A 115,343-nucleotide genomic window follows, 5' to 3' on the forward strand; every position below is an offset into this window, starting at 1 on the left:
GTGAAACAAAACTAGACATTCCTGAAGACTATTATCAGGCTAAATATAAACTCATGAAGTCTCCTGTCTATGGCGACCTCGAACGTATCAAGAAAAAGCTAAAAGATATTGAGGAACTCTACGACAACTATATTGATATTCTACCAGAAGAAGAACTATTAACCATTGATATCATTGAAAGAACCCTGAATTTTATATCTGAAGAGAAGAAAGAAGATCTTGTTGAGATTGTATATGAAGACTATTTGAACCAGGTATTAAAAAAAAAAGAGTACACCTTGAATGACCTTCTGCTAATAAAATACTATACCTTTCAATGTCAAGTTGGTGACTATGATGAAGAAATTGTTGAAAGTTTTCGATGTAAATTAATTAATCAAGAATTACAAGGGGAAGAGCTAGTTAATGTTGAACTACTAGGGGCATTGTCAACTATAGGTGGAATCTATGTGATGCATCATGATTATAGAAATATGAAAACTATTGTCGATAAAATGCATACTATTATTGATAAGACGCTACAACATGCTTACAAACCCGCCGTACTCATTTTTGAAGCGAAATATTATCTTTTCTATGAGAACAATAGAGATAAAGCGACTGAGCTTTATAATACAGCTACCGTACTAGCTGAAGCTTTTGGTGATCAAGTCTTCATCAAAAATCTTAAAATGGAAATGGAAAAAGATTTAAACATAAAATAGAAAATATATCATCAACATTTTAAACATGATTCATTCCAAATGTAATAACTACCAAAGAAGCATCTGAAGTTAAACTCAGATGCTTCTTATCTTTCCTGAATATCGTTGAGTAAACGAAAGTTTTTCGGCAACGAATTTTTGAGTGAAATCATTGTCTTCTCTCAAATCCCTTAAACGTCGGTACATCAATCTTTCTCCTAAGGAAAAGTATAGAGGAAAAATTTTATGTATTGTCCTAATTGGACAATATGAAATATACTCAATAATATCCACTAGTATTCAAGTATATTGATTGATGCTTTATTGTTTGAAACAGAAAAATAATAAAGTATATTCCATTTATAGAGGGTTGATATGTCTTATTTATATTATTTGTAGGTATTTATTTACTTTATTTGATAATAACTCTTGATCCATGTTTAAAGTACCAGTTATGATAAGAGGTTCCAGAAATGTTAGACCTGTCAAATACTGAATCATAGTGATAGGCTTTAAAATCTCTTCAATTGTTACATGGAAGCGGCCGTTTCTCGTGTAGTCATCTTGCCCAGCTCCAAAACTAGCTACCAACATGACTTCCTTGCCTTGTAAGGCAGTACCAGTCGAACCATAGGCCCAACCGTATTCAAAAACAACGTCAAACCACTGTTTCATGAGGGCTGGCGTTTGGTACCAATAAATTGGGAACTGGAGTACAATGCGATCACTTACCTCTAGAATCTTTTGCTCCGTTTTGACATCAATGTCAAAATTGGGATACAGTTGGTACATATCTCGCACGTCATAACCAGCTCCAGCAGCAGCTGTTGCCAGTTCTTTATTAATGCGTGAGCCCGTTTTTAATTGAGGGTGAAATGTAAAAATTGTGGTTTTCATATCGTTTCTCTTTCTTATCTTAATTATGCTTGACCTTCCTTAGACACAAACCATACATCAAAAACGCACTAGAAACACATTACTCAAATGCAAAATTGGAGGGGACCAATAAGCTTATCAAAGACATCAAACGTCTGGGCTTCGGTTTTAGAAACTTTATTAACTTTAGGAAGCGTGTTTTCATCACTCTGAACATACAAAAAGAGAAAACCTATCAGGTTCTCTCTAGATGTTAGCTTTTCGTCACCCACTACAGTTGACAAAGAGCCATATTTAACCTGTCTACTTGACAGGGGGCATATCAATCATAGCGGGTGGTTTATTTGTTTCGCACCTTCGGAGCGAAACGGACTAATAGTCACATAATAAAAAGGAATTAAGCAACCAAACGCTACTTAATTCCTTGAAATTATCTCATCACCTCTATTAGCCTTTAAATTTTGATAGACTCTATTTTCTAATTAATATGACCAATATTATCAATACTAACCCTTTCAATCAATTCATTAGTTGTCGAAACTAAGTACATTAATAAATCCAAAAAGAGTATCAATAGTAAAGTAAACTAAATAATTGAGTTATAAATGGCTATTTTCACAAAACTGTTTCATCATCACACTATCTCAGTACACAAACCATTTTTCTATAGCTTTGTCTTAATCTTGATCTTTTTTCTTTAATCCAAGAAACGCACCTAAGGTAAACATTATTCCGGCAACTAATGACATGAAGACTTCGCTAACTGTTCCGGTTTTTGGCAACCTATCATTGTTAGTAGTTGATTTACTATCAATATTGGTATGTTTATTATCTATGTTGTCTGGTTCATTAAGATAAACTTCCTTCTTATTTTCAAAGTTTTTATCATTTTCATCAGGAACTTTAGCTGTGACATCCTTAGTTGAATCAGATTTGTGTGAATGATTTTCTCTTTGTAAATCCTCCTTTTTGTAATTTTCATCTAAGTGACTATGATTTTCTTGCACGTTATCTTTCTTTTTCGATACATCAAAAGTAGGTTTATTTTCCTCCTCCTTTTTCTCCTCTATTTTCTTGAATACAGGTTTTATAAGAGTATCTTTTGATACATTAATAACATAGCCAGCATCTTTTTTCCCTTCGACACCAGAAATTTCCCAGCCATCAAATTGATATCCTTTTTCTAATTCACCCTTATAGACAGGTAAAATGAAATCTTCTTCCGACACTATCGTTGAACTCATTTCTTTTCCATTTTGAATGGTCACAGTTACCGTATGAGGTTTTAGTTCGCTTACCTCTCCCGTATCTTTGTTTAAAATGAATTCTTTTACGGTTGTATTTCTTGCAAAATCTTTTACAACAATCTTAATGTTTAGTGTCTTATCTGTTAGTTGTTTAATATCATCAAATGATTTATATTCTTTTCCATTTACATAAATATGTTTGTCTTGAATCTCACCATCGAATCCATTATTTCTTTTATCATTGATATTAAAGACTACAGATTTTCCGTCAGCATATTCAATACTAGTATTTCCCTTAGGATCAATGTTTACTTCTGGTTTAACATTATCATATAAAAATTGATAGTGTACTCCAACCGCTTTCGCATTCAAATCGCTATAGCCAGTTTGAAGATAAACATTTCCATCCATATCTGTTACCTTATCTGGGAATCCGTTTGCTTTATAGTCTTTCATTCCCCAGTCCATGATGTCACCGTCTTTAACATTAAGCTTAATATTAAAATCTCTAGTGTTATCAATGTGTAAATCTCCGTAGATTAAATAATTATCTACAACCGATTCATTAACTCTCAACTCCCAGTTAAAACCACCCTTATCAGAAATCTTACCTCTTAAATAAAATTCTGGATTTCGTACATAAATTTTATTAGATTTAGATGGATTAAAGTAGTTCTTGTCCATTGAAAGATTTACTGGTTTTGCATCAATAAATAACATAGAACCATCTTCTTTTATAGCTTCTACGTTGGACTCATCCTCCCCATGATACTCTTTATCATCTTTACCAAATAATACCAGTTTAGAAGAATCTGTTACAAGATTTCCATCTTTATCGATTGCCTCCCCTTTATCATTCATTTTAAAGGTAAACACTTGATATTTTACAATGTTAAAGCCATCCAAAGCCGACATTAATACTGATTGAGTACTTCTTCCATCTTCAACATTTCTACTATCAGCATAAATTATTTTTTCTGATAGGACTCTTAGATTAGGATTGGCCTTTTGTATTTTTGCTATATCTTCCTGGCTATAAACTCCATTTCCTTCTAACATATCCGTTTTTCCAGGATTATAGGTAGTCACTTTTAGTGCATAGCCTTTTCTTAGAATGATGTTATCCTTTAACAGATATTGTTGTTTTTCTGAATCAGAATAGATTTTACCAGATTCCATTTCCGTTAAATTGTTTGGTTTGTTCTTTGAAAGATCACCTTCTCCTAATTCTATTACATTCCCATAACTTGATGTATAGGGATATTCTGTTTTAGTTTCCTTATTTTTTTCAGGCATTCTAATTTTAGTTTCAGCTTTTATCTGATCATCATCTTTAACAAAGAATCTCATATCTCCTGCAAAAGCTAATCCATCCACAATATCATTAATATTAGCGTATAAATCAAATGTCATCGTTTTTGAGTGGGAATCATACTTAGTCGTTTTGATTTCTACAGATCTATAGTTATTGCCGTAATATACCTTGGCATTTTTAGAAACATTACTTATCTTTCCAAGAATTTCAAAGTGTCCATCTTTAGACGGGCTTAGAACACCATAAATTTTTGATTTGATTTCGTCAAGTTTTTCAGTTTCATATTGTAAGGCACTACCATCGTCATAAGCAATGATATTTCCCTTATCATCGTATTTATAATCGTATTCCTCTGTTCTCTTACCAGTTTCACTTGTAAAGTCATCAACTTCTCTAAATTTCTTTTTAATGAGTTTCTTTAAGTCTTTACTTTCAAAATCTCTAATTGTTGAAATAGTTTTATGAATAGTCAAGCTTGATTTTTCTTCGATAGACTCTTCATTTTCTTGATGATTTTCTTCCTCAGTTGTATCTTTTTTAAGACTATCCTCTTTTCTATTTTCTAAATTTTTAAATTTAGATTCGGAAATCTCGCCAAGCTTTTGGTATTTAGATGAATCTTGATCAGGATCTACTAGATAATAGGAAATCATCCCCTTTTCATCAGCATGATCAGCAAATTTAATTCTATGAATCTTTGTGAAATTGCTAGATCCATCTAATGCAATGACTTCAATGATTTTTCCTCTTAAATCTCCTGCACCATTAATTTCATAAATAGTATTTCCGTCTTTGTCTAGTTTCCTATTTCTTCCTTGACCCTCACCTGCATAAGTTACTTCAAGATTTTTCTCAACCTCTCCATCTTCATTAACCAGAGCAGCGCCTGCATACCAAACTTCGTTTGCAATCTCGTCAAATTTTTCAGGATGTTCTTTTTGATCTCTCGCAAATAAGGTTTCATTCTTGTATTGATCTTTTACCTTGTGATAAGTATCCTTTGTAATCAACTTAATTTTTTCAGGATTTGAAAAATCAACCGAAACAATCTTAGGGGCTGTATTATCAATTTTTACAGGAATATAGGAAACCTGCCATGGGTAATCTTTAGTTAATCTATATTTAAATTTATAGAAATATTGACCTTCTGCAATCGGTTCAAATTGTCCTCTTATCTTAGTAGCAGGATCTTTGGTATCCTTGCTTTCTGGTGCATTTTCTTCTCTACCTCTAGGGTTATAGATGAGTCCATCCCATTTCAAGTCGCTCCAAACTTTTAGCTTAGAAGATTTGATTCCCTTTGCATCATTTCTCTTAGAGTTTAAAATTCCTCTAATAAAGTGTTCTCTCGAAATGACTTTTAAGTCTCTTTGATTTTCTCCCTCTTTATTTGTATTTACTATTGAAATCAATCCTTCTTCTGCACTTCTTAATACAAGTGGAGAAGGTGTTAATCCTCTCCCAAGTTGAGCATCTTGAGGATTTCCATTTGAATCTAAAGGATAAATTTTAGCAATATTAGAACCACTTGATGATGGTGCGTTGATCCCTTCGTTATTGAAAGCAAACAATTCTGGATTTTGATCTAGGGATGTTGTATTTTTATCTTTTCTATTTTGTATAACTCCTGCTGGATTAAATTTATCTATACCTTCTCCACCAATCCCCTTATTTAAGGTTCCTGGAATTTTCGGTTTGCCATCATCATCATAACCTTCCATTGTTTTTGATTTTGAACCTTCTTCCCAGGCCCATTTATCAAGGATTGGTTCGTGGTTCCAATTCCCAGCAAATCCCATTAGAGGCATCGATAAAGAAGGTTGGAAGTTTATTTTCTTCCCGTTGGAGTTCAGAGCTTCCATTTCTTCCACTGACTCAAAATGAATAAATGATTCTACAAATTTATTTTTGTTTTTAGCCTCCCCAACATTTATAACCGCATTTAAATCAAAGCTAGAATTTGGACCTATAGTGAAAGTGTCATACTCAAATGTAATATTTGCTCCTTTGATTTTTTCTGGGTGGATTTCTGGAACAATTTGCTTACCATCTGGAGATTTTTCATCTTTGTATGTTTCATCTAGTTTGAGTCTGTCAGTTAGAGCATCTGTAGTTATAGCAGATGCTGAAACTTTAAAGGTTAAAGGTCTGTTTGATGTATTGTGAAGCTTAATTGTAAAATATTTTTTATCTCCTTTTATTTCTTTAAGAGAAATAGAACCATAAGAGTTTACCAAACCTTTAGAATCCGTGTTTTTAAAAGTAGCTACGACTTCATTTCTCAAAGCATTGGCAACATTAATTAGCCCTGCTCCCTGTTGTCTAGGTGATGCAAAGTATTGACTTTTTTCTTTCCAAGAAGTTGCATCCATCATAGGGCGTGCAGTATTTTGTAGGGCTATTTTTGTAAGACTTGTAAGATCTATTTTGTCATCTCCCTTAAGATTTTTCAACACAGGTCTTTCAAGCATTTCCTTTAATTTTGGTCTAATCAAAACAGTAGAAGCTGCCACGATTGGAGTTGCCATACTAGTCCCTGACATATAACCATAAGTTGATTTCCCATTAATGACATTGAGAGTGGATTTAATATTTTTACCGGGTGCTGAAACATCTGGTTTTAAAAGTAAATCTATTCTTGGTCCCCAAGATGTGGACCCTGCTGGAACGATGATCTCTTCTTTATACAGTTCTTTGTCTGTGTCAGGTGCAAACTTAAAGTCAATCTCTTTTTCGTCACCTACATTCGGTTTATTAGAATTATAGCTTGCCATATCAATTGGATAGTATTGCTCCAATTTATCTTTAAAATCTTCTTTATTATTCCTTTTAACCTCAGTTTTTTTATCAGGGTTAATCATGTTCCATAACTTTACACCATCATCTCCTGAAATTGAAAAAACTTGACTAGTAGTTCCTTCATCCTCCTCATATCCCATAGCTGGAAGCTCTGTCCAATTATCTCTATTGTAGTAATTTACAGTATTTACAACCATAATGCCACGTGCACCCTTATCCGTTGCACGTTTAAAAGCATTTTTTAACTCCTTTGTATAAATTCTATCCATTACTGCAATTTTGCCTCTAAGATCCAATCCTATCAAATCTTTGTCTTGCCCCTTGCCTATATATACAAATTTTAATTTACTAGAAGCTTTTGATCCTTCTTCATTTGTTATGATTTTATTCTTATCGAAAAAGGCACCTATATTTCTATATTTAAAACTTTCTCCACCTATGTTAACTTTATCAAACTCAACTGTTTGATTTTTAGCAGATGCGACTGCTATCGCATCTTCATGTGCTGCAGTTCGTGTTACATTTCCAGTGTCGGTCATTTTCAGATTATTATTTGCCACTAAATCCCATGAAGAACTTGAAGCAGAAGTCGCATAGTTACCCGTAGCTACAACCATTGGAATGCCTGCTTTTCTTAATGCTCTAATAGCTTGCCAATATTTCTCACCTACAAGACCTGTTCCTGTAAAGCCAGATGATATCGAAACAACATCGACATTGTGTTTGATCGAATCTTCAATAGCATGAAACATTGTTTCATCTCCTGCGAAGCCAGATCCTGCGTCAGAGTACATTTTATAAGAGAAAATCTGTGCATTAGGAGCAATTCCATCTATTCCGTTAAAGTTTTTAATATCTTTTTCAGTATCATTTCCCGCAAGAATCCCTGCAATATGCATCCCATGTGGATCAAAATAATCGCTTCCATCATCAGCTTTTTCTACAGTAATTTTACCACCATTATAATAATTGAAAGCATGAGGGATTTTATCACTCAACCAGAAATTTTTATCAGTACCTTTTAAGTCTTCTTTTTTAAATCTCATTGAGTCTTTAGCATCATCATCAATCCTCATGGCCTTATGCCTATAATCCGTTCCCGTATCGATATTTGAAATGACCATACCTCTACCATCAAAGTTTTTCCCAAATGGTGCATTGATAGATTTTAGGTAATCGATTGCCTCTTCAACTCCAATTTCTTTTCTAGCATGATTCATCATAGGTTGGACTTTTTGTGACCTTTCAACCGATGAAATACCTTCTATTAGTTTAATTATGTCCAGAGTATCTTTGGTTGTTTCAATAGCACTACCGTTAAAAATTCTATCATAAGTATATAAAACTTTTGTATTCTTAAGATTTGATAGTTCCTTGATTGCTTTTTCTCCAGATTCTTTATCTTTAAATTCAGCAATATAGACAAGTTTATCCTCTTTTTTGGGACTTTCTGGGTCTTTACTTGCAGACGAGTCCGCTTTATCTCCTTGGGATTGATTGGAATTTTCTTCTTTGATTTTTGCTTCTTCATTGCTAGTGTTATTGTCTATCACAGGATTTTTACTAACAACTTCTTTTTCCTCAATAATTGTTGTTTTCTTTTCTTCAGTATCCTTTGAAGTTTCTATAACATTATGAATATCTTCAAGTTTTTCTTTGTTTTCGTTTTGTTTACCTACTACTGTTTCTTTATCAGATATTTTTAAAGAATCTTCAGAACTAGGTGTATCTGCTAGGATTACCTCATTAGGGACATATGCTGCTAAAATAACTGCAGCTGTGGTTAATGACAATACTGTACTTTTTTTCATTTTAATTCCTTACATATTTATTTAACTTCCAATAGATAGTAAACTTTAACTTTGCTAGCATTTGTTATAAAAAGTTTTACTAATACTCTTCGAAGATCGCTTCAAACCGCGTCAACGTCGTCTTAGCGTATGTATGGTTACTGACTTCGTCAGTTCTATCTACAACCTCAAAGCAGTGCTTTGAGCAACCTGCGGATAGTTTTCTAGTTTGCTCTTTGATTTTCATCGAGTATAAGTATTATCTAGGAAATAGAGTAGTACATTTATATATAATTGTTAGCTCTCCAGAAAAATAGTATATCATTTAAAAAATTTAAGTCAAGAAAAATTAACCTACATTAATTTATTTTTTAATAAGCGTTAAAAACATAGAGTCAAAAACTTTCGTAGTTAGCTGGGGTACATTATCAGAACATTCACACCATCAAAAATAGTAGCAATCAACTTAAAGCACTAGCAACATCACAAAGTCAAACATCATTAATGAAATATCAGCGCTATTAAACAATATAAAAAACCGCTAAGAATAAGACTTAACGGTTATCTTCTACATATCTATTTTTTCAAATCCTCAGTCGTTTATCTACCTATAACCTAGACTTTACGAGTGCCTTGCTCTACCAACTGAGCTAAATTGGCTAACACTTTTATAGTATGGCACTCTCAATTTTTTGTCAGGAAGTTTTAAACGATTTTCTTTATCAAAATCCGGCAAGGATTCTGGGGATCCCATAGTTGAGGAAAAATCTCTAATTTTTTAAAACCAACACTTCGATAAAAGACATTTGTTCGATCATAATCTTTATTAGAGCCTTCTGCTACTGTTTTTACCTGTAGGTAGTCTACTTGTTTGCGTGCTTCACTTTCTAAAGTAGCAAGCAATTGACTCCCAATTCCTCTACCTTGATTAGCTTTTTTTACGCCGAGACAATCAATCTCTGCACACTCTTCACTAGAATAGGACAAGCTTACAAATCCAGTCAAATCACTCTCCTGATAGGCTGCCCAAACTTGCAAATCTTTGGCTCCTTCGATGTAGGCTTGCGTGCTTTCAGGTACTCCAAACCATTCTGGCAAATCCTTTAAAACCTCATCAACAACTGCCATTTTTTGATCTTCATCCTTGACTTCTTCAATTGTAAACATCATAAGTTCCTTTCTTGATTTTAGTCTTACTTTCCCCCTTACGAGCCAGCACTTTCGTAGGCATTCAAGCCCCTATCCCAGAGTTTGAGGGAAATGAAAAAGAAGACAAGGGAAATCAGAATCAAACCACCGATATCAAAGAGCCCATTCTTACCCTGCAAGAAATAACTGGCAGGATAGTAAGCCGTAAAGGCAAATGGCACGATAAAACTGATCAACCAACGAAGGAGCGAATTGTAAATGGAAATCGGGTACTTGGCAAAATCATTGAACATATAAAAAATATAAATCATGGCGCCTGACTGTTTAGTCCAAAAAGCGATACTGGCTGTCGCTATTTTCAAGGAAGTATAAATCAAGGTAGCAAATGGAATACAGACTAGGAAAATCAGGAATTTGGGAAGCGTCCAAGCAATGCTTGATACTGTTGTTCCCAATAGAATGCAACCGACCAAAAGTTCCCCCAAGGCATCAATCTGAAAGGTCTCAACCAGAATATGAAAGAGAGGGTTGATAGGACGAGTCAAATACTTGTCAAATTCCCCTTTTCGGACTAGTCGTTGACCTAAGGCCCAGAGATTGTCAAAAAAGAGATGATCTAATCCCTTTGGAATTAAGGAAAATCCATAGATAAAGGCAATTTCTTGAAAGGTCCAACCTTCTAGCGAGGGGATGTGTTGAAAGATGACATTGAGAAACAAGAGGTTTAGGCCTTGAGTCAGAAAGACTCCCAACACACCTACCACAAAATCCACCTTGTATTCCATGATTTGCTTGATGTATTGTCTGATAAAAATCAGATGCATGCGTTGATATTTTTTCATACTAACCTCCTTGAATAGTGATAAATGACTGGACTCGTTTCCAAATCAACTGAGACAAGCCCACCATCACTATAAGCCAGAAAAACTGAAGCAAAAGTGCTTGAAGAATCTGACTGGCATCGTATTTCCCAACAATAATCATGACCGGAGTGTAAATTAAGGATGAAAAAGGCAAGAAGGAGAGAATAGCTGAAACCACCTTTGGAAAGAAAGCCAAGGGAATCAAACTTCCAGACATAAAGGCCACTATGGAAGTCTTGAGTAGATTGGAACCCCAAAGATTTTTAAAGACAAATGCTGAAAATCCAAAGCAGATATTAAAGAAAAAGTTAATCAGATAAGCCAGAGTTAAGCTAAAGAGATAAAGGACAGTTAATCCCAGCACTTCTACAATTCCTTGCCCAGACAGGATTTTCATCAAAATAATGACACTTAAAAATGGCAGGCCAACAGAGATGAAAATCAACCACTTGGAACCAAGCTCGGTGAAAAGGTAAGAGGCCGCAAAATGCACTGGTCTCAGCAAGCGCATGATAATGGAGCCATCCTTGACCTCCTCCCCAATCATAAAGGAGCTATCAGACCTCGTCAAAAGATTGGTCACAAAACTCATGATGATGTAGAGAGTGATATCTGCCATACTGAAGCCCTGAATCAAAGGCTCCTGGGAGGAGTCAAAGACAGCCTTCCAGAGATAGAAAGCGACAAAAGCCCCCATGACATCACCAATCCGATAGAGAATAAAGTTGACTCGATAGGTAATCAACTCCTGAATCCCTGCATTGATAAAGGGTTTATAACGTCTCCACAATTTGACCATCTTAGAGCTCCTTTCGATAGAAGCGACGGATAATATCTTCAATATCCGTATCTACCATCTTCAAATCACGAACTTCAAAATCAGATAAGGTTTGCTTGATAATATCGGCCGACTGGTAGCGGAAACTATCGAATTCAATATTGAGAGTATTTACTTGTCTATCAATGGACATATCAGGCAAGCCCTCATAATGAGAGACGAGATGACTTTGACCTGGCGTCAGATCGAAAGAGAGAGTCTTCATCTTTCCAAAGGTTTCCTTGAGCTGGCTAACCGTTCCATCAAAAATCTCTTGCCCCTTGTCAATCATAAAAATCCGATTACAGAGTTGCTCAATGTCACTCAGATCGTGAGTGGTCAAGAGAATAGTTGTTTCTTCTTCCTGATTAATCTGAGTAATGGCCCGACGAATGTTGTCCTTGACCGACACATCCAAACCAATGGTCGGCTCATCTAAAAAGAGAACCTTGGGATTGTGAAGCAAGGAAGCCGCAATATCCGCCCGCATCCGTTGACCTAGCGAAAGAGTCCGCACGGGATCCTTGATAAAGTCCTTCAAATCCAAGACTTCATTCAAAAAATCCATGCGCTTGTGGAAGAGCGAGTCTGGGACATCGTAAATCTCCTTCAAAACCGTGTAAGTTTCTTGCAGGGCCAAGTCCCACCATAGCTGGGTGCGTTGTCCGAAAACGACTCCAATATCCTTGACATAATCTTGGCGATTATCCTGTGGAATCTTGCCATTAATCCGACAAAAACCAGATGTCGGTTTCAAAATTCCTGTCAGCATTTTAATGGTGGTCGACTTCCCAGCACCATTTGCCCCGATAAAACCTAGAATCTGCCCCTTGGGCACCTCAAAGGTCAAATCCTTGACCGCTTCAAAGGTCTGCTTTTCAGGATGAATAAAGGAACGCAAAGCCCCCTTCACCCCCGGTTCCTTGACTGTCTTCACAAAATTTTTCTGAAGATGTTTCACTTCTATCATTGCCATATCTATCTCCTACAGTAAAAAATCAACAAACCGTGTCCTCTAAACACAAAAAGCCAATTTCTCATCTCCTAAAATCTCCCTTCTTTATCACAGCAGAAGACCTTAGTATTACTCTATTATAAAGCAGTTAAAAAAGGAAACCAAGTGTTATTCTCTCAAAAGAGAAAATAGTTTTGATACTTGAAAAAATCAAAAAAATCTGTCTAATTCACTAAACAAAATGACACAATTCAATAATTCATCAAAGCCTCTACATATTCCTGTAGAGGCTCATTTAAACTTCTCTCATTCTTGCTTGTGAATGTTTAGATAGATTATAAGCCACAAAAAAGCCACCATATGGTGACCCTTAATTAATAAAATTTCTTTTATAAACTTCTCCTCACCCCAACCAGTCTTTTTCTTTGGCAATGCGGACGGCTTCTGTTCGGTTGCCTGCATCGAGTTTGGTCAGGATGGCTGTCATGTAATTTCGGACGGTTCCGTTTGAGAGAAAGAGACTTTCGGCGATTTCTTGGTTGGTTGACCCTTGGGCAACCATGGCCAAGACTTCTTGTTCGCGTTGGCTGAGTGGATTATTGTCAAAGGCGACACCTTCAACCAGCTCTGGCGAGTACTCCTTTTGACCTGCTAGGACGGTATGAATGGTCGCCATGAGGTCACTGATGGAACGCTCTTTGAGCACGTAGGCATCCACGTGGGCTGCAAGGGCTCGTTTGAAATAGCCTTTTCGTTTGAAGGTGGTCACTATAACGACCTTCGTTTCTCTTTGGTTGGCACGGATCCACTCAAGAACATCAAGGCCTGTTTTAACTGGCATTTCAATGTCTAAAATGGCCACGTCTACCTCTTCTTTTTCCAAGAGAGCAATGGCTTCTTGGCCATCACTGGTCGCATGGACCTCCTCGACATCGTCCTCCAGCATGAGAAGTTGGCAGAGGGCGTCCCTCAACATTGACTGGTCTTCGGCGACTAATAATTTCATGCTTTTCCTCCCTCTTTCAAATGCACACGAATGGTTGTTGGATGCGATTGAGACAGAATTTCCAACTCTCCATCTACCAAACTGAGGCGCTCTCTAATACTGTGTAGTTCTTGTCCAGTGACTTCCTCAAAGCCACAACCATCATCTTCAAACTCTAAAACAATCCCATGATGACGACTTAGACGAATCTGACAGCTATCAGCCTGACTATGTTTAATGACATTATTGGCCAGTTCACGAAGTACCATAGATAAGGTAGACTGAGTAACTGGTGACAGGCTGTCTAAGTCAAGACTGCTGTCCACGGTCAAGACGATATCCGATAGGTCAAAGAGCCGCTCAAGTTCTAGCAACTCCTCAGCTACAGTTCGGTACTTGAGCTGATTGACAATCTCACGCACCTCGTACATGGAGTCACGGCTAATTTGGTTCAATTCTTCCAGATTCTTTCTAGCAGCATCATACTGCTCCTTGTCCATCTGTTTTAGAGCCAACTCGGTTTTGAGACTCATCATGGCAAAGGTGTGTCCCAAGGTATCGTGCAAGTCACGACCAATACGATTACGTTCATTTTCAGCTGATAGGATATTGATGGTACGGTTGGCTTCTTCCATCTTTCTCTCCTGACGTATACGGTTTTGAAAATAGTACATTCCCAACGAAAAGAGGAGAATAGCCATAGACATGAGGTGAGTACTCAAGTCGTCTCTCAATAGGAAGGATGATGACGTCAAAATCAAGAGTGTCACTAGAAAGGAAAAGAAACGATAAGATGATATACTATCCTCAAAGCGCCAAACGAGAAGATTGACGTTGAAAAAAACAAACCACATCATGCCCCCCTGGAAGGTTATGGACATAAAGATAATGTAAGCTAGAGTGTAAAACCACAGAAAGGGAATCCACTTGCTATAGGCCTTTTTCAAATACACCATAAGGAGATAAGCGATGGTAAACAGTCCTGTCAAAACTAGGGTCCAAACTGGATAATACCCACCAAGGACTCCCAATACTGGGAAGACAAGGAAAATAAGACTAACAAAATAAGCGAAATCATTTTTCTGGTAAGTTCTAAACATGGTCACTTTCTCTGTAAGATTTGATAAAAAGGGCTAAGCCTGTAGCTATTGTAGCATAGACCAAGATAAAAATGAGTGATTTCCATGAAAATTCACCTTTTTTCGCAAAATTGACTACCAATTGATTGATATGATAGATGGGTGTCCACTCAGAAATGTGCTGAACCCATTTTGGAAACATGGTTACTGGCATCCAAGAGCCACCGATAATAGCGAGCCCAAGAAAGACGATATTTCCGACGATAGCCATGATTTGTTGAGATTTAATTTGGGCCAGGAGCAAGCCAAAGGATAGAAAGACTAGACTCGACAAGAGTAACAGAGCACCTGAACCGAGCCAATGTGAGAATGGCATCTCAACATCACGCACAAAAGCTCCCACACAGAAAGTCACTAGGATAGCTACCATAAAGTTCATAAGAACTCGAAAGATTTTAGAGAGGTAATAGGATTGAATACTGATTTTTGAATGTTCGATGTAAGTTAACCAGTGATCGGTTTGATCCTCTCTAAGCATGTAGGGGAAGGTAAAGAAACCAAAGCTAGACATAGAAAATCCAGTCATGGTCAACATATAAGACAAGATAAAGGCTTTTTGTGATTCAGGGTCAGGACTCATTTCCATACCTGAATACAAGAGGAAGAATCCGACGGGCATTCCGATGGACATGATGAAGACTGGCCAACTGCGCCATGTTTTTATCCATTCGATTTTAAGTAGTGCTTTCATGACTTGTCCTCCCTTGTGCTATCAAATAGGCTATCTAAAAGTGTCTTGTTTTGAATTTCAATGTCAGAAATGCGACAGCCTAGAGCTTGCAAACTACTCCAAATACTTTCAATATCTTTAGTCATAAAGATTACTACATCACGTTTTTCAGTCACATCATAAATTGCTGCCAGTTTGTCAAGACTTGGCGCAAAGCGACTTGGTAAGGTGACTTGCTTTTCCTTTTCCTCACTACGCATAGCATGTGGCGTAGTATCCCTGATGAGTTTTCCCTGATGAAGAACCAAAATGCGATCAGCTGTGTGCTCGACTTCTTCGATATAGTGGGACGAATAGAGAATGGTCACACCTGACTTTTTCAAATCATTGATGATTTCCCAAAAGCGTTGGCGTGTCGTAGTGTCCATCCCTGCTGTCGGCTCATCTAAAAACAGAATGTCAGGCTTGCCAATAAGACAGAGAACAAAGGCAAGAAGACGTTTTTGTCCGCCCGAGAGTTTGTCCGCAAACTGCTGATACTGGTCGTCTTTGAATTGTAAGAGTGCTTGAATCTCTTCTTTGGATAAGCCATTTTCAGAAATATCTTGGAAAAATGCAATCAGTTCCTTAACTCTTAATTGTGAGGGAATGGTATTTTCTTGAAGGAGAACAGCAATTTGATCTTGTGCTTTACCCTTTTTGCCCTTGATAAAGACTTGACCGCTACTGGCTTTCTTATCACCAAGAATGCAGGACATTAAGGTCGTTTTACCAGCACCGTTGGGCCCGATTAAGGCAAGACAGTCTCCTTGTCCCACCTCAAAGCTAATATGGTCTAAAATTGTTTTTCCTTTGATTTTTTTGACAAGATTTGTGACTTGAAGGATTGCTTCACTCATGTGTGTGATTTCCTTTCTTTTGGTAAAAGGCTAAAAAGACATAACAAGCTGCAACAGATACCCCCATGACACTGTAGAGAATATCACTGCTGCCATGAAGTAGGACATAGGCAAAGAGGATGGTCCAAATTACCGCTAGGAGTATGATGCTTAGTATTTTCAATAATTTCATACTGGGCCTCCTAGTTTTTCAATTCATTAATGACAAGGTCGATAAAACTTTTAGCCATAGTGATAAGAATGTAAGCTGAGATAGACAAGCCAATAATCATACCCAAATTTGAGAAGATAGCTTCAAAGTTCCCTTTTTCAAAGATGTCAGTAAACATGCTAAGTCCAGCAAAGACAGTTCCGATAACAGCGTAGATAAGGTAAGATGTTTTGATTTTCATGAGATGACCTCTTTCGTTTTTTATTATTTCTAAGTTATGACTAAAGTATATCTTTTTGGTCATTCTCTTTTTAGCACCAGATGTCATGACATGACATGACATTTGTCATGTGACGTAAAAAAGCCGACCTAAGGTCAGACCCAAGAGATAGATAAACTATTTCAAATGAACCATGAGCTAAAAATTCTTCAAAGCATGACATAACAATCTTTTTGGAGAAAATCTTAAAATTCTGTATCAAGAAAAAAAGCCGACCCAAGGTCAGCTTTTCATTATCTTATTAATTATTTTTTGAATGGTTCTTCCACCATGATGAGAGGATGGAACCTGAGATATTGTGCCAAATACTAAAGATAGTTGATGGGATAGCAGCTTGTGGCACGAAATATTTCATAGCAAGGGTTGCTCCAAGACTTGAGTCTTGCATTCCCACTTCGAAGGTAATGGCTTTTTGTTGGGGTTCTTCCAAACCAAGGATTTTTGAAAATCCAAAACCAAGGGCATAACCACAAAGGTTATGGAGCATAACGACTGGAATGACAAGGGCTGTCGCTGCTGTAAAAATATTAGCATGGTTGGCAGAAACCACTGCTCCAACGATCAATAGGATGGCAGCTTGAGAAATCAAAGGCATAATTTTGATGATGGCATCAATTTTTTTACCAAAGATTGAGTGAACGAGTACACCCAAGATAATAGGGACAACCACGATACGCAAGGTACTAAGGAAGAGGCTTTGGGCAGGGACACTCACGTACTGACCAGCCAAGAATGACAAGAGGGTTGGAATCATGAGTGGTGCCAAGAGAGTTGAGAGGGTTTCAATAGAGACATCCAAGGCAACATCCCCACCTGAAAGGAAGGCCATGACACTAGATGAAGTCCCACTTGGACAAGAGCCAACAAGTATAACCCCTGCTGCTGTCGCACCCTTAAGATGGAAAATCATACAAAGCAACCAAGCCAAACCAGGCATGATGACATAGTGGGCAACAGTCCCAAGGACAACTGGAATTGGACGCTTAACAATACGTTTAAAATCTTCAGTGGTCAAGGTAAGTCCCATACCAAAGAGAATCAAACCAAGCAGATAAGCCGTATTTGGAATGACCCAACTACTAGTTGCGGGAAGGGCATAGTTAAAGGCCGCCCAAAGGATAACAGCTACAGTAAACCATTTGCTGAGCCATTTACTAAAAGATACAAGTGACTCCATAATGAAACCTTCTTTCTATTTTCACAGAATAGTATAGCACTTTCATTTTGAATTTCAAGGTAAATTTTGAATTTTCTGAAATTAATTCCAAAAAAATAAACCCTCACACTTAAGATGTGAGGATTTTGTGATTTCTATAAACGTTAAGCCTTGTCTTGCGACTTTTCTTCAAACTGTTGAGCCCGTTCTTCTCCCCACCATAGTGGCAATAATTCACCCAAAGTAATGGTTTGACGCGTTTCGTAGTCAACCATAAATTCCAAGTTACGATTGTCGGGGTGCAGTTCCATTAGAAATTCGCGACAAGCCCCACAAGGCATGCCAGATGGTCCACCATGAGGTGGTTGGTCACGAAAGGCGATAATTCGCTTAACCTTAGTTTGACCAGATTCTTGATACATATTGAAAAGGGCAGCCCTTTCAGCACATAGATGGAAAACACCACAAGTCCCTTCCATACAAAAGCCTGTGAAAATTTGCCCATCTTCAGCCTCAACAGCAGCCACAACGTGTCTAGCATAGACAAAGTCTGAGACTTCCTGTGGCTGATACAAGGATTGAGCCTTTTCATACATTTTCTGCCAAATATCCATTATTTCTCCTTTAACCTCGATCACTTTCTCTATGAGACTTGATAAAGAGCGCAAGCCCTGTTGCTACTACAGTATAAGCCAAAATAAACAAAAGTGATTTCCATGAAAATTTCCCGTCCTTTGCAAAATTAACAACCAACTCATTGACATGATAGACAGGCGTCCACTCAGAAATGCTCTGAACCCACTTTGGAAACATGGAAATAGGCATCCATGACCCACCCACGATAGCCAGGCCAAGATAGGTGATGTTTGCTACGACAGACATAATTTGTTGAGATTTAATCTGAGCGATAAGCAAACCAAAAGCTAGAAAAACCAGACTTGACAAGAGTAAGAGAGCACCTGACCCTAGCCAACCTGACAAAGGCAACTCAACATCTCGAACAAAAGCTCCCACACAAAAGGTCACAATGATAGCAACCATAAAATTCAGCAAAACACGAAAGATTTTAGAAAGATAATATGCTGAGATACTGATTTTAGAATGCTCGATATAGGTCAACCAGTGCTCCGTTTGGTCCTCTTGCAACATATAAGGGAAGGTAAATAAACCAAAGCTAGACATGGAAAAGCCAGTCATGGTTAACATATAAGACAGCAAAAAATCTTTTTGAGCCTCGGGATTTGGTGTTGAGACAATACTTGAGAAAAGTAGGAAAAAGCCAACAGGCATGCCGATTCCCATGATAAAGACTGGCCAACTTCGCCACGTTTTAATCCATTCAATTTTTAGTAATGCTTTCATGCCTTGTCCTCCCTTGTTGAATCAAATAGGCTATCCAAAAGTGTTTTATTTTGAATTTCAATATCAGAAATTCCACAGCCCGATTTTTCGAGTATTTGCCATACCTTTTCGATATCTTTGGTCATGAAGCTGATGACATCCCTCTTTTCAGTAATTTCATAGATGTCTGATAGTCCGTGAACAATGCTAACAAAGCTACTTGGAAGAGTGACCTGCTTCTCCTTTTCTTCGTGTCGCATAGCGTATGGCGTGGTATCTCTGATAAGTTTCCCTCGATGGAGGACTAAGATACGGTCAGCCGTGTGTTCCACTTCTTCGATATAGTGAGAGGAATAGAGGATAGTTGTCCCAGCTTTTTTCAAGTTATTGACAATCTCCCAGAAACGCTGACGAGTGGAGGTATCCATACCCGCTGTCGGCTCATCCAAAAAGAGGATTTGGGGCTTATCTATCAAACAAAGGACAAAAGCCAGAAGACGTCTTTGCCCACCAGAGAGTTTGTCCGCAAACTGCTGATACTGGTCTTCCTTGAATTGCAGAAGCTCTTGCACCTCTTGATTGGTCAAGGGATTATCAGAAATAGATTGGAAGAAGGCAATTAGCTCTTCCACTTTCAAACTATTTGGAATGGTATTTTCCTGAAGTAGAACCGCAATTTTATTTTTGGCCTTACCTGCCTTACCATCAATGAGGACCTGACCACTGCTCGGTTTTTTATCGCCAAGAATACAGGACATCAAGACAGTCTTACCTGCCCCATTAGGTCCAATCAAGGCCACACAATCGCCCTTGTTTATTTCAAAACTAATCTCCTCTAAAATGGTCTTTCCCTTGATACGTTTCCCAAGAGAAGAAACCTGAATAACTGTCTCACCCATCAATGCTTTCCTTTCTTTTATATAGATGCCATGCTTGACAATATCGCTGACATCATTGGACTTCCCTTAATACTCCACTTCCAACTCCGTACAGAAGAGACTTCCGCTCAGATGAAGTCTCGTTTCAACTTGCTCGAAATCAGATTCGAAACGATCCACCTTCACAGATGACAGAGGATGTGAAATTCCAGTGGTATCCATGACACAGCCGTGAGGAAGTCGGATATGAACTTCACCAAACTTTGCATCAAGATGAACAGCTACCCGATCTGACGCAAATTTGGCCTGACTCAAATCCAACCAAAGCTCACCAAAAGCTAGATTCATATCAATCGTTTCGACTTCTTGAGAATAGATACGATACCTATCCTCAGCCATATAGGTCTTAACAGAAATATGAGGTCCCTCTTGGTCATTCTTATTAACCTTATAGTCTTTAGTGAGACCCTTCTTTTGACTACGACCATAAAAAAGCTCTAAGGCCAAACCAATGAGAAAGATACCGCTAAAGAGATTCCACTGTGCAAAATCAAGGTTTAACAAGTCATGAACATAGGGTGATAAGAAGGCCAAACCAAGAAAAACGAGGAGAGGCCGCCTATTCAGGATACCAAAACAAAAGAAGGCCACGAAGAAAACCAGATTATAATTGACCATGATCCAAAAATCTGGAATAAAGGCACTAGCGATAAAACAAGCTGCTAGTAAAAGCAATAAGAAAGACCGAAGATTAAACCGTTGCATAAGAAGACTCCTTTCTAAAGAAATGATTGCAATTTTCCAATTATTTTCACTATCAGTATAGCACTATTTGTAAACGTATTCAATGTTATATAAGAAGGAATTGCAAGAAAAAAAGAGCTTTCGCCCTTTCATCATTTTTCAATGTTTGACAGTTACCTGTCCAAAGGATACTGAGCCTGTTAGAGAAACTGTAGTGCTAGACAAGTCTCGCTCTCCCAGACTATCGTAGCCTTTCACTCCTGCTAGGCTTGTATGAAGCCCATGTGTATCCACTTGCCAATCCTTAGGCACTCGAATGACAACATGAGAAAAATTGGCCTGAACCACAATCTGAGGTCGGTCCGTCATAAACTGAGCCTGACGCAAATCTAAAGTCAAACGTCCAAAATCGGCATTGGCATAGACAGTTTCGAGGTTTTGTGAAGTCACCACCTGAACAGACTCTGAAAATAAGGTCTTAGCAAAAATCTCTCGCTCATGTTCTTTAGAAACCTTGTAAGAGAAGTTCTTTTTATAACTTGGCTTGCTCAAACGGTCCACTGCAATTCCCAAGATAAGAATCCCTACAAAGAGGGTCCATTCTGAATAGTCCAATCTAAAGAGGTCATGGATATAGGTCGATAGAAAAGCCATTCCCAAGAAAAAGAGAAATTTCCCCTTAGATTGCCAACTCAAAAGCACAAAAAGCAAGGCCAAAATCAACTTATAATTAAAGGCCAAATAAAGATCTGGAATAAAAGCTGTCGCGATAAAATAGGCAGCAATGATAATTAGGGTGATAACACCTGCATTAAAGCGTCTCATAACAGTTCCTTTCTAAATCCTATCCTTGAGTTTTTCCACAAAAAGGTAGGCTGCTGGACAGAAAAGCGTATTTTTAATAGTCAGATGATTGATCTGATAGATTTTCTTACGATCCGTGTGAGGAAAGGCGGCACAAGCCTTAGGACGGACATCATAGATGTCACAGAGATTATCAGGCCCTAAGAATGGACAAGGCATAGACTTGAAGACCTTGTCGCCATCCTCATCTACCTGCAAGTACATCTCCTCAAAGGCAGGTAACTTCATCCGAAAATGCTTGGCGATACGAGTAATGTCCTGCTCTGTGAAATCTGGTCCTAGCGTCTTACAACAATTGGCACACTGGACACAATCAATCTCTTGAAAAACTTCATTGTGTACCTGCTGAACAATCTTATCTAAATTTTTAGGGGCTTTCTTCTTGAGTTGTGCTAGAAATTTACGGTGCTCCCCCTGCTTTTGACGTGCCAATTCCTCGTAACGTTTGACATCAATGGTCTGTGACATGTGTTTTCTCCGATGATTTATAATTCTGTCATCTATTATAGCATAAAAAAATAGAGCCTAGTTTGAAGCTAGACTCTAGGTCAGTTACATTGATACGATTCTACGATATGAACGTGAAGTAAGGGCAAAAACCAAGACATAGGCTAGGAAGAAGACGCCACAAACAATGATTGTGACCACTAACATAAGACTTGGGTTGAAAACCCCAATAATACGGACAATCAAACTGAGCATATGATAGGCAAAGGCCAAGTGAATAAAGGCAAAAATCAAAGGAAGGAAGAAGACGGTAAGAACTTGCTTACGAATGGTTTTCTTGACTTGTTGATCATCCAAACCAATCTTTTGAAGAATAACAAAACGCTCACGATCCTCATAACCTTCAGAAATCTGTTTATAGTAAATCACGAGAACTGTTCCAAGCATGAAGATGATGGATAGGAAGATGCCGATAAAGAAGGTTCCACCAACAAAGCCATTTACCATGCCTTCTGCATCATATCGGCTATTTGCAGTGAAGTAAGACTTAGGGAGGCCAGTAGTTTGTCCAGCTAACTGTTGTGTTTCTTTATCCGTGATTTTGTCTAACAAATCTGAATTTTTCTTGGCATCATGTGAAGGGTCTTTGACATTAACACCAACATAGGTAGCTTGAGTGGTTGCTGTTCCTTTGATACTTTCTTTAAAATCATCCATATCAGGAACGACAAGGTAGTTATAATCAGAAACTATGATTGTAAAGATATTGGGTACTTTACCCTTAATAAAGTCATTAAGGTCATCCTGAATCTGGTAGGTTTGACCATTGAAAGACAAACTCTTTTGATCCTTCAACGTTTTACTTTTACTGTACAAGCCGACTTGGTTTGAAGCCAAATTGAGGTCTTTACCTGTTAATTGTTTATAAGTAGCTTGTGAGAAGACAAGAAAAATTGATTTTGGTAAAACTTTTCTTTCATTCTCAGGAAAGATGGTTAGCTTATTTTTTTCTTGTTCTTTGATACCAAAGTAGAGGTAAGTTACTTCTGCTTTTTCATTTACCTGATTTCCCGACTGTGCTAAGAAATCATCCATAATCTTCTGTGTGCTTGTTAAATCTACATTCGTCCCTGTAACTGAGTAATCATGTGGAGCAACACTCGCTATATAGTCTTTTTTCCCAGCATAGATACTTGCAGCTCCTACAAGCGTCACCAAAACCATACTTGAGAGGATAGCAATAGTCGCCAGACCAACTGCATTTTTCTTCATCCGAAAGACAAGGTTGGAAATGGAAATCATATTATTAGGCTTGTAATAATAGCTTTTCTTCTTTTTCAAGAGTTGCAGAACGACTGTTGTCCCGGCATTAAAGAGAAGATAAGTTCCTAGAATAACTAGTAAAACAGCCAAGAAAAAACTCATAATAGCTATTACTGGATCCTTAACAGAGAGAGCAAGGTAGTAACCATACCCCATAGACCCAAGCCCCAAAAAGGTCTGAATAACTAGTAACCGTCCCTTTTTTTCACCCTTAAGGCCATCTTTAGTTAATTGTAAAGGATTTAGCCGTAGCAATCGTAAACCATTTATCAAAACCAACAAACTAAAAATACAAGCAAAGATGACAAGAACAATAGGAATTGTCATTACTTGAAAGGTCGAAACCAAACCAGTACTTTCACCGATAAGCCTTTGAAGAAAAGCATAAATGAGTTTATCGAATAGTGCCCCCACACCAATACCTAGAAGCAGAGTCACAAAACCCAAAATCACCGTTTCTTTTAGAATCATACTAAAGAGATGACGTTTCTCTAAGCCTAGCACACTATAGAGACCAAGCTCCTTTGAACGATTTTTCATGACAAAGCTGTTGGCATAAAGAACAATAATTCCAGAAGATAGGGCGACAATTCCAAGTCCCATACCCAAAACCGCCTTGATAGAATCTGCCCCAGTTAAGTCATCCAGATGTGGATTAAGCGTTAAAGATGTAAAAATATAGGTAATGGCAATAGTCAGAATTGTTGCTAAAGCATATGGATAATAAAGCTTACGATTTTTTATGAGATTGGACAAAGCCAGTCTATTGGTCAGAAGAAACATATTAGTTCACCTCACTTGCCATTACTGTCAGTGTATCGGAAATTTCTTGGAACATTTGATGTTCAGACTTATTACCTTTGAAGATTTGATTATATAGAATACCATCCTTAATGAATAGAACACGCTGTGCACGACTGGCAGCCGCTGTCGAGTGAGTTACCATAAGAATGGTCTGACCACTGTCATTGATAGCATCAAAGACATCCAAGAGAGCTGCTGAAGATTTGGAATCCAGGGCACCTGTTGGCTCATCTGCTAAGAGGATTTCTGGTTTAGTGATGATTGCACGCGCAACCGCCACCCTTTGCTTTTGTCCACCTGAAATTTCATAAGGGTACTTCTCTAGTAGGGAATGAATTCCCAATTGACGACTTATAGCTTCTACTTGTGTCATCATTTGCTTAAGTGGGCGTCGAGAAAGGACCAAAGGTAGTAAGATATTATCTTTAACAGATAGGGTATCCAAAAGGTTGAAATCTTGGAAAACAAACCCTAATTTTTCACGACGAAAACTGGAAGCATCCTTATTTTTGATGGTTGCTGTGTCCATACCACTAAGATAGACACGCCCTGCTGTTGGTTTATCAAGCATGGCAAGGATGTTGAGCAAGGTCGATTTTCCTGAGCCAGATTCACCCATGATTGCAACATACTCACCCTTTTCAACCGTGAAATGGATATCTTTAAGGGCTTCAACCTGATTTCCTTTGAAACGTGTTTTATAGATTTTTTTAACATGTTGAACATCTAGTAACGCCATAATAAGCTCCTTTATTTAATAGATTTGGAAGAGATTTTAGGAACCTCTTACTTAACTTCTGATACCATTTTATAGAAAAAGCAAGGTCTCAACCATAACCCTTGCTTTCATTTGTGGTCATATTTCTTACACTTTTGTAAGTTATTAATCAATAGCCAACTTCTGCTTTTGAAAATGAATGGAGACTGTGGTTCCTTGGCCTACTTGGGAGCTAATACTAATATCATGTCCAAGCTGATCAGCAATTTTCTTAGAAAGATAGAGACCTAACCCAGAGGACTGCTGAGTCAGTCGGCCATTATAACCTGAAAAGCCACGCTCAAAAACCCGTAGAATATCACTATTTTTAATACCAATCCCAGAATCTTTAAGATGAAGCCAGTTATCTTTGAAGTAAATTTCAATACCACCACTTTTTGTGTACTTCAAACTATTTGACAAGACCTGCTCTATGATAACCAAGAGCCATTTTTCATCTGAAACGACCTTAACATCTAAGTCATGTAGATTAATAGTCAATCCTTTTTGAATAAAGAAAAGACTATGTTTTCTAACAACTTCTTTAACCAAGGGTTCTAATGTAACCTGCCTCAACTGCAAATCATCATGGAAATTCTCTAAACGTAAATACTGCAAAACCAAATTGGTGTAAGAATCAATCTTGAATACCTCTTGCTCCAAGAGAGCCCTCGTTTTACTATCCGTAACATCCTGAAGCAATAATTGACTGGCTGCTATTGGCGTCTTGATTTGATGTACCCAAAGCGTATAGTAGTCCATCAAATCTGTATAGCGCTTGCGCTCCTCCTCAGTCTGAGACATCTGGCTCTCCCTAGCACTTTCCAAAGTTTGGGTTAGGTAAAATTCTAAAGGACTTGATGGTGTGATTTCCTCATAGAGAAAGGCTAAGTTATAAGAGTGATAGGACCTAACCAAGTCCCAAATAACCATAATGATAGTCACAAATGTCATTATGGTCAAGGCGTAATAAAGAATATCTGCCTCCTCTTCAAATAAAAAGGCAAACAAGACCAATATGATTCCATTAAAGGCTAACAAAAGATAGAAAGTCAGACGAGACCTAATATGGTATTTGATAAATTGACACTTACCCATCATGACGCAACCCGTAGCCAACACCTTTCTTGGTTTCAATAAAATCCTTCAAACCCACTGCCTCTAACTTCTTACGTAAACGAGCTACATTTACAGATAAGGTATTGTCATCAATAAAGAAGTCACTATTCCAAAGCTCCTTCATGAGGTCTTCCCGACTAACGATATTACCAGCATGATCGAAAAGAACTTGTAAAATCTGAAACTCATTCTTTGTCAAAGAAACGACCTCTCCCTGATAAACCAAATCCATGGCCTTAAGGTTCAGAATCACACCCATATATTCCAAGAGACTCTGATCCTTACCAAACTCATAAGAACGACGCAAAAGCCCTTGAATTTTTGCTAGGAGAACATTTTGGTCAAAAGGTTTAGTCACAAAGTCGTCCCCACCCATGTTGATTGCCATAACAATATCCATGGCCTGATCTCTGGAAGACAAGAACATAATAGGCACCTTGGAGACCTTACGAATTTCCTGACACCAATGATAACCGTTGAATAGAGGTAAACCAATATCCATAAGAACCAAGTGGGGTTCTACTTTTACAAAAATAGATAATACTTCCATGAAATCTTCAACAAGAACAACTTCGTAACCCCACTGTTCTAGTATTTTTTTGACTTGTTGACGGATAACCTCGTCGTCCTCCACTAATAAAATCTTATGCATAACTCTACCTCTTTCATTTCCCACTATTATAACAGAAATGCTATAAGAAACGACCATTATCAGCAAATCTTACAATAATGTTAGATTGAATTTTCCAACTTTTAAAATAGTGCGTTTTCATAGGAAAAATCCTTTGAGTCTTCAAAGAAAATATAGTATTATAATAGAGTTGATGTTGGTTTATCATCAACCAACGACAGCTTCATCGAACAATGAGAACATTACTTATTTATGTCACGAATCGGCGTGACGTTTCTACAAGGTGCCGTAACACCTAACAATGAGTAAGTCAGAAAGTCATAAAAAGATTTTACCGTCTTTTTATGATTTTAAAGGCTTGCTTTGCAAGCCTTTTTCTGTTATTCGATGGTTTTGATCTTTGTCAGAGTCTTAATAGAATCTGGGAAAATCAAAATACACTTTAGTTATATTTTTTATAGGAGGTAATATGAAATTACTGGAAGACCGCATTCTCAAAGATGGGAATGTCCTTGGGGAGAACATCCTCAAAGTTGACTCTTTCCTCACTCACCAAGTGGACTTTGACCTCATGCGTGAGATTGGAAAGGTCTTTGCTGAAAAGTTCAAGGATGCAGGCATCACCAAGGTGGTGACTATCGAGGCATCTGGTATTGCTCCAGCCCTCTATACTGCTGAAGCCTTGGATGTCCCTATGATTTTTGCGAAGAAGGCTAAAAATATCACCATGAATGAAGGGATTCTCACTGCTGAGGTCTACTCCTTCACTAAGCAGGTGACTAGTACTGTCTCTATCGCAAGCAAGTTCCTCACTCCTGAAGATAAGGTCCTCATCGTTGATGACTTCCTAGCTAACGGCCAAGCTGCCAAAGGCTTGATTCAAATCATCGAAGAAGCTGGTGCACACGTCGAAGCGGTTGGTATCGTTATTGAGAAATCTTTTCAAGATGGTCGTGCCCTTCTGGAAGAAGCTGGCTACCCAGTCGTTTCACTTGCTCGTTTGGATCGTTTTGAAAATGGTCAGGTCGTATTTAAGGAGGCAGACATCTAATGCAAAATAAAGAGAAACACTCGCAGGCAGCGGTCCTAGGACTGCAACACCTACTTGCCATGTACTCGGGATCAATCTTGGTTCCAATCATGATTGCTGGTGCTTTGGGATATTCAGCTCATGAATTAACCTACTTGATTTCAACCGACATTTTCATGTGTGGTGTAGCAACCTTCCTCCAACTTCAACTTAATAAATACTTCGGTATCGGTCTTCCAGTTGTTCTTGGGGTTGCCTTCCAGTCAGTGGCACCACTGATTATGATTGGTGAGAAGCACGGTAGCGGTGCTATGTTTGGTGCCCTTATCGTTTCAGGGATTTATGTTATCCTCGTTTCTGGCGTCTTTTCAAAAGTGGCCAATCTCTTCCCTTCTATCGTTACGGGATCAGTCATCACAACTATTGGTTTGACCCTCATCCCTGTCGCTATCGGAAATATGGGAAACAATGTTGATAAACCAACTGGTCAAAGCCTCTTCCTTGCCGCTATCACCGTTCTTATCATCCTTGTAGTTAATATTTTCACTAAAGGATTTATCAAATCTATCTCAATCTTGATTGGTTTGGTTGTCGGTACTGCTATCGCAGCAAGCATGGGCTTGGTTGATTTCTCACCAGTAGCTGCGGCACCTATTGTCCACGTGCCAACGCCATTCTACTTCGGGGTACCTAAGTTTGAGTTGTCATCAATCATTATGATGTGTATTATCGCTACTGTGTCTATGGTTGAATCAACTGGGGTTTACTTGGCCCTCTCTGATATCACCAAAGAACCACTCGATAGCACTCGACTTCGTAACGGATACCGCGCTGAAGGTTTGGCTGTTCTCCTTGGTGGACTCTTTAACACCTTCCCATACACTGGTTTTTCACAAAACGTTGGTCTTGTGAAGTTGTCAGGTATTAAGACTCGCTTGCCAATCTACTATGCAGCTGGTTTTCTTGTTCTTCTTGGACTCCTTCCTAAGTTTGGTGCCTTGGCACAAATCATCCCAAGCCCAGTCCTTGGTGGCGCTATGCTTGTCATGTTCGGTTTTGTTTCTATCCAAGGGATGCAAATCTTGGCGCGTGTTGATTTCGCCAACAACGAACACAACTTCTTGATTGCTGCGGTATCAATCGCTGCAGGGGTTGGTCTTAACGGCAGCAACCTCTTCAACAGCCTACCAAATGCTTTCCAAATGTTCTTCTCAAACGGTATCGTGGTCGCAAGCTTGCTTGCCATCGTCCTCAATGCCATTTTGAACCATAAGAAAAAATAAAAAAATACAAGAACACCTGAGTCGCTTGACTTAGGTGTTTTTCTTTGAAATTAAAATCTTCAAGTTTGTAAATCGAAAGAAAAGACTAAGCAACTACTCTGTCTAACTTTTACTGAAAGTAGCTCGTACTATTTAATTCTTACGATTGACTTATTTTCAATTCTATAGACAGCATCGTAATCTTCCAGATTGTAATGATGGGCAATTTCAATAAGACTATTAGGCAACTGTTTCAAGACATTTCTTATTTCTCTAGAACTTGCTGCATCTAAAGAAGCCATCATCTCATCCGCAAGTAAAACCTGCTTGCCTCTCAAAATAGCACGTGCAATCTCCAGTTTTATGATTTGACCACCTGAAAAGTTATCTCCAGTTAATTCATAGTCTAATTGGTGACAACAAGCCTCCCATAGTCCAACCTTTTTTAGTGTTGAAATGAGTACTAATTCAGAATAATCTTGATAAAGAGTTAGATTATGTCGCACACTTGTATGAAAGACATAGGGATTTTGATGAATAATTGCAATATTATCTAAATTTGGAGTCAGCTCCCTTCCATCAATGCTTTTAAAAATGATTTCCCCACTATATGCCTTATCTTGCCCTGATATTAACCTAAAAAGTGTTGTTTTCCCAATACCACTATCACCAACTATAAGATTATGCTGAGACAATGAAAAAGTAACCGTAACATCTCGAAAAATCTCTTGATTATCATAAGATTTAGTGACGTTTTTTAACTGAATTTCTTCTAAAGTATGTATGTGATACCCTTTTGAGGGAATTTCTGTCTCACTTCCAAATGTCAATAATTTATCTTTTATCACTTGACTTGATTGAATACTTGCAATAGCCTCCAGAATTTGTTGTAAGGGGTTAATAAGATATGTTGATGCAGACATCATAGCAATAAGTGTAGTGATTGAATTTTGTTTCATTACAAGACCAATCACAAACGGTCCAATCAAGCCGATAGCTTTCAGAGGTCCTGTCCAAAACATAACTAAATTCTGAAGTGTATAATATTTAAATTGTGTCTTCTCCATCTCACCAAGGGTTACGAGAGTTTGCCTTACATTTTCTTTTTCTGCCTGGTTGCAAATAATCGTTTCAATCCCCTTACCAAAGTCTGTGATAGCTCTTAAATGCTTCTCTTTTGAGCTACTTAGTAATTCTCCCGATTCTTTTAATTTTCGCTTAAATATAAACTGAGGCAAAATCATCAGAAAAGCACCTACAGTAAAAAGACTACCCACAATAAGATTTTGTTTGAGCAGATAAATAACAGATACTAGGACAGAGGCACCCCACACTGGTGAAATAAGAAATGATTGAAGGAACTCCTGGTCTACGATTCCAAGATCTTGTGTCAAGAGTGAGCAAAGCTCAGAATCAGAGTTCTTTTTAGGAAAGACAGCATAATTCTTCAAAATATTCCCTGATAGTCTTACATTAAACGCCCTAATAATAGAACGAAGCAGAATATTCTCTATATACATAAAAGCGTACACAGCCACCCAAAGAGAAATACCCGAAAAAGTAAAAACTATTAAATCCCGACTATTACCGCTATCTAAATGACCTGCCATCTGGATAATTACAGGAATAACAATTCCTTGACAGGAATAAAGAAGTGCAAAAATGATATAAAGTACAATGCCCTTTTTAGGAAGTAGCTTAATAAATTTAACCATCATTGTGACACAGCAACTGATTTATTTTTTCAATAATCATTGCTTTTACCTCCTTCCATTTGATACTATTATTTTAGTTTATTAATGCTACTAAACTATTGAAATTTCGGAAATCCGATAAGGAAATTTTATATGGAACTAGGTCAAAAATTTAAGCAGATTCGAAAACAGAGAAAATATACTATCCAGAGACTCGCTCAAGTGGCCGGATCTGTAGCGAGTATTTCGGACTTTGAAAATAACAAAACATCACTCTCAAATGATATTCTTTTCAAACTTTTAAAACACCTAAAAGTCGAATATAATGAGTTTTTCGGACAAGAATATCTTGTGGACGAAACCTACATAAAACTTGCTAATCAATACAATCAAGCCTCAAATAATCTAGATTTTGAAGCACTGAAGCAAGTCGCAGAAAGGTTTCGCATTTTAGGAGAAACTAATTATAGCGATTATCTGATTAGTCTTTGTATTACCTGTCAGGTTTCAAAACTTCAAAACCAGCTAGTTAAGCAAGATATTGCTACAGAACTTCAAAACTACTTCTTTTCGATTGATATTTGGACACTTCTTGATATTGATTTACTGGATATGGTAAAGGATATCTTCACAGAAGATGCGCTAAAAATCTACATTAAAGAACTTCTATCAATTCTCGGTAAAAATCCTAGAAATAATTTAGATCGAATCACTTTAGATGTTATCAGTCGTTGTATTTTCCAAATCATTCTTTACGGAAATCAAGAAGATAGTGATTACTATCTAAACGAACTAAAAACTATTCAATTCCCAGATTATTTCATGTTACAAAAACTCTATCTTAAAGAGCTAGAAGCCGCATACCTTTATAAATTTATCGATAATAATATGGGAAAGACTTTACATAAAGAAATTCTCCAATACTTGGCTTTTATTGGTGATGACGATAATTTGAGAGAATGGGACCAAACTTTCCGTCTATTATAGACTTTATTGGATAACAGTTGTACAATAATTATATAATTTGAAAAATTTAGAAAGGAAAACAGAATGCACGAAACACATTCTCTCCGTGAGCGATTTCTTGTTTTCTTCAAGATTTTTGTGCCCATACTTATTTATCAGTTTGCCAACTTCTCGGCAGCATTTGTGGACACTACCATGACTGGCCAATACGATGCCCTACACTTGGCGGGGGTAGCCATGGCAACGAGTTTATGGAGTCCTTTTTTCACCTTTTTAACAGGTATCGTCTCTGCCCTAGTTCCTATTATCGGACACCATCTAGGGGCAGGTCGCAAGGACCGAGTGGCACCTGATTTCTATCAATTTCTTTATATGGCTTTGGGCCTATCACTTATCCTCTTTGCCCTCGTTTTTCTAGGAGCACCATTGGTTTTGAATCATTTAGGTTTGGAGCCTTTGGTCAGAAAGGTTGCCCTTGGTTATCTACGCTTTCTAAGTCTTGGGATTATTCCCCTTCTACTCTTTAGCGTGGTTCGCTCCTTCCTTGATGCCCTTGGCCTCACGCGCCTCTCCATGTATCTCATGCTTTTGGTCCTACCTCTCAATGGTTTCTTCAATTTCCTCCTTATCTATGGCATTGCTGGTCTACCACAGTTAGGGGGAGCAGGGGCAGGTTTGGGAACTTCAATGGCTTATTGGGCCCTTCTCCTCATTTCCATTGCGGTTATCAGAAAGCATAAAAAGGTTAAGCCCTACCACATTGAAAAGGTTCAACCCCTTGATAAAACAGCTCTACTTGAGGCACTTAAACTGGGTCTTCCTATTGGTGGAACTGTCTTTGCAGAGGTCGCTATCTTCTCAGGTGTTGGTTTGGTTATGTCTAAATATCCGTCCCTAGTGATTGCCAGTCACCAGGCGGCCATGAATTTCTCAAATCTCATGTACGCCTTCCCTCTCAGCATTTCCAGTGCCATGGCTATCATTATTTCCTACGAATTTGGGGCTAGACGCATGGATGCGGTCAAGAGCTACAGCAAGCTGGGACGATTGACAGCCCTAGGATTTTCTATCTTTACCTTGATTTTCCTCTACTTCTTGCGCTATGATTTGGCAGAACTCTATGGGCATGAGCCTGACTTTTTGAGAATGACAGCCATTTTCATGACCTATAGCCTTTTCTTCCAAGTGGCAGATGTCTTTGCGGCTCCGCTTCAAGGAATCCTCCGTGGTTATAAAGATACCAAGGTGCCTTTTTATCTCGGTGTCCTAACCTACTGGGGCATCACCTTCCCAGTAGGCTTCCTACTTGAAAAAGTCACTGGACTCGGTCCCTATAGTTACTGGATTGGCCTGATTGCCAGCCTTATCGTCAGTGGACTCTGTTACCAATGGCGCTTAAATAGAATCGTCAAACGTTACGAATCACAACAGTGATATCCCTGAAGCAGTCTTGTCAGACTGCTTTTTCAATTCTTAAATCTCGATAATACAGAAAAAAACCTCCTGCATATTGAAAACAGATAGACTGTTATCAATACACAGAAAGCTTCTTTTGATGAGTGATTAATTATATTCAGATTTTCCTGACCTATTACCAAACTGGATGTATTAATGAAAACATAGATGTTTAATATTGAAAAAAGTATCACAGAGACCAGCTGGATCAACTAGGGCACCATAAATCATGACTAAACCACAGAGAGCTAGGAAATGATAAAAATAAACTACTTTCTCCCCTGTTTTAGGAAGTAAAAGAAAAGACCAGAACCACAAGACACAAATGGCTATTAATATGATTAGTTTATTCATCCATTCCATAATAATCTCCGTCACAAAGGTTACGCACAATAAAATAGTCCTTAGGACTATCTGAATGTTATCATAAAATCTAACAAGTGCTGTCATTACTTCTTAAGGAAATATCTTAGTATTCTCTTGCTAGTCTTGTTTAGGTAAGTTAAGACATATAAAATCATATTGGGAGGTTGGGAAGACTCATTATTACACAAAGTACAATAATGTTTACAGACGCCAAAACCAGCAAAAGCTAAGGAGAAGGACATATTGACACTTGTCAGATTTCTCACTATTATAGTCTACTATTTTTTTATTTGAAACGTAAAACAATTTTGCCCAAATTGTTAAAAAATGTAATGAAAGGTCACTTTTTTATCCTGAATGGTTAGGTTACATATCATGTTAGGTTTAAAAGGCTTTCATCTTATTTACATCTTCTTCTGTCATTAAAAAAGAGGTTAGAACCAAGGGGAACCAACCTCTTTTTAGTAAGTAATATCATTCTTTAGAATACCTAATCAGTCCACTTGATCAAGCAAGTAAGCATAGCCCTCTTTTGCCATGTCAGCTTTAGGAACAAATCGTGTCGCTACCCCATTGATACAGTAGCGTAAGCCACCCTGATCACTTGGCCCATCTGGGAAGACATGACCTAGATGGGAATCGCCCACACGACTACGAACTTCGATGCGATCCATATGGTGCGAATGGTCTTCCTTGTAGTTGGCTACCTCGGGGCTTATAGGGCGAGAGAAACTTGGCCAACCACAGGCTGAATCAAACTTGTCCTTGGACGAAAAGAGTGGCTCACCAGTCGCCACATCAACATAAATCCCAGGCTCAAACTGATTCCAAAGCGGACTCGTAAAGGCCCGTTCTGTTCCATTCTCCTGAGTCACAGCGTAGGCTTCTGGACTCAAACTTTCCTTAAGCTCCTCTCGATTCGGCTTGTGATAAGCACTAGCATCAATAACAGGACTAGCTGCCTGATTGACATTGATATGACAGTAGCCATTAGGATTTTTCTTGAGATAATCTTGATGATAATCCTCAGCGGGAATAAAGTGCTGAAGTGGCAACAATTCAACCGCCAAAGGCTGACCGTATTGCTCAGTCATTTCTTGGAAAACTTGCTCGATAGTCGATAAATCATTTGCATCCGTGTAGTAGACACCCGTACGGTACTGAGTTCCCACATCATTGCCCTGTTTGTTTTTACTCAGAGGATTGATGATACGGAAGAAATGTAGCAGAATTTCTCGCAAGGACACCTTGCTAGCATCATAGGTCACCTGAACGGTTTCAGCGTGGCCCGTCTGACCGATAAGCTCATAGCGAGTTGTCTCACTACGGCCATTGGCATAACCCGAAACCGCATCAAGCACACCAGGCACGCGAGAAAAATACTCCTCAACACCCCAGAAACAGCCACCAGCAAGATAAATCATATGATTATTTAGATTTGACATTTTTAACGCTCCCTTCAATAGATACTTTCATCTCCACGCCTTAAGTGTAACGCTTTTGAGAAGATTTCGCACTTATAGTGACTTGAGGGAGAAAAAATCCCACTACCCAAATAGTGAGATTCTATAAATTATTAACTAGTCTATCCTTTCTAAACACTCACTTAGATAATCTTCTAAACTAGAATGAATTTTAGTGCAATTTCCATACTGCCATTCAAAAATATCTCCTTTAGTATTTGAAAGTATTAAATACCCATCAAATCCTAGATTTTCTATAATAAACATGTTTATTGGAAAATCACTATAAATTTCTCTAGCTTCAGCTGTTACATCAACAACATTTAGATAATCTGCTCCATTTAACCCCGTCCATTCAGTTCCAAAAAAGCTGATACATCCAAACACATTCAAATAATCACTATAATCCTTAGAAAATTTTAGTTGTAATGTCTTTTCTGCATCTCTAACTTCTTCTTTAGTTGCACCTTTCGAAAATTCTAAATGCTTAATTGATTTAATTCTATTGATAAAGTTTGACATTAGAAATCCTCCGCTCTTTTCTTCCAATAGTCTGCTTTTTCTTTTGCAAATGATTTTCTATCAATCTGAGATGGTTGAGGAGGAACATCATGTAGATTTCTATAGTTTTCTTTATGTACTGAACTCGTTAACTCTGCAAATGGAGAATCCTGCTTTTGACCAATGTGATGAAGTTCAACAGGCTTGCCATCAACAATAGGTGCTTTACCATTTTCCATTCGTTCTTTATTGGTTATTCCTTGTTCATCCTTGAAGTTAGGGTCGATATCACCTCGCTGTAAAACCTGTCTACCATCAACTTGTTTTTCTTTTAATTTCTGATCCTTATATACCTCAACTTCTTCTTTCCATCTGAAACTACTAATTAATTCTTTTGACCAACCTGATTCTTCAAAGATTTTTAATCGCTCATTATCTGTTAATTCAGTCTTTGTAATCTGACTTCCTTCTATTTGAGAATAATTATCGAGCTCACTCGTACCTAATTTCAGATCTGGATTAAATGTGGTATTTTGCGCTTCTTTATTTAAAACACCTGTATCTATTCTTTTAGCTTTTTCAATACTCAAAATAGCCCTCCTTTGATTTGCCATTTTTCAAGTTCTGAACTATTGTTCAACTCGTTGAAATAATACTGAGTCATCAATGCCTGAATAATATTTAATTGCAATTGATTTGTCAATGGACCATCAACTTCTTTATGGAGTTCTCGAATCACCTCATTAGTTAATATTTTATAATCTTGTGATTTCATTCCAAAATTACGAATTGCCTTCATTGTTACCGGATATAATTGGGCTATAATTGGAGCAATTTGAGTCATTTTCACCTCATAAACAGTCTCATTACAATAATCTAAAATTTGACGAACATATTTTCCACTTAAAGAAGAATTTAAAATATCAAACTTTAATTCTTCCTTTGTAATCTCATCAAAGGAATTATTTCCTGTCAATAATGCACTCAACTTTAAATTAATGCTCGGTCTTAAGGTATCAAAATAACTATTTCCATCATATTGATAGTCAATCTTATCATGCTCAACTTTTTCAACCTTACATAAAACTGGCTGAATCCATTCATTTTGATAGACTGCTGCAACACCCTTTGGTAATTTGGCTAGTTCTATGATTTGGTCATCGTTTAGATTAGCTGACTTACCTACTAGCTCACGATCTGAAAAATCAGGTAATCGCATGATAATCTTAGTATTAGTATTTCGGATAACTGACAAATCCATTAGACCTGGTGCTTGATCAGCAATAATAAATCCTTCTCCATAGGTGCGCATTTCAGCAATAGCATTTGCCAACATCTCCACACTCTTACCTAAAAGATTAGCTGATTCAGCCATTTGTTCTGTTGATGTGCGTTTTAGAAGGTTATGAGCTTCTTCAAGCACAGTGATGTGTTTTAATTCGGCATTCATATCTCCACTAGTCATGCGATACTCTTGCAATTTCAAAACCAAAATCCCCATTAGCAAAGATTTTGTCTCAGTGGAACCGACTCTACTAAGATCAACAATGACATTCGTATCAAATAGATGCTCATTGGTGAGTTCCTCATTTGAGAAGATAAGTCCATTAATACCGTTTGTAAGAGATTCGATTCGAGTTAGTAAAGCTCCTTTGTAAGCTCCTTTATTCTCATCATCATATTCACTGGAATCAATTATCTTCTTAATATTGTCTGCTATATCATTGAAATTTGGATACAGTCTACCATAAGGGTTGGTTGATTCAAGGAGATTCCATCCACAATCCTGATAAGATTGTTCTACAGCTTTTTTTAAAACCGCTGGCATAGCCGCATACATCGGCCAGCACACATTGAAAATTTCGACTAGCCTATCTAGATGCTCTAAGATATGAATTTCTTTAGGGAAACTAAAAGGATTCAACCTCAACAAAGGTGTTAACTGAGGATTCGTTCCATAAACTGAAACATCGTCGTGATTACCAAAGACATGCTTATATTCTCCTTTTGCAGGTTCAACAACTAGGAATTTCAAGCCATTCTTTCTACCTTCATTAAGGAGTTGATAAATCGTATTACTCTTACCAGATCCCGTACTCCCTGTCACAAAAACATGTGAAGCTAAAGAGTTTTGGCTCAAATTGACTGGTACATCTTCCTTATGATACATATGGAAAATATCACCTAAATGAATCGTCTTATCAGTAACATCTTCTTCATCAAATTTAGCAATATTTCGTCCGAACTCTGCACACTCTAAAATCGGTAGTCCTGGAATAGATTTTCTAGGGAAGTTCAATGAAAAGGCCAATTCTTGACCAGTAAGAGGTACTGTTGGAGTCACAATAGATGGATAGACATTAAAGGTTGAATCAGCTAATAACAGATTAGGATTCAGTCCAAATAAGGGATGGCGTAATTCTCTTAGGTAAGCAACTATTTCTTCTGTATCACCACTGCTCTCACCCAAATCTCCTCTCCATAAATTAACTGAAGACTGACTCATAAATGACTCTTCTCCTTGGGTCAAGGCTAAGTATGTATGAGCAACATTATTCGCAATATTCTGGTCTTCACTTAGTACATAGGCAGCAAACTCCCACATGCCCATAGCTGTTCCTTTTTCGAAACGTTTCATCTGTTCTTCAAGGACCTTAAGAGCGTGAGAAATATTATGATTGGTAAAGGACTGGGTAATACCCTCGTTTTTACCAACAGTAGCAGTCACATTTGAGGCACGCGCAAAATTAGCACCGATATTAGAACCTAAGTTAATACCACTTGAAGAGCCCAAGGTTTGTCCAACCGTTTGAGATAAGGCACGACTAGCAGTTTTAGCAAGCGCACGGCTAACAGTTTTTGCAGTCGATTGACCAATAGAGTCTGCAGTACTTGTTCCTTTATTCCAAGTATAACCATATCCTCCAACAACCGGAACACTTACATTATGACTGGATCCTTTATTTGTACCATCTGTATGGGAAGTATTTGTACCCTCAGTCTGTCCAGACGAATCTGTTTGAGATTCACCGCTGGTTTGGGTATCCCCAGCAGATTGGTTAACTGATTGATTCTTACCATGTTGGATACCAGCACTGGCTCCAACATTGACTCCAAAAGTAGCCATGGAAGTCGTTGCATCTGAAGCTGTGAAAGTATAGTTGGTTTGCCATTTTTCATAAGGCGCTAAGGCTGAAAATAGCTCAGATAAACGTAACTTTCTGTTCTCTATATCTTGAATAGGACTTGCTAAAAGGATTAAGGTATAGTTTTCGGATGGTTGTGACGGAATGACGCCATCAATCAATTTTTCGATGGTTTGACTGATAAATTTTTCAGATTTGGCAGTTGGTAAATTAGACACCGTTGCCACTGAATAAGGCTTAGAGTTTGCTAGACAAGGAATCCTACCGATTCCCTTTTCATTCTGGACTGTAGATCCAGGAAAGTTACCTTTAATGGCTTCTAACAATCTCTTACGATAATTTTCGACATTGACATTATCAGAATCATTCTTGGTATTTACTACAGCCAGATAAACTTCTGTATTGGTTTCAGTTCGATTGAAGACGAGAGCAATATTACAGTCCTCGTTAGAAAGTACTTCATAAACATTAACCAGTTTTTCTAAACTATTTTCTTTTTTGTCAATGACCCATTTTGTGATATTGAAATACCTGATATTATATGATTCCTGAAAGTCTGTACCAAATTCTACCTTATTTTCTATAGGAACATAAAGTTCTTTTATTTGTTCCAAATACGAATTGAAAATTTCTACTCCACATGAAGCTAATAAACGATTCGTTAACTCCTCATCGCTAATATTAGGTTGATCAGCCAGATACTTTTCTCTTTGCTCCTCAACTTGTTTGAGTTGCTCAGGGCTCAAAGCTGAAAGTTTCGCAACCTTGTCTGCAGCCTTAGCTCCTGCCTTATTAATAATATTTTTTATTCCCATACGATTCACCTACAAAAAGCTATTTCCAAGTAATCATTTGTTTAATCTGGTTAGTATAATTTTCAATTTGTTGCTGCTGCTCCTCTAAGCTTGCAACTTCATTTCTTGTTCTCTGAATTTTCGTATTCAAAGCACTTAATTCTGGACTAAATTCAATTATATTTTGAACAATTATACTTGTAAGATTTACTAGCCAAATTTTAAAAGCTTTCTCGTGTTCCGAACAAATACTTCCTGCAAATTCTGTCATCTTTGATTTAAATAAATCATTATAGGTCTTCTTAAGGCCAGATGCGTTAACTTTACTTGATTTCAAAGTAAAGTCTCCCAATCTAAATACATAACTAAGTTCTTCTTTACTAAACTTTTCAAGATTTAATTGAGTAAAATCTATCTCTTCATAAGATAAAATCAATTGAGAAAGCTTTTGACGTTTTTCTGGTTCAAGTCCCAAATCACCTGAAATAATACGCTCAAAATGAGATTTTATCTCAGAAGCATGATTAGACCAAAAACTGCTAGAAATACGTTCAAAGTCTATCCTTGAAAAATAAAGTTCTTCTACAAATTTATTTCTAAAATAGTCAACTGTTTGTGCAGAAGCTAGATTCTCTAAATTGATTTTCTTTGTCTTGTTCTCACGTGTAACACCGAAATAGTTACTAACCTCGTTACTGATATTTCCTATTTTTAGATTACTAATATCTATTTGTTGATGCTCAGTTAAATTTAAAGTTGGATTTAATGAGAGTATCTCAGTCTGTATGTCATTGAAACGGTTTAGAACATCATCTTTATTAATTTGTTTCATGAGATCTTCTTGGAAAATCTTCATTTCTTTTGGATACTGAATCAAAAGATCATTTCCCATTGACAACGAAGTGGATTTCAAACTTTCAACAATGACGAGTTTTTGGTCATCAAGATTAGCCTCCAATTCAGCCTCTCTGCTATGTAAATCTGCATTTTTCTCAGTAATTACAGCATTAGTTTTTAACAAAAGTTTATCTAATAAAGCTTTTGCCTGCTGGCACTTATTATAGTGTGAATAGCGGTCAACAAAAGTTTTTATGGTATCTTCAATAGTCAACAAACCACTGTTTGCATAGATGAGGTCTGAGCTTTTTTCAGCAGTTTCTCGAACTGTACTAGACATTTGTCTTGGAAGGATATCGAACTCATACAATTTCTTATAGTATTTCGTTTCAGGATTTGAATATTTTTCTCTATAAGTATCAAATTGCTCAGAGTAAAATTCACCCTCAAGATGACCTTTTAATTTCGCTCCAAGTCCTAAAATTGAAGACACGTAATAAATGCCTTGGGCATATAATTTACTTGGAATGGCTTGTTTCATGATTCTATCTCTAAAAGAATCACTTTTAAGATTAGTCGAGCTTAGATCCGCTGCCTCGGCCTTATTAACCACAATCATGGTGAACCGTTCATCTAAGCCTTCTACTGAAATAAGCTTTTCTTTTAATTTACTGTTATCTGTGCTATCCAAGGAACTACTGTCAGTTACAAAAACTGGTAATCCATTTGACATACCAGCCATGGCATTAGCAAGTACTTCTGAATGTTGACTATTGGTTGATGAATTAGAACCCGGGGTGTCGAATATTGTAATTTTTGAACCTACATCTCCTAAAATACCTTTCGAAAATGGGACAAGTACTTCGATTAAATCTCCAACACCTTGGTCAGCAGAATCATTGATAACTTCTAATACTGCATGTAGCTTTGAAATGATTGAATCAAAAGAAGTATTCAAGATACCATCGACTTTCTTACCAAATGAATCAGTGACATTCAATCCATCATAAAATACTTGATTATCATGGAAAGTGAGAACGACTCTTTCATCTTTATATACAAAAGAGATTTTGGCACGATCTTCATAAGAACTAGCCGTAACTTTATAGATTTTAGCGGTCACAGGAGTCTCAGCGCTTGGGAGTAATTCCTGCCCAATCAAGGCATTGATAAAAGTTGACTTCCCTGCACTATAGGTTCCTAATACACAGATAGGAACTGTATCTCCGGAGGCATCCGAAAAGCGTTTTAACTGTGTTTCAATCTCCTTGTTGCTCTCCCCAATATTCTTTATAATCAGTGGCTCAAGATTTTTAAAAATACGATTAATTTCTGGCAGAACATCGCGTGCGTTCTCTAAATAGCTTGTAGATGATGATAAAATAATATTTGAAAAGCGCTCATCTTTTAATGCTTCTTCTAACTGTTGCTTTTCATCATTTGGCCCCTCAAAAATTAATTCAAGTTTTTCATCTGGAACAGAATACTCATTTTCAATTTCTTTTAAAATATCATATACCTTAAAAGGAAAAAAGCCACGTTGAAAAACGGCTGAAACCAACTTACTATTTGAGTTATTTTCACTATTTATTGTTATCCAACTTTCACTAGATAAGTCGTAGCGACAAAAAGTTACTGTCTTCTCGTAAGGATTACTTACAACTTTAATTTTATTCATAATTACTCCGATTATTTAATAATACAAGTGTATTATATCACAGCAAACGGTTTTCTGTATGCGCTTTCTATAAAATCTAACTATTTTTATTTATCTAATGTTTAACTCATTTTTCACCCCACACAAAAAATCCCATCACATTGTGATAGGATTTTATTTTTATTCCATTTCAAAGCTTTCGCTCTTAATCTTATCTGGTAAGATGAGAGACAAGAGGATGCACAAGATGGCTGGTATCAACCATGGTAAGGAAGCTCCTGACAATGGTAGGAAGTTAATGAGGGCATTCAGTCCTGCAAGCTTGAACTGGCTGCCAAGCACGCTAAGCAAGGCAATCAGCGTTACTACCGCAACTGTAACCTGCATACCAGGTTTAGACAAGGCCACGAACTTGTTGGCAATCACAATCATGACAATCGTAATCGTGATTGGGTAGAGAATCAAAAGCACTGGCACTGAGAAAGCAATGATATTGTTAAGTCCCAAGTTGGCAATCGCAAACCCAATCAAGGTAAAGAGAATGGCGTAAGCCTTGTAGGATACTTTCGGAAATGCCTTGTGGAAGAATTCTCCTGTCGCAACGATAAGTCCTGCAGTTGTTGTTAAACAAGTCACTGTCACCATGATAGCTAGGAAAATCTGAGCAGCTGGTCCAAAGATAGCTTGTGTGGCTTGTGACAAGACGCTAGCACCAATATTGGCATCTTTTGGTAGGCCTGCCACTTGGAGTGGGAAATGATTGCCCAAAAAGGCTAGTCCCAAATACAAAGCACCAAAGAGAAGCGTCACTACAAAACCAACGACCCAAATGGTAGAGATATACTCTTTCTTAGATTTAAAGCCTAGTTGGTTGAGAGTGACTACTGCCACTACACTGAAGGCCACAGAAGCTAAGGCATCCAAGGTGTTGTAGCCTTCCAAGAATCCCTTACCAAATGCAGAAGCTTGATAAGCTTGGCTAGCTACCTGAGGACTGTGAGCACCGTATTTAAGTGCTCCTGCCACAATAACCATAACAATCATAATAGCAAAGACAGGTGTTAAGATACGTCCAATACTATCTAGAATTTTAGATGGGTTCATGGCAATCCAAAGTGCTAAAGCAAAGTAGATTACGGTAAAGACAAAGAGCCAAAGGCTGGTATGTCCACTGCCAATCAAAGGCGAGAAGCCAATCGAAAAGGCTGCTGCTGCCGTTCTAGGAATGGCAAAGAAAGGACCAATAGACAGATAAAGGACTGCCAAATAGACTAGGGCAAACTTAGGCGAGATTTTTTGTGAAATCTCATGAATGTACCCCTTAGGATTTAGGGTCCCAATCACCAGCGTTAGGATGGCAATACCAATACCTGATAGGACAAACCCTGCAATCGCAGGCCAAAAATGACCTCCAGATTCAAAGCCTAGCTGAGGCGGAAAGGTCAGATTTCCGGCTCCAAAGAACATACCAAACAACAATAAAGCTGTAAGGCCTCCTTTTTTTAACATAAGTTTCTCCGATCTAAGACAAACAAGATATCATCTCAAAAAAGATAACTTGTTTATTACTATTTTAGTCAACTTACTTAGTATGACATGATTAGTTTGGAACTTCAAGCTATTCAGACTTATTAGGAAAGGTTTTTAAAATTGCAAATTTTCTGTATCATTGTACGAAAAAACTAGACAAGATTCTTATCTCGTCTAGTTTGATAGTTTAATTAAGGATGACTAACAATCAATTCAAGCTCTCCCTGAATTTCCCAAGCTTGAACATCGCTTGGTAGAATGAAGTGGCTTCCTTTTGCAATTGGATATTCTTGACCATCAACAAGGAGACTTCCTTGACCGTCAAGTACACTAAACAAACTGTAATCTGCAGTCTTTTCAAAATAAGCCTTACCTGAAATCTCCCATTTATAAACGGCGAAGAAATCACTTGCTACTAAAAGCGTTGATTTGAGGTCATCTACTTTTGTTGTGACTGGGCGACTGTTGGCAGGTTCACCAATATTTAGGACATCGATAGATTTTTCCAGATGGAGCTCACGCAGGTTGCCCTGGTCATCCTTACGGTCAAAGTCATACACACGGTAGGTTGTGTCACTTGACTGTTGGGTTTCAAGAACTAAGATACCTGCACCAATAGCATGCATGGTACCACTTGGCACATAGAAGAAATCACCTGCTTTAACTGGAACCTTAGTCAAAAGATTTTCCCAATCCTTACTTTCAATTTGCTGACGCAGTTCTTCTTTTGATTTGGCATTGTGGCCATAAATAATTTCAGCACCTGGTTCAGCAGCAATGATATACCAACACTCTGTTTTACCAAGTTCACCTTCATGTTCAAGTCCATAAGCATCATCTGGATGGACCTGAACTGAAAGCCAATCATTGGCATCCAAAATCTTAGTTAAAAGTGGAAAAACAGGTTCCTGACGATTTCCAAACAATTCACGATGCTCTGCATAAAGAACATCTAAAGTTTGACCGGCATAGCGACCATTTTTAATAGTAGAAACACCATTTGGGTGTGCGGAAATAGCCCAGTACTCTCCTACATGGTCGCTTGGAATGTCGTAGCCAAAGACATCACGCAAATGCGTGCCACCCCAAATCTTCTCCTGCATAACAGATTGTAAAAATAATGGTTCAGACATAAAAACTCCTTATATAAGAATGAATAGACTCAAAATCTATGTCTTAACATAGATGATTACTCACATCATGATAAATGAATCAGTTCCACTTTAAAGCGGATGTTCCAAAAATCACCTATAGCCAGTAAGCTCCATCATCAGCAAATCACAAACAGACTTTGACGAGTAATTACCTCAATTATAAGCATAATTTGTGAAAATATCAACAGAGTCCTTAAAGAAATCATAAGATATTGGCTTAATGGCTGCAAGTCATTTCAATAGCAAATTTCCTTTAAGAATCCTACTCATTCCTTCATTTTTCGGATAGATTGATTGAATTTAAAGACTTTTTAACCTATAATGTTATTGATATTATGAAAGGAAATCTCTCAATGAAATTCTATTCCTATGACTATGTGCTAAGTCAGATTAGCCAACAAAACTGGGTTATGGTTGCCATTACTGCAGGACTTATTTTAGTGACCGGTGTATTTGCTTTTAAAGCCTTCAAAGAACGCCATGATACTAAGTTTCGTGAACTCTCTATTATTTCTATTTTAACCTTAGTTGCCGTGGTTCTAATTGCTATCAGTAATTTCCAAAGCAATCAATCTAACAACGACCAATTTAGAGCATCTCTTCACTTTATCGAGGTTGTGTCTAAAAATCTTGACGTTGATAAGAGCAAGGTTTATGTCAATACTTCTACTACTACAGATGGCGCTATCCTCAAAGTTGGAAACAAGTACTATCGTGCCATCTCAGGTTCAGAACCTGACAGCTACTTGCTAGAACAAATAAAACTTTACAAGTCTGATGTTGAACTCGTGGAGGTTAAAAAATGACATCTTTTTATCTTACTGTTGCAATTAAACTAGCTTTGGGGCTTATTTCACTCGTCTTTGTTATCAATTTAACAGGTAAAGGAAACCTAGCACCTAGCTCAGCTACTGACCAAGTACAGAACTTTGTTCTTGGTGCAATCCTCGGTGGTACAATTTATAGTAGTACCGTTTCAATCCTCCAATATATCGTGATTTTGATTATTTGGACGATTTTGATTTTACTTCTAAAATGGCTAATTACCAATATTCTCTTTATCAAACATTTGATTGACGGTAAACCAACTGTCATCATCAAACATGGTCAACTAGATCCTGAAGCTTGTCGCTCTAAAGGACTTTCAGCCTCTGATGTCGCTTTAAAATTACGTTCCCAAGGAATTTTTCAACTTAAAGAGGTTAAACGTGCAGTTATTGAACAGAACGGCCAATTGATTGTGGTTCGTGCGGGTGATGAAAATCCGAAATACCCAATCGTTACTGATGGGGTCATTCAAACAGAAATTCTTGATACTATTGGTAAAACGGAGGATTGGTTAAATGAAGAGCTTCAAAAAATGGGATATGACAACATTTCAGATATCTTCATCGCTGAATATGATAAAGGAAAGATTAATGTTGTCACTTATTAAACAAAATACTTGCATTACCGTTTAATATTGTCTACAATGGTCTCATCATAAAAAGGAGGTTCTATCATGGGAATCGAAGATAAATTGAATCAAGCTAAAGGTGCTCTTAAAGAGGGTGCTGGTAAACTGACTGGCGACAAAAAGACTGAAATTGAAGGTGCTGTTGAAAAAGTTGTAGCAAAAGCAAAAGACGGTCTCGAAGATGTTAAAGAAGGCATTGAAGGTGCTGTTGAAGGCCTTAAAAATAGCTTTAAAAAATAAGACAAAAAAGAAGTTTTCAAGCCATTTGGCAAGAGAACTTCTTTTTATATGTTTTCTAAACTGAAATTACTTACGAGAATGCTTGCTTCCTTTAAGTGCAAATGATGTTGTCATAAGTACAGCTCCTAATGCACCTAATCCCAAGCTACTCACATCACCAGTATCTGGTAACGTTGATTGGTTTGCTTGGCTACTTTGTGAACTTTTAGCAGACTGATTAGCCTTAGAGCTTGTCTGACTATTTTGTTTTTGAGCAAAATCAGTCTGAACATTTGTTTTTGTAGCTTCCTTTTGGTTGGAAACTTCTCTTAGCTGACCTTTTGATTCCGCTTGGGAACTTTGATTTTGAGTGAAAATCTTATTCAACTTCTCAGCTGTCTCATGAGCTTGTTGTTGGGCACTGCTTGATGTATTGGTAGTTGCCTGTTCAGGCTGTGCTTCTGCTGACTGATTGGCAACTGCTACTTCAGATATAAGTGATCGTACTTCAGGCTCTGCAGCTCTAGTCGTTGATGAACCTTGACCTGATGGGCTTGTGCTTCTGGCTGTCGTTGCTGAAGTAGTTACATCTGCTTGGTTCGCATTACTTGCTACTGAATTGCTAGCAGTCGCAGAGGCTGAGGCATTCGCAGTTGGAGACATTGTGACACTAGCAGTCGTAGAAGTTGTGGTACTCACATTTGGAGACGTTGAGTTACTTGTTTGACTAGCAAAGTTTGATGGGGTAGGACGTCCAGTATTAGCCGTCTGGCTTGTTGAACTTGTACTACTTGTGCTAGTTGTATTCTCAGAACTTGTCGAAGCAGATTGACCCCATGGGGTATTGACGGTACCCGTATTTGTAGAGCTGCCACCATAGCTAGTTGGTCCGCCGTAGCCTCCGAAGTTATCAGACATTGAACTATTACCAAAACCACCACCTGGGAAGCCGCCCATGCCACCAGCACCAGGACCATTGTTTGTGCCTTCTTCAGTAGCTGTTGCAGTCACACTAGCACCACTTGATGTCGTAATGGTATAGGTTTCACCCGAAGTTAGACTCTCGGTACTAAAGACCACATTTCCAAATGAAGTTGTTGCTGTTGTGGTCGCTACAACATTTCCAGAACTATCTGTAACTGTGATGGTATCTCCAGCACTACCAGAGATGTTGGCCATGATATAAGACTGGCTTGAACCTGTTGTAAAGGCTTGAGCCATTCCTTGGTTACCAATAGCCCATACAGTACCGCCCGAAATAATACCTGTTCCATCGTAGTCGATAGCAGCATTATCTGCACTTGTCTGAGCGACGTAGAGAGAACCACTTTTCACTGTCACATTGCCGTTACTGTCGATACCATCACCATCTGCCAAGATAGTTACCGTTGCACCGTCAATATTGATGCCCACTTCATTTTCCAAGTCAGAAGTCGAATTGGTTAAGCTTGAAGTATCAGCGCTGTCCTTGGTCGTCCACTCAGTGGCGTTAATACCATCATCACCAGCAGTGATATCAACGGTTCCACCTGTCAAATTGATATAACGCCCTTCAAGGCCTTCGTCACCTGCTACAACTGTTACTTTAGAATTGCCTTCGACAGTCAATTCATCTGTAACCGTGATACCTTTATCAGTTGCATTAATGGTTACCGTTGAGTCGGTAATCGTCAAATCACCACTGTTCACATCTGTTTCGTCTTCGACCTGAATACCGTCATCAGTTGCTGTGATGTTGACTGTGGCATTTTTAATAGTTACAGCTGTCGTCGCATTGATACCATCTTTAGCCTCTGACGTCAAATCAAGCGTTACTGAATCAACAGTCACACTATCAGCCTTGATGGCGTGCTTTTCAGTACTTGAAAGGGTAAGGGTGCTTCCAGTACCACTCGTGATTGTTAAGGCACCAGCGGCTTCAATCGCATTATCAGACGTCGAAGAAATAGAACTGTCTGAAAGGACATTAACAGTCAATTCTGCTGAAGAATTGGAAGTAATAGACGAATCCGTTAAGGTCACACCATCCAAGTAGATTGTAACTGGATCTGTCACGCTACCTGACACAATAATGGTATAGCTTGAACCATTTCCGGTCAAAGTGTATGATCCTGCTTGATTGATGGTAATTGTCGTTCCATCAACTGTGACAGTACCGCTATCACTTGTTACCACGGTTGTTCCATTGAAAGTAATCGTTGTCGTTGAGCTTTCTGAATCACTATCTTCAGACTCAGTTGTCGTCGTTCCAGTAGCTGAATCTGAGGCGCTGTTGGTTAACACTGAAGCTGTTTCAGATGCAGTGGCTTCAGTGGTGCTTGAGCTTGTATTAGAGCTAGTGTTTTCTTCTGCATTGTTCGTTTCAGATGCTGAGGTTTCACTAGTTGTGCTTTCAGCAGTTTCAGAAGAACTTGCTTCTGAAGTTGCGGAAGTACTTGAATGATCAGATGTTTCACTGCTTGTTGATGTAGCAGTCGTGTCCTCTGTCGTACTTGTTGTACTTATTGTACTTGTTGATGATGAATCGGTGTCTGAAGTTGAAGCCGCAGTTGAAGTAGTTGTAGCCGATTCTGTGCTTGTTTCAGTAGTTTCTGATGTATTGTCGGTCTGAGTACTTTCTTCAATTAAATCGGCAGTGGTTTCACTCGTCGTAACCGTTGAGAGTGTTGATTCAGTGTTTGTCTCGTCTGCTGAAACCTTGCTGTCATTTAAGACAACTGAGCTACCAAAGATTAAGCTAGCTACTAGGACTGATCCTGCAGTTTTCCATTTTGATGATTTTTTAATGGCATAACGTTCTTGTGTTTGTTTGCTATGTTTGTATGTCATATGTTGGACCTCTTTCTTACTTTTGAGATGCCTCTATTAAACACAAGAAACCTAAGACAAGACTTAAAGAAAGGTTAATCTTTCCTTAAAGTAAAAAAAGTCCCCAAGATATTGGGAACTTTCAATCTCTGGGATAGACCACCCTAAATTCTTCCAAAACAACCAGACTTTCCTGACTAAAATGTAATCCAACCTCTTCTAACCAATTGCTAAAGAGATTCTCATGAATCTCTTGCCAATAGATTAGCCCACGGTCTCCTTCACCTTCCTTGTAGGCATGGTCTTTAGAAACCTCTTTAAATGGGATGACCTCAACTTTAGTCGTTTCAATAATACAGATAGCATTCTCCTTACTATCAAGAATGACTCTCAGTTCATTTTCCTTGGGCAATGGTTCATTCCCCACTGCATACAAGTCAAAAGCTGAACTGGTTGCTGTCTTTTGCCCCATCAATACGAGTTCTGCCAAATAATCTGCTTCCACGCCAAAGGCCCAGGCATCAATCTTATCTCCGATTGTCTGATTTAAAATCTTATAGGCTTGCCACATCTGGTCTGATTTCATCAATCTACTCCTGCTTTTACTCTCCTTCCATTATATCAAAAAACGCTAGATCATCAGACCTAACGTTTTCATCTTAATACTTAGAATGTTTGTAACCGTAAAAGGCATAGATAGCTGACCCAATTAGCACTGCCAAACCAAAGGCTAACCATGTCTGCCAACTGTACTGACTCATAAACGAGAGGCAGACGATAATTGAAATAATAGGCAAGACAGGAACAAATGGAACCTTAAACTCATCCTTCTGTGGCAATCCCTTGTCCTTACGAAGAATAATGAGGGCAATAGCCAAGAGGACCAAGTAAGCCAAGGTCGCAATGTTAACCAAGGATGCCATATTGGCCAAAGAGAAGATACCTGCTGAGATAGCTGACAAAACGCCTGTCAAAAGCGTCGCATGATGTGGAACCTTATTAGTCTTTGAAACCTTTTGGAAGGTTTGAGGAAGGAAACCATCACGCGCCAGGCTATAAACCATACGGCTAAGGGCATAGGCCATTGAAATACATACCGTAATCAAGGTCATAATAGCAACTACAGAAACGTAGTTGGCTGCCCAAGAAATACCGATATAGCGAAGGGCATAAGCCACAGCATCATCAACATTCAACTTGGTATAGTGAACCACTCCTGTCAAAACGAGCGAAACCACTGCATAGAGTGAAGCCACGATAATCAAGGCAAGAACGATACCTCGAGGAACGTTCTTTTGTGGTTCTTTAATCTCGTCTACTGTCATAGAGATAGACTCGAAACCAAGGAATCCAAAGAACATGAGGGAGGCACCTGCCATAATTCCTGTCTTTCCTCCATAAATTTGCCCAAAGCCAAATGGTGCAAAATTTGCCCAGTTGCTAGGATTCAAATGGAAGAGGCCCACTAAGATGAAGACCGCCAAGGCTGAAAACTTGAGCACTACCAATAGGGAGTTCAAACGAAGGGCCTGCTTGGAATTCATGAGAAGAAGAGCCGTCACCAAGACCAAGACCAAGACTGGCAAGAGGTCAATGTAAGTGCCTTGACTGGGATTGAAAGGTCCACTGATGGCTTGAGGCAACTTAAGACCAAAGCTAGCCAGTAGACCCTTGAGGTAGGCACCCCAACCAGAGGCAACACTGGATACGGCATTCATAAAGACAATCATGGTCAACCAGCCACCCATCCAGGCAGGATACTCCCCCCAGACAGCATAGAGGTAACCATAGACACCACCGGCTGACGGGTAACGTGAGGCAAACTCGGCAAAGAAAATCGCTGACATCCCAACACACACGGCTGAAATCAAGACTGAAATAATCAGGGCAGGACCAGCTAGAGTCGATGCCGCAGTACCAGTAATCGTAAAGATTCCTGTACCAACCATGGCACCGATTCCCAGAAGGACCACATCCCTAAGGGTCAGATGTCGTTTCATCTCAGTCTGAGCGAGACCAACATCCTTTTTACGAAAAATACTCATTTTTATACTCCATTTTTTGCTAAATACCGAACTATTATACCATATTTCTTGGTCTAAATGGTCTTTTTTCTGTATTTTTATACTTTTATTGGTGAATGCTATGCCAAAAATAGGGACTCCTAATGCTTACTTTTTAATTTTCCATACATCTCGATTAAAAGGAGCTTGCTAAAATGGCCCTATATCATTCTATTTCGTTTCTCAAATCCTTACCTAAAAAGAATTTTCAATTTTTAGAAAAAAACATGAAAATCTTATGAATGCGTTTGATTCTTCTAATGAAAGATGTTAGAATGGGGTCATTAAAAAGGAAAAGGGGAGCTTTTATGGAAAATAAAGTTCATTTTAAACTTCATAAAGTGAAAAAACAATGGGTTACCATTGCCGTGTCTGGTTTGGCACTTGGTGCCTCATTGGTTGGAGTTGGTGTCTCTGCCGACGAGCAAGCTACAAATCAAGTTACCTCAGCTAGCACACCTGAAAGCGTCAATCAGGATCCTGAGCTTGTCGTCACAGAAACAACTGTAGCTACGACAAAAGCTGATCAAGGCGCAACCAATAAGGCAAGTGATACAACTGCTACTGTCACAACTGATAAGCAGCCAGTCCTTAAAGAAGACCAAGCAAGCAGTACTTACAATTTGTCTAGTGGCGAAACGAGAACTGCTACTTCAACTTCAGAAACAGCTAACACAGCTACTGACGTGAATAGCCAAGCACCGGAATCTGTTGAAACTGCTGTCGTTTCTGGCGGTCAATTCAAGAGCGATGTTGAGGGCAACTGGTACTACCTTAAAGACGGGAAAAATCTGACAGGTCCCCAAAACATTGACCATTTCGACCTTTATTTCCACGAGGATGGCAAGCAAGCCAAGGGTGAGATTATCACAGAAAATGGAGAATCTTTCTACTATGACAAAGCTAATGGCCGTAAGGTAACCAATACCTCTATCAACATCGATGGTCAAGCCTACAATGCTGATGCCCAAGGTCGTTTGACAGCAGTTCTACCTGAAACAAACAAACGCAACCAGTTTATTGAAGACAACAACCACAACTGGTATTACCTCGGCAAAGATGGCAAACCCGTCACTGGTGCTCAGAACATCGATGGCTTTAACCTCTACTTCCACGAAGATGGTCGACAAGCTAAAAACGAAATCGTCACTATTAATGGTGATAGCTACTATTTCGATAAAGACAATGGACGTCGTGTAACAGGTCGCCAGTATCTTGATTATGCAAACCATAAATACTTTGGTTATTACTACTTTGACAAAGATGGCAAGATGGTAAAAGATGACTTCATCACTGAGAATGGCAATCTTTACTACTTTGATGCTACTGGTAATCAACCTGATTCTGTCTTTGTCTCAGATAAGTCGGGCAACTGGTACTACTTCGATAATTACAAGGCAACTAAAGGCTTCTCAGCCCCATTTGGTTTCCGCACCGAATTCCTAGACCGTAGCCAAGCTGACTACAAGACAAGCGTTCAAAACCTGAACGGACAACAGTATTACTTTGATCCTAAGACTGGTATTATGGTAACCAATCGCTATGTTTCTGACGACAAGGGTAATTGGTATTACTTTGGTAAAGACGGTAAAGCGCTTCATGGCTTTCAAACGGTAGATGGTAGCCTTCACTACTTCAATGATAGTGGTCAACAAGTCAAAGGAGACTTCCTTTACTACGATAACGATATCTACTATTTCGACAAAGACAATGGGAATCCAGTAACCAACCAATTCATTAATAGAGATAACTCTTGGTACTACTTCGGAGCTGATGGTAAAGCCGTGTCTGGTTTCCAAACCATTAACGGACAGAACCTTTATTTCCACGAATATGGTGTCCAAGCCAAGGGACAACTGGTTACTATTGACGGCAAAACCTACTACTTCGATCCAAATACAGGTGACAAGTGGGTAAATCGCTCACTTACCTTAAACGGTACGGTCTATAACTTTGATAGCAATGGTGTGGCGACTACTAAAGCTGACCAAACCACAAATCGAAATCAATTTGTTAAAGGTACTGATCAAGAATGGTACTACTACGATGCTAATGGCAAAAAGGTCACTGGTTTCCAAACTATTAACAAGGACCTCTACTACTTCAACGATAAGGGACAACAAGTCCGAGGAAAGATTTTCAATCTAGGTGATAACTACTACTTTGCCAACAAAGACACTGGTGCTGTCCTTCGTAATGCCTTCTACAATGATAAATCTACTGGTCGTTACGGTGCTTTCTCTGAAAACATCTACTACGCTGGCAATGACGGTGCCTTCAAGACAGGTTGGTTTGAAGTTGATGGCAACCGTTATTATGGTAGCGACTATTCTGATGACGACACGCCTAAAGGAAATCTCTACACAGGAGTTATCAACTCACAACTCTTTAGCCCAGATGGGAAACTCTTGACAAACGGTCTCTATCCTGAGTTCAAGCGTACTGGTGAAAATGATTATGAACTTAAAGACGTCTATATCACAGATGCTGATGGTAAAATCAAAGAAGGTCCTTATCAATATGATGGTAAGATTCTTGGATCTAAATATAGTAGTGTCCGACAATCCCAATGGTCAACTATTGACCAATGGGACATTCTTAATGGACACCTCTACCATTTCGACTCAACACCAATGACCTTCACAGCACCAAATGGCCAAAAAGTGACCACAAACGTTGCCATTGCAACAACTAACAAAGCCCTTACTTATCGCGGTGTAACCTTTAATTTTGATGCCAAGGGTATCGATGCGGCAAAAGAAAAAGCCATCCACTTTGACCAATTGCAGACGGATCGTAGCGGCACAAGTTATCTCTATGAAAATGGTCAAAAAGTCACTGGCTTGAAGACCTTTGATGGCGTCACTTACTATTTCTATGACGATGGCCGCCAAGCCAAAGGCACAGAGGTCACAATCAATGGTAAGACTTACCAATTTGACCAATTGACTGGTATCATGACACGCAACGCCTTTTCAAAATCATACAACTACGAAGGTTCTCCACGCTTCCCATACTACCCAACACGCTACTATGGCAACGACGGAGCTGCTCTGACAGGTTGGCAAACCATCGACGGCAAGGACTACTACTTCCGAGATAGCGGAAACCTTGAAACAGGACGTTTTGTCATCGGAGACAGAGCCTATAATGCTGATGACAATGGTGTAGTTGCTGACCGCAAGGGTGAACCAGCTTATCGCAATCGTATCGTCTACGATAAAGGTGACAACTATTACTACAATGACAAAGGTGAAAAAGTGACCGGCTTCCAAGAAGTTGACGGCAAGGTCCTCTACTTCGACGCTGAAGGCAAACAAGTCCTAGGACGCTTTGTCACAGTCGATAACTACACCTACTATTTGGACCCTAAAACAGGTGAAAAATACACAAACCGCTCTGTCCTCATCGATGGTAAACTCTATACCTTCGACAAAGACGGACATGTCGTGAAGTAAGTTTAGATGAAACCGAGACGAAAGTCTTGGTTTTTTTTGTGGGTTCTTTTAAAATTAAATTTTTCGAACTTTCTTCCATAAAAACTGAAAAATTGTAATTTATACTTGAGTTTTTCAAGAATTAATTGATAAAATTTGCAATACTTTTACTATTTTTTTCACAATATAACAGCTTCCGAATAATTAAAAAATTATTATAGAAATATTTGAATATATAAAAATCAAATGTTAAAATTAAGGTGAAAAGTGAGAAACGGAGGATAGAATTATGGAACACAAAACTCATTTCAAGCTTCACAAAGTGAAGAAACATTGGATTACCATTGCTATTTCAAGCTTAACACTTGGAATCATCGCTTCTACCGGAAATATCGCTTATGCTGAGCAACCGGAATTACCTCTTACTAATCAAACAATAGAAAATTCCATAGTTTTTGAAGAATCAGCTATCAACACATCGAATACTTTCATTGATGAAAAGACTACTAGCCAGTCCGAATCGTCTCTTGAAACATCAACAAATCATTCTACGACAACCGATACTTATACAGTCGACAACAACTTGAAAGTATCGCTTCCTGAAGATAGTACCGTACCATCTTCAAGTGAAGCATCTTTGGAAGGAGCTACTAATGTTTCTGAAGCTTCAAGTATTGAAACACAAGAAGATAACTCAATTACAGGAGGCAACTTCATAACTGATGAATATGGTAATTGGTACTATATTAAAGATAATCAAAAGTTAACTGGCTTTCAAACAGTGGATGGTGTTCCTCTTTACTTTGACCAGGATGGTATCCAAGCAAAGGGTAACTTTGTAACTGTGGATAATGAAACATACTACTTTGACAAAGATTCTGGTAGAAAGTTAACGAACCAATTTGTTACTGATGGTGGCTATGGATGGTACTATCTCGGAGCTGATGGTAAGGCTGTAAAAGGAGCGCAAACTATTGATAACTTTGATCTCTATTTTGATGATAGAGGATATCAAATTAAAGGTTCGCTAGTTAATATCGGAGAACAGACTTACTATTTTGATCCATACAACGGAAGAAAGGTTAAGGACAAAAAGATTTATGTCCATGGAGGTACATTCTATTTTGATGAATCTGGCGCTGCAGTAAAAAATCGTTTTATTTCTGATAATGAAGGTTTTTGGTATTACTTTGATAAAGATGGACATATGGTTACCTTCAGTCAAATCATCGATGGCTACTCTCTTTATTTTCATTCTGATGGAAAACAAGCTAAAGGTCAACTAATATCAATTTGGGGGAACCATACAGGAACACATTATTTCGATAAGGATAATGGTAGAGAGGTTAAGAATGCCATCTTCGAGCTTGATGGTAAGTCTTATGAAGCTGATGAAAACGGTATTGTTAAAGAACTCCCTCCATATCGTAACCAATACATTTCTGAAAATGGAAATGATTGGTCCTATTACGATGGTTTTGGACACAAACTTATTGGACTTCATAATATAGATGGTGTAAATGTTTATTTTGATGATAACGGAATCCAAGCGAAAGGAAAAATAACAACTATAGGTACAGACACTTATTTCTTCGAAAAGGATAATGGAGCAATGCGTACAAATCAGCTTTCTGTCATTCCTACCAGAGTGAAGAAAACCGTAAATGTTTATGGTACTGATATTGACATAGATGAGAACGTCAATATCACTTACTATTTTGGCCCGGATGGAAAGGCTATAAAAGGATTCCACACGATAGATGGACAAACCTACTACTTCAACGAGAAGGGTTGGGCACTCGATGGCATTATCCATGAAAAAGATGGCGACTACTTCCTCCAAAACTATCATTTAATTTACAATCAGTTTGTAAACACATACTCTGATAATCAAGATGATAAAACAATTACTGGTACCTACTATGTAAACGGTGAAGGAAAGGTTCAAGTAGGATGGCTTAACAAAGACAATAATCGTTATTATCTAGATCCTGAAGCAGGTGGAAAAGTCACTTACGGTTGGAAAGAAATTGATAATAAATTCTATCATTTCACTGAGAAAGATAATCAAGATTCTGCTGGTCAACTTATTCGCAATCAAATTTATCAAGATGGCGACATCTTAGTAACTATTGACCAAGAAGGAATCGTAACTCGTAGCACTGAGAAGCGTCAAACATTTGTTAAAGATGCTCTAGGAAATAGTTATTATGTCACTAATGATGGGACATTTTTAACAGGTCCTCAAGTGGTTGATGGTATCTCTCTTTATTTTGATAAAGATGGCAAACAAGTAAAAGGTCAATTACGTAAGATTGATGGACACATCCATTATTACGATAAACTCACAGGAGAAATGATGACAAATCGTTTCGTCACATTATTACTCGGAGAATATGTTCCAGAAGAAGATTATGAAAAAGTTATCCATTTTGGAATGCCCGCAGCTCCTGGAAGCGGTAGTGGCGACGGAGGGGCTTCTAGAGTCGCTAGATACTACTTTGATAAAGATGGCAAAGCAATAACTGGGCGTCAAACTATTAATGGTAAAGATTACAATTTCCAACAAGATGGGCGTGCCATCCTGAATAAAATGGTTGATTTTGGCGGTCAAAGCTACTTCTATGGCGATGATGGAGCTATGGTTAAAAATCAAACTGTTATGTTTAAATTTTTAGCTATAATGAGACAATTTACGGTTAGCTATCACTTTGATGAAAATGGTGTTGGCCACTACGTCCACTAGCATTAGTTGTATTTCTTTACCTCAATAACGTCTAATTTAGGAATACTACATCTAAGAGAGTCAAAACCACCTGTGAGAATGATAGTGTCTGTTTTTTAAAGTCAGTCGTACAAAATAAATGTACGGCTGTTTTTTATGCATACCGCTTAGACTTGTACTTCTCTATTTTCTTCTTAGCGATTGGGTATAACAAAGGATATCTGAAATTAAGGTAGCGTTTCTCACTTCCAAAGCCAGTTTCATGATCAATATTCAACATGGTATAGTGGATAAGGTTCGTCAAGACCAGAGTAACTAGAGAATAGAGAACTGCTACAATTATCAGGGATATGACAATAAATGTTCATATATTATTGATTAAAGTTTTTGAAATATAAGTTTTTTATTAAACATAAATCACTTTTATGAATCCTCTAGAAAATCATAAAAAGCCCTAATTTTTGAATGAAATTTTACATTAACACTCGTAATGTACTATTGTTATCATGTTTTAAATCATTTTAAGTATCAAACAAAATCTTTCAATTTACATATTTTTAATTTTTTGACTTTTACAATAACCTCTGTTATAATCATGATATATCAAGGAGGAATTAATGAACATGAATAAGAAATTACATGCTACTATTGGTCTTAGTGCTGCAATCTTAGCACTTGGTCTATCATCTTCTGCACTTGCAGATGAACAAGAATTGCCAGTAAGTCTTCCCGCTACAGAGGCTCTTGATAACACTTCTTTTGAAAACCTAGTTGTTGAAAACATCCCTGCTTCAGCCGTTGATGTTAATCTAACTAGCGAATCAGTAAGCACAACTACTACTGCTAATCCTGCCACTGAGGTTAACTCAGCGAGCACTGCTATCCTTAGCGAGGAAGTAACTACACCTGCAAGTACTCCTACACCAGCAGTTGAAAATACAACTCCTGTAAGTCTTGAAGAATCAAGTCCAGTTGTAAACACACCAACGGTTGATGAACGTGTGTCAGAAGTTCGTATTCATCACATCCGTCGAACAACCGAAGCAAGTTACTCACAATTCAGTTCTCAAAAAGATGTGCTTTATGCAACGATTAAAGCTCCTGCTTTCACTGAATACGACACTGCTGCTTTTGCGCCAGCAACAGTAACAGATGAAAACGGAAAAACATGGTATTTCGCTAAATACGACGACATAGTGCTTAACAATAAGAGTAATTACGGCGCACCTAAAAAAGGGATTGCTTCAAGTCCTATTATTGATGTCACCTACTTCTATGATGATGTTGATCTTGCGCCAACTGTCGCGCAACAGGCCCGTTTTGTCGATGATAAGGGACAAGAAATTGCTCCAATCAAAGTCAACATGGTTAGACGCGATATTGATTTAGCTTACTATGCCTATTTCCCGACTGCTCCTGAAACGATTCAAGCTAATGGTAAAACATATAAACTACAATCAACTGATGATCAAGAAATTAAGTCACACAAAATTCGTATTTCAAATACTGTGACAATCACTTATATTTACAAGGAAGTTACTGAAGGAACAGCTGAAAAACCTGTAACACCTGTTACACCAACAAGTGCTAAAAAACTTCGTCTTCCTAAAGGCAATAACGGTGTGAAAACGCGTATCCCTGTTAACTACAAACACCAAACAAATTCTTCAAACCAAGGAACTACAAAATTACGTCTCCCTAAAGGGAATAATGGTGTGAAAACACGTGTACCGGCTAAAAAGAACACTCCTATTCTTGCAGTAGACTACTTATAAGCAAAAAAAACAAAGACAAACTAAACTCGTCTTTGTTTTTTTCATTCTTAATTAAAACAGCAGATTTTTTAAATCATATATTCCAAATCATAACTAGCATCAGAAAGAATACGTGCCAAAAATTGTTGTGTACGTTTTTCTTTTGGTCTGTAAAAAATGTCTTTTGGACTCCCCTCTTCGATGACATGACCACCATCCATGAAAACGACATGATTAGCTACATCTCGTGCAAACCCCATTTCATGAGTCACAACTACCATTGTCGTTCCTTCATGAGCAAGTTGTTTCATGACATCCAGAACATCCCCAACTAGTTCTGGATCAAGGGCTGATGTTGGTTCATCTAACAAGATAACTTCTGGTTTAACTGCTATAGCCCTGGCTAAACCAATACGTTGTTGCTGTCCTCCTGAAAGTTGTGATGGGTAGTAATCTTTAAAATCCAGAAGACCAACTTTTTTAAGTGCTTCTTCAGCAATCTCTTGCGCTTCACTTTTAGGAACTTTCCTAGCAATCACTAAACCTTCCAAGATATTCTCAATGGCAGTCTTGTTTGCAAATAAATTGTAATGTTGAAATACAAAAGCTGTCTTCTTTCGGATATCTAAAATATCTTTCTTTGATAACTTATCCAAAGAGTAGTCCTTACCCGAAATTGTTAATTGACCTCCATCAGCTTTCTCCAAATGATTAAGGCAACGTAAGAAAGTTGTTTTTCCTGAACCTGATGGTCCCAAGATGACAACCACATCTCCCTGTTTCACTTGTAGATTGACATCAACAAGAACCTGACGATCTCCAAATGTTTTTGATATATGTTTAGCTTCTAGCATAGTGACTCCCTCTATGTAAATTGCAATTTTCTTTCTCCAACGTTAAAGAGAACTTGAATGATACCACAAATGATTAAATATAAAATGAAGATGACAAAATAAGATTCAAAATATTGATATCCATATGCTGCTTCGACTCGTGCAATTGCGGTAATATCTTTTATCGTCATAACAAAGACAAGTGACGTTCCTTTTACAATATTGATTACTAAGTTACACAAATTTGGAAGAGCAGCCTTAAGTGCCTGTGGAAAAACGATTCTCAGATAGGCTTGTCTTGTTGTTAAGCCTATAGCTTGTGCAGCTTCTAGTTGACCTTTATCAACAGTTAGTAATGCTGATCGAATGATTTCCGATAAGCTTCCTGTCGTCATCAAGCTATAGATAATAAAGGCATAGTAAAGCGGGTTAACTTTGAAGACATCTATGTGACTCCCAATTCCTTTAAAAAACTGATTTAACAAACTAGGGAACAAACTATAAAAGAATAAAATTAAAAGAATTGGAGGTGTTGCACGAATAAACGCAAGATAAACAATTGAAAAAGTCTTAACACCCCGTACCTTATAAATTTGACCCAAAGCGAGAAATAAAGCAGGTAGAAAACTCAATAGAATAGCCACAATCATGATTCCCAGTGTTACCGGAACACCATAGAAAGCCTTGATAAAGGTATCTATAATAAAAGTAATATTCATTTTTTACCTCTCTTTTACACTCAATTGTTGCTCTGCTATCCTAGAAATCAACGATAGAATTAATGCTATTCCCCAATAAACAAAGGCAACAGCTGTATAAGTCTCCAAAGAATAATTTCCTAAATGGCGACTAATCAAAAGGTTCCCTTTGCCCATAACATCAATAAAACCAATCGTATAAGCCAAAGCTGCATCACGCATAAGGTTAAGTATAGCTGTTGTAATATTTGGTAAAGCAACCTTAAATGCTTGAGGGGCGATAATTCTTACAAAGGTTTGTTCAGAAGTAAGCCCAATACTAAGCCCAGCTTCTAATTGTCCTTTAGGGATTGCTTGATAAGCTGCTTTAAGTACTTCTGATATCATTGCTGAGAATAGGAGAACCATAGTCACAAGAACGAATATCAATTTGGACCAATCATTAATATCTAATCCTAACCACCAATTAAGAAATTCTGGAACTCCGTAAAATACTAAAAATAGCAACACAATCGGTGGGGTACAGCGTAAGATAAAAACATATCCCTTAGCCAAATTCTCTAAAGCTTTATCCTTAGAAAGGCTTGCCCAAGCAACTAATCCTCCTAATAACGACCCAAGTAAAGTCGTTAATAAGATAACCAATAATGTCATCGGTAAGCCCTTTATGATTTCAGGTAATGCTCCAAAAACTTTTGAAATGTCATAATTGACCATAATTTCTCCTAACTAAACTCACTTCAGAAGCTTATCAAAACATCCTACTTTTACGACGTTACAATTACTTATTTGTCTACGTATGAGAAGACATCCTCACCAAAGTATTTTTTAGACAACTTTTCAAGTGTACCGTCTTCTTTTAGTTCCTTAATTGCCTTAGTATATTCTTTTGAAAACTCTTCGTTCTTACTATCTCGATGGAAGAGTGGATAGGTTGGAATTCCTTTATAAGGGAACCAAGTCAATTTATCTGCATATTGATGATACGCACCATCTTTATCAGTTACAGCCTTTTCAAAAGATAATTTAATATCAAAGTAAGCATCATAACGATTTTCCAAAACCCATGCATAGGCATCTGAAACTTGGAAAGATTCCGCAGATGTTAACTCAATTGGTTGATCTTTATGCTTATCGTTGTAGTCTTTGATAACATTCCACTGAGCATTTTGTGGTGAGATTGGCACCAATCGACCATTTTGTTTTGCAAAGTCAGAGATATTTTTATATTTATCTTTATCATCCTTACGAATGGTAAATCCAATAATACTTGCTCCAATTGGATCTTTCGGAATAATAAACTTTTTAGCACGTTCATCTGTGTACCACGCGCCCTTCGTACCGATGTCATATTTACCTGACTCTAAACCAATCAAAAGATCATCATCACTTGTTCCGGTATATTCAAATTTGTACTGTGGAAGCTTTTTATCAATTTCCTTTAATACAGCTACCTCATAGCCATCAGAATTACCATCCTTATCAACAAAATCATAAGGAACATAGTTTTGAGTATGGGCAACTTTTAATGTTGTTACCTTTCCAGAATCTGATTTTGCTTTTTTATCTCCTGTTAAGCTACGTCCAATAACTGTAGCCCCAATAAGTGCTACAACAACAGCTCCACCAATAATCCATGTCTTTTTACTCATATTAATCTCTCCTTTTTCTTACAAAATTGCTGCTTCACGTACCCATTCAATACGCTCATGGTTAATATCACTTGGAATCGTGCAATCAGCACCAATGATTAACCCATGGGTTCCTGTATCAGCAATAATCTCCCTAACCTTTTCTTGAATAGCTTTTTTAGTTCCAGTATATAGAAGACCGTCTTTTCCATTTTCAAATCCTCCAAGAACTGTGCGACCTCTAAAAATGTTAAGACCTTTTGCCAAACTAATTCCTTCAGGACCGACCGCCCAATTAACTACCTGAGCAGGATAATCTTTAAAGAGTTCGATGTTATTACGGGCTCCTTCGTATCCGCAAATATGTAGAATATTATGTCCTTTGGCTCCATTAGCTGCTTCTAAAACCTTTAATTCACTTGGAGCAATGATTTCTTTATAAATTTCAGCGCTAACTCGCTCATCTTGAATACTTTGAACACTTAGGTAAATACCATCAGCACCTGCTTCTTCAATCACCCTCTGACTAAGACTCGCAATGTCTTCGCCAATAACATCTAAAACATGCTTCAAAGCTTTTCGGTTTTCCACAATGTAATCTGCGATAAGATCATCGCCACCTGAAACTTTTCCAACTAACCATTTTAAATAAGTAACCGGAGCGAAGATATTGTAAATTGCAACAATATCTTCAGGAAAATCAGCAATCAGACTTTTTACAAGTTCGACTTGTGCAGAAATCCAAGGATGATTTGCACCTAAAGGTTCAATCGTTTGCAAATCACTGATTGACTTAAAATCTTTAAAAGCAGGTTGTGGGTATGCGAAGAAACCATCACTCATCAATTTAACAAAATCAGGTTTGACTTCTTCAATAAATTTTTTATGACCAGCTTTATTTTTATCAATAATTTCTGGATTTTCAAAACCATATAACCACTCGTCTTCAGTAGTAAAATGATGCCAAAATCCCACCGGGACACGATCAACACTTTCTCCACGAAATGCTTTCAAAACTAACTCTCTTTTTTCTGACATAAGAATCTCCTTTTCTCTTATCCTAATATCAACAGCTAATGAACATACCTAAAATACTTTCAACTCCTATTATCACTAGCTGCTTCAAAACTGAATGACATTATCTTATCAGAGATTATCACATCCGAAAAATAAAGAAATTTTATCCCTAGCCATAAATAAAATTTATGATATAGTAACCCAAATAACGTTAAAACCTATTGTTACCTTCTTTTAAGCACATGACCTTACATAGTATTATTACCGTCAGCTATAAGTAATTCTTAACACCAAGATAAAGAATTACTATCACAAACACCATTTAATCTCTAGTCTTCCTGAAAAATCACTTCTCTGACTAACTTTGCTATAATAGTCTCAAACAAATAAAAGGAGATTTTCTATGACATCCTTATACGATTTTACAGTTTCAGATCAAGCTGACCAACCTGTGTCTCTCCAGGACTATAAGGGAAAGGTAGTTCTAATTGTTAATACAGCAACAGGTTGTGGTTTAACGCCACAGTATCAGGGCTTACAGGAACTCTATGACAAATACAAAGACCAAGGATTCGAGATTCTTGATTTTCCTTGTAATCAATTTATGGGGCAGGCACCTGGTAGTGCTGAAGAAATCAATACCTTCTGCACCCTCAATTACCATACAACCTTCCCTCGATTTGCCAAAATCAAGGTCAATGGTAAGGAAGCAGAACCACTTTTTGATTGGCTAAAACAAGAAAAATCTGGACCGCTTGGGGCTAGAATCGAATGGAATTTTGCTAAGTTTTTGATTAACCGTGAAGGTCAAGTGGTCGAACGCTTTTCTTCCAAAACGTACCCACTAAAAATGGAAGATGCTATCAAGGCTCTTCTTAATAACTAAAAACAAAAAACGAGAGTGAAACTAGAACGACAATCTTTGACTGTCGCTAGTTCTGCTCTCGTTTTCTGCGTTAAGAAAAATAGTATAGAAAGAAATTTTGCTTTATTTTAGAACAAAGCTGTCAATGCTGTAATTAAACCAAAGATAATACCTGGTGCATTGGCCGCAGCAAGGGGAAGGTCACGTTCTTTTTTAAAGAGACCATAGTAAACCCAAAGGCTACAGTTGATTGCAGCTACCAATGGTTGGATAAAGTTTCCTTTATGACCAGACAAGTTGTCCATGATTTGAGGCACGTAAGATACGTACATCATAACTGACATGAAAGTCGCTACCCAACCAAGGGTTTTCATTTGTTTATCTGACATTCGAGACTCCTCTTTCATAAAATTCTTTCTGCCTTGTACATCTAGAAATATTTCAAGACATGTTTTAATGCATTAAAATTAAAACAGTGTCTATCATACGCTTTAACAATAGAGAATGCAAGAATTTCGGGACAATGTTAAGAAGATGTAAACTATCACAAGATTATGATAGTGCATTTAGTCTCTTATGTAGCGTTTTCATAGTAGAAAAAGACCTCTTTAAGAGGTCTAAAGTCAATGAATCTACTATTTTTTCTCATCAAAAAGCACTGATATTAATGATTACTGTCATAAATCATTCAGCTAAGAGCACTTCTTTGATGGTTTGTTTTTGGAGTTTTCTGTTGGACAGATAAAACAGGCTTTCATAAACCACAGCAAAACCAAGCAAGGTCCAAAAGCACACATTCCCATCAAAGTGATGCTCAATCTTTTCAGGAACCGTATCTTTGATCACACCGATCAAGATTTCCATGATGCCATATTGATAAGCCGTCCCAAGAACAAATCCTAGATAAGCCCAGAAACGATAAGGAGCGAGAATATGACCTTGGCATTCACGATTTGTGTAGCCAAAAGCCTTCATCAAGGCCAAGGTTTCACGACTTTCTGAGACGACAATCCCCAATGACAAAAAGAGAATAGAGAAAGAGAGGATCAAGCCAATCATAATCATCATGGTTTGGATGATATCATCTGTGTAGTCTCTTAGGCCAAAGGACAATTGAACCATGGCCGCAAAACACATAGAGCCAAAGACCACAAAAAACAAGATAGATTTTCTCCCCCAAATCAGTGACGAGGATAACTCTTTTAGGAAGGATTTGTCTTTCTTAGGAGCCCTCTTTCTCCTTTTGGCCTTGATCGGACTTGGGGACTTTTTCAATAAGCGAAGAGCCGGCGTTTGTAGTTGTCTTCTAGCATAGCCAATCGCGAGAAGCATAAAAAATGCTGTTGGAAGGATCATCAAAGCAAGCAAGAGCTGCCAGTGAAAGTGAATGGTAATTTCTGGCAAAATCCCCTTCTCATTACGGAAGTCGTAGAAATGTCCCATCATGAGAAATGAAGCGAGATAGCCAAGAAGCGCTCCAGCTCCAAAACTGAGTCCAAAGGCCCAAAATCGTTTCGCCAACTGGCCATTGCTGTAGCCCAGAGCCTTTAAAATCCCTAATTGTTCCTTGTGGTCATCGACAAATTGTTTGATATAAAAACACATGAGAAGGACCGACGTCAAGGACAAGACGACTCCACTGACCATGGCCACCATCCAGGAAAGTGCAACCTGGGCATCATAGTAGGTCTGAATCATGGGATTGGTTTTAGAAATCTCCAACTGCTCGATGTCCAAGTAAAAATTCAAGAAGAGATTGGCCACAAAGACCGCACAAGCCCCAATGATACTAACGACAACTAATTTTCGAATATCTTTTACTGAAAACATGGCTTACCATCCAATCTCATAGGCAGTCTGAGGTTGATCATTGATCACAACTTCGGTAATCTTGCCACTATTGACACGAATGATGGTTCTGGCCATATCCGCAATATTTTGGTTGTGCGTCACCATGATGAGGGTAAAGCCCAGCTTTTCCTTCAGTTTCCAGATATAGTCGAGAATCTTTCGTCCTGTTTCTTCATCCAGGGCTCCCGTCGGCTCATCTAAGAAAAGAATCTCTGGCTTTTTGGCCAAGGCTCGGGCAATGGAGACTCTCTGCTGTTCCCCACCCGACAATTCACTCGGATACTTGTCCAGCTTATCGCCAAGCCCCAAATCCTCGATGATCTGCAAAAAATCATGATTGTTTGCCAGGTCAGCTCCCATCTTTACATTTTGTCTAACCGTTAAATTAGGTAATAGATAATACTGCTGGAAAATAAAGGCAATCTTCTCACGTCTAAAAGCCGTCAATTGAGCATCCGTGAGATGTGATAAATCTTGTCCTTGAATGAGGATATGCCCTTCGTCTACCTTTTCTAAGCCTGATAACACATTTAAGAGAGTTGATTTCCCCGATCCAGAAGGGCCGAGGATAACCACATCATCCTGGTCTTGAATCTGCAAATCAATCCCCTTTAAAACCTTGGTTTGGCCGTAACTTTTGTGCACATTTTCTAGTTGAATCATTTCTTTCCTACCATTTCTTTGATGAGAGATTGACAAACCTCTGTCAGTAATCCAATCACTTCTTCCATGCTGAACTGATAAATACCAGAAGCAACCATAGAGGCCATCCCGTGTGAGTAGATAAATAGATGCTGGTACAAGCGACTAGCCTCCCCTACAGTCAAAGGATAGTCTGCGACAATCGAATCAAGAATCAATTGGTAACTATGATCCTTCATGGGAAGAAAATCTTGAAAGCGACGAATCGGATCTTTGCTAGGATTTTGGAAAAGCAACTGAAAGAGTTGGGGTTCTTTTGAGGCGAAAAGGATATAAGCAACCCCGACAGATCGGAAAGGCTTTTCATCTTCTAAGGCCTTGCGAATATACTCCACCACCACCATCTCCGCAGCACCAATAACCTCTGCTTGTAACTCAGCCATATTAGCAAATTGCCCAAAAATGACTCTTGGTGTGGCTCCCAGTTTCTCCGCTAATGCTCTAGCAGTTAAACTAGCCATTCCCTCTTCTCTCACCAATTGTAAAGCTCTCCCAATGATAGCCTCTTTACTAAATTTAACCTTGGGTGGCATAAGACTCCTTTCACGCAACATTCGTTGCGCAACATATGTTGCCTAAAAGATATCATAAAGAGGAAAGGCTTGTCAAGAAAAAACTGAAGACCACAAAACAAAAAACCAGACTACCGATAAGAGTGGAATCTGGTTTACTAACAAGATTCTAAGGCAAATCATTTCCCGCCGCCAGGTAGATTTGGTACCATTCCTTGCGCGTTAGGGTAACTTCTGCTGCTTTTCCTGCTTCAAGGACATGCTGGGGTTTGGTCGTTCCGATGACCGCCTGCATCTTACCAGGATAGCGGAGGACCCAGGCAAGGGCGATAGCTGTCGGTGTGACCTGGTATTTTTTCGCCAAGTCAGTAAGGACGTGATTGAGGGCTGCAAACTCTTCCTTGCCGACAAAATTCCCCTTGAAATAGCCATGCTGGAGGACAGACCAGGCCTGAATCACCGTATCAGTTAAGCGACAATACTCAAAGACACTGCCATCTCGTACGGCTGCTTTTGGCCCTTCCATGTTGACATGAAAACCAGCCTCAAAGCTTGGTGTAAAGGCGGCACTCAACTGCAACTGGTTGACCCTGAGAGGTTGTTTGACAGCCGTTTTGAGCAATTCCATCATCATGGGATTTTGATTGGACACCCCAAAATGACGGACCTTGCCAGCTTGCTCCAAGTGATCAAAAGCTGCCGCTACTTCTTCAGGCTCCATGAGGGCATCCGGTCGGTGAAGGAGAAGACTATCTAAACGCTCAATCTGCAGACGCTCGAGGATGCCATCAACGGAATCCAAAATATAATCTTTGGAAAAATCAAAATAGGTAAAGCCATCTTTGCGAATCCCACACTTGGACTGGATCCACATCTGGTCCCGAAGATCCGGACGACGCTTGAGAACCTTGCCCAGCAGGACCTCACACTGTCCATTTCCATAAATATCCGCCAGATCAAAGGTGTTGATTCTAATCGACAAGGCTGCCTCCACCAAGGCCTCCACCTCGTCTTCACTCAATTCGCTAATCCGCATCATTCCAAGGACTATCGTTGATAAACGCTCATTTTCAGCAAAATCAATATACTTCATCACTGCCTCCTTTTCTGTATCTCTATTGTAGTGAAAAGGGTTTCAAAAATCAATTGAGAATTAAAAGGCCCTCAGCATCAACTGAGGGCTTGGATGATTTACGATAGCTAGGTCACCTTTGATAGTCTCTCAGAATCCCTAAGATTCAAGACTGATAACACTCCCATTGATTGTATATAAAGAAATGGAAGATAAGATTTTCAATAAAAAGAGCTCTTTATCACTTCCAAAAGCTTTTACAGATTTCTAACATGGATGATACATTTATTCTTTATAATAACGTTTGGTAATCTTGTATTGTGAAATAAGGATATAAATATAGATGATGGATACAACACTCAAAGCCAAGAGGATATCCGTCTGGAAGGCAATCCCAATGATTAAAATTCCAATTAGCATGATAGGTAAGATATAATTACTTAACTTAACCACCACTTCGAAATTTTCCTCGTAGCTTATCTGTTTTTCTGCCTCATCCATCATACTCATCATAAATTCACGCACTTCCTTGGTATTGACATTGCGGGGAATTGGTTTTCCATAAAGCAGATGGAAGGTCTTGCGAAAGAAGATATCTGATAAGAAAAATAGGACAATCAAGACAAGAAAAAGATAGAGCATGGTAAAAGTTCCAAAGATAAAAGCTAAGTGCCCTGTGGAAGGTCTATCCATATACACCCATTGACTATAAAAGATGATGACTAAAAAGTATGGCAAGATCATGACTCCTTTAAAAATGGTCGCTAACCCAAACAGTTTTTTATTCTGGATGTCATAGTGATAGGCTTCCTCTTCGTCTTCTATCTGGAGCATTTTTTGATGGACTTTTCTCGCGCTTATTAGTAAGGCTATCGTGACCATAAACACGATAAGAAACAAAAGTATTGAGCCCAAAAGGAGTACTTCTATACTAAAGAAGGATTGGATTTCAAGGGGTTTTTCGGATCCGAACATGCCTGTCAAAAAACCAATGACTCCTCCAATCAAGCCGGAAACTGTGATGATTCCGACATTTCTCCAAAAACGATTACGTGGAGATCTTTTTTGTGGTTGCTTTTTCATAATCATTCCTCTTCCTCTACAAGACTAAAAACATTTTCCACAGGCTCTTTAAAAACCTGGGCGATGGTGATGGCAATAATAACCGAAGGGGTATATTCCCCCCGTTCCAAGAGACTGATGGACTGACGCGAGACCCCTGCTAGCTTAGCTAGCTCAGATTGGTTGAGCCCATCACGCGCCCTCAACTCTTTCAGACGATTTTTTAAGATCATGGCATCCGCCTCCTTATAGTTGAACACCCTGAATATCTTCGATACGGACTAATTTAGTTTCTCTTTGTTGTTTATTAATTTCACGACTCAATTTGACCCAATCTTCATCGATATCCATAATTTCATACTCGGTTCTAAATCCATTTACCGTAACCGTTTGTCCTTTTAATTCTTCTAAAAGTCTAGACATTTCTTGACTTCCTTTCAATTGTTTTTCCAATCGTCTGATGCGTCTGTTCAATCTTTTTATCTTCTTCTCTGAGCCCGTATAAATCAGAAACAGAAGTGGAATAAAAGATAGCCAAATATATTTCATCGTAATTTCTCTCCTTCCTTCGTCTAAAACTATTGTAACGCTTCTTTTTATTTTTGACAAGCATCTTTGTCAAAAATAAAAAGAACATTGTCAAAATTATTGAAAATAAAATATAAGTAGCTCACCTTTTCAAACCTTTTAATGTATCTCTCCTTCGATAAACGACTTGGAAAAATTGATGTGAAAGATACCGCTAAGAAAGTACCCAAAACCAAATAATTTTAGATACTCAGAGGTTTGGAGAACTGTCTTAACCTGAGCCTAAAAATAAAAAATCGAGGGCTCAAACTTTACTCATGAAACTTCGGAGAAGATCGCTGACATTTGCTATCACCTAAGGAAAGTTTCAAAATTCAAGCTATACATTTTCTTAGGCATTACTAGTTTTGAAATAGAAAAAACTAGCAAGATTCTTCAATCCTGCTAGTCATTTGTCTTATCAATATGATTTTGTTCAGTCAGTACAAAACCGACTGACTAAGTTAAGGTGATTATTTGTCGCCAAAAACTTTGAAACGGCCTTCTGTTTGAATGTCCTTATCTCCTGCTGGTGCGACGATTTGTCCAAATGGTGCTTGGGCACGGAGCTTCCAGTTAGCTGGGATATCATATTTTTCAGCCAATTGGGCATCAACAAGTGGGTTATAGTGTTGCACGTTCATGCCGATATTCTTCTCAGCCAAAGCCAACCATGTTGCATAAAGAGCGATTCCGTGACCTTGTTCTGACCAAATTGGGAAGTTATCTGCATAAAGTGGGAATTGCTCTTGAAGGCCTTTCACCACATCTTGATCTTCATAGAAGAGGATTGTTCCCTTAGCTTGGGAAAAACCTTTCAAACGTTCTTTTGTTCCCTCGAAGGCTTCTGCAGGTGTCACTTTTTCAAGCTCTGAATAAGCAATCTCATTCCAGAAGGCATCTGATTCTTCATCCAGCAAGATCACCACACGTGATGTTTGTGAGTTGAAAGCTGTTGGTGTGTTAAGGACAGCTCCTTGAATAGTATCAATCAATTCTTGATTTGAAAGTTCCACATCTTTTCCCAATGCATAGATAGAACGGCGTTTTGTTTGTAAATCTGTAAAGTTTGTCATGCTTATTTCCTCTTTATTTGTGATATATGTTAATTGTTAAAATTGTTAAGTTTATTTGTAATAACTTTGATTACAATAACCATTATAGACCTTTCAAATGTAATGCAAATGGTTACGACTCGAAAATCACTAATTATTAATATTTTTTCTTACCTGTGTCAAAATACCGTCATTATCCCCGAATGTTAAGGCATTAGAAGATAACCATTTGACCTCAGCTCCAGTATTATTAGCACGCTCTGCAATAGCAATCAAATCTCCCTTGTCTTCTACTTCAAGGACGTAATAGGCAAGACCAAGCATATCTTCTTCACGTTTGGCTAAGTTTTTTCCACCCCATTCGTTGACCGCCAAATGATGATGGTAATCACCTGAAGCAATCCAACTAGCACTTGGAATGGTAAACTTATCTGCTAGCTCCAAAACATCCTGATAGAAAGCTGAAGCTAGCTGACTATCCTTGACTGATAAATGAATATGCCCCATGCGAGTATCCTTAGCTATCACAAAAGGTTCAACCTTGCGTCCCATCTCGTAAATTTCTTGAGCTGAGAGTTCTTCTGTTACCCCAACGATGCGACCATCCTCACGAATATCCCATTCAGCAACAGGCTTGTCTCGATAGAGCTCAATGCCATTCCCCTCAAGGTCCTCCAAATAAAGGGCTTCACTATAACCATGGTCAGCTGCACCGACAAATGGATTGTCCAGCTCAGCAATATGTTTGAAAACATTTGCTAAATCTTCACGAGACGGCAACAAAATCGCCATATGGTAGAGACCATAACTGGACTTGACCGCTTCCTCACGATTGGTCTGAATCAGATGGACCAAAGGCTTGTTTCCAGCTCCTAAAATAACTTCTGTTTCCGTTTTGGTTAGGATTTCAAGTCCAATAATCTGTGTATAAAAGGCCGTCTGACCAGCCAAGTCCTTGACATTGAGTACTGCCTCCGCTAAATATATCTTACTATTGTAGTCGTATGTCATATGATTTTCTCCTTTGTTGTAATCTTTTATATGACATTATTATACTTAATTTTATTGTAATGTCAATTATTACAACTTGAAATAAAAAAAGAAACCGAATAACTTTCGATTTCTTATCATTTAAGATCTAAAAATCAAGCTCCAATTTCTTTCCAGTTGGCCTTAGCATCCTTTAAAATACCAGCTAAAGTTTTCCTTTCGAGTTCTTTTTCCATTGCCATTTGAACGTCTTCTAGGCTCTGATCCAAAATCCCATGGATATTACGTCCTACTGGACAGGCTGGGTTAGGATTGTCATGAAAACTAAAGAGTTGGCCACTTGGACCGATGCTATCCACCGCACGATAAACCTGCAAAAGGTTAATCTCTTCTGGTGCCTTGACTAATGTGGCTCCCCCACTTCCCCTTTGCACAGAAATCAAGTCTGCTTTCTTCAATTGCGACAAGGTTTTGCGGATAATAACTGGATTGACCCCCACACTACCAGCCATTAAATCACTGGTTAGCTTCGTTTCATTGTCCTTGTTCAGTGCAATTAAGGTTAAAACGTGAACAGCAATGGTAAACCGACTTGGAATTTGCATAACATAAACCTCCCATTTAATTGTATGATTTTCTTGATTATAACAGAAATTAAGTTGTAAATCAATAAGTTACAACATATAAAATCCTCTCAATTTAACCTAAAAAAACAGATATCCTTTCACGCTCCTATCTGTTTTTTTGAATTCTCATTTGTAACTAAAGCATTAATAATACGATTCTTACTGTGGCTCTAGCTTAGTCTTTTGCTTCTTACGGACACCTTGCCCTTCGATATGTTGTTTGACAAGTTCCACAACTTCATCATTGGTTGGTAAGTCCGAGTGCTGGGCATCTTCGCCCGTAACAGTGATTTCGGTATAGCTCTTTGCTTGATTCTGATAGATGTACTTCCCAGCTGAAACGCTAGCATCAGGAACCAACTCATCCGAGTCATAGGTGATAGTACCTGCTACCGAATAGACATGTAAGGTTGATGGGATATTTTTCTTGGCTGCTATGAAATCCGCCAGCATCACCGATTTATTTTTTATATTAGTTTCAGTGAAATTATAGGGCGTTCCGATAGTCATCAAAGAATTTATCTTGACATCGTAGTCGCTAAGATAATTTTCAATAAAGTCTGTATAAATAAGACCACCATTTGAATGTGCTAGACCTTTGAAATTATTAAAATTGTATTTATTTTGCAGGGCTTCAAAGGCCTGATTCATCATCTTGGCTTGTTTCTTGATATTGCTGTAGCCGTCGTTATTATTTTCAAAGCCGATAACAATAATAGGTTCATTGTCATTTTTCTTGATTTTTCCATCAAAGGTAATACGCCCATTATTCCAAACCTTGACTTTGAGCAAGCTGTGCTTGGCCCCACGACGATCTTGATTAAGCTTACGTACCAAGCCATCAAAGCGATTTTCTGTAGCGGAACTCCCTGGAATCATGATAATAGGAGACAATTTTGAATTATAGAAAGTCTCGATTTCCTTGACATTTTTCCTGGTCCAACTATAAGACGGAACTGCCAAACCAATGAGAAAGACAGCGACAAGGATAAAGACCAACTTCGTTTTTTTACTGAACTTCATTGCTTTCTCCTTCCTCTTTCAAACCGTGTTGCACCTTATTAGACAGATGAACAAAGGGAATAAAGATAGCAACATCAACCGCAAAACAGAGCAGGCTAACAGCAAGTGCCCGCAGACTACCACCAGTTCCAATAAAGGCGTAAAGAAGACTTGGTGTACCATCTGGAACTGGATAAACCGCAGCTGGCATAAGATGGATAGCCAAGGCCACCGCAGCAATGCCCATATTGATCATAGGTGCCAGTAGGAAAGGAACCAGATAAACTAAATTAAGCAAGACTGGTATCCCCACCATAAATGGAGCCCCATTGTTAAAGAGACTAGGAAAGACACTTAGAAGACTCACCTTCTTATCCTTATAACTGGTTGATGCTAAAAGCAGAGCCACCAAGAGGGCTAGCCCTGAGCCAATGCCAGCAACCAAGCCATAACTATGATAAAGATTTGTTAGTGTGTAAAGGTGGGGAAGCCCAGTCGTCGTATGATGGGAAACAGCATAGGTCAAATTTTCCAAGGCAAAACTATCCTCGGCAATTGAATTTAGGGCAAAAGCCTGACTATTTCCAATCCAAGCAGAAAAAGTGTTCAAAAGTCCCATCATAAAGGTTGAGAACAGGTGATTATCAGTTACAGTAAAGGTAGAGGTAACCTGCCTAATCGTCAGAAAAACATTATCTTGCTCTCCAATCACAAAGAGAATGTTAAGTCCAATAGCTAAAATGAGTGACAAAAAAATGGGACGGACGGTCTTTGGTTGATAAATATAGTCCTTGTCCACAATCTGATCATCACTAGCTCTTGAAAAGCGAAAAATCTGGCCAACCAGATAGCCCACAAAGATAGCCAACATAATGTTGAATGAAGCCGGTAAATTGATGCGAGTCAAAACACCATCGTTTAGCGGTGACAGCAACAGCTCCTGCGATCCTATAATTAAGCTAACCAAAAGGGATGTCACACCAGCTGTACCAGTACTTCTACCATAGTGACCAGCTGTGTATTTTCCTGCAAAGTAAGTTGATAAGGGCCCGGCTAAGCCACCAAGAAAGTTGGAAAGATTAATGAGCACCTGCCCAGTTATCTTAAAGGCCGGTAACCAGTCAGAAACTGAAAACAATTGGTTAATATAACCAAGCTCCGAAAAGACAGATAGTGAAATCACCCGAATAATTCCTGAAAATAGGAAAAAGGGAAAGAGCGAAACCAAGGTTTTCTGCGTAATTTGGACGAAGCCTCGCTCACGAAACCAGAGAAACCTCTGGACCAAATAGTTTGTCATAAAAGACTCCTAGTAAAAGGCAAAATAAACTTTACATTCAACGTTTTTCTTCATTATAACACAAAGAGAGAGGCCTTACCTTAATCGTGGGTTAAAGCAACTACCTAATCTTACTAAAAACACTTAGCTATCTCTTAATACAAAAAACCGCAAGCCTCCACTTCCGAGACTTACGGTCAATTATTTATTAAGCAAAAGTCGTTACATCAGAGGCATCCAGACGAACAGACTCAAAGCCTTCTTCATTGGCTTTCCCAAGAGCAATGAGCAAAACTGGTACATGACGGTCTGCATCAAGTCCAAAAGCTTTGGCGAGACCTTCTTTTTTATAGCCACCAATGGCATTAGTATCGTAACCATAAGAACGAGCGACCAACATCAACTGCATAGCAGCAAGGCTAGCATCAATGTGGACAATTTCATTCATCATTTCTCGAGGAGCATTTTCATACATTGGCACAATGCTTGACAGTTGTTTTTCTTTGACTTCTTCAGGCATTTTTCCTTGAGCAACAGCCTTACCGTAGATATCTTCAGCTCTTTCTTGGCTCTTCAAATCGGCAAAAATAAGGACCATGGCTGATGATGTTTCATTTTGCACACCATTGTAGCTGACGAAAGGTGTCAATTTTCCCTTGCCCTCTTCGCTATCAACGACGACAAAACGCCAAGGTTGCATGTTGACTGATGATGGTGCTGTAACAGTTTTATCTAAGATTTCCAACAATTCTTCTCGTGGAATCTTAACAGATGGATCAAAGTTACGAATGGAACGACGGTTATATACAATATCTGAAAAATCATTGCTTACTACAGGCATCTTATGGCTCCTTTTTATGATTAAATGAAAATAATATAATCAAGATTATAACATAAGACAATTGTTATCAAAAATATTTGCTACAAAATGCCTAAAGATTGGTCTCCTTGAGTCCTAGGCGTTTCACTTCAGAGGAATAGTAAACCATGATGGTAATGAGACTGAGTGTGATTAGCCAGATTGACCAAATGTGGATAAAATGCATCAGAAGGGCTGAGATAATAGCACCAACGACAAAGCTTCCCACGACAAAGCTATAATTGATAGCCTGACGACGATATTCTCTCTGATCACCACTTCCCTGAATGGCATAATAGATGGCCGTTAACATTCTTCGATAATTTCCTGAAGTCATAAAAATCACGAAAGGATGATTCTCAATCTGACTGCCAGTAAAGGTCTTCATCATGATACCTGCAGAAAAAGCGATAATCGGGAGCTCAATCAAGGCATTTGAAGGTAGGAAAGGCAGGATAGCTGTCATCACACAAAGAGGAAGCAGACCATAAACACGCCAATAGGCATTCTTACGATGGTCTTTAAACCATATGCCAAAAAGAAAGCCTAAAGAAAAGAAAAAGATTGAAAAGCAACGCAATAAGTTATAGTACATACTACTGTTTCGCCAGTCAGCGACCAAGAGAAGGATATTCCCAGTCTGTGTAGCAACCAAACTATGGTAGTACATATGACAAAAGACATCCAAAGCCCCTCCTGAGAAACTTAGCAAATTTGCCATCAGACGCGTATTTTGAGGAAGAAGGTTCCGCGATTCCATAGCATAACTTCCCTTCTAATAGTGATTGATAGGATAGCCTTATTATAGCAAATTCGGGCACACACAGTAGAAAAAAGCAACCTTAACGAGTCGCTTGCAGTCCTATTAAAAATTAACTGTATCAGGATCATCCTGAGTTTTAATGCCTTGAATCTTATCCAAGACTGCCATATCTTCCTCCAACAAATCAAAGTCAAAGATATCTAAGTTGGCTTCAATATTTTTTGGTGTCACTGACTTAGGTAGTGGCAAGAAACCTTTTTGAAGGCTCCAACGTAGGGCGACTTGTGCAACAGATTTTCCGTTACGTTCAGCCACTGCTTCTACGTCTTCATTTCCAAAAATGCTACCAGTACCTAGTGGGCTGTAGGCTTCAAGAAGAATGTCACGCTCTTGGCAATAGGCAACCAAGTCTTCTTGAGCACAACCTGGAGCTAAGAGAATTTGGTTGACATGTGGCACAATTTCAGCCGTTTCAAGGAGAGCTTCAAGGTGATGTTGCATAAAGTTAGATACACCAATGGCACGAACTTTACCATCTTTATAGGCTTCTTCCATTGCCTTCCAAGCGCCTGCATTGCCAGCCTTCCAAGCATCATTCTCACGAAGAGCCTTAGGATTTGGCCAGTGGATGAGCAAAAGATCCAAATAATCCACACCTAATCTTTCAAGTGACTCGTCGATAGAGGCTTTAGCCAATTCGTAATCGTGCTTGTCATTCCAAAGTTTTGTTGTTAGGAAAATATCCTCACGCGCCACATCACTATCAGCAATCGCCTTACCTACAGAAACCTCGTTACCGTAGATTTGCGCCGTATCAATATGTGTGTAACCCGCCTTAAGTGCGAAACTAACGCTGTTATAAGCTTCTTCCCCTTCTGGAATCTGCCAAGTCCCAAAACCAATTTTAGGAATCGTAACGCCATTTGAAAGTGTATATGTTTCCATCCTGTTCTCCTTTTCAAGTTGTAACAGAATTATCTTAAAGAATATAAGATAAAATTGCAAAGATTTGCTACGGCTTGTTTGATGAATAGTTCCTTACTTCTTTTTCCGCTTCTTTTTATAGACAACACCATTTTCTTTAAGGATTTTCATGCTCACCTTTCCAACTCCTCTAATCGCTGCTACTTCCTCTTCCGTTTTCTTTTTAAAATCTTTAAAATCTATTAAGCCATGTTGACGAAGTATACGCTCCACACTTATTGAAAGACCTTGGAGGGCTTTGCTTTGTTCTATACTTTTTTCCAATTCTCTAATTAGTTTGTGCAATTCTGGATTTTTCTTTTTCGCAACATGTCTTTGTGGACGTTTTACACGATATTTTTCGATTAACCAAGTAAAATAATATTCTGACTGGGACAGATCAACGACTTGATTAAAAACCATCAAAAGACTTTTCATACTATTGGCTTCAAATAAGATAGGGTTGACTTTAAGCGTTTCGGCAACTAGACGCTCGTCATCACCTTGTTCAATCATTTTTAAATAATTTTCGAACTCTGGATTTTTTGCATAGAGAAAATCAAAATAGAAATCCGCATCCTCAATATGTCCCGTCATTAGAGAGACCGTCATCATTGGTACTATCATCAAATCTTCTTCGTGATATTCCATTTGCTCACATTCGAAAAAGTTTTTAGCCTTATCATAGTCCTCCAGATTACAATAGGTAGCCATCAATTCGTAACGGACTCCCATGTGATCCTGAACATCTATCTCTAGAATCTCTTCAAATTCCTTAATAGCAAACCGCTTCATACTGTTGCTTAAATAAAATTTAGCAAGATTATACTTCAAAGACAAATAAGGACGCTCGTCAAGATTAGCCCAGCCCATTTTTGGACCTTGATCCCACTTGGACCTTTGCTCTTTTTCTAAAGCAATTAGGCCTTTTAGATGTTCAAGTGGACTTTGAAAAGTTAAGAGCATCTGCTTAGCATCAAGATTTTCAGGATCTAGTTTTAAAGCTTCTGTCAAAAATTCCTGACTTCTCGAAGGATCTTCCTCGTGATAATGATAAGCCTCTTCAATGAGTTTCCAAGCTCTCTCCTGCTTTGAATCAGGGGAAGTGATCTCATCAAAAAGCCCTTGGTTGTATTGTCTTGCAAAATCTTCAAGAGCCATGTCCACACTGAGATACTCTGTAATATGTTCTTCTAAGAATGCTTCTGCTTTTTTTGTGAAGTCTTCAAAAGATGATGTCATCAATCTTCTCCAATCTATGTTTATTTCTCTATCTACTATTGTATACGTTTTCATAGAACATTACTATATTCTAAGTGAAATCAACAACCTCTTAAATTTTTATTGACAAAAATAGTCGCCAATCACAATACAGATAAGAATCCATAGAGTCTTATTTTGGGACATCTAAACTCAAAGTTGTATACTTATATTAGATAGAGTGCCATTGGACGATTAACGTCAAGGCATAATCTTCAAGTTTCATTTAAAGCTACAAAAAATCATTAACGCCTTGGGAGTGGTTTAGTCCCTTCTCTATATCAATAACTTTAACTCACTTTTTCATAATTTTACTTGACCACTCCCATTTTTAAAGGAATTGAAAACTGAGTTATATTTTAAAAGGAAACAGAGGTCTGTTTCCTTTTTTCTTACTTCAAACCATGACAAAAGGAAACCCTTTCGAGTTTCCTTTATCAAATATATCGTTGGAGGCAAAGTCCAATAATACTTTAGTTGAGTGGTTCAATCACGAAGCTCAATTGATAGCTATCTGCTGAGCTAACCAAGAATTCGTCATGAACTGGAGCACCCCATGAGTCGTCACCACCGACACCCATTTGAGCAGCAAGAACTTTAATCCATGTAGCATCAGATTGTTGCAATTCATATTGATGACGAGCATTTTCAATTTGTTCAGTACTGTTACGCAAAGCACTGAATTCGAATGCCTTATTAAGTGCGGTGAATTTAAGACCATTATGGTTATCATCAGATACTGTAAATTCACGAGTACCATAGTGATTACCAGATTCTTGTGGCATTAGATATGGAGCAAATGTCTTTTCAACAGATGTTTCATATCGACCAAGATAGGCACCAGGAAGTTTATCAAGGTAGCTTTCTTCTGCACCGTATCCATAATAGCTTAGGTTTGTAAATTGTGAACCGATAGCAAATTCTAGACCAAATTCAGGGAAGTTTGGCAAACCTGCTTTACCATCATAGTTTGCAGTAACAAAGATTCGACCCTTGTAATCAACTTGATAAGTCACCTTAACTTCGACATCAGACAAGCCAGGCAATTCATGAACATAAGTCACTTTAACAGAGTCATCTTCAATTTGAATTTGAGTATCTGTAACCTTACTATAGTTTCCAGCAACTTTCCAGCCTGCCATTTCGAATGGATATCCAGCACCACGATCGTTGTCAGTGTAAGCACGAGTAAAGTTAAGTTTAGGACCTTTCTCAATGAATTCAACACCGTTATACTTAGCAGATACTAGCGTATTTTGTGCACGTGAAAGCAAGATAGAGAAGTTTTGTCCTTGAATTCCGATGTTGAAGTCGCCTTCAACAACATTCAAAGGTGCTTTAACTGGTGTTTCAGTGCTAATCTTTTCAGCAACATATTGACCACGAATAATTTCATGTCCTTTTGGAGCCCATTCAGTTGCTTCATTCTGAACACAAGCAACTTCATAAATTCGTTCAGCATTTGAAGCTCCAACAGCGAATTCTACTGGGAATGTTGCTTCTTCACCTGGTTTAACATCAAAGTGATATTCACTTTCGCTAACTTTTCTACCATCTTCGTAAACTCTAGCTAGGAAAGTATAAGCAGAAAGATCTTCAAAGACATTATCATTCTTGATAGTTACTGATTTTTCATCAACAGCAATCTTAATATTAGAGTAAAGATGTTTAACTGTTTGAAGTTTTGGAGTTAGGGTACGATCTGCGAAGACAATACCATTTCCACAAAATTCGTAGTCAGAAGGTCTATCATGCCAGTCACCACCATACGATAGGAATTCGCTACCATTTGGAAGTGGTTTGTAAATAGCTTGGTCAATGAAGTCCCAAATAAATCCACCTTGGTATTCTGGATATTTCTCTAAATCAGTGTAGAGTTTCAATCCACCACCAGAGTTACCCATTGTGTGCATGTATTCACATGAAATATAAGGTTTTTGAGGATTGTTAGTGAGGTATTCTTCAATATCAGCTGGTTTCGCATACATACGACTTTCGATGTCTGTAATGTAATCAAATTCACGACACCATGTAACACCTTCATAGTGAACTGGACGAGTATTGTCAACACTACGGAAGTAATCAGCCATGTCAGCAATATCTTTACCAGCATATGATTCATTACCACAAGACCAAATGATAACACTAGCATGGTTCTTATCACGTTGGAACATGTTATTGGCACGATCCAAACAAGCAGGCAACCATTCTGGTTCACTAGCTGGGATATTCCATGAAGGTTCGCTTAGACCAAGTTTTTGCCATGTACCGTGTGTTTCAAGGTTGGCTTCATCGATAACATAAAGTCCATATTCATCACACAATTCATACCAACGTGTTTGGTTCGGATAGTGAGAAGTACGAACAGCATTGATGTTATGTTGTTTCATCACTTTGATATCCCAAAGCATATCTTCTTCAGTGATACAACGTCCTGTTCTAGCGTTAAATTCGTGTCTGTTAACCCCTTTAAAGACAATTCTCTTACCATTCAAAAGCATGAGTTTATCTTTAATTTCAAAGTGTCTAAATCCAACCTTAACTGGAACGACTTCAACAACTTGGCCATCATCCAAAACATGAAGGGTCAAATTGTAAAGTTTAGGACTTTCAGCACTCCAAGGTTTGATTTGCAAATCTTCAAGACTTACAGATAGTTCACCGTCAGCATTAACAGATGCATCACCTTCTTTAACGATGCCTTCATGATCTGAAAGAACATATTTAATCTTCTTATCTTCGTAATCACCAACAGTCTTCAAATCAATATCCAATTGACCTGCTTTTGTTTGGTAATCATAATCTCCCTTAACAAAGAGATCTTGAACGTGAACTTTTGGAATAGCATACAAGTAAACATCTCTGAAAATACCGTAAAGTCTCCAGAAGTCTTGGTCTTCCAACCAGCTTGCTGTAGAGTAACGATAAACAGCTACCGCCAACTTGTTATCACCTTCAACAAGGTAATCACTAATTTCAAATTCACTAGGTGTAAATGAATCTTCACTGTATCCTACGAAGTTACCATTGACCCATACAAAGATGGAAGTGGCAACCCCTTGGAATGAGATAAATACTTTTTTATCTTTTAATGCATCATTCAAGGTAAAATGTTTAACATATGATGCAACAGCATTTGATTCTTGAGGAACTTGAGGTGGACGAAGGAATTCTTTACCATCCCAAGGATATTGGGTATTCACATATTGTGGAGAACCAAAACCTTGAAGCTCTAAATGACCTGGTACATTGATGAAATTCAAATCAGTTTCATCAAATTCTGTTTTATAAAAGTCTTTTAAAACTTGATTTGTATTCTGAGCATAGTGAATTTTCCATTTTCCATTAAGAGATTGTCTTAACTTCATCTCCCCTTCAGAAAATTCTGCAAGAGATTCAAAATACTTATGATCTGAGTGAGCGTCAACAGTATTGACGCTAACAATCTTTGGATCGTTTAAGTAAGTTTGAATTTTTTCAGTCGTGTTCATAGATTATTCTCCTTTTTTGAAGGTAATAACTTCAGACAAAGCTTCTACCTTTTCTCCAACTTCTTGTTCAAGATGGAAAGCACTGAATTTTTCTGAATTAGTTACAGTGACAAGTACTGTGTCATCAAGACCATTTTTCTCAATAATTGATGACCAGAACTCAAGAAGTTTTTGTCCAACTTCAACACGATCACCTTGTTCTACGTAACTAATGAATCCTTCACCTTTAAGTTTAACTGTTCCGATACCAACGTGGATAAGAACAATGACACCATCTTCACTTTCAATACCAACTGCATGGCGAGTAGGAAGAACTTGACGAATGGTACCACTAATTGGTGCAAAGACAGCTCCATCAGTAGGTTTAATGGCGAAACCTTTACCCATGCTACCTGAAGCAAAGTGTTCATCATTAACACTTGAGAGGTCAACCAAATGACCAGTTGTAGGGTTTACAAGAGATACGACGTTAGCTTTAACTTCATTTTCAGAAGTTGCTACGCTAAAGCGATGTTCCAATTCTTCAACAATTTCAGCGTGACGTGCTTCAGTCAAAGTGATTTTACGAGCAATAATGAAGGCTCCGATGAGCATAGCTGCTGCTGGGAAACCAAACATGCTAAGCTTAAAGATAGACTGTTGATGTGTTGTAATTGTTGATGCTGAGGCACCTGTTGTCATACCAGCAGCTACGGCAATTGTAGAAACAAGCCAGTTTGACATCGCACCACCAAGTTTATCAACAAGTGGACGAACTGACAAAGTAAGTGATTCATCACGGTGTCCCAATTTCCATTGACCATATTCTACTGAGTCAGAGATAATCATGAGGATAACAAGGAACACAAGAGGTTGTGGAATAAAGAAGAGTTCAGCAGCAGTCAAGATCATTGGAAGTGATGTTCCTGCAATACTAAAGATTCCAATACCACCGAGCATTACTGCGATACATCCATAGAACAAACGTTTACGGTTGAATTTACCAGCTAGGCTAGGGAAGAGTGAAACTGAAACCAAACCAACAACTGTATTCAATCCGTAAAGGATTGAGTATTTCCCTGGATCACCAAGGATAAATGTGAAGTAAAAAAGTTGAAGAGCATTAAGTGTATTAATACCAAGACCATAGAACCAATATCCGAGAGACAACCACATCAATTGGTCGTTTTTACCAAGAACTTTAAAGACTTGTTTAAGGCTAGTTTTTTCTTTGTTATCACGAAGTTTTGACTCAACTTCACGTGTACCAATACCAACAGCAATTGATGTAATCACACCAATGAGAGCAACGATAAATGCAAACCAGAACCATCCAGATTTATCTCCAGAGCCACTGCTGTTCGTCATTGAGAAGAACAAAACGATTGGCATGATGGCAACACCTACAATATTGGCACCAATCGTAGAACCAATACGGGCAAAAGTTGCCATTTTTTCACGTTCATGACTGTCAAGAGACAAGGCAGGAATCATTGACCAGAAACCGATATCTTTAATTGAGTAGAAGACATCCATTACAAGGTAGATAATTCCGAAAAGTACAAGGTACAAGAAAGGATTTGTTTTATTCAAACCACCTAAATCGGTGAAGAGAAGCAACAAGGCGATAGAACTGATGATACCACCACCAACTACCCATGGTTTGAATTTACCATACTTAGTATGAGTGTTATCAATCATGTTACCGATCAATGGATCGATAAATACTTCCAAGATACGCAAAATAGCGATGATGTTAGTAATTAATAGTACGTAGTGACTATTTTGCTTTGGATCACCTGTGTTAAACAAGTGAGTTGTCACAAACATGATAAAGTATGTTGACAACGTTGCATAGAAGACGTCGTTACCAAAAGCACCAGCTGAATAGGATAGACGAGACTTCATTTGACCTTTAGATTTTCCCATTACGAAAACCTCCTGTTAGTTGTTTTTTGATTACGCTTACATTATATAAGTATTAGTTTAAACCGTCAATAGTTTTAGTGATATTTTACTAAACTTTTACTAAACATAATTATTTTGATGAATTAAAATATTGGAAACCGATTTCATAGCTTACACTATGCCCCTCCTCCAAGATGATATCTCCAAAATCTCTATGATTAACGGCATCTGGGAGTGTTTGTGCTTCCATGGCTATAGCTTCTCGTCCTTTTGCAATTGTTCCTCGATCTCTCGCAAAGTAAATATTATCCTCTATATTATCCATAGTATAAATAACTAAACCATTTCTGTTAGAGAAGATTTCAATACCATCTCCGCTTTCTTTGTCATGCAAAATAGCTACTTCTTTCACATGATCACAAGTTTCCCCTCCAACTACAAAGGCATCATCAAAACCGTTATTTGCTTCAATTCGAGGTAGTAAGTCAGTTGTCTTTCTAAAATCATAATTCGTTCCATCTACATTAATTTTTTGTCCTGTTGGAATTAACTCAGAATCCAACTCTAAACGATAGTCTGAATAGATTTGTAACTCATGGCTTGATAAATCCTGTTTGTCGCTAAGATTAAAGTAAACATGGTTTGTCGGATTAAAGACTGTTGACTCTGTAACATCGAAGGCTTCAAAGAGTATTGTTAAGCGGTTATTATTGTTAAGTCTATAACTAATAGAGACTGTAACATCACCAGGAAAGCCATCTACACTTGAATAAAGTCTTCTACTAAATTTAGTCTCAACATAGTCATCATTCAGGTTTGTGACATAGTTCCAATTTTGAACCTGCATCCCTTTTGGACCACCATGTAAACAGTTTTCTCCCTCATTCTTAGGAAGACTATAGAGAACCATATTGTGAGTATACGAAGCTTTCCCAATTCTTCCAGCAACCCTTCCAATGGACTGGCAGGCACATAAGTTATTCTTATAGTAATCCTCGTAATCACTGAAACCAAGTACTATATTTTTAAGAGCACCAGTTTCCGTTGGAACCAAAAACTCCTGAAGTGTAGCACCTGTTGTGAGTGTGGAAATGACAACACCATTATTATTTTCCATTGAAATTTTACTGACATCGCCTGAATCAACTTTTCCAATAATTTCGCAGCTTATTTTCATATTTTTTCCTCAAAAAACAAAGAGTACAATAATTATATATACTCTTTGACCCTTTGTTTATTATTTTAATTATCCTCGATCATCGTACCCTTTTGGATGGCTAGAATGCCATGCCCAAGCACTTGCGATGATTTTTTCGATGTTATCAAATTGTGGTTTCCATCCAAGAACTGTACGTGCTTTTTCAGATGAAGCAATCAATGTATCAGGATCACCAGGACGACGATCAGCTTTTTCAGCTGGAATTTCTTTACCAGTTACCTTACGAGCGGCTTCAAGGATTTGAAGGTTTGAGAAACCTGTTGATGAACCTAAGTTAAAGGCTGTAGATTCATTACCTTTACGAAGGTATTCAACAGCAAGGAGGTGAGCATCAGCCAAGTCAAATGGGTGAACATAGTCACGAACATTTGTTCCATCAGGAGTGTTGTAGTCATCACCAAAAATCATGATTTTTTCACGAACACCTTGAGCTACTTGAAGGATAATTGGAAGAAGGTGAGTTTCTGGACCGTGGTCTTCACCGATAGATCCATCAGGTTTTGCACCAGCGACGTTGAAGTAACGAAGGGGCACATATTTAATACCATAAGCTTTATCAGACCACTTCATGATAGTTTCCATCATCAACTTACTTTCACCGTATGGGTTGATAGGTTTTTGTGGTGTTGTTTCAAGAATTGGAATTTCTTCTGGGATACCGTAAGTTGCTGCTGTTGATGAGAAGACAATGTATTTAACACCGCATTCGTTCATAACTTCAAGCAATTTAACCATTCCAGCTGTATTGTTATCAAAATATTTGAGTGGTTTTTCCATTGATTCACCAACCAATGAATAGGCTGCAAAGTGAATAACGGCATCAACATCTGGGTTTTCTTTGAAGACCTTTCTCATAAAATCTTGATCAGAGAGATCGCCTTGGTAGAAAATAGCATCTGGATGTACGGCAGCACGGTGACCGGTTACCAAACTATCTACTACTACTACTTTTTCTTGACCGTTTTCAACTAAGCGATCAACCATGTGAGAACCGATATAACCAGCTCCACCTAATACTAAAATTGCCATTTCTTATCTCCTTTCTTCAGAAAAAACAATTAATCAGCTAAATTTACAAAATCTACAAATGCTTTAAACTGATCTAAGCCTTCACTATTAGTCTTATAAACACCTGCATCTTCTAGTACACGAGCAAAGATATCTGCAACAGATTGTCGAACAACTTCTGTTACTTCCTCGGCCGTAACATTTGTATTTTGAGCTTTGAGTTCATCTGCCCATTCTTGGTGAATTGGAGCAACTTGGTTGCCTTGACCCAATAGATAATCTTCAACATCTTTAAGTTCTGTTTTCAAACGAGGTGGAAGAATGGCTAATCCCATAACCTCAATCAAACCGATGTTTTCTTTCTTAATGTGTTGAACATCTTTATGTGGGTGGTAGATACCGTCTGGATGTTCTTCAGAAGTTTGATTGTCACGAAGAACCAAATCCAATTCAAATTTGCCGTCTTTTCTACGAGCAATTGGGGTAATTGTGTGGTGAGGTTGCCCATCAGACTCAGCCAAGACTCCAGCTTTTTCGTCTGAATAGCCACGCCAGCAATTTAGAATTTTGGTTGCAAGAGCAATAAGTCTTTCCTTGTCTTCACTTCTTAGACGAAGAACAGACATAGGCCAATTAACGATACCAGTCTCAATATCAGAGTATCCATCAAAGCTAACTTTTTCTTTAATGCCTGCTACTTCCATTGGGAAAGTGTGGCGACCACCTTGATAGTGTTCGTGTGTAAGAATTGAACCACCTACAATTGGAAGATCGGCATTTGAACCTGCGAAGTAACCAGGAAATGCTTCAACAATTGATAGGAGACGACCAAACGTCAATGGACTGATGTGCATTGGTTCGTGCTTACCATAAAAGAAGATAGAATGTTCATTAAAGTAGGCATATGGTGAATATTGGAAGCCCCAATCATTTTCTTCCATTTGGAAACGAATAACACGGTGGTTACTACGAGCTGGGTGATTGATGCGACCTAGATAACCTTCATTTTCCATACAAAGTTGGCATTTAGGATAATCAGAAGTTACCGCATTTTTAGCTGCAGCGATGGCTTTTGGATCTTTTTCAGGTTTTGAAAGGTTAATCGTAATTTCCAAGTCACCGTATTTAGTTGGAGCTTTATAAGCGATATTTTGAGCAATTGCCTTTACCTTAACATAATCATTGCGTTTACTAAGGTCATAAAAATCAGCAATTGCCTGCTCTGGGTTTGATTTATAGGTATCCCAGAAGTTACGATTGACAGCACTAGGGCTTGGTGTAATCAAGTCCATGAGTTGAGCACCGATGATATCTTGTTCTTCATTAAGTTCACCTACAGAACCAGCTTTAACACCTGCTTGAAGCAACTGGTCTTTAAGGTCAATCAATTCAGAGCTTTCAGTTTCGACATCAGCAACCCCCTCTCCAACCAAAGCAAAAACTTTGTTTGTCAAATAGATACGGTCTAATTCCTCATAGTCACTGTTTTCAATAACCAAAGTTACAAAAGCGTTTACTAAATTTTCAGCCATAATCTCTACTTCTTTCTCATTAATCAAGTACTCGTGAACCACCAGCTACTTCAGCGATATAGAAGCTTGGTGCATAACCAACGACTTCTTCATAACGTTGACCAACTGCTTTTTTAAAGTCTTCAACTTTATCTTTGTTTACAAGTGCAATGGCACATCCACCGAAACCAGCTCCTGTCATGCGGGCTCCTAATACTCCTTCTTGTTCCCATGCTGTATGAGCCAAAGTATCAAGCTCAAGACCTGTCACTTCGTAATCATGTTCCAATGACACGTGAGAAGCATTCATAAGACGACCAAAGCCTTCCAAATCACCTGATTCAAGTGCTTTACGAGCTTGAAGTGTACGTTGATTTTCAAGAACCGCATGACGGGCACGTTTGATACGGTTTTCATCTTTAATCAAGTAGCTGTATGCATCAAATGTCCAAAGGTCCAATTCACCAAGTGTTTGGATATCAAGTTTTTCTTGAAGTTCAGATACAGCTGTTTCACATTCAGCACGACGTTCATTGTATTTAGAATCTGCCAATTCACGACGTTTGTTAGTGTTCATGATAACAACAACATTATCTTTAAGGTCAAGCGGCACCAAGTCATACTCTAAAGTATTTGTATCCAAGTAAATCGCACGTTGATCAGCTCCCATACCAATAGCGAATTGGTCCATGATACCAGAGTTAACGCCGATAAAGTCGTTTTCAGTTTGCTTACCGATTTTAACCAAGTCAAGGCGTTCCAATTTAAGGTCATAAAGTTTTTCAGCAATAACACCAATCAATAATTCCAAAGAAGATGATGATGACAAACCTGATCCATTTGGAATGTTACCATAAATGTAAATATCCATACCTGAGTCAATCGTATGACCAGCTTCTTGCAAGAAATGAAGAACACCTTTTGGATAGTTTGTCCAGTTGTGTTCTTTTTCAAAACGAAGATTTTCAAGTGGTACTTCGATGATGCCCTTATCTTCAAAGTTACCTGAGAAGAAACGCAAAACTTTGTCATCACGTTTACGGGCTGCTCCGTAAGTACCTAGAGTAATAGCTGCTGGGAACACATGTCCACCGTTGTAGTCCGTATGCTCACCAATCAAATTAATACGACCAGGTGAAAAGAAAGTATGATCTGCTTCTACTCCAAAGACTTCTTTAAAAGCTTCTCTTAGTTGTGTTGTTTTCATAGAATTTTCCTCGCTTATTCTTTTTTACACTAACAGTGTAACCCCTTTCACAAGGAAAATCAATATTTTTACTGTTTTTTTAGTAAAAAATAGGTAAAATTTTAGAATTTATGATATACTTTGGATGAAAGGAGAACAATATGGCTACATTAAAAGACATTGCTTCATTAGCAGAGGTCTCAATCGCGACTGTTTCACGTGTTCTCAACCAAGATGAAAGCCTTTCCGTTACTGAAGAAACCAGGCACCGTATTTTAACTGCGGCAGATGAATTGGGATACACTAGACACCAAAAAAGCGGTAATTTTAAGAAAGAGAAACACCAGATTGCCATTATCCAATGGGTCAGTGAAGAAGACGAATTAGATGACATCTACTATTATAATATTCGACTCGGCATTGAAAAAAGGGCTCAGGAACTCGACTACGAGATTCTACGTTATTTCAATGACATTCCTTTTAGTCTCGCTGAAGAAGTCATAGGTATACTTTGTATCGGAAAGTTTAGTCGTGAACAGATTACTGAATTGGAATCATTGGGTAAATCACTGGTCTTTGTAGATAGTGATACCCTACTTCAGGGACATCCTTGTGTGACAACTGACTTTGAAAATGCTGTTCAGACTGCCCTCCAATATTTAAAAAAACAAGGGTGTCAATCAATCGGACTTTTAACAGGTGAGGAGAAGACAACCGACTTGCAAGAAATTATTCCTGATTCACGTCGGCGTGCCTATCGCAATTTTTGTATTGAAGAGGGAATTTACGACGCTAATCTCATTTTGACAGGAAACTTTAGTGCGCTATCTGGTTATGAACTTATCAAAGCTAAACTGGAGACAGAGGAGAAACTTCCAGATGCCTTTTTTGCCGCAAGTGATAGCTTAGCTATTGGAGCACTAAAAGCTTTTCAAGAAGCTGGCCTCATTGTTCCAGATCAGATTCAAATCATTTCTTTTAACGATACAATCATGGCAAAACAGGTATTTCCTCCCCTATCTTGTGTCACTGTCTACACTGAAGAAATGGGGCGAACTGCCATGGACGTCCTCAATAAGCAAGTCTTGTCCCCACGAGAAATTCCAACTCTTACCATGTTGGGTACGAAGTTAACCTTAAGGGGTAGTACGAAGGAAAAGACAATCCAACTGCCAACTAACCCATGATTACTCAATAGACTAAAAAGTGGTCGTCAACTGTAGGTTGACAACCACTTTTTATTTCATCTTCACACAAATGGCATCCCAGGCTTGGAGTTTGCCTTGGTCTGTAATTGGCTCTAATTCGGTATTTGCAATGACAACTTCTGCTCTTTCGAAATCATAACAGAAGTCTTGTTCTTGGTCTGATAAATTGACTACAACCAGATAGCTACTATCTTTAGTCTTACGAATATAAGCAAATACTTTTGAAGCTGTCTCCAAGAGTTCAAAGTCAGCATCTACCAACCAATCTTGAGTTTTACGAAGCGCAACGAGCTTCTGATAGGTATAGAAAATCGATTCTGGATTGGCAAGGGCTGATTCAACATTTATGTCCTTATAGTTTGGATTAACAGGTAACCAAGTCTTATCCGATATGCTAAATCCAGCATTTTTAGAAGTATCCCATTGCATTGGTGTTCGAGCATTGTCACGACCCACCTGACGGATTTGGTCCATGATAACTTCTATCGATGCCCCTTTTTCGAGAGCTTCTTTGGCATAGTTGAGAGATTCAATGTCATTCAATTCTTCCAAAGTTCTAAATGGATAATTGGTCATGCCGATTTCTTCGCCCTGATAAATGTAAGGTGTTCCCCTCATCAGATGAAGGAGGATAGCCAAGGCCTTAGCTGACTTCTCACGATAGACACCAGTATCTCCCCACATTGAGAGAATACGAGGCAGATCATGATTATTCCAAAAAAGTGAGTTCCACCCTTGTCCCAACTCTAACTCGGTTTGCCATTTATTAAAAATAGCCTTAAGCGCTGTAACATCCAACTCCTTCTCATACTCCCATTTAGGACTATCTGGCTTATGCTGAAGTCCAATATGTTCAAACTGGAAAACCATGGAAAGTTCTTGATTATCTGGATTTGAATACTGTTTAGCAATTTCAGGTGTTGCTCCCCAGGTTTCACCAACGGTTAGAAGGTCGTGCTTTCCAAAGCTTGCCTGGTTCATCTCCTTGATGTAATCGTGAAGTTTTGGACCGTTTGTATCAATCAGTTGATCTGGGATCTTACCAATCATATCAATCACATCCATACGGAAACCACCGATTCCCTTATCAATCCAGAAATTCATCATGTCATAAACTTTCTGGCGCAACTGTGGATTTTCCCAATTGAGGTCTGGCTGTTTCTTACTAAAGAAATGCAGATAATATTGCCCTGAGGTCTCATCATATTCCCAAGCGGAGCCACTAAAGATAGACACTAACTCATTAGGTTTGTCTCGCCAGATGTAGAAATCTCGTTCAGGACTTTCTGGATTTTCACGCGCTTCGATAAACCAAGCATGCTCATCAGAAGTATGGTTCACCACCAGATCCATGATAATTTGAATATCACGCTTCTTGGCCTCCACCAAAAGCTCATCCATATCGTTCATATCCCCAAAAATGTCCGCAATAGCCTCATAGTTAGCGATATCATAACCATTGTCGTCCATTGGGCTATCATAAACAGGAGAAAGCCAAAGAGCTGTAATTCCTAGCTTTTGAAGATAGTCTAACTTACTTGTAATCCCCTTGAGGTCACCGATGCCATCACCGTTGGAATCCATGAATGACTTGGGGTAAATTTGATAAATCGTAGCCTTGTGCCACCAGTATTTTTGCATAATTCTACTCCTCGTAGTTATTATTATCGTGAGTCTGATAGTTCTATTTTACGTTTTTCTAGAAGTTATGCAAGCGTTTTCTTTTGTTGTTTAAAACATTTCAATAATCTATACTCCAGACTCCTTAAACTTTTGGTAATATTAAAAAATAATAGAGTTGAAATGTAAGGTCAGCCTTTGCTTATTTAACAATACAAAAAAAACGATGGTTAATACCTTAACCATCGCTTTTTAATTTTTGGGCAAGACCATAACAAAGCGCCTCCCCGTAGAACTTTCTTCAAATCTATAGCTAAGTTCCTCATGCTCTAAAAGGTATTTGACCACAAAAAGGCCTAATCCTCCTTCTTTCTTAGACTGAGCTTTAGTTGAAATATTTTCTTTAGATACACTCGTATTTTCAATGACAAAATCAGTTCCTTCATTTTCTAAACCTATTCGAATCACTCCACCCTTATCAGAATGCTTGACTGCATTACTGATGATATTTGAGAGAACCAATTTCAAAATAGGTAAATTCATGAAAATACTAGTTGCCGGAAGATAATTGTCAATTGATAGGGAGCGATTCTCAACCAACACTTGATTTTGAGTGAGTATGCGATTTACCACATCGTCTAACTGAATCCACTCCTTGTCACCAGCCAATTCCTGGACAGAGGACAGGGACAGGATTTCTAGGACGATCTGATTCATCTCATCGACGATATCGAGGGAGACCGCCAGATAGCGGTCCCGATCCTTGTAGCGACCAATCTTATCCCGCATATTTTCTAGGATAATCTTCAAGCTGGCCAGAGGCGTCTTGAGCTCATGCGAGGCTCCCCGTAGGAATTCCACCTTCATCTGCTCCAACTTCAGATTTTCCTGTTTCTGCTGCTCTAGATTGTCGATCACCTCTAAAAGATGATGATAGAGGTCGTTGATCTGTTGCTTGAGGACGCCGATCTCATCCTGCGAATGAATGGGGAGACTGGCTGTCCGATCCAAGCGTTTCATCCGCTTGGTCATCTGCTTGATCTCAAGGATTGGAGCAGAAATCATGCGGGCATAGAGATAGGATGCAATCAGCGACAGAACAAAAGAAGCAAGGAGTGTATAGGGAAGAAAGCCCAGACTGATATCTCGCGCTTCCTTTTGCGAATCGACGGTCGCTAAGAATTGCAAGGTTAAGTCTTGTCCTCCTTTAGTCTGAATTTTTCGCTCTTCAATGACCAGGGAATTATTCTGGCTGTCAGGGTTTACGAGTAGGTCATCCTTGACCTCTATGGCATTTTGTTTTTCCTTGCCCTTGATAGATATCTTGATATCATTAGTCTTGGAATAAAGTTCGATGACCGACTCAACAATCCCTTCTTCCTGGCCTTGGAAGCTCTTGGCCAGAGCCTGTGATTTCTTCAAAATCGTCTGTCGCTGAGACTCGATATAGGTCGATGGAAAAATAAAGTAAACCGAAGCATGTAGAAGGATGACTAAGCCACTAAAAAGGGCAAATGTGATCAGAAAGATCTTTGCAAAGATACTCCGTTTGGTCATGGTCTCTCCAATTTATAGCCGACATTGCGTACCGTAACGATACAGTCCAGCTCTAGTTTTTTTCGTAGTTCCTTGATATAGACATCAATCACCCGGTCAAAAGGTATCTCCTCAGTCTCCTTCCAGACGGCATCAAGGATCTGAGATCGGGTCCGGGCCTTGCCTTCATGCTGGAGCAGGTATTCCAAGATTTCCAACTCCTTGGCGTTCATGGAAATAGCCTGCCCAGCTAGGCTGGCGGTATAACTCTCAAAATCCACCCGCACATCTCCATATGTGAAAACCCGGGAAGGTTGGAACTTTTTAAAAATAGCTTCGATACGGACTCTCAATAGAGACAAGGAGAAGGGCTTTTCCAGATAGCCATCTGCCAACTCTCCAAAGGCTGTCAACTTATAGTCCTCGTCATGGAAGGCCGTCAGCATCAAAACAGGGACCGAGCTAGTCTTTCGGATGGTCTTGAGGACTTCCAGGCCATTGAGGATTGGGAGCTGGATATCCAGCAAGACAAGATCTGGCATCTCCCTGTAAAAGAGGCCCAGGGCCTCATGTCCATCAGCTGCTTCAAAGACCTCATGGCCACATTCCATGAGATAGTCGCTCATCCCTTCTCGAATCAGAACTTCATCTTCTACGATTAGTATCTTCATACATTATCCTTTTAATCTATATATGGTCTCTTTCTTCCATTATACCGTTTTTTATAGGTGCAGCAAACTTATCATTCAACATCAACTAAGAGGTCCTTGGGTTTCTTGTGAAGAAGCCAGCGAGAAGAAATCAAGGATACCAAGCTTAAAATAAATCCACCGACTAGAATGACTACCAAAAGTTGCTTAGGTTGGACTGTCATGTGAATCTGAGTTAGAGTCTTACCGAAGCTTTCTGCCTCAGCCCCTCCACCAAGATTTGCAGCTAGAGATTCTTTGGTCATTTGCTTATTGATACCTTCTGTTACATTGGAAAGGACTGTATTACCAACTTTTTCGGCAAAGAAACTAGCTAAACCATATGACAAAAGAAAGGCTGGTAAGGCAATCATCAGCAATTCTATTAAAAATTGACCCGCAACCTGTGTCTTTTTAAGTCCCAAGGCCAAAAAGATACCAACTTCTCTACGACGAGCATTTAACCATAAAATTAACAGAAGTGTTAGCAATAAACTTGTAAAAATGAGACTTCCAATAAACATATGGTTTGCCACACGATACATCCCAAGAATAGATTTCTGTAAAGCAGGGTAGTTTGACGAGCTCTTAACAAGATCGTAGAGGGACCAGTTAATATTCAACTTTTTAATCTTTGCTATCAAGGAATCAAGATTTTGATCGCCTTTAGCAAAGAAAGTGGCATCCTCATAAGTGGCAGTTTCTACAGTATTACCATAGAGTTTTGCTACTGTGTCTAGATCAGTGATGAGGGTGTTTTCATACAACTCCTGAGCATAGGTAACGGCTGCTTTATTTTGACCAGAAAATAAACCTTTGATAGTCACTTCTACTGTTTCATCAGCCCTTTTTTCGTTATCAGCGTCATAGAGATTAGATTTAAGCTTTACTTTATCTCCTACATTAAGACCATTCTTTTTAGCTAAATCTTCGTGCATCAAGATTTGATTATGATCCTTATCGGTTAGATGTTCTCCTTCAACTAGTTTATAAGCACCTGAAACAAATTTGTCTTCTTTTGATGAGTCATTGACTCCTGTCAACATCAAGGTAGACTTAAAATTTTTAGCACGTTCTGGAGACTGATTTTGTAGCGTTTGCTCTGTTTCGATAATCTCATAATCTAGTAAATCACCAATACCATTTATCCGTTTTATAGTCGAAACAATCCCTTTAGTCTCACTAATCTTTTTAATATCTTCTCCCTTAAGATTTCCAGCCCCACGAGGAGTTCCAGGATTCGTGTTACGATTAATCTGCATTGAAAAACTATTGGTAATTGACCCTAGACTCTTGGATGCAGCTTCTTGGGTTGCACTTCGCATAGCAAGTCCTAACAAACTAAGAGTACTCATCAAAAGAATAATAATTAACAGTAATAGTGACTTTGACCATTTTCGTGTAATATATGCAAAAGCGTTTCGAAACATAAGAGTCCTTTCTTTATTTTTTCTTTTCTATGAGTTGTTTCTTCTTCAACTCTAAAACCACATCAGATGCCTGAGCAACTTCCTTACTGTGCGTAACAACTATGACACATTTTTGGCGATCTAAGGCCATTCTTTTAAGGATAGCAATAATATCCTTCGCAGTTTCCTCGTCTAGATTTCCAGTCGGTTCATCTGCTAAGATAATTGGAGCCTCTGAAACCAAAGCCCGCGCAATAGCTACACGTTGTTGTTGCCCACCTGAAAGTTGCAGGACATTTCGATTAATTTGTTTTTCATCTAATCCCAATTCAGAAAGTATCTTCCTATCGGCATTTTTATTAACAAGTCGTACATTTTCTAAAGGTGTAAGATAATCAATGAGATTGTAATTTTGAAAAACAAGCGCAACATGGTGTCTACGATGATAACTAGAGCCTTTTTTCTTGATATTTTCTCCATTAAACAAGACCTGCCCCTTCTTGGGATAATCAAGACCTGCCAAAAGTGAAAGTAAGGTCGATTTTCCCGCTCCAGATTGCCCAATAATACTATAAAATTTACCTTTCTCGAAACGATAATTCACCTTCGAGAGGATAGCTTCACTTTTATTTTGATAACTATACGTAACATCTTTGAGTTCTAACATAGTGTTCCTTTCTCCTTAACTCATATTAGATAAGATTTCTTTTGGAGTTTTACGCCAAATGAGACCTGTTGTCACACCGAGCGATAATATTACCAAGACTAGAAGACTTAGATAAGATTGGCCTAAAGGTAGTCCCTGAGGTATTTGATCTAATAACTGAAGAGCCTGCTGCTGTCCTTGCTGTCCTATAAATTCTTGCAAAAACAGTCGACTTAGTAGCCGTCCAATAGCAAGGGCAGGTAGCAAAGACATAAGAGACACCAACAATATCTCCATAAGAAATTGAGCAAAAATGCGTCCCTTACTCTTCCCAATTGCTAAAAGAATACCTATCTCATGATTTCGCTCACGCGTCCATAGTGCCATTAAAAATGAGAGGACCCCTGCTCCTGTAACAATTAAACTAATCATCATCGTTCTGACGATTCCTTGTAGCGCTTTAGACGATTCCTTCAAGGAGTCAAAAGCCTTACGGTCCTCGTCTAAACGTAGACGATTCCAATCGATATCCAATTGTTCCACTTGTTTAATGACTTGATTGATTCTATCTGGATTCTTAATACCAAAGGATAATTTTGTCACTAACTTATCAGTCAAATTAAGCAGTTGGCTATTATCGTCATAATGGAGGAAGATTTGATTTTCACTTAAATCTGAGGACATTCCAGTAAATGTCTCCTCCTTCTTGCCAGAAAAAATACCAACGATATCAAAGGTCATTTCCCTAGCTCCACTTTCAGTCATCTGGAAATTGGACAAGGTCAGCTTATCTCCGACGCTTAGCTTATTTTTCCTAGCAAGCGATTCATGAATCATAATTTGCCTTTTAGCAGATATGTGCTTCCCCTTAATGAGTTGAAAAGCACCACTCCTAAAATCAACACTTTGGCCTGTTTCCTTAGTAAAAGTGGCTCCCAAGGCTTGATTAGCCTCATTATTAAGATCATCACGTTCCACCGTTTGTTTTCCTGTAACTACCTTCTTATCGATAAGTCGCACCGGACTTACATATTGAGGTATCGTTGAAATCACATCAGATAGATGACTAATCTTTGCCCCCTCTTTCCAGGAAAAGGCACTCCCTCTTTCTTTACTTACCAGATCAAAACTTGCCCCACTTGACTTCCTGATTTGTGCCTCCATTCCTCCACCAACTTGCATAAGAGAAAAACAAAAATACAAGCAAGATAATATCAAAAATAAAATAAGAAAAAGGATAAAATTCCGTGTTTTTTTGCGGAAAATATAAGCAACTGCCTGTTGTAAGAGAACCATCTTCCACCTCCATTTAAGACATTGGCCCTCAGCTACACCAAAGATAAATGAGGACTCTTTCATTTTTCTTATCCTAATTATAGACGACAAATGTGAAACCTTTATGAAATTCAATATTCTAAAGTGATTGTTATCTAAAAATCTAACTGCTGAGATGAGAACTCCAATTAAATAATAACTCTAAAGGACTATCATAAAAAATTCGTTTCATGATTGACTTCACCTCTTTTTCTCCCATAAATCGTCTCTCGCCAATAGCATTTACCCTCGGCATTTGATATAATTTTTCTCAGAGGTATTTTTATTTATGAAGAAACAAGCTTTTAGTTCTGAACAGTATTTGAATCTGCAGCGCGACCATATTTTGGAGCGCATTAACCAGTTTGATGGCAAGCTCTACTTGGAGTTTGGTGGTAAGATGTTGGAAGATTTCCACGCTGCCCGCGTCCTTCCTGGTTATGAACCTGACAATAAAATCAAGCTCCTTCAAGAGCTCAAAGATCAGGTCGAAGTGGTCATTGCTATTAATGCCAGCAATATCGAGCACTCTAAGGCTCGTGGTGACCTTGGCATTTCCTACGACCAAGAGGTCCTTCGTCTGATTGATAAATTCAACGAGCTCAATATCTATGTGGGTTCTGTTGTTATTACGCAGTATTCTGGTCAACCTGCAGCCGATGCTTTCCGTAACCAATTGGAAAAAAATGGCATCACGTCTTACATCCACTACCCTATCAAGGGCTACCCAACGGATATGAACCATATCATTTCACCTGAGGGTATGGGGAAAAACGACTATATCAAGACTAGCCGTAACCTTATCGTCGTTACTGCTCCTGGGCCTGGTTCTGGTAAATTGGCGACATGCATGTCTAACATGTACCACGACCAAATCAATGGTATCAAGTCAGGTTATGCTAAATTTGAAACCTTCCCAGTTTGGAATTTGCAGCTTCATCACCCAGTTAACTTGGCCTATGAAGCTGCCACTGCAGACCTTGATGATGTCAATATGATTGACCCATTCCACTTGGAAACTTACGGCAAGACTACAGTAAACTACAACCGTGACATCGAGATTTTCCCAGTCCTCAAACGTATGCTTGAACGTATCCTTGGTGAGTCTCCTTACGCTTCACCTACGGATATGGGTGTTAACATGGTTGGTTTTGCCATTACAGATGATGAGGCCGCCAAAGAAGCTTCTAAACAAGAAATCATCCGTCGCTACTATCAAACTATTCTTGATTTCAAAAATGAACGTGTTCCTGAAACTGCTGTCAAGAAAATTGAGTTGCTCATGAACGATCTTGGCATCACTCCTGAAAATCGCCAAGTGGTCGTTGCAGCACGCGCTAAGGCTGAAGAAACAGGTGGTTCTGCTCTTGCCCTTGAATTGCCAAATGGCCAAATTGTCACTGGTAAAAATTCAGAACTCTTTGGTCCAACTGCGGCTGCTTTGATCAATGCTATCAAGACTTCTGCAGGTATTGATAAGGATACTAAACTTATCGAGCCTGAAGTGGTTAAACCTATCCAAGGTCTGAAAATTAACCATTTAGGTAGCCGTAACCCTCGCCTCCACTCAAACGAAATCCTCATTGCTTTGGCTATCACAGCTGCTAACAATGCGGATGCAGCGCGTGCCATGGAGGAACTTGGTAACCTCAAGGGTTCTGAAGCCCACTCAACCATCATCCTTACTGATGAAGATAAAAATGTTCTCCGTAAGCTTGGTATCAATGTGACCTTCGACCCTTACTATCAATACGACAAATTGTATCGTAAATAATAGATCACTAGAAACATCAAAGACCTCAGTTTTACTAACTGAGGTCTTTTAGAATTGCATTTAGCTGGAGAAAGAAAAAAGGGAGACTCTATCGAGTTCCCTTTTTGATAACCCACTCTTTCCTCTCGACCCGTTCCCAATGAAAAGGGAGTGGCCTAGCATTATTATGAAAAAGTGAGTTAAAGGTATCAAACAGAGGGCTAAGCCACTCCCGATTCTAATCAGCCTACGATTTCTAACTTGAGAAAAGGTAAGCTAAAAAGCAAAATTATAGTAGATAGGACTGCAACAAGTGGGAGGTAACGGCCTCCAACAAGATAGAGTAATAATGGCGCTATCGCTATGAAACGATTTAGAAAATTGCTAGTAACACGAACGGTTTGTCCGTCCTCTACAGTAATAGTGTTAGACTTGTAACCCAATTTTCCAACACTTAAACGAGCTTTTGATGATGGTAGGGAAACATTCACTGCTTCCACCCCAGAAACTGTCCCCACAAGACTACTGTCTACACGAATAGGACTCTTTCTAGCTACCTTGCTCGCTTCAATTGTTATACTAGCCACTAGCCATCTCCTTTTCCTATCTTTCTACTTATAGTATACACTTTTTGAAACGCTTACACAAGTGAAATGACTGTTAAATCAGGATTTCTTGAAAATGTTTTATGTTTTCAAAAGTTCTTAAACCGCTTTGAGGAACTTTTAAATTATTGGATTTTAAATAGTAAAAAGGGCTCAGTCCTATCAGATATAGAACTGAACCCTTTCCTATAAGAATTTGTCTATCCTGTTTGGATAAGTGCCAGAGGGGGATAATATTCCTATACGGGAATAGTGGCACCTCCCCTACAAAAGACCAAATTTACTTAGGCTAATCCATGAACATAAGCATCTACAGCAACGATGGCTTGAGCAATATCAGAAGCCTTCACTTCAAATGGCATTTGATGAATAGTTTCTCCTTCGATTGTTGCTTGTTGACCAACCTTGAGAAGATCTTCGTAACTTGCATTTTCTAGATGCATTTCTTTAAGAGTGGTTGGCATGCCAATTTGTTGATAGAAACGAATGTATTTATCCAAAACTTCTTTTGGACGATTTTCTAGGAACAATTGTACAAGAGTTCCGTAGGCTACTTTTTCACCATGAGTCAAATGGTGAATATCGCCAGTGAGGGCTGTGAAACCATTATGGATGGCGTGAGCCGCAGCCAAGCCACCACTTTCAAATCCGATACCACTGAGAAGGGTATTGGCTTCAATGATGTTTTCAAGGGCTGGCGTTACCACTTTTGCTTCACAGGCAGCCATGGCTTGTAGACCATCCGCAAAAAGGATTTCTTCACAACGTTCAGCAATGGCAACACCAGCAAGTGTTTGGTGTTTGCCTAGCATGGTTTTACCATTTGCTTGCATAACTGCTCGAGCTTCTACCCAAGTTGCTAAGCCATCTGCAATACCAGATGCTAACAAACGTTTTGGTGCTTGAGAGATAACCTTACTATCAACCAAAACCAATTCTGGGTTCTTAGAATAGAAGATGTAGCGTTCAAAGGCACCCTCGTCCGTATAGATAACAGACAAGGCTGAAACCGGAGCATCTGTAGATGCAATGGTAGGAGCAATCACTACTGGTGATTTTAGAAGATCTGCGATGGCTTTAGCACTATCAATAGTCTTACCGCCACCTAGTCCAATGACTAAATTACAGCCCTTTTCTTTGGCCAGGCTTACCACACGATTAATTTCATTATCTGAAGCTTCACCATTAAAGAAGACTGGAACAACTGTAAGTCCATTTTGAACGAGGTATTCTTCGAAACGTTGACCCACAATGTCATAAACTACTGAATCACACAATAGTACAGGATGACTTCCTAGTTCCAAAATGGTTTTTGCATTTTCAAATAAGGCGTTTTCACCTTGAATGTAACGCGACGGACTTGCAAAATTTCTCATAGTCTTTCTCCTTTGACATAAATGTATTTATATAGAATCAATTAAACGACCTTAGTTCTATGGAATATAGAGCTAAAAACTCACTTTAATTGACAGCATATCTATTTGGAGTCAGTACATAAGTCTAATTTTTTACTCTGTTTTCAAAACTCCTACTCTTCTTCTGGGTAGGTCAAACCCCAGTCTTTACGGAGTTGTGTCATGAGATCCATGACATCTCGGCTGTAATTGAGGTAGGTATGATCATCCTCGCCTGCAACAGCTGCTTCCATATCGAGGACCTCATACTGGAGGGCTTTAGCGGTTTCTCCGGCCTCAATGACTTCTTGTGAGCCATCTTCCGTATAGGTGATGACCGCCTTTTGCCCACGTGGGTATTCATAAAGTTCGATATAGCCCTTGTCATAAGCGATGGTGCCACGTTTAGGCTGTTTGGCGTGAAGACTTAGCGTCACCGTCGCCATTTCCCCTTCTGCATTGGTAAGGAGAATACCCGCTTGTTCATCAACACCAGTCGGAGCTAGCTTGACCTGTGAGACCATCTCTGTCGGTTGCGACGTCATAAACCAACGTACAAAGGAAAGGGCATAGACACCGATATCAAGTAAAGCTCCACCAGCCAGATTACGATTGAAAAAGCGGTTGGTCATGTCATATTCTTTATAAGAACCGAAGTTCATCTGGATGACCTTGAGAGGTCCTAGCTTACCACTTTCCACGATTTCAGAGAGTTTTCGATAGATAGGCATATGGAAAATGGTCATGGCTTCTGCCAGTTTCACATGATTTTCTTCGGCGAGTTGAATAGCTTCTGCCAATTCCTCACTGTTTAGAGTGATGGATTTTTCACAGAGGACATGCTTGCCAGCTGCGAGGGCCTTGCGAAGGTAATTAATATGCGTATTGTGAGGCGTTGAGATGTAGATAATATCCACTTCAGGATCTTCAAAGACTTGGTCAATCTCTTCATAAACCTTTTCAATGCCATATTTCTCAGCGAAGGCTACACCCTTATCGTAGGTACGATTGGCAACGGAATAGAGTTTCCCGCCAAGAGCTCCCAAGGCTTGTGCCAATTCGTTAGCAATAACGCCAGTTCCAAGACTAGCCCAGTTGTACTTAATTTGATTTGTCATAGTTTTCCTTTATTCTATTTTTGAATAGTCAATTCATTAATCTGAGATAAGATTTCAACCTCACTCGCTCCTGCCTGAAGCAAGGCTGCAGCCGCATAGGCCCCCTCTATGAGAGGTACCTGTTGAATAAGGATTTCCTTGTCTGAAAATTCCTCAAGCATTTCCAAATTCATACGTGCACTGCCCAAGTCGTAAAAAGCCAAGAGTCGGTTGGCTGGCTGACTGTCCACAGCCACTTGCACATGGTCAAAACTAGATCCCAAGCCACCATCTTCCAGACCACCTGTAGCCGTCAAAGGGATATCTGGAGCGACCTCACGAATCAGACTCACCAAACCTTTAGCAATGTCCGCAGAGTGGGATACAATCACAATTCCAAGTTCTGGCATATCCTAGCCCTCCGCTTCTAGCAAGGCTTTGAAGAGTAGACCAGACGAATAAGAGCCTGGATCAATGTGACCAATAGAACGCTCACCTACATAAGAGGCACGCCCCTTGGTAGCCACAACTTCCTTGGTTGAAAGAACAGCTTGATCAATAAGGTCATTAGTTAATTGACCTTGTTTGACAGCTTCAACAACTGGATGCCAAACATCCACCATGGTCTTTTCACCAACTTGTGCATGGCCTCGTTTTTTAATCATCTCGAGACCTGCCTCAAGCACTCCTGCCAAATCCTGTCCAGCTTGTTCAGCTTTCATCATGCCCATAAAGGCAGACCCATAAAGCGGACCTGAGGCACCGCCAACCTTACTAATCAAGGCCATAGACACCGCCTTGAACACTTCTGCTGCACTTTGTGGTTCAGTGCTGTTAATAGCCTCGATGGCTACTGCCATACCACGTGCCAAGTTAGCACCATGATCACCATCTCCAATAGGACCGTCTAATTCAGATAAGTGGTCTTTTTCTGCTTCAACCTTTTGATCAAAGCATTGCATCCATTTTACTGCAACTGTTTTATCCATAATATACCTAATTTCTAGTTTTCATGTCAGACTACCAAGCAATGGTCTTAACAGGACTCTCCAGAGCCTCAAGCCAAGCGTCATCTTCAATCTTCATGAGCGTCAATGAAAGACCTGCCATATCAATCGATGTCATGTAGTTACCTAATTTTCTATAAACCACATCTAAGCCCGCATCTCCAAGAATGCTTGCTACATCGTTAGCAAAGATATACTGCTCCATGAGAGGTGTCGCACCCATACCATTGATGAGAAGGGCATAGCGTTCACCTGCCTTAGCCTCAAAGGCTTCAAGGAGTTTCCCTGTCAATTCTTCAGCTAACTGGCGAGATGGCTGCATAGACTCCTTACGATAACCTGGTTCACCATGGATACCAATACCGTACTCGATTTCATCCTCAGCTAGGACAAAACCAGGCTTACCAACCTCAGGAACCGTTGCACCGCTAAGGGCCAAACCAATGGTGTGGATGTTAGGAACGATCTTGTCAGCCAAGTCTTTGATTTCAGCCAGAGACTTGCCTTCACGAGCCGCATGACCTAGGATTTTGTGAACGAAAATGGTACCAGCAACCCCACGACGACCTTGTGTATAGAGGCTATTTTCCACAGCAATGTCGTCGTCTACAACAACACTAGCAACCTCGATGCCTTCCATTTCAGCCAATTCTTGAGCCATCTCGAAATTCATGATGTCACCAGAGTAATTTTTAACGACCATGAAGACACCAGCCCCTTGGTCCGCTGCCTTGATAGCTTCCAAAATCTGATCTGGCGTTGGTGACGTGAAGACAGCCCCTGCAATGGCTGCCGAAAGCATACCATCACCTACAAAACCAGCATGAGCTGGCTCGTGACCACTCCCGCCACCAGAAATGAGACCAACCTGACCAGCAGCCTGCTCATTTCTTGCGATGATGTCAACCCCCTCAACACGATGTACCAAATCACTGTGAATATAAGCCAAGCCATCTAGCATCTCTGTCACTACATTTTCAGGTTTATTGATAATTTTTTTCATGGAATTGCCTCCTTTTCAAAGGTATCAACTATTTGCACTTACATTGGCTTCCTTCTGTGATTGCTCTTTTCCCTATAAATAAAGGACTTCAAGGCTTTTTGAGAAAGATAGCGTAAAAATATGTAAACGCATACATTTTATAATTTTATTGTAGCATTTGCCTCTATCAATAGCAAGGCAAAAGGCAAGACCTCCATTTTCCTGACCTCTATCATTAAAGTAGAAGAAAAATCTCATAGAAAGTCCTATTTTAGTCGCCAAAGCTATTGAAAAACCACCATTCAAACCTTATAATGGAATGACGAATTAAGCGATAAGGAGGTTCAAATGACCATCGATTTTCCAAGAGAGACAGAAATAGAAACTAAAAACGAAATGGATGCCGTCCTTCAGGCTGGCCGTGTCCTTATGGAGAGCGGTGCTGAGATTTACCGTATTGAAGACACTATGGGACACATGGCCAAGTCTCTTGGCATCAGAGACTTTTCCACTTACGTGGTCAATCGAGGGGTCATGATTTCCGGACTCAACCGCTCAGGTCTTAAGGAGTCTCGTGTCCTAGCTACCTCAGCTCCTTCTATCCATCTGGGCAAGCTCGAGGAAGTTAACCGCCTGTCTCGTGAACTGGCAGAGCAGCCAAATCAGCCTGTGGCTAGTATTTTCCAAAAGCTGAAAACCATAGAGCAGAAGACTTTCTATCGTCCTTTAGAGGACATTATAGCCTGTGTTATTGGTGCAGGGAGCTTTTCACTAGCTCTGGGAAGTAGCTGGATTGATGGAACTGCTGCGGCTATATCTGGACTTTTTGTAGGGATTGGTATGCAGCTCTTTTCACGTTTTATTCATACCAGTTTCTTGCAAATTATCCTCTCTAGTGCCATTGCTGCTTTATCAGCCAATGTTCTCTACTATCTAGGAATCGGCCAGCATCGTAGCGTGATTATTCTGGGAACCTTGATGATCTTGATTCCTGGGGCCTACTTTGTTAATGCCATACGAGAATTCACTCAGAACAACTACTATAGTGGTCTTGCCCTGATGCTGTCGGGGGTCTCCACCTGTCTGTCTATCTCTGTCGGTGTTCTCGCCATGATTTCACTTCTCCCCTTTGCGGAACAATTATCAGGCATGTTCTCAACACCATCTACCTCATGGCAAGAGGTCTTGATTCAGACCTTCATGGCAGGGCTGGGGACAGCAGCCTTCTCTGTGCTTTACCGAGTACCCAAGAAATACTTCTTAGACCTCGGAACCCTAGGTGCAGGCTCATGGCTCCTCTACCTCTTGATTTGGAACAATACCCATCACGAAGTCCTTGCCATCCTCTTTCCAGCCCTTCTGGTCACATTCACCTCACGCTTTTTGGCCCACTACCGTAGATGTCCAGCTACAGTCTTCCTAGCCTCAAGCATGTTCCCACTCATCCCAGGGATGAGCTTCTACCGTGCGGTCTACTTCCTCTTGATTGGAAATTCAGACCTAGGTCTCAGCTTCCTACGAGCTTGTTTCCTGGCCTCATTTACCATCGCCATCGCCGTCAGTTTGACACAACAAATCCCTAGCCGTTATTTTGTACTAGGGAAGAAGAAATAAATTGTTAAAAGCCAGTGGTTTTGTATGCCAGTGGCTTTTTTGGTGTTTCGATTAGTAATTGACACCAAAAAAGGTAGCCCTAAAAAAGCTACCTCGCAAAATCTACTTCAAATCAAAATATTCCTTAACATCTTTAGCATAGCCATACTGCTGGTTTAAACGCTCAATTAAGTCTTTGTTATGACCTGGATAAGTGTCATTTCTTCGTAACTCTTGATAAAGCTCGATATAGGGCAACTGTTTGTCTTTGGCTAACTGCAACTCTGCCTCATAATTATAGGCAATCTTCCGAAATTGGAGATTAGTAAGACCATTTTCTTCTACATCGACTAAGGCATACTGGGCCCTATGATTTTGCAGGGGTGACCAGTCAAAATAGGGCATCCCAATCGTACCAGGATTAAGGATCTGTTGCCCCTTACTACCATAGCGAAGCAATTGCTTATGCACATGACCGTAAATCGCCATATCTGTTTGATCATCTAGCAACTGATCAAAATGACTGGTATCGTTAGCTGGTCGTAACTCACCTCCGTAGTTTTTCTCCGGTAAGTGATGCGTCAGAGAAAAACGAATCCCATTGACTTCCTTTTTCACAACCAGAGGTAGAGAACGTATCCAATCAACATATTCAGTATCCAGTTCTTCCATCAAGTACTGGGTAAGTCGCAAGAGCTGAATTTCTTGAGGGTCCTCCAGACCATACTCCCCATCCAAAGCCTCCAAAACGCAATCATCCCAATTTCCTCTAACAGTGGCTGTTAGAGGAATAGAAGACAGAAGTTCAAAGAGTTCATTTCTACCTGGTCCAGGTAACAAAATATCCCCCATTAACCAATACTCTGTCGCACCCAACTCTTGAGCATCCTTAATAACTGCCTCAAGAGCTGTTGTATTTCCATGAATATCTGACAAAATTGCAATACGATGTTTCATCTATACTCCTTCACTGATGGTCTATTAAGTTAAAACTAATACAACATCAACTATTCTTCCTTACCTTCACCCTCATACAAACATGCCACCAAGCGTTCAAAGGGCTCTATATACTCCCAATAGTCAAAAGGGAGATTTGAGATTTTACTTAAATCATTTTCATCAAAATGATACACGAGATGGCGTAGTATTTGATTTTCAATATAATGAATATCTCTCAACTGCTCTAGGCTGATTGTATCCAGTTCTATGATGTAGTGACACAAATCATCAAGTGCTTTTACGTCAAATTTTTTCTCCTCGTGTAGGAAGTAGAGAAAGCTCTGATTCTCACCTCTTTTATTATCTTCTATCAGATTCCTTTTATGCATCATTCTTGAATCCTTTCCTTAATAGCACCATTATAACACTAGAAAATGATTCTCCAAAGCGACAACATAAAAAGAGAATCTGGGATGTTTCCATTCCAAATTCTCTTATTCTTGATTAGCAAAGTAGCAAGACTTTTTACCACAAACTAATGCGTTTGCTTGGTGCTAAGTACATGTCGTCTGCTTCTTTGATTTGAGGGTAGGCCTCATAAAACTCAGGAAGGTTTTTAAGTTGTTGGTTAACACGTAACTCATTTGGTGCGTGGACGTCTTGTACCATGGTATATTTATTGTACTGTAGGCTGGCCTTTTGTTTCCAGATATCTGCGTAGTTCTCAAAGTAATCCTTGAGGTTAGGTTTTGTCATATCTGTTTTGAGAACTTGTAGTGTGGATGAGAGACCACCAGCATCTGCGACATTCTCAGTGACTGTGAGTTTTCCATTTACCTTAGTCCCGTAAATTTCCAACCCATTCCACTGGTCTTCAAAGGCTTTGATCCTCTTATCGAAAGCTTTAGTATCTGCTTTTGTCCACCAGTTATGCATGTCGCCGTTCTCATCATAGTCGGCACCATTGGAGTCAAAGGCATGGGTAATTTCATGTCCAATCACGACACCGATACCACCATAGTTCTTTTCAGTACTTTGATTTTTGTCATAAAACGGCGCTTGCAAAATGCCAGCTGGGAAGTTGATGCTATTGCTTTCTGGGTTGTAATAAGCATTGATATCAAAAGCAGAACCTGACCATTTATTCTTATCAATAGGATCATCAAAATGATCAATGGTATAACGTTTTCCGAACTGGGCAATATCTTCTGACAGTTCAAAGAAGGACTTGTTAGGGTCAAGATGTAGTTCCTTAGTACCAGGATTGACATCTTCCTGATAACCTACGAAAACCTTCATTTTATCCAACTTTTCGATAGCCTTGTTGCGTGTGCCTTCCGTCAACCAATTATTCTTTTGGAGACGGCCACGATAGACATTTTTGATTTTATCAATCATGCCTGTCACATCAGTCTTTGCTTCCTCACCAAAGTATTTACGTCCATAATAGACACTCATGACATCACTAAACAGATGGACACTCATCTCGTAAACCGTATCTTCCTTAGAAACTGGCTTCTGTGTACCCATAATAGCCATGCTAATCGATGCAAAATTCAAGCGGTAATCTTCTGTCAGAGAATTTGAGGCTGCCATAGCTTCTTGCACCAAGATCCATGATTTGATTTTAGAAAAATTGTCCTGATTGACGATCTTACTATAATTCTCAAAATACTTGGTATTAGGGACATTGATGGTTTCTAAATCACGTCCCATAATGCCTTTAATGACATCATATAATTTGAAGGAACCAGAGTAGGCATTAATCTCTTCTGCTGTTTTAGGGTGAACCAAATTCTTACTTTCAGACATCTCTTCGTTACTGAGACTGTACTTAGCAATGATTTCGTCGAACTCCAGTGCTTCTTTGACAATGCGTTTACTATTTTTTTCGCTATATCCAAGCATTTCCAAGGCTTTTTGCGTGGCTGTTTCAATTGGAGTTAAATATTGTTTCTTGCTGGCCTCGTCTTTATAAATAGACACATCTGGCAATAAGATACTTGGGGGACTCAATTGGATTTGTTTTTGGCTAGTATTCTCTGCGTTAGTTCCTACGTCATAACCAAATGGAAGAGGAATCCCTTTATCAGTCAAGCTAGCAGATTTACTGGCCAAATCATTAAGATCTTTGATATCCTCAATTTCTTTTAGATAAGGTTTGAGAGGTTCAAGGCCATCTTTCTCACGTTGCTTGTAATCACTAGCAGCCTTGTAGAATGTAATAAACTCAGACATCCCTGTAATATCTGACGTTTCCTTGCCCTCCCCTAAATTTTTGATATCCTTCTTTAGTTTTCCTTTGATATCTTCATCTAAAGTATAAAAATTATCAATGCTTGGAGAATCAGCAGGAATTTTGGTTTTCAGGAGCCAGTCCTTGTTAACAGCTTGGTAAAAATTTGAGGCTACCGTAGCATTCTTGTCAATCGGTGTCTCTTGTGGGACAAAGGTTTTATAAGCCCAAAAACCACCTCCTGCAAGAGCCAAGGCCAAGGCTCCCGTTATGGAACCAAGAATAATTTTCTTACGCTTTTTCATAGATACTCCTTAGAAAATTAGATTAATATACTTGTATTATATCATTAGAACACAAATTTTAGCAAGCTGTTTTTGGGAGACAAAAAGAAGTAATCAGACGATTACTTCTCTTTATTTTCTTAAATGGCTAAAATTAGGTATCATGACACTCAAGATAAGAACAATAAAAGATCAACTAAATCCAACTTAGCAGGTTGAATTCAGTTGATCTTTTTGGTCATTTTACTAATCATCACAAGCAGATAAATCATTTAAAAGACAAACTGCCGAGTGATGTTAATCCTCTTGCTAGATTAATGTTACGCTCTGATTTTTCTTGGAATTCTGTGAGAGTCTTACTCAAGTCACTCACTCCAGAACTCAGTGATTTCCCTTTAGAAAGATTGCGGACTGCTAGAACTTGAATAGCTCTCCTTAATTCTGCAAGAAGTTCGTCATTATCCTTCTTCCCAACTTCTATTTCATTTTTAAACGTTACGAGCAACTCTCTCTCATTTTCAGTTGTTTCTGGATTTATAATAAGATTATAGATATTGTTTAAGATATCCGTAATTTGGTTGTTGTTACTTTTTGTCATCTAGATTACCTCCTATAACCTGTAGCAAGATTAGGTCGAGCAAGTGAATTAAATTGGTTAATTGTTTGTGTTGTCATGAGCAACGACCTCTTTTAATAGTTCGATGTGACATCATTATACACATCTAGCATATCAAATTCAAGAACAAAAATATCCTTCTGCCACAAATGGTCCAAATTTAGCACAAACAGATAAAAAGAAGTAATCAAACGATTACTTCTCAGATTGAAGAAAAAGTCCATTTTAGGCAACTTTCTTCAATCTGTTTCTTTTAGAGTATAAAGTGAAAAACTCTTATAAATTCCATTACATCAGCATTCCTAAGAATTTTAACTATGTGGCAATCAACTTCTAAAGGGCTATTTTCTATTGTTGATAGAGCTTATCCATATTCTGAAGCAACCATATCGAGTAGTTGCTTTTTTACTACTTTCTTGATCTAAAAGCCTTCTTGTGGCTCTAATTCTTGTTGTTTCCCCTCATCTTTTGTGATACAATAGCATCAATTTTTTCTAGGAGGTTAATATATGGCTTCTACTATTGGTATTGTAAGTTTATCTAGTGGGGTTATCGGTGAGGACTTTGTCAAGCACGAAGTGGACTTGGGGGTCCAACGACTCAAGGACCTCGGACTCAATCCTATCTTTTTACCTCATTCGCTAAAAGGCTTAGATTTTATCAAAGAACATCCTGAAGCTCGTGCAGAAGATTTGATTCAGGCCTTTTCTGATGATAGTATCGACATGATCCTATGCGCCATCGGTGGAGACGATACCTATCGCTTGCTGCCTTATCTTTTTGAAAATGACCAACTACAAAAGGTTATCAAACAAAAGATTTTTCTTGGCTTCTCAGATACAACCATGAACCATCTCATGTTGCATAAACTAGGAATCAAGACTTTTTACGGGCAATCCTTTTTAGCAGACATTTGTGAGTTAGACAAAGAAATGTTGCCATATAGCCGCCACTACTTTAAAGAATTAATTGAGACTGGTAGAATCTCAGAAATCCGCCCTAGTAACGTTTGGTATGAGGAACGGACTGATTATAGTCCCAAGGCTCTGGGAACACCTCGTGTTAGTCACGAAAATACAGGTTTTGACTTGTTACAAGGCACTGCTCAATTCGAAGGGGAAATCCTCGGTGGTTGCCTCGAATCTCTCTATGATATTTTTGACAACTCTCTACACGCAGACAGCACGGACCTCTGCCAAAAATACAAACTTTTCCCTGACTTATCCGACTGGGAAGGAAAGATTCTATTGCTAGAAACAAGTGAAGAAAAGCCTGAACCTGATGATTTCAAAAAGATGTTGTGGACTTTAAAGGAAACTGGTATATTCGAGATCATCAGTGGACTCTTGGTCGGGAAACCTATGGATGAAACCTTCTATGACGACTATAAGGAGGCTTTAATGGACATCATTGATAGCAATATCCCGATTGTCTATAATCTGAATGTCGGACATGCCACACCAAGAGCGATTGTTCCCTTTGGAGTTCACGCGTATGTAGATGCAACAGAGCAAGTCATTCGCTTTGACTATCATAAAGAAAGCTGAGATGAATTTCTCAGCTCAGATTGAAGTAATCAGATGATTACTTCTCTTTATTTTCTTAAACAGCGAAAATTGGGTAACAAGATACTCAAAATAAGAACTATAAAAATGCCCAAAACCATAATTGTAGTATAGGAATTAAAGCAGAGACTTATTAGCAAGGCAAGACTTATTCCAATCATTAGGTATCCCAACTTTCTCACCACTGATTTACTTCTCTGGTTATGATTTTTTGTAGCCAAGCCAATGCTTTTAGGAAGATAATTTCCAATCACTAGAAAAATAAGTGCCACTAACCAAATCACAGTTAAGCGAACTTGAACATGACCTCCTAAGGCAACAGTCAATATAAGACCTTGGATAAGCACAGCAGAAATTGGGACCAACCATAGCATAAACTCTTTTAAGAATGGGATCGTTATTTGTTTAAAGAATGAAAAACAGAGATTATATATGATTAACGCAAGAAAAGGAAGTGCAACAATTGCTAAATTGCGATTCATAAAACCATTGGCTTGCTCTTCCACATTAAAGTGGATTGCAATCTGATTTGGTAGTTGTTTGTAAAAGACTAGTCCGATAATAACCGGTGTAAGTATCATTATATTACCAATGACTCTTTGCATATTATTTTTCATCTTCTTTTCCTCCAAGTGATTGAATCCAAGTTAAAATTTCTTCAAAAACGGTCAAGTTCAAACTATAGTAGATAAAATTCTTCTGTTTTTCTTCTTCAATAAGTCCCGCTTTTCTCAAGGTAGACAAATGATGGGAAACTGTTGCGGGAGCCAAGTCAAACTGCTGGCTGATTTCACCAGCGGACTTTGGTCCAGACTTTAGATAGTCTAAAATTTCTCTCCTCACAGGGGCAGAGATGGCTTTTAAGGTTTCAGATAAGCCCATGAGTTTCCTCCTTTCTCCAAATCCGACGTGTCAGAAGTCCAATACCTAACACATAAATAGCTAAAATAAGTTCGATTAGTAAGAGATTGCTGACTATCCCTAGCTGATAAGCACCTGCCAAAAAATCAATGGCAGCATGGAGTATAATCGCCCAGAAATAGAATGAAAGCCTATGCTTAGTGACTGCTAGAAAATCCCAAGCTGTAAGCAAGACTTGTAACACCAAGGCAACTAGTCTTTCAAAGAGAGACATAACCACAGCAAAGCCCGTTAATTGGTTTACCTGACTAACAAGAGTTGAAGGTAACTGACTGGCCTGACCTGAATGGATGGCCTGCAAAACAATGATGTTAGTGAGTAAGCCCATCACTCCAAGGAAGATAAATTCACTAAGACCATGTCCAAAACCGTAGGCTACAATATCAGACGTCATCAAACTTCTTTTCTTTGCAAGTACCTTAAAAACCAAATAGCGAGTTGTTTCTTCAACAAGGCCAGCCATAAGCCCTCCATAAATAATGGTGAACCATTTAGAAGAGTGACCAAAGCTTGAAAGAACTAGGGCATTGATAGGTCCTTCAATCATCATGACAGGTAAGGCAAAACCAATCAGACCGACTAAAAAGAGCTTGATTGAAAATTGCCATCTTTTCTTCAGAACGATAAAACTAATGACGGCGATAACCAACATGGTAAGAATTGCCATAAAAAGGAATGTTTCCATTTGATTTATCCTTTCATTGAAACGGAGCATCAATACGACTTAGGTCAGAATACCTATTTCTATACTTTTCGAAATAGATTCTACGCTTTTCTGAAAGCACTGTCAAGGCTATTTCGAAAAAAATCGAAATAGGAATACAAAAAAAGACCGTTTTCACGATCTTTCTTCTTGAGAATTTTCCCTCATTCTCGGCTGTGTGTTCTCTGGTCAGTCACATGAGCTACTACTGCTTATCTTCCTGGGACATATTCGCCAGTGTTAGCATCGTAGTAACGGCGTTGGCCGTTGACTGTAACGTAGGCACCCTTAACTTGGCGACCATTTTCATCAAAGTAAAGGTGTTGGCCATTGATGACTTGTTCGCCTGTTACGGCATAGCAATCTGCTCCGAAGTATGCCCAGACGTTAGGCTCGATTTGAGCAAAGCGATTAGTTACAGGTTGACCGTCGTTTTCGTCATAGTACTTGTAACGACTACCGACCTTAATGGCCTTGCCTTTGTATTGGATACCATTTTGGTCAAAGTAGTATTCCTTGCCATTGATAGTCCACTTGCCTTTAAGAGCTTGACCTTCAGTATTGAAATAAGACCATTGGTTTGGTGCAATTTCAGCAAAGCTACTTGTTACAAGAGCTCCACTGTGAGCATCATAGTAATAAGTCTTACCATCTTCGACAACAGTTTTCCCCTTGACTTGGATACCATTTTCATCAAAGTACTTAAGGTATCCATGATCAGCACGAACTTGGCCGATAGCCAGTGAACCGTCTTGTTTAAAGTACATCCACTGGTCATCACCTACTTGGAGGTAGCGTCCGCTAGCAAGAATACCTGAATCTGGCTCATAGTAATACTTGATGCCGTTTTCCTCGATAATTTCACCCTTAGCTTGGCTACCATCTTCCTTGAAGTAATAGAGGTGACCATCAATGTATTGACGTCCTGTGACACGGTTACCTTCTTTATCAAAGTAGTTCCAAGCCTTAGTTGCTGGGTTATAGACAAAGATGCTACGTCCGATTTCCCCTGCTGGTGTGATGTAGCGAGCCTTACCATTTTCAAAGATAATAGAATCTGCACGATTGCTGTAGGCCGTACCGACACTACCATCTTGGTTAAAGTAATAAGTCTTACCGTCAATGACACGTGAACCAGTCACAGTGTTACCGTCAGCGTCAAAGTAATAACGTTTACCTGTGCTGCTGTCTGTCGCAAAAACGTTACGTCCCATGTCGCCAGTTTCAGCAACATAGTAATGCAATTTGCCATCATCGGTACGAACAACGCGATCCTTAGCCTGGATACCCGTTTCACGGTCAAAGTAGAAATGGTGGCCACTCCAATGAAGGTTACCTACTACCATTGTTCCTTGAGTCGTAAAGGCACGAACCTGCTTATGTTTGTCATCAAAATCAACGAAGGCATTCTTAACCATGACACCGTCTAGACCGTAATAGTAGGTATAACCGTTGCTAGCACGACGAAGGGCGTTACGCAATTGGATACCATTGTCAAAGAAATAGTAATCCTTGTTATTGATGTTTTGTGCACCCTTGGTCATCTTACCGTCACCACCGAAGTAATACCAGTTACCGTTACCATCTTGAACAAATTCATTCTTAACGGTTTGGTTATCACGTAGGAAGTAAACATCTTGTCCACGACGTTGGAAGACTTGAGTGCTTGTGATGGCACCAGTATCACGAAGTGGTGTTGGCAAGAGTTGGCCGTTGGCTGAAGTATTAAAGTACTGGTTGGTCTTATCATCACGAAGGACATAGTTGATGCCTCGTCCAAGGATGTTAGTTCCGTTGAAGTACTTAGCAGACCACTTGGTAATCTTTTCATTCGTAGGCAACTGCTTACCATTTGAGATTTGCACTCGGTTGAAAATAGATGGGTACTTAGCTTTAAGCTCATCAAGGAAAGCACCACCGTATTTACCTTGATAGTCTGTACCATCTGTACGGGTATTAGCCACATAGGCTTGGTCAATGATTTGGTAGCCTATTTGGTGGTTACCATAACCGTTAACACGTGTCGCATTTACCACTTCTTTTCCTGGGAGGTTATAGATTTGGTCTGGCACCCAGTCAGCAATGGCTTGAATACCGTCTTTGTGGAGGGCACGAAGGACGTTAAGGAGGTCCTCAAGTGATCCGTATTTATTATTTTGACTCAAGGCCATATCGTAACGGTCATCAAAGGCATAACCATTATCAATTGTTGAGTCAAGGAAGGTACCATCCTTACTTGAAACGTACTGTGGTGGAAGTCCGACTGACGTGATTCCCCAAGCTTTGAGCAAGTCAGTGTTCTTAGCCAAGACACGGTT

98 protein-coding genes, 2 pseudogenes and 1 riboswitch (1 of these 101 only partly in view) are annotated in these 115,343 nt (G+C 38.8%); of the genes and pseudogenes, 17 read left to right on the forward strand and 83 right to left on the reverse strand.

What is annotated here, in order from left to right; translation table 11 throughout:
- Window positions 1-704 (forward strand): transcriptional regulator (locus HMPREF2697_RS01945; RefSeq protein ID WP_070849405.1); only part of this gene is annotated, 704 nt, incomplete at its 5' end.
- Between the two features lie 87 nt (window positions 705-791).
- Here HMPREF2697_RS01945 and HMPREF2697_RS10075 read toward each other — a convergent pair.
- Window positions 792-890 (reverse strand): annotated as a pseudogene (locus HMPREF2697_RS10075) (XRE family transcriptional regulator); the annotation flags it as partial.
- A gap of 177 nt (window positions 891-1,067) precedes the next feature.
- Window positions 1,068-1,580 carry an NAD(P)H-dependent oxidoreductase gene (locus tag HMPREF2697_RS01950; RefSeq protein WP_004182329.1) on the reverse strand — a complete coding sequence of 171 codons (513 nt, stop codon included), beginning with the start codon at window positions 1,578-1,580 and terminating at the stop codon, window positions 1,068-1,070.
- A 32-nt stretch (window positions 1,581-1,612) separates the two neighbouring features.
- Between HMPREF2697_RS01950 and HMPREF2697_RS10080 the strand changes: the two are divergent.
- Window positions 1,613-1,809 (forward strand): annotated as a pseudogene (locus HMPREF2697_RS10080) (transposase); the annotation flags it as partial.
- A gap of 427 nt (window positions 1,810-2,236) precedes the next feature.
- On the opposite strand, the gene HMPREF2697_RS01960 reads toward HMPREF2697_RS10080, so the two are convergent.
- The 22 genes from HMPREF2697_RS01960 to HMPREF2697_RS02065 all read right to left on the reverse strand — a co-directional run bounded on the left by HMPREF2697_RS01960 (window position 2,237) and on the right by HMPREF2697_RS02065 (window position 26,703).
- Complete coding sequence (locus HMPREF2697_RS01960; protein ID WP_045768593.1) at window positions 2,237-8,731, reverse strand: S8 family peptidase; 6,495 nt, start codon at window positions 8,729-8,731, stop codon at window positions 2,237-2,239.
- A gap of 684 nt (window positions 8,732-9,415) precedes the next feature.
- Complete coding sequence (locus tag HMPREF2697_RS01965) at window positions 9,416-9,877, reverse strand: GNAT family N-acetyltransferase (protein ID WP_070849408.1); 462 nt, start codon at window positions 9,875-9,877, stop codon at window positions 9,416-9,418.
- Window positions 9,878-9,915: 38 nt separating this feature from the next.
- On the reverse strand, window positions 9,916-10,701 hold the full coding sequence (locus HMPREF2697_RS01970; RefSeq protein WP_045768591.1) for an ABC transporter permease: 786 nt from the start codon (window positions 10,699-10,701) through the stop codon (window positions 9,916-9,918).
- A gap of 1 nt (window position 10,702) precedes the next feature.
- Window positions 10,703-11,521: an ABC transporter permease gene (locus tag HMPREF2697_RS01975; protein ID WP_045768590.1), complete on the reverse strand. Its 819-nt coding sequence runs from the start codon at window positions 11,519-11,521 to the stop codon at window positions 10,703-10,705.
- 1 nt (window position 11,522) lies between these two features.
- Window positions 11,523-12,515, reverse strand: a complete 993-nt coding sequence (locus HMPREF2697_RS01980; protein WP_070849410.1) for an ABC transporter ATP-binding protein — start codon at window positions 12,513-12,515, stop codon at window positions 11,523-11,525.
- Window positions 12,516-12,897: 382 nt separating this feature from the next.
- A complete protein-coding gene (locus HMPREF2697_RS01985; RefSeq protein WP_070849412.1) occupies window positions 12,898-13,500 on the reverse strand; it encodes a response regulator transcription factor in 603 nt (200 codons plus the stop codon).
- Window positions 13,497-14,579 (reverse strand): sensor histidine kinase, encoded by a 1,083-nt coding sequence (locus HMPREF2697_RS01990; RefSeq protein ID WP_070849415.1) that lies wholly within the window; start codon window positions 14,577-14,579, stop codon window positions 13,497-13,499. The genes HMPREF2697_RS01985 and HMPREF2697_RS01990 overlap by 4 nt, the downstream gene beginning before the upstream one ends.
- Entirely contained in the window at window positions 14,572-15,309 is a 738-nt protein-coding gene (locus tag HMPREF2697_RS01995) for an ABC transporter permease (RefSeq protein ID WP_045768586.1), read from the reverse strand. Before HMPREF2697_RS01995 ends, HMPREF2697_RS01990 begins: the two co-directional genes overlap by 8 nt.
- A complete protein-coding gene (locus HMPREF2697_RS02000; protein WP_070849417.1) occupies window positions 15,306-16,187 on the reverse strand; it encodes an ABC transporter ATP-binding protein in 882 nt (293 codons plus the stop codon). The genes HMPREF2697_RS01995 and HMPREF2697_RS02000 overlap by 4 nt, the downstream gene beginning before the upstream one ends.
- A complete protein-coding gene (locus tag HMPREF2697_RS02005; RefSeq protein ID WP_070849419.1) occupies window positions 16,180-16,359 on the reverse strand; it encodes a hypothetical protein in 180 nt (59 codons plus the stop codon). The genes HMPREF2697_RS02000 and HMPREF2697_RS02005 overlap by 8 nt, the downstream gene beginning before the upstream one ends.
- Before the next feature lie 10 nt (window positions 16,360-16,369).
- Entirely contained in the window at window positions 16,370-16,579 is a 210-nt protein-coding gene (locus tag HMPREF2697_RS02010; RefSeq protein WP_004182317.1) for a hypothetical protein, read from the reverse strand.
- A gap of 280 nt (window positions 16,580-16,859) precedes the next feature.
- Window positions 16,860-17,795, reverse strand: coding sequence for a bile acid:sodium symporter family protein (locus HMPREF2697_RS02015; RefSeq protein WP_070849422.1), 936 nt, complete (start codon window positions 17,793-17,795; stop codon window positions 16,860-16,862).
- 143 nt (window positions 17,796-17,938) lie between these two features.
- Window positions 17,939-18,388: a cytidine deaminase family protein gene (locus HMPREF2697_RS02020; protein WP_013990401.1), complete on the reverse strand. Its 450-nt coding sequence runs from the start codon at window positions 18,386-18,388 to the stop codon at window positions 17,939-17,941.
- 10 nt (window positions 18,389-18,398) lie between these two features.
- Window positions 18,399-19,136 (reverse strand): ABC transporter permease, encoded by a 738-nt coding sequence (locus HMPREF2697_RS02025; protein WP_013990400.1) that lies wholly within the window; start codon window positions 19,134-19,136, stop codon window positions 18,399-18,401.
- Window positions 19,133-20,014 (reverse strand): ABC transporter ATP-binding protein, encoded by an 882-nt coding sequence (locus tag HMPREF2697_RS02030; protein WP_070849424.1) that lies wholly within the window; start codon window positions 20,012-20,014, stop codon window positions 19,133-19,135. Before HMPREF2697_RS02030 ends, HMPREF2697_RS02025 begins: the two co-directional genes overlap by 4 nt.
- Before the next feature lie 66 nt (window positions 20,015-20,080).
- A complete protein-coding gene (locus HMPREF2697_RS02035) occupies window positions 20,081-20,758 on the reverse strand; it encodes a hypothetical protein (RefSeq protein ID WP_037602158.1) in 678 nt (225 codons plus the stop codon).
- A 138-nt stretch (window positions 20,759-20,896) separates the two neighbouring features.
- A complete protein-coding gene (locus HMPREF2697_RS02040) occupies window positions 20,897-21,562 on the reverse strand; it encodes a hypothetical protein (protein WP_070849426.1) in 666 nt (221 codons plus the stop codon).
- Between the two features lie 12 nt (window positions 21,563-21,574).
- Window positions 21,575-22,069: a YkgJ family cysteine cluster protein gene (locus HMPREF2697_RS02045; protein ID WP_004182309.1), complete on the reverse strand. Its 495-nt coding sequence runs from the start codon at window positions 22,067-22,069 to the stop codon at window positions 21,575-21,577.
- 84 nt (window positions 22,070-22,153) lie between these two features.
- A complete protein-coding gene (locus HMPREF2697_RS02050) occupies window positions 22,154-24,154 on the reverse strand; it encodes an ABC transporter permease (protein WP_070849428.1) in 2,001 nt (666 codons plus the stop codon).
- A gap of 1 nt (window position 24,155) precedes the next feature.
- Window positions 24,156-24,914 (reverse strand): ABC transporter ATP-binding protein, encoded by a 759-nt coding sequence (locus HMPREF2697_RS02055; RefSeq protein WP_070476644.1) that lies wholly within the window; start codon window positions 24,912-24,914, stop codon window positions 24,156-24,158.
- 144 nt (window positions 24,915-25,058) lie between these two features.
- Window positions 25,059-26,033 carry a sensor histidine kinase gene (locus HMPREF2697_RS02060; protein ID WP_070849431.1) on the reverse strand — a complete coding sequence of 325 codons (975 nt, stop codon included), beginning with the start codon at window positions 26,031-26,033 and terminating at the stop codon, window positions 25,059-25,061.
- Window positions 26,023-26,703 carry a response regulator transcription factor gene (locus tag HMPREF2697_RS02065; protein ID WP_070578818.1) on the reverse strand — a complete coding sequence of 227 codons (681 nt, stop codon included), beginning with the start codon at window positions 26,701-26,703 and terminating at the stop codon, window positions 26,023-26,025. The genes HMPREF2697_RS02060 and HMPREF2697_RS02065 overlap by 11 nt, the downstream gene beginning before the upstream one ends.
- 205 nt (window positions 26,704-26,908) lie before the next feature.
- Window positions 26,909-27,004, forward strand: a riboswitch (purine riboswitch).
- A 147-nt stretch (window positions 27,005-27,151) separates the two neighbouring features.
- Between HMPREF2697_RS02065 and HMPREF2697_RS02070 the strand changes: the two genes are divergently transcribed.
- Window positions 27,152-27,733, forward strand: a complete 582-nt coding sequence (locus tag HMPREF2697_RS02070; protein ID WP_070849433.1) for a xanthine phosphoribosyltransferase — start codon at window positions 27,152-27,154, stop codon at window positions 27,731-27,733.
- Entirely contained in the window at window positions 27,733-28,995 is a 1,263-nt protein-coding gene (locus tag HMPREF2697_RS02075; RefSeq protein ID WP_070849435.1) for a nucleobase:cation symporter-2 family protein, read from the forward strand. Before HMPREF2697_RS02070 ends, HMPREF2697_RS02075 begins: the two co-directional genes overlap by 1 nt.
- Window positions 28,996-29,123: 128 nt before the next feature.
- Here HMPREF2697_RS02075 and HMPREF2697_RS02080 read toward each other — a convergent pair whose 3' ends face one another.
- A complete protein-coding gene (locus HMPREF2697_RS02080) occupies window positions 29,124-30,692 on the reverse strand; it encodes an ATP-binding cassette domain-containing protein (protein ID WP_083319671.1) in 1,569 nt (522 codons plus the stop codon).
- A 129-nt stretch (window positions 30,693-30,821) separates the two neighbouring features.
- Between HMPREF2697_RS02080 and HMPREF2697_RS02085 the strand changes: the two genes are divergently transcribed.
- Both HMPREF2697_RS02085 and HMPREF2697_RS02090 read left to right on the forward strand, forming a co-directional pair.
- Window positions 30,822-31,655, forward strand: a complete 834-nt coding sequence (locus tag HMPREF2697_RS02085) for a helix-turn-helix domain-containing protein (protein ID WP_070849437.1) — start codon at window positions 30,822-30,824, stop codon at window positions 31,653-31,655.
- 63 nt (window positions 31,656-31,718) lie between these two features.
- The gene (locus tag HMPREF2697_RS02090; protein WP_070849439.1) at window positions 31,719-33,068 is read left to right on the forward strand and encodes an MATE family efflux transporter; all 1,350 of its coding nucleotides are present in this window, start codon (window positions 31,719-31,721) and stop codon (window positions 33,066-33,068) included.
- A gap of 881 nt (window positions 33,069-33,949) precedes the next feature.
- Here HMPREF2697_RS02090 and msrB read toward each other — a convergent pair.
- The 7 genes from msrB to manA all read right to left on the reverse strand — a co-directional run bounded on the left by msrB (window position 33,950) and on the right by manA (window position 44,516).
- The gene (gene msrB, locus HMPREF2697_RS02100) at window positions 33,950-34,900 is read right to left on the reverse strand and encodes a peptide-methionine (R)-S-oxide reductase MsrB (protein ID WP_070849441.1); all 951 of its coding nucleotides are present in this window, start codon (window positions 34,898-34,900) and stop codon (window positions 33,950-33,952) included.
- A gap of 135 nt (window positions 34,901-35,035) precedes the next feature.
- Entirely contained in the window at window positions 35,036-35,440 is a 405-nt protein-coding gene (locus HMPREF2697_RS02105) for an SMI1/KNR4 family protein (RefSeq protein WP_070849443.1), read from the reverse strand.
- Window positions 35,440-36,009 carry an HNH/ENDO VII family nuclease gene (locus HMPREF2697_RS02110; RefSeq protein ID WP_257375232.1) on the reverse strand — a complete coding sequence of 190 codons (570 nt, stop codon included), beginning with the start codon at window positions 36,007-36,009 and terminating at the stop codon, window positions 35,440-35,442. The genes HMPREF2697_RS02105 and HMPREF2697_RS02110 overlap by 1 nt, the downstream gene beginning before the upstream one ends.
- Complete coding sequence (locus HMPREF2697_RS02115) at window positions 36,006-39,380, reverse strand: ATP-binding protein (protein ID WP_070849447.1); 3,375 nt, start codon at window positions 39,378-39,380, stop codon at window positions 36,006-36,008. The genes HMPREF2697_RS02110 and HMPREF2697_RS02115 overlap by 4 nt, the downstream gene beginning before the upstream one ends.
- Before the next feature lie 19 nt (window positions 39,381-39,399).
- Window positions 39,400-41,874, reverse strand: coding sequence for a dynamin family protein (locus HMPREF2697_RS02120; protein WP_070849449.1), 2,475 nt, complete (start codon window positions 41,872-41,874; stop codon window positions 39,400-39,402).
- A 159-nt stretch (window positions 41,875-42,033) separates the two neighbouring features.
- The gene (gene brnQ, locus HMPREF2697_RS02125) at window positions 42,034-43,362 is read right to left on the reverse strand and encodes a branched-chain amino acid transport system II carrier protein (protein WP_070849451.1); all 1,329 of its coding nucleotides are present in this window, start codon (window positions 43,360-43,362) and stop codon (window positions 42,034-42,036) included.
- 212 nt (window positions 43,363-43,574) lie between these two features.
- On the reverse strand, window positions 43,575-44,516 hold the full coding sequence (manA, locus tag HMPREF2697_RS02130; protein WP_013990384.1) for a mannose-6-phosphate isomerase, class I: 942 nt from the start codon (window positions 44,514-44,516) through the stop codon (window positions 43,575-43,577).
- Window positions 44,517-44,890: 374 nt separating this feature from the next.
- On the opposite strand from manA, the gene HMPREF2697_RS02135 reads away from it, so the two are divergent.
- The 3 genes from HMPREF2697_RS02135 to HMPREF2697_RS02145 all read left to right on the forward strand — a co-directional run bounded on the left by HMPREF2697_RS02135 (window position 44,891) and on the right by HMPREF2697_RS02145 (window position 46,233).
- On the forward strand, window positions 44,891-45,343 hold the full coding sequence (locus tag HMPREF2697_RS02135) for a DUF3290 family protein (protein ID WP_002885310.1): 453 nt from the start codon (window positions 44,891-44,893) through the stop codon (window positions 45,341-45,343).
- On the forward strand, window positions 45,340-45,972 hold the full coding sequence (locus tag HMPREF2697_RS02140; RefSeq protein WP_002885232.1) for a DUF421 domain-containing protein: 633 nt from the start codon (window positions 45,340-45,342) through the stop codon (window positions 45,970-45,972). Before HMPREF2697_RS02135 ends, HMPREF2697_RS02140 begins: the two co-directional genes overlap by 4 nt.
- Window positions 45,973-46,038: 66 nt before the next feature.
- The gene (locus HMPREF2697_RS02145) at window positions 46,039-46,233 is read left to right on the forward strand and encodes a CsbD family protein (RefSeq protein ID WP_013990383.1); all 195 of its coding nucleotides are present in this window, start codon (window positions 46,039-46,041) and stop codon (window positions 46,231-46,233) included.
- A gap of 66 nt (window positions 46,234-46,299) precedes the next feature.
- Here HMPREF2697_RS02145 and HMPREF2697_RS02150 read toward each other — a convergent pair whose 3' ends face one another.
- The 3 genes from HMPREF2697_RS02150 to HMPREF2697_RS02160 form a co-directional block, all read right to left on the reverse strand.
- Complete coding sequence (locus HMPREF2697_RS02150; RefSeq protein ID WP_070849453.1) at window positions 46,300-49,041, reverse strand: carbohydrate-binding domain-containing protein; 2,742 nt, start codon at window positions 49,039-49,041, stop codon at window positions 46,300-46,302.
- A gap of 121 nt (window positions 49,042-49,162) precedes the next feature.
- The gene (locus HMPREF2697_RS02155) at window positions 49,163-49,606 is read right to left on the reverse strand and encodes an ASCH domain-containing protein (RefSeq protein WP_064521235.1); all 444 of its coding nucleotides are present in this window, start codon (window positions 49,604-49,606) and stop codon (window positions 49,163-49,165) included.
- A gap of 73 nt (window positions 49,607-49,679) precedes the next feature.
- Window positions 49,680-51,065: an amino acid permease gene (locus HMPREF2697_RS02160; RefSeq protein WP_070849454.1), complete on the reverse strand. Its 1,386-nt coding sequence runs from the start codon at window positions 51,063-51,065 to the stop codon at window positions 49,680-49,682.
- A 326-nt stretch (window positions 51,066-51,391) separates the two neighbouring features.
- Between HMPREF2697_RS02160 and HMPREF2697_RS02165 the strand changes: the two genes are divergently transcribed.
- The 3 genes from HMPREF2697_RS02165 to HMPREF2697_RS10465 all read left to right on the forward strand — a co-directional run bounded on the left by HMPREF2697_RS02165 (window position 51,392) and on the right by HMPREF2697_RS10465 (window position 59,020).
- Window positions 51,392-54,541: a KxYKxGKxW signal peptide domain-containing protein gene (locus tag HMPREF2697_RS02165; protein ID WP_070849456.1), complete on the forward strand. Its 3,150-nt coding sequence runs from the start codon at window positions 51,392-51,394 to the stop codon at window positions 54,539-54,541.
- 268 nt (window positions 54,542-54,809) lie between these two features.
- Window positions 54,810-57,266 carry a KxYKxGKxW signal peptide domain-containing protein gene (locus HMPREF2697_RS02170; RefSeq protein WP_045768572.1) on the forward strand — a complete coding sequence of 819 codons (2,457 nt, stop codon included), beginning with the start codon at window positions 54,810-54,812 and terminating at the stop codon, window positions 57,264-57,266.
- 596 nt (window positions 57,267-57,862) lie between these two features.
- The gene (locus tag HMPREF2697_RS10465; protein ID WP_048675349.1) at window positions 57,863-59,020 is read left to right on the forward strand and encodes a hypothetical protein; all 1,158 of its coding nucleotides are present in this window, start codon (window positions 57,863-57,865) and stop codon (window positions 59,018-59,020) included.
- 68 nt (window positions 59,021-59,088) lie between these two features.
- Here the strand turns inward: HMPREF2697_RS10465 and HMPREF2697_RS02180 are convergent, their stop codons facing one another.
- The 5 genes from HMPREF2697_RS02180 to HMPREF2697_RS02200 all read right to left on the reverse strand — a co-directional run bounded on the left by HMPREF2697_RS02180 (window position 59,089) and on the right by HMPREF2697_RS02200 (window position 63,199).
- Window positions 59,089-59,853: an amino acid ABC transporter ATP-binding protein gene (locus HMPREF2697_RS02180; RefSeq protein ID WP_021143941.1), complete on the reverse strand. Its 765-nt coding sequence runs from the start codon at window positions 59,851-59,853 to the stop codon at window positions 59,089-59,091.
- An 11-nt stretch (window positions 59,854-59,864) separates the two neighbouring features.
- The gene (locus HMPREF2697_RS02185; RefSeq protein ID WP_014632957.1) at window positions 59,865-60,551 is read right to left on the reverse strand and encodes an amino acid ABC transporter permease; all 687 of its coding nucleotides are present in this window, start codon (window positions 60,549-60,551) and stop codon (window positions 59,865-59,867) included.
- Between the two features lie 3 nt (window positions 60,552-60,554).
- Complete coding sequence (locus HMPREF2697_RS02190; RefSeq protein ID WP_045768571.1) at window positions 60,555-61,247, reverse strand: amino acid ABC transporter permease; 693 nt, start codon at window positions 61,245-61,247, stop codon at window positions 60,555-60,557.
- A gap of 68 nt (window positions 61,248-61,315) precedes the next feature.
- Window positions 61,316-62,182: a transporter substrate-binding domain-containing protein gene (locus HMPREF2697_RS02195; RefSeq protein ID WP_045768570.1), complete on the reverse strand. Its 867-nt coding sequence runs from the start codon at window positions 62,180-62,182 to the stop codon at window positions 61,316-61,318.
- 18 nt (window positions 62,183-62,200) lie between these two features.
- A complete protein-coding gene (locus HMPREF2697_RS02200) occupies window positions 62,201-63,199 on the reverse strand; it encodes a uroporphyrinogen decarboxylase family protein (RefSeq protein ID WP_045768569.1) in 999 nt (332 codons plus the stop codon).
- A 382-nt stretch (window positions 63,200-63,581) separates the two neighbouring features.
- Here HMPREF2697_RS02200 and HMPREF2697_RS02205 point away from each other — a divergent pair, with 382 nt between their 5' ends.
- Window positions 63,582-64,064 (forward strand): glutathione peroxidase, encoded by a 483-nt coding sequence (locus tag HMPREF2697_RS02205; protein ID WP_045768568.1) that lies wholly within the window; start codon window positions 63,582-63,584, stop codon window positions 64,062-64,064.
- A gap of 107 nt (window positions 64,065-64,171) precedes the next feature.
- On the opposite strand, the gene HMPREF2697_RS02210 is transcribed toward HMPREF2697_RS02205, so the two are convergent.
- The 23 genes from HMPREF2697_RS02210 to HMPREF2697_RS02320 form a co-directional block, all read right to left on the reverse strand.
- A complete protein-coding gene (locus tag HMPREF2697_RS02210) occupies window positions 64,172-64,432 on the reverse strand; it encodes a SemiSWEET family transporter (RefSeq protein ID WP_002888017.1) in 261 nt (86 codons plus the stop codon).
- A gap of 295 nt (window positions 64,433-64,727) precedes the next feature.
- Window positions 64,728-65,873, reverse strand: a complete 1,146-nt coding sequence (locus HMPREF2697_RS02215; RefSeq protein ID WP_070849458.1) for an FtsX-like permease family protein — start codon at window positions 65,871-65,873, stop codon at window positions 64,728-64,730.
- 3 nt (window positions 65,874-65,876) lie between these two features.
- Window positions 65,877-66,557, reverse strand: a complete 681-nt coding sequence (locus tag HMPREF2697_RS02220; RefSeq protein ID WP_070849459.1) for an ABC transporter ATP-binding protein — start codon at window positions 66,555-66,557, stop codon at window positions 65,877-65,879.
- Entirely contained in the window at window positions 66,554-67,129 is a 576-nt protein-coding gene (locus HMPREF2697_RS02225) for a TetR/AcrR family transcriptional regulator (protein ID WP_070849461.1), read from the reverse strand. The genes HMPREF2697_RS02220 and HMPREF2697_RS02225 overlap by 4 nt, the downstream gene beginning before the upstream one ends.
- A 148-nt stretch (window positions 67,130-67,277) precedes the next feature.
- Window positions 67,278-68,201: an aldo/keto reductase gene (locus HMPREF2697_RS02230; protein WP_070849463.1), complete on the reverse strand. Its 924-nt coding sequence runs from the start codon at window positions 68,199-68,201 to the stop codon at window positions 67,278-67,280.
- 264 nt (window positions 68,202-68,465) lie between these two features.
- On the reverse strand, window positions 68,466-69,269 hold the full coding sequence (locus HMPREF2697_RS02235) for a DUF3169 family protein (protein ID WP_014634712.1): 804 nt from the start codon (window positions 69,267-69,269) through the stop codon (window positions 68,466-68,468).
- The gene (locus HMPREF2697_RS02240) at window positions 69,266-69,475 is read right to left on the reverse strand and encodes a helix-turn-helix transcriptional regulator (RefSeq protein WP_021143931.1); all 210 of its coding nucleotides are present in this window, start codon (window positions 69,473-69,475) and stop codon (window positions 69,266-69,268) included. The genes HMPREF2697_RS02235 and HMPREF2697_RS02240 overlap by 4 nt, the downstream gene beginning before the upstream one ends.
- 13 nt (window positions 69,476-69,488) lie before the next feature.
- Window positions 69,489-69,791: a hypothetical protein gene (locus tag HMPREF2697_RS02245; RefSeq protein WP_037601049.1), complete on the reverse strand. Its 303-nt coding sequence runs from the start codon at window positions 69,789-69,791 to the stop codon at window positions 69,489-69,491.
- A gap of 491 nt (window positions 69,792-70,282) precedes the next feature.
- Window positions 70,283-70,885 carry a nitroreductase family protein gene (locus tag HMPREF2697_RS02250; protein ID WP_070849466.1) on the reverse strand — a complete coding sequence of 201 codons (603 nt, stop codon included), beginning with the start codon at window positions 70,883-70,885 and terminating at the stop codon, window positions 70,283-70,285.
- Window positions 70,886-71,014: 129 nt separating this feature from the next.
- Entirely contained in the window at window positions 71,015-71,875 is an 861-nt protein-coding gene (locus HMPREF2697_RS02255) for a VOC family protein (RefSeq protein WP_070849468.1), read from the reverse strand.
- 134 nt (window positions 71,876-72,009) lie between these two features.
- Complete coding sequence (locus HMPREF2697_RS02260; protein ID WP_045772305.1) at window positions 72,010-72,459, reverse strand: Rrf2 family transcriptional regulator; 450 nt, start codon at window positions 72,457-72,459, stop codon at window positions 72,010-72,012.
- Window positions 72,460-72,639: 180 nt separating this feature from the next.
- Window positions 72,640-73,503: an alpha/beta hydrolase gene (locus HMPREF2697_RS02265; RefSeq protein ID WP_070849470.1), complete on the reverse strand. Its 864-nt coding sequence runs from the start codon at window positions 73,501-73,503 to the stop codon at window positions 72,640-72,642.
- Window positions 73,490-74,782, reverse strand: a complete 1,293-nt coding sequence (locus HMPREF2697_RS02270) for a PTS sugar transporter subunit IIC (RefSeq protein WP_070849472.1) — start codon at window positions 74,780-74,782, stop codon at window positions 73,490-73,492. Before HMPREF2697_RS02270 ends, HMPREF2697_RS02265 begins: the two co-directional genes overlap by 14 nt.
- A gap of 187 nt (window positions 74,783-74,969) precedes the next feature.
- Window positions 74,970-75,602, reverse strand: a complete 633-nt coding sequence (locus HMPREF2697_RS02275; RefSeq protein WP_070849474.1) for a nitroreductase family protein — start codon at window positions 75,600-75,602, stop codon at window positions 74,970-74,972.
- A 91-nt stretch (window positions 75,603-75,693) separates the two neighbouring features.
- Window positions 75,694-76,380, reverse strand: coding sequence for a DUF1275 family protein (locus HMPREF2697_RS02280; protein ID WP_070849476.1), 687 nt, complete (start codon window positions 76,378-76,380; stop codon window positions 75,694-75,696).
- Between the two features lie 105 nt (window positions 76,381-76,485).
- Window positions 76,486-77,328 (reverse strand): aldo/keto reductase, encoded by an 843-nt coding sequence (locus HMPREF2697_RS02285; protein ID WP_049528018.1) that lies wholly within the window; start codon window positions 77,326-77,328, stop codon window positions 76,486-76,488.
- A 93-nt stretch (window positions 77,329-77,421) separates the two neighbouring features.
- On the reverse strand, window positions 77,422-78,588 hold the full coding sequence (locus tag HMPREF2697_RS02290; protein ID WP_232219571.1) for a tetratricopeptide repeat protein: 1,167 nt from the start codon (window positions 78,586-78,588) through the stop codon (window positions 77,422-77,424).
- A gap of 491 nt (window positions 78,589-79,079) precedes the next feature.
- Window positions 79,080-82,097 (reverse strand): beta-galactosidase, LacZ type, encoded by a 3,018-nt coding sequence (locus HMPREF2697_RS02295; RefSeq protein ID WP_070849479.1) that lies wholly within the window; start codon window positions 82,095-82,097, stop codon window positions 79,080-79,082.
- Between the two features lie 3 nt (window positions 82,098-82,100).
- Window positions 82,101-84,005 (reverse strand): sugar MFS transporter, encoded by a 1,905-nt coding sequence (locus tag HMPREF2697_RS02300; RefSeq protein WP_070849481.1) that lies wholly within the window; start codon window positions 84,003-84,005, stop codon window positions 82,101-82,103.
- A gap of 109 nt (window positions 84,006-84,114) precedes the next feature.
- On the reverse strand, window positions 84,115-85,161 hold the full coding sequence (locus HMPREF2697_RS02305) for an aldose epimerase family protein (protein ID WP_013990350.1): 1,047 nt from the start codon (window positions 85,159-85,161) through the stop codon (window positions 84,115-84,117).
- 69 nt (window positions 85,162-85,230) lie between these two features.
- Entirely contained in the window at window positions 85,231-86,232 is a 1,002-nt protein-coding gene (gene galE / locus HMPREF2697_RS02310; protein ID WP_013990349.1) for a UDP-glucose 4-epimerase GalE, read from the reverse strand.
- A gap of 29 nt (window positions 86,233-86,261) precedes the next feature.
- Window positions 86,262-87,743 (reverse strand): UDP-glucose--hexose-1-phosphate uridylyltransferase, encoded by a 1,482-nt coding sequence (gene galT / locus HMPREF2697_RS02315; protein WP_070849483.1) that lies wholly within the window; start codon window positions 87,741-87,743, stop codon window positions 86,262-86,264.
- A 19-nt stretch (window positions 87,744-87,762) separates the two neighbouring features.
- The gene (locus HMPREF2697_RS02320) at window positions 87,763-88,929 is read right to left on the reverse strand and encodes a galactokinase (protein WP_070849485.1); all 1,167 of its coding nucleotides are present in this window, start codon (window positions 88,927-88,929) and stop codon (window positions 87,763-87,765) included.
- A 140-nt stretch (window positions 88,930-89,069) separates the two neighbouring features.
- Here HMPREF2697_RS02320 and HMPREF2697_RS02325 point away from each other — a divergent pair, with 140 nt between their 5' ends.
- Window positions 89,070-90,095: a LacI family DNA-binding transcriptional regulator gene (locus HMPREF2697_RS02325; RefSeq protein WP_045772297.1), complete on the forward strand. Its 1,026-nt coding sequence runs from the start codon at window positions 89,070-89,072 to the stop codon at window positions 90,093-90,095.
- 51 nt (window positions 90,096-90,146) lie between these two features.
- Here the strand turns inward: HMPREF2697_RS02325 and dexB are convergent, their stop codons facing one another.
- The 6 genes from dexB to HMPREF2697_RS02355 form a co-directional block, all read right to left on the reverse strand.
- Window positions 90,147-91,757 (reverse strand): glucan 1,6-alpha-glucosidase DexB, encoded by a 1,611-nt coding sequence (gene dexB / locus HMPREF2697_RS02330; RefSeq protein ID WP_049528007.1) that lies wholly within the window; start codon window positions 91,755-91,757, stop codon window positions 90,147-90,149.
- Window positions 91,758-91,988: 231 nt separating this feature from the next.
- Window positions 91,989-93,293 carry a sensor histidine kinase gene (locus tag HMPREF2697_RS02335; protein ID WP_070849487.1) on the reverse strand — a complete coding sequence of 435 codons (1,305 nt, stop codon included), beginning with the start codon at window positions 93,291-93,293 and terminating at the stop codon, window positions 91,989-91,991.
- Complete coding sequence (locus HMPREF2697_RS02340) at window positions 93,290-93,943, reverse strand: response regulator transcription factor (protein ID WP_070849489.1); 654 nt, start codon at window positions 93,941-93,943, stop codon at window positions 93,290-93,292. Before HMPREF2697_RS02340 ends, HMPREF2697_RS02335 begins: the two co-directional genes overlap by 4 nt.
- 71 nt (window positions 93,944-94,014) lie before the next feature.
- Window positions 94,015-95,391: an ABC transporter permease gene (locus tag HMPREF2697_RS02345; RefSeq protein ID WP_070849491.1), complete on the reverse strand. Its 1,377-nt coding sequence runs from the start codon at window positions 95,389-95,391 to the stop codon at window positions 94,015-94,017.
- A gap of 13 nt (window positions 95,392-95,404) precedes the next feature.
- The gene (locus HMPREF2697_RS02350) at window positions 95,405-96,037 is read right to left on the reverse strand and encodes an ABC transporter ATP-binding protein (protein WP_002885283.1); all 633 of its coding nucleotides are present in this window, start codon (window positions 96,035-96,037) and stop codon (window positions 95,405-95,407) included.
- Window positions 96,038-96,052: 15 nt separating this feature from the next.
- A complete protein-coding gene (locus tag HMPREF2697_RS02355; RefSeq protein ID WP_070849544.1) occupies window positions 96,053-97,312 on the reverse strand; it encodes an ABC transporter permease in 1,260 nt (419 codons plus the stop codon).
- 307 nt (window positions 97,313-97,619) lie between these two features.
- Between HMPREF2697_RS02355 and HMPREF2697_RS02360 the strand changes: the two genes are divergently transcribed.
- On the forward strand, window positions 97,620-99,104 hold the full coding sequence (locus HMPREF2697_RS02360; RefSeq protein WP_070849493.1) for a DUF1846 domain-containing protein: 1,485 nt from the start codon (window positions 97,620-97,622) through the stop codon (window positions 99,102-99,104).
- A 221-nt stretch (window positions 99,105-99,325) separates the two neighbouring features.
- On the opposite strand, the gene HMPREF2697_RS02365 is transcribed toward HMPREF2697_RS02360, so the two are convergent.
- From HMPREF2697_RS02365 to dhaK, 6 genes are all read right to left on the reverse strand, one after another.
- A complete protein-coding gene (locus HMPREF2697_RS02365; protein ID WP_045768544.1) occupies window positions 99,326-99,670 on the reverse strand; it encodes a hypothetical protein in 345 nt (114 codons plus the stop codon).
- A gap of 302 nt (window positions 99,671-99,972) precedes the next feature.
- A complete protein-coding gene (locus HMPREF2697_RS02370; RefSeq protein ID WP_004182244.1) occupies window positions 99,973-101,064 on the reverse strand; it encodes a glycerol dehydrogenase in 1,092 nt (363 codons plus the stop codon).
- A gap of 152 nt (window positions 101,065-101,216) precedes the next feature.
- Window positions 101,217-102,200, reverse strand: coding sequence for a Gfo/Idh/MocA family protein (locus HMPREF2697_RS02375; RefSeq protein ID WP_070849495.1), 984 nt, complete (start codon window positions 102,198-102,200; stop codon window positions 101,217-101,219).
- A gap of 14 nt (window positions 102,201-102,214) precedes the next feature.
- Entirely contained in the window at window positions 102,215-102,589 is a 375-nt protein-coding gene (gene dhaM / locus HMPREF2697_RS02380) for a dihydroxyacetone kinase phosphoryl donor subunit DhaM (RefSeq protein ID WP_021143900.1), read from the reverse strand.
- A 3-nt stretch (window positions 102,590-102,592) separates the two neighbouring features.
- Window positions 102,593-103,168: a dihydroxyacetone kinase subunit DhaL gene (dhaL, locus tag HMPREF2697_RS02385; protein WP_070849497.1), complete on the reverse strand. Its 576-nt coding sequence runs from the start codon at window positions 103,166-103,168 to the stop codon at window positions 102,593-102,595.
- A 31-nt stretch (window positions 103,169-103,199) separates the two neighbouring features.
- A complete protein-coding gene (dhaK, locus tag HMPREF2697_RS02390) occupies window positions 103,200-104,189 on the reverse strand; it encodes a dihydroxyacetone kinase subunit DhaK (protein WP_070849499.1) in 990 nt (329 codons plus the stop codon).
- A gap of 327 nt (window positions 104,190-104,516) precedes the next feature.
- Between dhaK and HMPREF2697_RS02395 the strand changes: the two genes are divergently transcribed.
- Window positions 104,517-105,782 (forward strand): threonine/serine exporter family protein, encoded by a 1,266-nt coding sequence (locus HMPREF2697_RS02395; protein WP_037610535.1) that lies wholly within the window; start codon window positions 104,517-104,519, stop codon window positions 105,780-105,782.
- 102 nt (window positions 105,783-105,884) lie between these two features.
- Here HMPREF2697_RS02395 and HMPREF2697_RS02400 read toward each other — a convergent pair whose 3' ends face one another.
- From HMPREF2697_RS02400 to HMPREF2697_RS02415, 4 genes are all read right to left on the reverse strand, one after another.
- Window positions 105,885-106,718, reverse strand: a complete 834-nt coding sequence (locus HMPREF2697_RS02400) for a metallophosphoesterase family protein (RefSeq protein WP_070849501.1) — start codon at window positions 106,716-106,718, stop codon at window positions 105,885-105,887.
- A gap of 50 nt (window positions 106,719-106,768) precedes the next feature.
- Entirely contained in the window at window positions 106,769-107,092 is a 324-nt protein-coding gene (locus HMPREF2697_RS02405; protein WP_079119922.1) for a hypothetical protein, read from the reverse strand.
- A gap of 133 nt (window positions 107,093-107,225) precedes the next feature.
- Complete coding sequence (locus tag HMPREF2697_RS02410; protein ID WP_070849504.1) at window positions 107,226-109,241, reverse strand: M13 family metallopeptidase; 2,016 nt, start codon at window positions 109,239-109,241, stop codon at window positions 107,226-107,228.
- 247 nt (window positions 109,242-109,488) lie between these two features.
- Window positions 109,489-109,818, reverse strand: coding sequence for a bacteriocin immunity family protein (locus HMPREF2697_RS02415; RefSeq protein WP_070849506.1), 330 nt, complete (start codon window positions 109,816-109,818; stop codon window positions 109,489-109,491).
- Window positions 109,819-110,345: 527 nt separating this feature from the next.
- Here HMPREF2697_RS02415 and HMPREF2697_RS02420 point away from each other — a divergent pair.
- Window positions 110,346-111,383, forward strand: coding sequence for a S66 family peptidase (locus HMPREF2697_RS02420; protein ID WP_014634748.1), 1,038 nt, complete (start codon window positions 110,346-110,348; stop codon window positions 111,381-111,383).
- 47 nt (window positions 111,384-111,430) lie between these two features.
- Here the strand turns inward: HMPREF2697_RS02420 and HMPREF2697_RS02425 are convergent, their stop codons facing one another.
- From HMPREF2697_RS02425 to HMPREF2697_RS02440, 4 genes are all read right to left on the reverse strand, one after another.
- Entirely contained in the window at window positions 111,431-112,018 is a 588-nt protein-coding gene (locus HMPREF2697_RS02425) for a DUF1648 domain-containing protein (protein WP_014634749.1), read from the reverse strand.
- Window positions 112,008-112,283 carry an autorepressor SdpR family transcription factor gene (locus HMPREF2697_RS02430; protein ID WP_002891308.1) on the reverse strand — a complete coding sequence of 92 codons (276 nt, stop codon included), beginning with the start codon at window positions 112,281-112,283 and terminating at the stop codon, window positions 112,008-112,010. The genes HMPREF2697_RS02425 and HMPREF2697_RS02430 overlap by 11 nt, the downstream gene beginning before the upstream one ends.
- Window positions 112,270-112,989, reverse strand: coding sequence for a YhfC family glutamic-type intramembrane protease (locus HMPREF2697_RS02435; protein WP_231910687.1), 720 nt, complete (start codon window positions 112,987-112,989; stop codon window positions 112,270-112,272). Before HMPREF2697_RS02435 ends, HMPREF2697_RS02430 begins: the two co-directional genes overlap by 14 nt.
- Window positions 112,990-113,237: 248 nt before the next feature.
- A protein-coding gene (locus HMPREF2697_RS02440) for a glycoside hydrolase family 70 protein (RefSeq protein WP_070849508.1) crosses the window boundary here: on the reverse strand, window positions 113,238-115,343 show its end. Its footprint extends 2,634 nt past the window's final position; 2,106 of the gene's 4,740 nt are visible here — the last part of the coding sequence; the start codon falls outside the window, past its right edge; its stop codon occupies window positions 113,238-113,240.

Origin of the sequence: Streptococcus sp. HMSC064D12 (genome assembly GCF_001837205.1) — a bacterium.
GTDB lineage: Bacteria > Bacillota > Bacilli > Lactobacillales > Streptococcaceae > Streptococcus > Streptococcus salivarius_D.

What these genes read in the sequence shown, in the direction of transcription:
- HMPREF2697_RS02065 (WP_070578818.1), bottom strand. Translation starts at nt 26,703, where the DNA reads ATGCATAAGATTTTATTAGTGGAGGACGACGAGGTTATCCGTCAACAA.
- HMPREF2697_RS01965 (WP_070849408.1), bottom strand. Translation starts at nt 9,877, where the DNA reads ATGTTTACAATTGAAGAAGTCAAGGATGAAGATCAAAAAATGGCAGTT.
- HMPREF2697_RS02105 (WP_070849443.1), bottom strand. Translation starts at nt 35,440, where the DNA reads ATGTCAAACTTTATCAATAGAATTAAATCAATTAAGCATTTAGAATTT.
- HMPREF2697_RS02120 (WP_070849449.1), bottom strand. Translation starts at nt 41,874, where the DNA reads ATGAATAAAATTAAAGTTGTAAGTAATCCTTACGAGAAGACAGTAACT.
- HMPREF2697_RS02250 (WP_070849466.1), bottom strand. Translation starts at nt 70,885, where the DNA reads ATGACAAACTTTACAGATTTACAAACAAAACGCCGTTCTATCTATGCA.
- HMPREF2697_RS02400 (WP_070849501.1), bottom strand. Translation starts at nt 106,718, where the DNA reads ATGAAACATCGTATTGCAATTTTGTCAGATATTCATGGAAATACAACA.
- HMPREF2697_RS02155 (WP_064521235.1), bottom strand. Translation starts at nt 49,606, where the DNA reads ATGAAATCAGACCAGATGTGGCAAGCCTATAAGATTTTAAATCAGACA.
- HMPREF2697_RS02115 (WP_070849447.1), bottom strand. Translation starts at nt 39,380, where the DNA reads ATGGGAATAAAAAATATTATTAATAAGGCAGGAGCTAAGGCTGCAGAC.
- HMPREF2697_RS01970 (WP_045768591.1), bottom strand. Translation starts at nt 10,701, where the DNA reads ATGAAAAAATATCAACGCATGCATCTGATTTTTATCAGACAATACATC.
- HMPREF2697_RS02220 (WP_070849459.1), bottom strand. Translation starts at nt 66,557, where the DNA reads ATGATTCAACTAGAAAATGTGCACAAAAGTTACGGCCAAACCAAGGTT.
- HMPREF2697_RS01990 (WP_070849415.1), bottom strand. Translation starts at nt 14,579, where the DNA reads ATGTTTAGAACTTACCAGAAAAATGATTTCGCTTATTTTGTTAGTCTT.
- HMPREF2697_RS02340 (WP_070849489.1), bottom strand. Translation starts at nt 93,943, where the DNA reads ATGAAGATACTAATCGTAGAAGATGAAGTTCTGATTCGAGAAGGGATG.
- HMPREF2697_RS02185 (WP_014632957.1), bottom strand. Translation starts at nt 60,551, where the DNA reads ATGAATATTACTTTTATTATAGATACCTTTATCAAGGCTTTCTATGGT.
- HMPREF2697_RS02040 (WP_070849426.1), bottom strand. Translation starts at nt 21,562, where the DNA reads ATGAGACGCTTTAATGCAGGTGTTATCACCCTAATTATCATTGCTGCC.
- brnQ (WP_070849451.1), bottom strand. Translation starts at nt 43,362, where the DNA reads ATGTTAAAAAAAGGAGGCCTTACAGCTTTATTGTTGTTTGGTATGTTC.
- HMPREF2697_RS02415 (WP_070849506.1), bottom strand. Translation starts at nt 109,818, where the DNA reads ATGACAAAAAGTAACAACAACCAAATTACGGATATCTTAAACAATATC.
- HMPREF2697_RS01960 (WP_045768593.1), bottom strand. Translation starts at nt 8,731, where the DNA reads ATGAAAAAAAGTACAGTATTGTCATTAACCACAGCTGCAGTTATTTTA.
- manA (WP_013990384.1), bottom strand. Translation starts at nt 44,516, where the DNA reads ATGTCTGAACCATTATTTTTACAATCTGTTATGCAGGAGAAGATTTGG.
- galE (WP_013990349.1), bottom strand. Translation starts at nt 86,232, where the DNA reads ATGGCAATTTTAGTATTAGGTGGAGCTGGTTATATCGGTTCTCACATG.
- HMPREF2697_RS02145 (WP_013990383.1), top strand. Translation starts at nt 46,039, where the DNA reads ATGGGAATCGAAGATAAATTGAATCAAGCTAAAGGTGCTCTTAAAGAG.
- HMPREF2697_RS02245 (WP_037601049.1), bottom strand. Translation starts at nt 69,791, where the DNA reads ATGAAATATATTTGGCTATCTTTTATTCCACTTCTGTTTCTGATTTAT.
- HMPREF2697_RS02225 (WP_070849461.1), bottom strand. Translation starts at nt 67,129, where the DNA reads ATGCCACCCAAGGTTAAATTTAGTAAAGAGGCTATCATTGGGAGAGCT.
- HMPREF2697_RS02290 (WP_232219571.1), bottom strand. Translation starts at nt 78,588, where the DNA reads ATGACATCATCTTTTGAAGACTTCACAAAAAAAGCAGAAGCATTCTTA.
- HMPREF2697_RS02170 (WP_045768572.1), top strand. Translation starts at nt 54,810, where the DNA reads ATGGAACACAAAACTCATTTCAAGCTTCACAAAGTGAAGAAACATTGG.
- galT (WP_070849483.1), bottom strand. Translation starts at nt 87,743, where the DNA reads ATGGCTGAAAATTTAGTAAACGCTTTTGTAACTTTGGTTATTGAAAAC.
- HMPREF2697_RS02320 (WP_070849485.1), bottom strand. Translation starts at nt 88,929, where the DNA reads ATGAAAACAACACAACTAAGAGAAGCTTTTAAAGAAGTCTTTGGAGTA.
- HMPREF2697_RS02020 (WP_013990401.1), bottom strand. Translation starts at nt 18,388, where the DNA reads ATGGATATTTGGCAGAAAATGTATGAAAAGGCTCAATCCTTGTATCAG.
- HMPREF2697_RS02140 (WP_002885232.1), top strand. Translation starts at nt 45,340, where the DNA reads ATGACATCTTTTTATCTTACTGTTGCAATTAAACTAGCTTTGGGGCTT.
- HMPREF2697_RS02060 (WP_070849431.1), bottom strand. Translation starts at nt 26,033, where the DNA reads ATGATGGGTAAGTGTCAATTTATCAAATACCATATTAGGTCTCGTCTG.
- HMPREF2697_RS02005 (WP_070849419.1), bottom strand. Translation starts at nt 16,359, where the DNA reads ATGAAATTATTGAAAATACTAAGCATCATACTCCTAGCGGTAATTTGG.
- HMPREF2697_RS02070 (WP_070849433.1), top strand. Translation starts at nt 27,152, where the DNA reads ATGAAATTACTGGAAGACCGCATTCTCAAAGATGGGAATGTCCTTGGG.
- HMPREF2697_RS02055 (WP_070476644.1), bottom strand. Translation starts at nt 24,914, where the DNA reads ATGGCGTTACTAGATGTTCAACATGTTAAAAAAATCTATAAAACACGT.
- HMPREF2697_RS02360 (WP_070849493.1), top strand. Translation starts at nt 97,620, where the DNA reads ATGAAGAAACAAGCTTTTAGTTCTGAACAGTATTTGAATCTGCAGCGC.
- HMPREF2697_RS01985 (WP_070849412.1), bottom strand. Translation starts at nt 13,500, where the DNA reads ATGAAATTATTAGTCGCCGAAGACCAGTCAATGTTGAGGGACGCCCTC.
- HMPREF2697_RS02275 (WP_070849474.1), bottom strand. Translation starts at nt 75,602, where the DNA reads ATGCCTGTAGTAAGCAATGATTTTTCAGATATTGTATATAACCGTCGT.
- dhaK (WP_070849499.1), bottom strand. Translation starts at nt 104,189, where the DNA reads ATGAAAAAAATTATCAATAAACCTGAAAATGTAGTGACAGAGATGCTA.
- HMPREF2697_RS02345 (WP_070849491.1), bottom strand. Translation starts at nt 95,391, where the DNA reads ATGTTTCGAAACGCTTTTGCATATATTACACGAAAATGGTCAAAGTCA.
- dhaM (WP_021143900.1), bottom strand. Translation starts at nt 102,589, where the DNA reads ATGCCAGAACTTGGAATTGTGATTGTATCCCACTCTGCGGACATTGCT.
- HMPREF2697_RS02240 (WP_021143931.1), bottom strand. Translation starts at nt 69,475, where the DNA reads ATGATCTTAAAAAATCGTCTGAAAGAGTTGAGGGCGCGTGATGGGCTC.
- dexB (WP_049528007.1), bottom strand. Translation starts at nt 91,757, where the DNA reads ATGCAAAAATACTGGTGGCACAAGGCTACGATTTATCAAATTTACCCC.
- HMPREF2697_RS02300 (WP_070849481.1), bottom strand. Translation starts at nt 84,005, where the DNA reads ATGGGAAAATCTAAAGGTCAAATGAAGTCTCGTCTATCCTATTCAGCT.
- HMPREF2697_RS02080 (WP_083319671.1), bottom strand. Translation starts at nt 30,692, where the DNA reads ATGATGGTTAAATTTATTAAGCTACTTCCTAAAAAGGGCATTGTACTT.
- HMPREF2697_RS02015 (WP_070849422.1), bottom strand. Translation starts at nt 17,795, where the DNA reads ATGGAGTCACTTGTATCTTTTAGTAAATGGCTCAGCAAATGGTTTACT.
- HMPREF2697_RS02195 (WP_045768570.1), bottom strand. Translation starts at nt 62,182, where the DNA reads ATGAGTAAAAAGACATGGATTATTGGTGGAGCTGTTGTTGTAGCACTT.
- HMPREF2697_RS02090 (WP_070849439.1), top strand. Translation starts at nt 31,719, where the DNA reads ATGCACGAAACACATTCTCTCCGTGAGCGATTTCTTGTTTTCTTCAAG.
- HMPREF2697_RS02190 (WP_045768571.1), bottom strand. Translation starts at nt 61,247, where the DNA reads ATGGTCAATTATGACATTTCAAAAGTTTTTGGAGCATTACCTGAAATC.
- HMPREF2697_RS02350 (WP_002885283.1), bottom strand. Translation starts at nt 96,037, where the DNA reads ATGTTAGAACTCAAAGATGTTACGTATAGTTATCAAAATAAAAGTGAA.
- HMPREF2697_RS02215 (WP_070849458.1), bottom strand. Translation starts at nt 65,873, where the DNA reads ATGTTTTCAGTAAAAGATATTCGAAAATTAGTTGTCGTTAGTATCATT.
- HMPREF2697_RS02230 (WP_070849463.1), bottom strand. Translation starts at nt 68,201, where the DNA reads ATGAAGTATATTGATTTTGCTGAAAATGAGCGTTTATCAACGATAGTC.
- HMPREF2697_RS02135 (WP_002885310.1), top strand. Translation starts at nt 44,891, where the DNA reads ATGAAATTCTATTCCTATGACTATGTGCTAAGTCAGATTAGCCAACAA.
- HMPREF2697_RS02050 (WP_070849428.1), bottom strand. Translation starts at nt 24,154, where the DNA reads ATGTTTCTTCTGACCAATAGACTGGCTTTGTCCAATCTCATAAAAAAT.
- HMPREF2697_RS02025 (WP_013990400.1), bottom strand. Translation starts at nt 19,136, where the DNA reads ATGAAAGCATTACTAAAAATTGAATGGATTAAAACGTGGCGAAGTTGG.
- HMPREF2697_RS02035 (WP_037602158.1), bottom strand. Translation starts at nt 20,758, where the DNA reads ATGCAACGGTTTAATCTTCGGTCTTTCTTATTGCTTTTACTAGCAGCT.
- HMPREF2697_RS02045 (WP_004182309.1), bottom strand. Translation starts at nt 22,069, where the DNA reads ATGTCACAGACCATTGATGTCAAACGTTACGAGGAATTGGCACGTCAA.
- HMPREF2697_RS02335 (WP_070849487.1), bottom strand. Translation starts at nt 93,293, where the DNA reads ATGACCAAACGGAGTATCTTTGCAAAGATCTTTCTGATCACATTTGCC.
- msrB (WP_070849441.1), bottom strand. Translation starts at nt 34,900, where the DNA reads ATGTCAAATCTAAATAATCATATGATTTATCTTGCTGGTGGCTGTTTC.
- HMPREF2697_RS02375 (WP_070849495.1), bottom strand. Translation starts at nt 102,200, where the DNA reads ATGACAAATCAAATTAAGTACAACTGGGCTAGTCTTGGAACTGGCGTT.
- HMPREF2697_RS02180 (WP_021143941.1), bottom strand. Translation starts at nt 59,853, where the DNA reads ATGCTAGAAGCTAAACATATATCAAAAACATTTGGAGATCGTCAGGTT.
- HMPREF2697_RS02395 (WP_037610535.1), top strand. Translation starts at nt 104,517, where the DNA reads ATGACCATCGATTTTCCAAGAGAGACAGAAATAGAAACTAAAAACGAA.
- HMPREF2697_RS02425 (WP_014634749.1), bottom strand. Translation starts at nt 112,018, where the DNA reads ATGAAAAATAATATGCAAAGAGTCATTGGTAATATAATGATACTTACA.
- HMPREF2697_RS02410 (WP_070849504.1), bottom strand. Translation starts at nt 109,241, where the DNA reads ATGAAAAAGCGTAAGAAAATTATTCTTGGTTCCATAACGGGAGCCTTG.
- HMPREF2697_RS02420 (WP_014634748.1), top strand. Translation starts at nt 110,346, where the DNA reads ATGGCTTCTACTATTGGTATTGTAAGTTTATCTAGTGGGGTTATCGGT.
- HMPREF2697_RS02030 (WP_070849424.1), bottom strand. Translation starts at nt 20,014, where the DNA reads ATGGGTGAGACAGTTATTCAGGTTTCTTCTCTTGGGAAACGTATCAAG.
- HMPREF2697_RS02210 (WP_002888017.1), bottom strand. Translation starts at nt 64,432, where the DNA reads ATGTCAGATAAACAAATGAAAACCCTTGGTTGGGTAGCGACTTTCATG.
- HMPREF2697_RS02325 (WP_045772297.1), top strand. Translation starts at nt 89,070, where the DNA reads ATGGCTACATTAAAAGACATTGCTTCATTAGCAGAGGTCTCAATCGCG.
- HMPREF2697_RS02285 (WP_049528018.1), bottom strand. Translation starts at nt 77,328, where the DNA reads ATGGAAACATATACACTTTCAAATGGCGTTACGATTCCTAAAATTGGT.
- HMPREF2697_RS02165 (WP_070849456.1), top strand. Translation starts at nt 51,392, where the DNA reads ATGGAAAATAAAGTTCATTTTAAACTTCATAAAGTGAAAAAACAATGG.
- HMPREF2697_RS02000 (WP_070849417.1), bottom strand. Translation starts at nt 16,187, where the DNA reads ATGAGTGAAGCAATCCTTCAAGTCACAAATCTTGTCAAAAAAATCAAA.
- HMPREF2697_RS02405 (WP_079119922.1), bottom strand. Translation starts at nt 107,092, where the DNA reads ATGATGCATAAAAGGAATCTGATAGAAGATAATAAAAGAGGTGAGAAT.
- HMPREF2697_RS02370 (WP_004182244.1), bottom strand. Translation starts at nt 101,064, where the DNA reads ATGAGAAATTTTGCAAGTCCGTCGCGTTACATTCAAGGTGAAAACGCC.
- HMPREF2697_RS02280 (WP_070849476.1), bottom strand. Translation starts at nt 76,380, where the DNA reads ATGGAATCGCGGAACCTTCTTCCTCAAAATACGCGTCTGATGGCAAAT.
- HMPREF2697_RS02430 (WP_002891308.1), bottom strand. Translation starts at nt 112,283, where the DNA reads ATGGGCTTATCTGAAACCTTAAAAGCCATCTCTGCCCCTGTGAGGAGA.
- HMPREF2697_RS02270 (WP_070849472.1), bottom strand. Translation starts at nt 74,782, where the DNA reads ATGACAAACTATTTGGTCCAGAGGTTTCTCTGGTTTCGTGAGCGAGGC.
- HMPREF2697_RS02295 (WP_070849479.1), bottom strand. Translation starts at nt 82,097, where the DNA reads ATGAACACGACTGAAAAAATTCAAACTTACTTAAACGATCCAAAGATT.
- HMPREF2697_RS02085 (WP_070849437.1), top strand. Translation starts at nt 30,822, where the DNA reads ATGGAACTAGGTCAAAAATTTAAGCAGATTCGAAAACAGAGAAAATAT.
- HMPREF2697_RS01975 (WP_045768590.1), bottom strand. Translation starts at nt 11,521, where the DNA reads ATGGTCAAATTGTGGAGACGTTATAAACCCTTTATCAATGCAGGGATT.
- HMPREF2697_RS02075 (WP_070849435.1), top strand. Translation starts at nt 27,733, where the DNA reads ATGCAAAATAAAGAGAAACACTCGCAGGCAGCGGTCCTAGGACTGCAA.
- HMPREF2697_RS01980 (WP_070849410.1), bottom strand. Translation starts at nt 12,515, where the DNA reads ATGGCAATGATAGAAGTGAAACATCTTCAGAAAAATTTTGTGAAGACA.
- HMPREF2697_RS02265 (WP_070849470.1), bottom strand. Translation starts at nt 73,503, where the DNA reads ATGAAGTTCAGTAAAAAAACGAAGTTGGTCTTTATCCTTGTCGCTGTC.
- HMPREF2697_RS01995 (WP_045768586.1), bottom strand. Translation starts at nt 15,309, where the DNA reads ATGAAAGCACTACTTAAAATCGAATGGATAAAAACATGGCGCAGTTGG.
- HMPREF2697_RS01950 (WP_004182329.1), bottom strand. Translation starts at nt 1,580, where the DNA reads ATGAAAACCACAATTTTTACATTTCACCCTCAATTAAAAACGGGCTCA.
- HMPREF2697_RS02160 (WP_070849454.1), bottom strand. Translation starts at nt 51,065, where the DNA reads ATGAGTATTTTTCGTAAAAAGGATGTTGGTCTCGCTCAGACTGAGATG.
- HMPREF2697_RS02435 (WP_231910687.1), bottom strand. Translation starts at nt 112,989, where the DNA reads ATGGCAATTCTTACCATGTTGGTTATCGCCGTCATTAGTTTTATCGTT.
- HMPREF2697_RS02010 (WP_004182317.1), bottom strand. Translation starts at nt 16,579, where the DNA reads ATGAAAATCAAAACATCTTACCTTATCTACGCTGTTATCGGAACTGTC.
- HMPREF2697_RS02255 (WP_070849468.1), bottom strand. Translation starts at nt 71,875, where the DNA reads ATGACATACGACTACAATAGTAAGATATATTTAGCGGAGGCAGTACTC.
- HMPREF2697_RS02355 (WP_070849544.1), bottom strand. Translation starts at nt 97,312, where the DNA reads ATGGTTCTCTTACAACAGGCAGTTGCTTATATTTTCCGCAAAAAAACA.
- HMPREF2697_RS02305 (WP_013990350.1), bottom strand. Translation starts at nt 85,161, where the DNA reads ATGAAAATAAGCTGCGAAATTATTGGAAAAGTTGATTCAGGCGATGTC.
- dhaL (WP_070849497.1), bottom strand. Translation starts at nt 103,168, where the DNA reads ATGGATAAAACAGTTGCAGTAAAATGGATGCAATGCTTTGATCAAAAG.
- HMPREF2697_RS02200 (WP_045768569.1), bottom strand. Translation starts at nt 63,199, where the DNA reads ATGTCAGAAAAAAGAGAGTTAGTTTTGAAAGCATTTCGTGGAGAAAGT.
- HMPREF2697_RS02205 (WP_045768568.1), top strand. Translation starts at nt 63,582, where the DNA reads ATGACATCCTTATACGATTTTACAGTTTCAGATCAAGCTGACCAACCT.
- HMPREF2697_RS10465 (WP_048675349.1), top strand. Translation starts at nt 57,863, where the DNA reads ATGAACATGAATAAGAAATTACATGCTACTATTGGTCTTAGTGCTGCA.
- HMPREF2697_RS02150 (WP_070849453.1), bottom strand. Translation starts at nt 49,041, where the DNA reads ATGACATACAAACATAGCAAACAAACACAAGAACGTTATGCCATTAAA.
- HMPREF2697_RS02235 (WP_014634712.1), bottom strand. Translation starts at nt 69,269, where the DNA reads ATGATTATGAAAAAGCAACCACAAAAAAGATCTCCACGTAATCGTTTT.
- HMPREF2697_RS02260 (WP_045772305.1), bottom strand. Translation starts at nt 72,459, where the DNA reads ATGCAAATTCCAAGTCGGTTTACCATTGCTGTTCACGTTTTAACCTTA.